Annotated in this window: 99 protein-coding genes, 6 tRNA genes and 1 other RNA gene (1 of these 106 cut by a window edge); 44 read left to right on the forward strand and 62 right to left on the reverse strand. The window is 35.1% G+C overall.

Annotated features, from left to right (window positions below; genetic code table 11):
• Window positions 1-114 carry the start of a pentapeptide repeat-containing protein gene (locus KKD45_03880; protein MBU4309638.1) on the reverse strand. It extends 465 nt beyond the left edge of the window, so 114 of the gene's 579 nt are visible here — the first part of the coding sequence; its start codon is at window positions 112-114; its stop codon lies off the left edge, out of view.
• Window positions 115-124: 10 nt separating this feature from the next.
• The gene (locus tag KKD45_03885) at window positions 125-1,132 is read right to left on the reverse strand and encodes a cation diffusion facilitator family transporter (protein MBU4309639.1); all 1,008 of its coding nucleotides are present in this window, start codon (window positions 1,130-1,132) and stop codon (window positions 125-127) included.
• A gap of 166 nt (window positions 1,133-1,298) precedes the next feature.
• Here KKD45_03885 and KKD45_03890 point away from each other — a divergent pair, with 166 nt between their 5' ends.
• Window positions 1,299-1,760, forward strand: coding sequence for a hypothetical protein (locus KKD45_03890; protein ID MBU4309640.1), 462 nt, complete (start codon window positions 1,299-1,301; stop codon window positions 1,758-1,760).
• 91 nt (window positions 1,761-1,851) lie between these two features.
• Here the strand turns inward: KKD45_03890 and KKD45_03895 are convergent, their stop codons facing one another.
• The 4 genes from KKD45_03895 to KKD45_03910 form a co-directional block, all read right to left on the reverse strand.
• Window positions 1,852-2,199 (reverse strand): hypothetical protein, encoded by a 348-nt coding sequence (locus KKD45_03895; protein MBU4309641.1) that lies wholly within the window; start codon window positions 2,197-2,199, stop codon window positions 1,852-1,854.
• Between the two features lie 12 nt (window positions 2,200-2,211).
• Window positions 2,212-2,577 carry a hypothetical protein gene (locus tag KKD45_03900; protein MBU4309642.1) on the reverse strand — a complete coding sequence of 122 codons (366 nt, stop codon included), beginning with the start codon at window positions 2,575-2,577 and terminating at the stop codon, window positions 2,212-2,214.
• Window positions 2,578-2,730: 153 nt separating this feature from the next.
• The gene (locus KKD45_03905; protein MBU4309643.1) at window positions 2,731-3,129 is read right to left on the reverse strand and encodes a hypothetical protein; all 399 of its coding nucleotides are present in this window, start codon (window positions 3,127-3,129) and stop codon (window positions 2,731-2,733) included.
• Between the two features lie 368 nt (window positions 3,130-3,497).
• Window positions 3,498-3,851, reverse strand: coding sequence for a hypothetical protein (locus KKD45_03910; GenBank protein MBU4309644.1), 354 nt, complete (start codon window positions 3,849-3,851; stop codon window positions 3,498-3,500).
• A 290-nt stretch (window positions 3,852-4,141) separates the two neighbouring features.
• On the opposite strand from KKD45_03910, the gene der reads away from it, so the two are divergent.
• From der to KKD45_03930, 4 genes are all read left to right on the forward strand, one after another.
• The gene (der, locus tag KKD45_03915; GenBank protein MBU4309645.1) at window positions 4,142-5,668 is read left to right on the forward strand and encodes a ribosome biogenesis GTPase Der; all 1,527 of its coding nucleotides are present in this window, start codon (window positions 4,142-4,144) and stop codon (window positions 5,666-5,668) included.
• Window positions 5,669-5,864: 196 nt separating this feature from the next.
• Window positions 5,865-6,428, forward strand: coding sequence for an aminoacyl-tRNA hydrolase (gene pth, locus KKD45_03920; GenBank protein MBU4309646.1), 564 nt, complete (start codon window positions 5,865-5,867; stop codon window positions 6,426-6,428).
• A 175-nt stretch (window positions 6,429-6,603) separates the two neighbouring features.
• Entirely contained in the window at window positions 6,604-7,707 is a 1,104-nt protein-coding gene (dprA, locus tag KKD45_03925) for a DNA-processing protein DprA (GenBank protein MBU4309647.1), read from the forward strand.
• 97 nt (window positions 7,708-7,804) lie between these two features.
• Window positions 7,805-8,269 carry a hypothetical protein gene (locus KKD45_03930; protein MBU4309648.1) on the forward strand — a complete coding sequence of 155 codons (465 nt, stop codon included), beginning with the start codon at window positions 7,805-7,807 and terminating at the stop codon, window positions 8,267-8,269.
• Between the two features lie 67 nt (window positions 8,270-8,336).
• Here KKD45_03930 and KKD45_03935 read toward each other — a convergent pair whose 3' ends face one another.
• The 7 genes from KKD45_03935 to murD form a co-directional block, all read right to left on the reverse strand.
• Window positions 8,337-9,254 carry an FAD-dependent oxidoreductase gene (locus KKD45_03935; protein MBU4309649.1) on the reverse strand — a complete coding sequence of 306 codons (918 nt, stop codon included), beginning with the start codon at window positions 9,252-9,254 and terminating at the stop codon, window positions 8,337-8,339.
• A gap of 16 nt (window positions 9,255-9,270) precedes the next feature.
• Window positions 9,271-10,509, reverse strand: a complete 1,239-nt coding sequence (locus tag KKD45_03940) for a Glu/Leu/Phe/Val dehydrogenase (GenBank protein MBU4309650.1) — start codon at window positions 10,507-10,509, stop codon at window positions 9,271-9,273.
• Window positions 10,510-10,554: 45 nt separating this feature from the next.
• A complete protein-coding gene (gene trxA, locus KKD45_03945; protein MBU4309651.1) occupies window positions 10,555-10,887 on the reverse strand; it encodes a thioredoxin in 333 nt (110 codons plus the stop codon).
• Window positions 10,888-10,979: 92 nt separating this feature from the next.
• Window positions 10,980-12,035, reverse strand: coding sequence for a hypothetical protein (locus KKD45_03950; protein MBU4309652.1), 1,056 nt, complete (start codon window positions 12,033-12,035; stop codon window positions 10,980-10,982).
• A gap of 136 nt (window positions 12,036-12,171) precedes the next feature.
• Complete coding sequence (locus KKD45_03955; GenBank protein MBU4309653.1) at window positions 12,172-12,681, reverse strand: HD domain-containing protein; 510 nt, start codon at window positions 12,679-12,681, stop codon at window positions 12,172-12,174.
• 106 nt (window positions 12,682-12,787) lie between these two features.
• Window positions 12,788-13,591: a glutamate racemase gene (murI, locus tag KKD45_03960; protein ID MBU4309654.1), complete on the reverse strand. Its 804-nt coding sequence runs from the start codon at window positions 13,589-13,591 to the stop codon at window positions 12,788-12,790.
• Between the two features lie 9 nt (window positions 13,592-13,600).
• Window positions 13,601-14,908: a UDP-N-acetylmuramoyl-L-alanine--D-glutamate ligase gene (gene murD / locus KKD45_03965; GenBank protein MBU4309655.1), complete on the reverse strand. Its 1,308-nt coding sequence runs from the start codon at window positions 14,906-14,908 to the stop codon at window positions 13,601-13,603.
• A 98-nt stretch (window positions 14,909-15,006) separates the two neighbouring features.
• Between murD and KKD45_03970 the strand changes: the two genes are divergently transcribed.
• The gene (locus tag KKD45_03970; GenBank protein MBU4309656.1) at window positions 15,007-15,255 is read left to right on the forward strand and encodes a hypothetical protein; all 249 of its coding nucleotides are present in this window, start codon (window positions 15,007-15,009) and stop codon (window positions 15,253-15,255) included.
• Between the two features lie 108 nt (window positions 15,256-15,363).
• Here KKD45_03970 and KKD45_03975 read toward each other — a convergent pair whose 3' ends face one another.
• From KKD45_03975 to infC, 6 genes are all read right to left on the reverse strand, one after another.
• Window positions 15,364-17,226 carry a ribonuclease J gene (locus KKD45_03975; GenBank protein MBU4309657.1) on the reverse strand — a complete coding sequence of 621 codons (1,863 nt, stop codon included), beginning with the start codon at window positions 17,224-17,226 and terminating at the stop codon, window positions 15,364-15,366.
• 78 nt (window positions 17,227-17,304) lie between these two features.
• Window positions 17,305-19,023 (reverse strand): peptide ABC transporter substrate-binding protein, encoded by a 1,719-nt coding sequence (locus KKD45_03980; GenBank protein MBU4309658.1) that lies wholly within the window; start codon window positions 19,021-19,023, stop codon window positions 17,305-17,307.
• Between the two features lie 256 nt (window positions 19,024-19,279).
• The gene (gene secG / locus KKD45_03985; protein MBU4309659.1) at window positions 19,280-19,489 is read right to left on the reverse strand and encodes a preprotein translocase subunit SecG; all 210 of its coding nucleotides are present in this window, start codon (window positions 19,487-19,489) and stop codon (window positions 19,280-19,282) included.
• 8 nt (window positions 19,490-19,497) lie between these two features.
• Window positions 19,498-19,845, reverse strand: a complete 348-nt coding sequence (gene rplT, locus KKD45_03990) for a 50S ribosomal protein L20 (GenBank protein ID MBU4309660.1) — start codon at window positions 19,843-19,845, stop codon at window positions 19,498-19,500.
• A gap of 43 nt (window positions 19,846-19,888) precedes the next feature.
• Entirely contained in the window at window positions 19,889-20,083 is a 195-nt protein-coding gene (locus KKD45_03995) for a 50S ribosomal protein L35 (GenBank protein ID MBU4309661.1), read from the reverse strand.
• 86 nt (window positions 20,084-20,169) lie between these two features.
• Complete coding sequence (gene infC / locus KKD45_04000) at window positions 20,170-20,724, reverse strand: translation initiation factor IF-3 (GenBank protein ID MBU4309662.1); 555 nt, start codon at window positions 20,722-20,724, stop codon at window positions 20,170-20,172.
• 324 nt (window positions 20,725-21,048) lie between these two features.
• Between infC and KKD45_04005 the strand changes: the two genes are divergently transcribed.
• The 3 genes from KKD45_04005 (at window position 21,049) to KKD45_04015 (ending at window position 23,739) form a co-directional block, all read left to right on the forward strand.
• Window positions 21,049-23,043 (forward strand): hypothetical protein, encoded by a 1,995-nt coding sequence (locus KKD45_04005; protein MBU4309663.1) that lies wholly within the window; start codon window positions 21,049-21,051, stop codon window positions 23,041-23,043.
• Between the two features lie 173 nt (window positions 23,044-23,216).
• Window positions 23,217-23,594, forward strand: coding sequence for a hypothetical protein (locus tag KKD45_04010; GenBank protein MBU4309664.1), 378 nt, complete (start codon window positions 23,217-23,219; stop codon window positions 23,592-23,594).
• Window positions 23,578-23,739, forward strand: a complete 162-nt coding sequence (locus tag KKD45_04015; protein ID MBU4309665.1) for a hypothetical protein — start codon at window positions 23,578-23,580, stop codon at window positions 23,737-23,739. Before KKD45_04010 ends, KKD45_04015 begins: the two co-directional genes overlap by 17 nt.
• A gap of 40 nt (window positions 23,740-23,779) precedes the next feature.
• On the opposite strand, the gene KKD45_04020 is transcribed toward KKD45_04015, so the two are convergent.
• The 4 genes from KKD45_04020 to KKD45_04035 all read right to left on the reverse strand — a co-directional run bounded on the left by KKD45_04020 (window position 23,780) and on the right by KKD45_04035 (window position 25,958).
• Window positions 23,780-24,382, reverse strand: coding sequence for a hypothetical protein (locus tag KKD45_04020; protein MBU4309666.1), 603 nt, complete (start codon window positions 24,380-24,382; stop codon window positions 23,780-23,782).
• Window positions 24,383-24,780: 398 nt separating this feature from the next.
• Window positions 24,781-25,443: a LysM peptidoglycan-binding domain-containing protein gene (locus KKD45_04025; protein ID MBU4309667.1), complete on the reverse strand. Its 663-nt coding sequence runs from the start codon at window positions 25,441-25,443 to the stop codon at window positions 24,781-24,783.
• Between the two features lie 36 nt (window positions 25,444-25,479).
• Complete coding sequence (locus KKD45_04030) at window positions 25,480-25,749, reverse strand: hypothetical protein (protein MBU4309668.1); 270 nt, start codon at window positions 25,747-25,749, stop codon at window positions 25,480-25,482.
• A 26-nt stretch (window positions 25,750-25,775) separates the two neighbouring features.
• Window positions 25,776-25,958, reverse strand: coding sequence for a hypothetical protein (locus KKD45_04035; protein ID MBU4309669.1), 183 nt, complete (start codon window positions 25,956-25,958; stop codon window positions 25,776-25,778).
• 258 nt (window positions 25,959-26,216) lie between these two features.
• On the opposite strand from KKD45_04035, the gene KKD45_04040 reads away from it, so the two are divergent.
• On the forward strand, window positions 26,217-26,981 hold the full coding sequence (locus tag KKD45_04040; GenBank protein MBU4309670.1) for a hypothetical protein: 765 nt from the start codon (window positions 26,217-26,219) through the stop codon (window positions 26,979-26,981).
• A 72-nt stretch (window positions 26,982-27,053) separates the two neighbouring features.
• Here KKD45_04040 and KKD45_04045 read toward each other — a convergent pair.
• The 6 genes from KKD45_04045 to KKD45_04070 form a co-directional block, all read right to left on the reverse strand.
• Window positions 27,054-27,137 (reverse strand) — tRNA-Leu (locus KKD45_04045).
• A 73-nt stretch (window positions 27,138-27,210) separates the two neighbouring features.
• The gene (locus KKD45_04050) at window positions 27,211-28,977 is read right to left on the reverse strand and encodes an ABC transporter ATP-binding protein/permease (GenBank protein ID MBU4309671.1); all 1,767 of its coding nucleotides are present in this window, start codon (window positions 28,975-28,977) and stop codon (window positions 27,211-27,213) included.
• A gap of 146 nt (window positions 28,978-29,123) precedes the next feature.
• Window positions 29,124-29,672, reverse strand: coding sequence for a hypothetical protein (locus KKD45_04055; GenBank protein ID MBU4309672.1), 549 nt, complete (start codon window positions 29,670-29,672; stop codon window positions 29,124-29,126).
• Window positions 29,665-30,390 (reverse strand): hypothetical protein, encoded by a 726-nt coding sequence (locus tag KKD45_04060; protein MBU4309673.1) that lies wholly within the window; start codon window positions 30,388-30,390, stop codon window positions 29,665-29,667. The genes KKD45_04055 and KKD45_04060 overlap by 8 nt, the downstream gene beginning before the upstream one ends.
• Window positions 30,391-30,517: 127 nt before the next feature.
• Window positions 30,518-31,639 carry an aminopeptidase gene (locus tag KKD45_04065; GenBank protein ID MBU4309674.1) on the reverse strand — a complete coding sequence of 374 codons (1,122 nt, stop codon included), beginning with the start codon at window positions 31,637-31,639 and terminating at the stop codon, window positions 30,518-30,520.
• Window positions 31,640-31,830: 191 nt separating this feature from the next.
• Entirely contained in the window at window positions 31,831-31,995 is a 165-nt protein-coding gene (locus tag KKD45_04070) for a hypothetical protein (GenBank protein ID MBU4309675.1), read from the reverse strand.
• Window positions 31,996-32,149: 154 nt separating this feature from the next.
• Here KKD45_04070 and KKD45_04075 point away from each other — a divergent pair, with 154 nt between their 5' ends.
• The 3 genes from KKD45_04075 (at window position 32,150) to KKD45_04085 (ending at window position 36,419) form a co-directional block, all read left to right on the forward strand.
• The gene (locus KKD45_04075) at window positions 32,150-32,857 is read left to right on the forward strand and encodes an isoprenylcysteine carboxylmethyltransferase family protein (GenBank protein MBU4309676.1); all 708 of its coding nucleotides are present in this window, start codon (window positions 32,150-32,152) and stop codon (window positions 32,855-32,857) included.
• A 585-nt stretch (window positions 32,858-33,442) separates the two neighbouring features.
• Window positions 33,443-34,552: an SIR2 family protein gene (locus KKD45_04080; protein ID MBU4309677.1), complete on the forward strand. Its 1,110-nt coding sequence runs from the start codon at window positions 33,443-33,445 to the stop codon at window positions 34,550-34,552.
• Window positions 34,542-36,419 (forward strand): ATP-binding protein, encoded by a 1,878-nt coding sequence (locus KKD45_04085; GenBank protein MBU4309678.1) that lies wholly within the window; start codon window positions 34,542-34,544, stop codon window positions 36,417-36,419. Before KKD45_04080 ends, KKD45_04085 begins: the two co-directional genes overlap by 11 nt.
• Window positions 36,420-36,601: 182 nt before the next feature.
• On the opposite strand, the gene KKD45_04090 is transcribed toward KKD45_04085, so the two are convergent.
• The 3 genes from KKD45_04090 to KKD45_04100 are packed head-to-tail and all read right to left on the reverse strand — an operon-like array spanning window position 36,602 to window position 39,851.
• Window positions 36,602-37,573: an NgoFVII family restriction endonuclease gene (locus KKD45_04090; GenBank protein MBU4309679.1), complete on the reverse strand. Its 972-nt coding sequence runs from the start codon at window positions 37,571-37,573 to the stop codon at window positions 36,602-36,604.
• Complete coding sequence (locus KKD45_04095) at window positions 37,574-38,788, reverse strand: DNA cytosine methyltransferase (GenBank protein ID MBU4309680.1); 1,215 nt, start codon at window positions 38,786-38,788, stop codon at window positions 37,574-37,576.
• Window positions 38,778-39,851, reverse strand: coding sequence for a DNA cytosine methyltransferase (locus tag KKD45_04100; protein MBU4309681.1), 1,074 nt, complete (start codon window positions 39,849-39,851; stop codon window positions 38,778-38,780). The genes KKD45_04095 and KKD45_04100 overlap by 11 nt, the downstream gene beginning before the upstream one ends.
• A gap of 170 nt (window positions 39,852-40,021) precedes the next feature.
• Here KKD45_04100 and KKD45_04105 point away from each other — a divergent pair, with 170 nt between their 5' ends.
• The 4 genes from KKD45_04105 (at window position 40,022) to KKD45_04120 (ending at window position 44,616) form a co-directional block, all read left to right on the forward strand.
• The gene (locus KKD45_04105; protein MBU4309682.1) at window positions 40,022-40,843 is read left to right on the forward strand and encodes a hypothetical protein; all 822 of its coding nucleotides are present in this window, start codon (window positions 40,022-40,024) and stop codon (window positions 40,841-40,843) included.
• Window positions 40,844-40,966: 123 nt separating this feature from the next.
• A complete protein-coding gene (locus KKD45_04110; GenBank protein ID MBU4309683.1) occupies window positions 40,967-43,003 on the forward strand; it encodes a helicase RepA family protein in 2,037 nt (678 codons plus the stop codon).
• A 204-nt stretch (window positions 43,004-43,207) separates the two neighbouring features.
• Window positions 43,208-43,408, forward strand: coding sequence for a helix-turn-helix domain-containing protein (locus tag KKD45_04115; protein ID MBU4309684.1), 201 nt, complete (start codon window positions 43,208-43,210; stop codon window positions 43,406-43,408).
• 5 nt (window positions 43,409-43,413) lie between these two features.
• A complete protein-coding gene (locus tag KKD45_04120) occupies window positions 43,414-44,616 on the forward strand; it encodes a tyrosine-type recombinase/integrase (GenBank protein MBU4309685.1) in 1,203 nt (400 codons plus the stop codon).
• On the opposite strand, the gene ssrA is transcribed toward KKD45_04120, so the two are convergent.
• Window positions 44,595-44,981: a transfer-messenger RNA gene (gene ssrA, locus KKD45_04125) on the reverse strand. The two genes, KKD45_04120 and ssrA, sit on opposite strands and share 22 nt — an antisense overlap.
• A gap of 65 nt (window positions 44,982-45,046) precedes the next feature.
• Window positions 45,047-45,520 carry an SsrA-binding protein SmpB gene (gene smpB, locus KKD45_04130; GenBank protein ID MBU4309686.1) on the reverse strand — a complete coding sequence of 158 codons (474 nt, stop codon included), beginning with the start codon at window positions 45,518-45,520 and terminating at the stop codon, window positions 45,047-45,049.
• A gap of 133 nt (window positions 45,521-45,653) precedes the next feature.
• Between smpB and KKD45_04135 the strand changes: the two genes are divergently transcribed.
• Window positions 45,654-45,725 (forward strand) — tRNA-Gly (locus KKD45_04135).
• A 62-nt stretch (window positions 45,726-45,787) separates the two neighbouring features.
• Here KKD45_04135 and KKD45_04140 read toward each other — a convergent pair.
• Window positions 45,788-46,528 (reverse strand): hypothetical protein, encoded by a 741-nt coding sequence (locus tag KKD45_04140; GenBank protein ID MBU4309687.1) that lies wholly within the window; start codon window positions 46,526-46,528, stop codon window positions 45,788-45,790.
• 270 nt (window positions 46,529-46,798) lie between these two features.
• Between KKD45_04140 and KKD45_04145 the strand changes: the two genes are divergently transcribed.
• A complete protein-coding gene (locus KKD45_04145) occupies window positions 46,799-47,185 on the forward strand; it encodes a hypothetical protein (GenBank protein ID MBU4309688.1) in 387 nt (128 codons plus the stop codon).
• Window positions 47,186-47,187: 2 nt separating this feature from the next.
• Here the strand turns inward: KKD45_04145 and KKD45_04150 are convergent, their stop codons facing one another.
• The 8 genes from KKD45_04150 to KKD45_04185 form a co-directional block, all read right to left on the reverse strand.
• On the reverse strand, window positions 47,188-48,531 hold the full coding sequence (locus tag KKD45_04150; protein ID MBU4309689.1) for a nickel-dependent hydrogenase large subunit: 1,344 nt from the start codon (window positions 48,529-48,531) through the stop codon (window positions 47,188-47,190).
• A gap of 10 nt (window positions 48,532-48,541) precedes the next feature.
• The gene (locus KKD45_04155) at window positions 48,542-48,997 is read right to left on the reverse strand and encodes a hypothetical protein (GenBank protein MBU4309690.1); all 456 of its coding nucleotides are present in this window, start codon (window positions 48,995-48,997) and stop codon (window positions 48,542-48,544) included.
• Between the two features lie 87 nt (window positions 48,998-49,084).
• Window positions 49,085-49,459 (reverse strand): desulfoferrodoxin, encoded by a 375-nt coding sequence (locus KKD45_04160; GenBank protein ID MBU4309691.1) that lies wholly within the window; start codon window positions 49,457-49,459, stop codon window positions 49,085-49,087.
• On the reverse strand, window positions 49,456-49,989 hold the full coding sequence (locus tag KKD45_04165; GenBank protein MBU4309692.1) for a ferritin: 534 nt from the start codon (window positions 49,987-49,989) through the stop codon (window positions 49,456-49,458). Before KKD45_04165 ends, KKD45_04160 begins: the two co-directional genes overlap by 4 nt.
• Before the next feature lie 14 nt (window positions 49,990-50,003).
• The gene (locus KKD45_04170; protein ID MBU4309693.1) at window positions 50,004-50,531 is read right to left on the reverse strand and encodes a rubrerythrin family protein; all 528 of its coding nucleotides are present in this window, start codon (window positions 50,529-50,531) and stop codon (window positions 50,004-50,006) included.
• 121 nt (window positions 50,532-50,652) lie between these two features.
• A complete protein-coding gene (locus KKD45_04175; protein ID MBU4309694.1) occupies window positions 50,653-51,102 on the reverse strand; it encodes a hypothetical protein in 450 nt (149 codons plus the stop codon).
• Between the two features lie 56 nt (window positions 51,103-51,158).
• A complete protein-coding gene (gene trxA, locus KKD45_04180) occupies window positions 51,159-51,482 on the reverse strand; it encodes a thioredoxin (GenBank protein ID MBU4309695.1) in 324 nt (107 codons plus the stop codon).
• A 64-nt stretch (window positions 51,483-51,546) separates the two neighbouring features.
• Window positions 51,547-51,789, reverse strand: coding sequence for a metal-sensitive transcriptional regulator (locus KKD45_04185; protein ID MBU4309696.1), 243 nt, complete (start codon window positions 51,787-51,789; stop codon window positions 51,547-51,549).
• Window positions 51,790-52,754: 965 nt separating this feature from the next.
• Between KKD45_04185 and KKD45_04190 the strand changes: the two genes are divergently transcribed.
• Both KKD45_04190 and KKD45_04195 read left to right on the forward strand, forming a co-directional pair.
• Entirely contained in the window at window positions 52,755-53,126 is a 372-nt protein-coding gene (locus KKD45_04190; protein ID MBU4309697.1) for a polymer-forming cytoskeletal protein, read from the forward strand.
• A 38-nt stretch (window positions 53,127-53,164) separates the two neighbouring features.
• Entirely contained in the window at window positions 53,165-53,914 is a 750-nt protein-coding gene (locus KKD45_04195) for an acylglycerol kinase family protein (GenBank protein MBU4309698.1), read from the forward strand.
• Between the two features lie 30 nt (window positions 53,915-53,944).
• Here the strand turns inward: KKD45_04195 and KKD45_04200 are convergent, their stop codons facing one another.
• The 3 genes from KKD45_04200 to rpmH all read right to left on the reverse strand — a co-directional run bounded on the left by KKD45_04200 (window position 53,945) and on the right by rpmH (window position 55,204).
• Complete coding sequence (locus tag KKD45_04200; protein ID MBU4309699.1) at window positions 53,945-54,685, reverse strand: YidC/Oxa1 family membrane protein insertase; 741 nt, start codon at window positions 54,683-54,685, stop codon at window positions 53,945-53,947.
• 32 nt (window positions 54,686-54,717) lie between these two features.
• Entirely contained in the window at window positions 54,718-54,966 is a 249-nt protein-coding gene (gene yidD / locus KKD45_04205; protein MBU4309700.1) for a membrane protein insertion efficiency factor YidD, read from the reverse strand.
• A 100-nt stretch (window positions 54,967-55,066) separates the two neighbouring features.
• Window positions 55,067-55,204, reverse strand: coding sequence for a 50S ribosomal protein L34 (gene rpmH / locus KKD45_04210; protein MBU4309701.1), 138 nt, complete (start codon window positions 55,202-55,204; stop codon window positions 55,067-55,069).
• A 690-nt stretch (window positions 55,205-55,894) separates the two neighbouring features.
• On the opposite strand from rpmH, the gene dnaA reads away from it, so the two are divergent.
• Both dnaA and dnaN read left to right on the forward strand, forming a co-directional pair.
• Window positions 55,895-57,253 carry a chromosomal replication initiator protein DnaA gene (dnaA, locus tag KKD45_04215; GenBank protein MBU4309702.1) on the forward strand — a complete coding sequence of 453 codons (1,359 nt, stop codon included), beginning with the start codon at window positions 55,895-55,897 and terminating at the stop codon, window positions 57,251-57,253.
• A gap of 16 nt (window positions 57,254-57,269) precedes the next feature.
• Entirely contained in the window at window positions 57,270-58,403 is a 1,134-nt protein-coding gene (gene dnaN, locus KKD45_04220) for a DNA polymerase III subunit beta (GenBank protein ID MBU4309703.1), read from the forward strand.
• A 56-nt stretch (window positions 58,404-58,459) separates the two neighbouring features.
• Here dnaN and KKD45_04225 read toward each other — a convergent pair whose 3' ends face one another.
• The 5 genes from KKD45_04225 to KKD45_04245 all read right to left on the reverse strand — a co-directional run bounded on the left by KKD45_04225 (window position 58,460) and on the right by KKD45_04245 (window position 64,166).
• Window positions 58,460-61,360 carry a penicillin-binding protein gene (locus KKD45_04225; GenBank protein ID MBU4309704.1) on the reverse strand — a complete coding sequence of 967 codons (2,901 nt, stop codon included), beginning with the start codon at window positions 61,358-61,360 and terminating at the stop codon, window positions 58,460-58,462.
• 71 nt (window positions 61,361-61,431) lie between these two features.
• Window positions 61,432-62,367 carry a galactose-1-phosphate uridylyltransferase gene (gene galT, locus KKD45_04230; GenBank protein MBU4309705.1) on the reverse strand — a complete coding sequence of 312 codons (936 nt, stop codon included), beginning with the start codon at window positions 62,365-62,367 and terminating at the stop codon, window positions 61,432-61,434.
• Window positions 62,368-62,481: 114 nt separating this feature from the next.
• Entirely contained in the window at window positions 62,482-62,940 is a 459-nt protein-coding gene (locus KKD45_04235) for a signal peptidase II (GenBank protein MBU4309706.1), read from the reverse strand.
• A gap of 7 nt (window positions 62,941-62,947) precedes the next feature.
• Window positions 62,948-63,328 (reverse strand): TraR/DksA family transcriptional regulator, encoded by a 381-nt coding sequence (locus tag KKD45_04240; protein ID MBU4309707.1) that lies wholly within the window; start codon window positions 63,326-63,328, stop codon window positions 62,948-62,950.
• A gap of 767 nt (window positions 63,329-64,095) precedes the next feature.
• A tRNA-Cys gene (locus tag KKD45_04245) sits at window positions 64,096-64,166 on the reverse strand.
• A 233-nt stretch (window positions 64,167-64,399) separates the two neighbouring features.
• On the opposite strand from KKD45_04245, the gene nusA reads away from it, so the two are divergent.
• The 4 genes from nusA (at window position 64,400) to KKD45_04265 (ending at window position 68,536) form a co-directional block, all read left to right on the forward strand.
• Complete coding sequence (gene nusA, locus KKD45_04250) at window positions 64,400-65,623, forward strand: transcription termination factor NusA (GenBank protein ID MBU4309708.1); 1,224 nt, start codon at window positions 64,400-64,402, stop codon at window positions 65,621-65,623.
• Between the two features lie 22 nt (window positions 65,624-65,645).
• On the forward strand, window positions 65,646-66,578 hold the full coding sequence (locus KKD45_04255) for a manganese-dependent inorganic pyrophosphatase (protein ID MBU4309709.1): 933 nt from the start codon (window positions 65,646-65,648) through the stop codon (window positions 66,576-66,578).
• A gap of 16 nt (window positions 66,579-66,594) precedes the next feature.
• Window positions 66,595-67,887 carry a trigger factor gene (gene tig / locus KKD45_04260; protein MBU4309710.1) on the forward strand — a complete coding sequence of 431 codons (1,293 nt, stop codon included), beginning with the start codon at window positions 66,595-66,597 and terminating at the stop codon, window positions 67,885-67,887.
• Window positions 67,888-68,059: 172 nt separating this feature from the next.
• Complete coding sequence (locus tag KKD45_04265) at window positions 68,060-68,536, forward strand: NYN domain-containing protein (protein ID MBU4309711.1); 477 nt, start codon at window positions 68,060-68,062, stop codon at window positions 68,534-68,536.
• A gap of 33 nt (window positions 68,537-68,569) precedes the next feature.
• On the opposite strand, the gene KKD45_04270 is transcribed toward KKD45_04265, so the two are convergent.
• The 4 genes from KKD45_04270 to KKD45_04285 form a co-directional block, all read right to left on the reverse strand.
• Window positions 68,570-68,920, reverse strand: coding sequence for a hypothetical protein (locus KKD45_04270; protein MBU4309712.1), 351 nt, complete (start codon window positions 68,918-68,920; stop codon window positions 68,570-68,572).
• A gap of 90 nt (window positions 68,921-69,010) precedes the next feature.
• Window positions 69,011-69,988 carry a hydrogenase expression/formation protein HypE gene (gene hypE / locus KKD45_04275; protein MBU4309713.1) on the reverse strand — a complete coding sequence of 326 codons (978 nt, stop codon included), beginning with the start codon at window positions 69,986-69,988 and terminating at the stop codon, window positions 69,011-69,013.
• Between the two features lie 57 nt (window positions 69,989-70,045).
• On the reverse strand, window positions 70,046-71,077 hold the full coding sequence (gene hypD / locus KKD45_04280) for a hydrogenase formation protein HypD (GenBank protein MBU4309714.1): 1,032 nt from the start codon (window positions 71,075-71,077) through the stop codon (window positions 70,046-70,048).
• 48 nt (window positions 71,078-71,125) lie between these two features.
• Window positions 71,126-71,344 (reverse strand): HypC/HybG/HupF family hydrogenase formation chaperone, encoded by a 219-nt coding sequence (locus KKD45_04285; GenBank protein ID MBU4309715.1) that lies wholly within the window; start codon window positions 71,342-71,344, stop codon window positions 71,126-71,128.
• A gap of 22 nt (window positions 71,345-71,366) precedes the next feature.
• Between KKD45_04285 and KKD45_04290 the strand changes: the two genes are divergently transcribed.
• The 4 genes from KKD45_04290 (at window position 71,367) to KKD45_04305 (ending at window position 74,515) form a co-directional block, all read left to right on the forward strand.
• Complete coding sequence (locus KKD45_04290; protein ID MBU4309716.1) at window positions 71,367-72,467, forward strand: hypothetical protein; 1,101 nt, start codon at window positions 71,367-71,369, stop codon at window positions 72,465-72,467.
• Between the two features lie 330 nt (window positions 72,468-72,797).
• Window positions 72,798-74,045 (forward strand): peptidoglycan DD-metalloendopeptidase family protein, encoded by a 1,248-nt coding sequence (locus KKD45_04295; GenBank protein MBU4309717.1) that lies wholly within the window; start codon window positions 72,798-72,800, stop codon window positions 74,043-74,045.
• A 10-nt stretch (window positions 74,046-74,055) separates the two neighbouring features.
• Window positions 74,056-74,304: a hypothetical protein gene (locus KKD45_04300; protein MBU4309718.1), complete on the forward strand. Its 249-nt coding sequence runs from the start codon at window positions 74,056-74,058 to the stop codon at window positions 74,302-74,304.
• A gap of 137 nt (window positions 74,305-74,441) precedes the next feature.
• Window positions 74,442-74,515: transfer RNA gene (locus KKD45_04305), tRNA-Ala, on the forward strand.
• 160 nt (window positions 74,516-74,675) lie between these two features.
• Here KKD45_04305 and KKD45_04310 read toward each other — a convergent pair.
• From KKD45_04310 to rpsO, 3 genes are all read right to left on the reverse strand, one after another.
• Window positions 74,676-76,934, reverse strand: a complete 2,259-nt coding sequence (locus tag KKD45_04310) for a polyribonucleotide nucleotidyltransferase (protein ID MBU4309719.1) — start codon at window positions 76,932-76,934, stop codon at window positions 74,676-74,678.
• Between the two features lie 242 nt (window positions 76,935-77,176).
• The gene (locus tag KKD45_04315) at window positions 77,177-77,674 is read right to left on the reverse strand and encodes an NYN domain-containing protein (GenBank protein ID MBU4309720.1); all 498 of its coding nucleotides are present in this window, start codon (window positions 77,672-77,674) and stop codon (window positions 77,177-77,179) included.
• Window positions 77,675-77,794: 120 nt separating this feature from the next.
• Window positions 77,795-78,178, reverse strand: a complete 384-nt coding sequence (rpsO, locus tag KKD45_04320; protein ID MBU4309721.1) for a 30S ribosomal protein S15 — start codon at window positions 78,176-78,178, stop codon at window positions 77,795-77,797.
• A 293-nt stretch (window positions 78,179-78,471) separates the two neighbouring features.
• Here rpsO and KKD45_04325 point away from each other — a divergent pair.
• The 4 genes from KKD45_04325 to KKD45_04340 all read left to right on the forward strand — a co-directional run bounded on the left by KKD45_04325 (window position 78,472) and on the right by KKD45_04340 (window position 81,416).
• Window positions 78,472-78,543 (forward strand) — tRNA-Arg (locus tag KKD45_04325).
• Window positions 78,544-78,598: 55 nt separating this feature from the next.
• A tRNA-His gene (locus KKD45_04330) sits at window positions 78,599-78,670 on the forward strand.
• Window positions 78,671-78,720: 50 nt separating this feature from the next.
• The gene (locus tag KKD45_04335; protein MBU4309722.1) at window positions 78,721-79,893 is read left to right on the forward strand and encodes a glycoside hydrolase; all 1,173 of its coding nucleotides are present in this window, start codon (window positions 78,721-78,723) and stop codon (window positions 79,891-79,893) included.
• Window positions 79,894-80,315: 422 nt separating this feature from the next.
• Window positions 80,316-81,416 (forward strand): hypothetical protein, encoded by a 1,101-nt coding sequence (locus tag KKD45_04340; protein MBU4309723.1) that lies wholly within the window; start codon window positions 80,316-80,318, stop codon window positions 81,414-81,416.
• Window positions 81,417-81,477: 61 nt separating this feature from the next.
• On the opposite strand, the gene uppP is transcribed toward KKD45_04340, so the two are convergent.
• The 3 genes from uppP to KKD45_04355 form a co-directional block, all read right to left on the reverse strand.
• The gene (gene uppP, locus KKD45_04345) at window positions 81,478-82,275 is read right to left on the reverse strand and encodes an undecaprenyl-diphosphatase UppP (protein MBU4309724.1); all 798 of its coding nucleotides are present in this window, start codon (window positions 82,273-82,275) and stop codon (window positions 81,478-81,480) included.
• A gap of 174 nt (window positions 82,276-82,449) precedes the next feature.
• Window positions 82,450-82,629, reverse strand: a complete 180-nt coding sequence (locus tag KKD45_04350) for a hypothetical protein (GenBank protein MBU4309725.1) — start codon at window positions 82,627-82,629, stop codon at window positions 82,450-82,452.
• A 134-nt stretch (window positions 82,630-82,763) separates the two neighbouring features.
• The gene (locus KKD45_04355; protein MBU4309726.1) at window positions 82,764-82,940 is read right to left on the reverse strand and encodes a hypothetical protein; all 177 of its coding nucleotides are present in this window, start codon (window positions 82,938-82,940) and stop codon (window positions 82,764-82,766) included.
• Between the two features lie 346 nt (window positions 82,941-83,286).
• Here KKD45_04355 and rlmN point away from each other — a divergent pair, with 346 nt between their 5' ends.
• The 6 genes from rlmN to KKD45_04385 all read left to right on the forward strand — a co-directional run bounded on the left by rlmN (window position 83,287) and on the right by KKD45_04385 (window position 88,097).
• Window positions 83,287-84,279 (forward strand): 23S rRNA (adenine(2503)-C(2))-methyltransferase RlmN, encoded by a 993-nt coding sequence (gene rlmN / locus KKD45_04360; GenBank protein MBU4309727.1) that lies wholly within the window; start codon window positions 83,287-83,289, stop codon window positions 84,277-84,279.
• A gap of 27 nt (window positions 84,280-84,306) precedes the next feature.
• Window positions 84,307-84,861 carry a class I SAM-dependent methyltransferase gene (locus tag KKD45_04365; GenBank protein MBU4309728.1) on the forward strand — a complete coding sequence of 185 codons (555 nt, stop codon included), beginning with the start codon at window positions 84,307-84,309 and terminating at the stop codon, window positions 84,859-84,861.
• 173 nt (window positions 84,862-85,034) lie between these two features.
• A complete protein-coding gene (locus tag KKD45_04370) occupies window positions 85,035-85,421 on the forward strand; it encodes a hypothetical protein (protein ID MBU4309729.1) in 387 nt (128 codons plus the stop codon).
• Window positions 85,421-85,777: a YraN family protein gene (locus tag KKD45_04375; protein MBU4309730.1), complete on the forward strand. Its 357-nt coding sequence runs from the start codon at window positions 85,421-85,423 to the stop codon at window positions 85,775-85,777. Before KKD45_04370 ends, KKD45_04375 begins: the two co-directional genes overlap by 1 nt.
• A gap of 293 nt (window positions 85,778-86,070) precedes the next feature.
• Complete coding sequence (locus KKD45_04380) at window positions 86,071-87,354, forward strand: hypothetical protein (protein MBU4309731.1); 1,284 nt, start codon at window positions 86,071-86,073, stop codon at window positions 87,352-87,354.
• Between the two features lie 296 nt (window positions 87,355-87,650).
• The gene (locus KKD45_04385) at window positions 87,651-88,097 is read left to right on the forward strand and encodes a hypothetical protein (GenBank protein ID MBU4309732.1); all 447 of its coding nucleotides are present in this window, start codon (window positions 87,651-87,653) and stop codon (window positions 88,095-88,097) included.
• Between the two features lie 49 nt (window positions 88,098-88,146).
• Here the strand turns inward: KKD45_04385 and KKD45_04390 are convergent, their stop codons facing one another.
• Window positions 88,147-88,701, reverse strand: coding sequence for a hypothetical protein (locus KKD45_04390; GenBank protein ID MBU4309733.1), 555 nt, complete (start codon window positions 88,699-88,701; stop codon window positions 88,147-88,149).
• A 515-nt stretch (window positions 88,702-89,216) separates the two neighbouring features.
• Between KKD45_04390 and KKD45_04395 the strand changes: the two genes are divergently transcribed.
• The 3 genes from KKD45_04395 to KKD45_04405 form a co-directional block, all read left to right on the forward strand.
• Window positions 89,217-89,393 carry a helix-turn-helix domain-containing protein gene (locus KKD45_04395; GenBank protein MBU4309734.1) on the forward strand — a complete coding sequence of 59 codons (177 nt, stop codon included), beginning with the start codon at window positions 89,217-89,219 and terminating at the stop codon, window positions 89,391-89,393.
• A gap of 254 nt (window positions 89,394-89,647) precedes the next feature.
• Window positions 89,648-91,573: a fibronectin type III domain-containing protein gene (locus KKD45_04400; GenBank protein ID MBU4309735.1), complete on the forward strand. Its 1,926-nt coding sequence runs from the start codon at window positions 89,648-89,650 to the stop codon at window positions 91,571-91,573.
• 25 nt (window positions 91,574-91,598) lie between these two features.
• On the forward strand, window positions 91,599-93,707 hold a 2,109-nt coding region (locus KKD45_04405), incomplete at its 3' end, for a hypothetical protein (GenBank protein ID MBU4309736.1).

Here is a 93,707-nt window from a genome sequence, read left to right on the forward strand (position 1 = left end):
AAAGTCACATTTTACAAATAAACAGCGAACAAATTCTTTATCCTGTAAGTCTTGTCCGGTACACTGAATCTTATTAAACGTTTCTTTTTCAAAACTTTGCTCTTCAAATTCCATAAGATTATTTTTAATTCAGCTCAATGTCAATATGACGAATCTCCGGAATCTCTCTTTGAATTTCCTCCTCAATCTTATTAATTTTAGAGCCGATTAAACGCGGAATACGATCGGCATAGTCGGCACAAAAACGAATAAACTCTTGATAGTCCTCTTTGATATCGTCATACTCTTCGCGCATCTCATTATTTTTATAAAGTTCACGCAAGAGCGACGGACCATTAAATTCAACTTCACATATAACACGATAAACACCGACATTAAGAATTGATGATTTTAAATCAATCACTCTTTCAATCGCCGGCTCGGATTCCAAGATTTCAATCAAGCGCTCTTTGGCCTCTTCGGGAATAGACCTACTCTTCAAAAGCTCCATGTTTTTCTTAATCAAAACCACTGCAATAAAACCCAACAACAAACCAACTACTATCGAACCAGCTGCATCCCAATAATGCTGACCGGTTATCATCGTTAAAACCATACTCAAAGAAGCAACCAAAATACCAAGAACGGCGACACTATCTTCATATAAAACTGCCAATGTGGTCGGATCAGCAACCTCCAAAGCTTTAAAGAATTTTCGGCCGTTGCTGTTTTTCTTTATTTCTCTAACGGCTACCAATAAAGTAAACGTCTCAATAATCAAAGATAAGCCCAAAATAATAAAAACATATTTATTTAAAAAAATCGAGTTTTCTCCACGCAACGATTCGATACCATTATAAATTGTCACACCAGCGCCAAGAAAAAAAATACCGCATGCTGAAATTAATGCCCACAAAAATCTTTCCTGACCATAACCATAATCAAAATAAGCATCCGCTTTTTTCATTGATCGTTTAATACCGACCATTAATAAACCCTGATTGGCGGTATCGGCAAAACTATGGATTGCTTCCGAAAACATAACGCTTGATCCAGAAACAAAAAAAGCAATCAACTTCATAAAAGCAATAAAAAGATTTCCCAAGAAGGCAAGCGCAACAGAAGTAAGACCAGTGGTTCTTTGATTTGACATAAAATGTTTAAAAATTATTATAATACCACAATTGTAACACATAAATTTAGATAAAAATAGATATATCTTTGACACAAAAAAGTCTTGCAAAAAAGCACGCACTATGCTAATATCTAAAATCAGCAATGGCTGATAAAAATAAAAATCAAAGGAGGAGAATAATAATATGCATCCAGGTTTAATAAACAGGACTTATCCTGTTAAAAAAACTGAAAAGGGCTATATTATCAAAGGAAAAATTTCATCAAAACTAGAACCTCAATATTTGGCAATAAATCCAAATAACGGTGAGCTATTTTTACTGCTCATAAACCTGGAATTTTCTGAAAATCGAAAACAAGGCGCAGACAAACCCAGTAAGGAGCGCTATTTCTACAAAGATAATGGAGGTTTATTTGCCATTTTAAAAGGAAACGAGGTTACTGGCTTACGCTTTGGAAATGTTACCGATGCCGACTCTTGTCCCTATTGTTGGAATGTTTACTTCACAACTCAAGACGGTGTCTCTGGTGTTATGATTTCTCCTGATCCTGACCAAATGACAAAATTAAGACCACGTTTTCAAAAAAAGGAACCTGGTTCTAAGGCAGAGGTACTAAAAACTGTTCCTTACCGAATCATTGATTAATAATTAAAGCCGCCAGTGGACTCATCGAGCACCGCGGGCTTTTTTCTTTTTCGGAAAAATAAAAAAGAGTATTCCATTTCGAAATACTCTTTTAAGTTTCTGCGCTATGTGCCACCATGGCATATAAATAAGCCACAATATAATGTGACTCCATTTCGGCAAAAGCTTTTACCTCTGGCCATGCTTCTTTTCTTGGAACATCATCAAGGAAGCGCGCTGTTTGTTGTTTTAAACAGCTTAATTGCATACCGTCATGAAACCTAATATTCAAAAGAAAAACATTTCGGTCTTCTAAACCGATATCTTCAAACACTAGACCATCTCTTGTGAAAGCATTATACAAAAAATCTCTTTCTCTGGACGAGATAATTTGCCTGCCATGTACCAGGTCATCAAAGAAAGCTTTCCACACAACGTTTTCGTTAATCGGTTTAGCCATTATCTCCTCCTCTTAAAATTCGACATGGTCGATGATTGTTGCCAAGATGAACGCAATAATTGGTTGACTGCGATAATCGGCGTACTTGTTAATTTCCCGCCATATAATGGTCAGTTTGTTCCCATGCATTCCGCTTTGTTTTTGTTGCCTACGCGCCGCTTCGGCTAAACATTCACACTCGCGGTCGGTGCAATACAACGTAATCTCTTTTAACATTGAATCAAACTGTTCTCTTTTAATTTTCACAAAGGTGGCTGGCAATTGCTCCAAAAGCGCGATTATCATCATTTTGTCGTCAGCCAATATTACTCTTGTCCGTACCAAAACTCCCAATAGCGACAACCCAGTTAGATTTTGAAGTTCAGCGACAATGGCCATTGTTTTTCTCCTTCTATTTTTTAGTTTTAATGTGCGGTTGATAATAAATTAAATTAGCACATTAGTTGACCAAAGTCAAGACGAAGTAATTCGCCAAAATTTAAAAAGGGCTTACTAATTTCTTAGCAAGCCCCAATTTTACTTCATGCAATTTTACTCTATAATACCAGCTGCATGAGCCAACATCATAGCTGTGTCGGTGTATGCATCCTTGCACACATAACTTCGGCCGCCGTGTACCAGAGACCCGGCTCGTCGAAATTCTAAATATCTGGAATAAGAAAGTTCCGTCGTGCCTGTCGTAACCGTGTCCCGCACCTGGCCACTGATGACCTTGACCTCAACGGCGAATATTGGCACCTCGTTCCCGAGAATACCACGCTCCGAGATGATGTCACCGACCTTGGTAATGGAGCCAATTTCCGTTCCAACTCCAAGCTCATTCAAGACACAACGCTTAACCGAGTCTTCAACAGATTCTCCATCCACTGAAATGGTTCCAGGAATTTCCACACACCATTTTCTGGTAGCATGTCGAAATACCAGCGACATTATTGCCTTGCCGTCGCATACCGGCAATACCGCCACGCCGACAGATCCATGCAGACCGTTGATATACACCAACCGGTCGTACAAGCCAGTCGTTACAGTTTTGCCAGGAAACAGCACCGGGTCGCGCAAAAAAGCAAAATACTTGTCCATAACGATGATTCCGCTTTTCCATGAAGTCGTCTGTCCAACCAGACCGTTAAAATTGAAATGATTATGCTTATGAAGCTCCTCAATTTCGATAATGGTAGCCGGATTGGTAACGATTTCAATCTCGCCTCGATTCACATCACCGAGGTAAACTCCAGACATCTTAATGAAGTCTAGATACTGTTTGATGTGCATCGGTACATATTTTCTATCGTCGTCAGTCATTTCTCAGCCTCTTTCTTGTTATTATTTTTATAAACAAAATAAGCGATCATCACAAACGAGCTTGAAAACAACTTGATACCATTCCCAATTATCAATGGCCAGTTTCGGATACTCCAGCCATAACAAAGCCAGATTAATCCTATCGACAAGATCATTACAAACGTCCACAGAGAAACATCCTTCGCCTCTTTAAGCTTGATAATTTTAGCCGCCTGAAATAGCGGATTAAACTCAAGCAAGGTGGTTCCAAAAGCCATCAACAATAGTGGGTCCTGCTTCGTTTTTGAAACAAATGACAATATTTCTACTATTAAAGTCTTCATCATTTCCCCCTTTACCATTATTGGCATATTTGATTATTTTCAAAGATCACAACCAATAAATATAGCACAAGTACCGCTATTTGTCAATAATATTTTCCAAATTCCTTGTTATTATATATTGTCCTTAATATTAGCCATAATATCACAATATATGGGCTTTTGCATTAATCCTAAAATTTTGATATTATCAATATATATTGCTCTGGACAAAATCACAAAAACGTGCTAATGTTAGAAGACCGTAAACTTCTATCAAAGTAATGAATTTCTGGTTTTAAAAATTATAACAAACTTCTTTGACTTAATACATAAATAATATGGCAGAAAATAAAAAAGCGCCTCTCGTGGTTCTCTTTGGACGCACCAATGTAGGCAAATCAACCCTTTTCAACGTTTTAACAGGCAAGAAAATTGCCCTAGTTTCCGACATTGAAGGTTCTACTCGCGACGCCAACACCGGCATGGTTGATTGGCAAGGTAAAAAATTCAAACTAGTTGATACTGGTGGCATCTTAGACGTTCGTCATTTAAACAAAACCAAAAAAGAAATCAAAGAAATTGGTCAGACTGACAATATCGATGCCAAGGTACAACAACAAGCCCGTGATTATTTGAAAAAGGCTGATTTGATCTTGTTTATGGTTGATGCGCAGGTTGGTATTATCGGTGATGATAAGATCATGGCTCTGGCCTTGAAGAAAATTATTCCTGAAGCAAAAAATGTCTTGTTGGTAGTAAACAAATCCGACAGTCCAAAATTGCGTCGTGATGTAAATGAATTTAATAAGCTTGCTCTAGGTGATCCAATCTCTGTTTCTGCTGTAACCAGCTCCGGTACTGGTGATTTGCTTGATATTGTGGTAAAAAATTTAAAAGTTCGCAAGACAAAAGATATTGATCTTGAGAAGGATGCGGATAAAACAATCAACGTTACCATTATCGGCAAGCCAAATGTTGGTAAATCGAGCTTTATCAATAAATTAATCGATCGCTTCTCCACCGATGAAGACGCGCAAAGAATGATTACCTCTGCGACGGCACACACCACAAGAGAACCAAAAGATGTCCAATTTAATTATCAAAACTATATTATCAATTTAATCGATACTGCCGGCATCAGCAAAAGCGCGCGCAAGAACCTAAAAAAGGGTCGCTCTCATGACGCCCTGGAAAAATTCAGTATTGAAAAATCAATCGCCACTCTAGGCAAGGCAGACATCGCTATGTTAATGATCGACATTCACGAAGGCATCACCCAACAAGAATCCAAAATCATCGACGATATTATCGAAAGACAGGTTAGTTTAATTATTGTCGCTAACAAATGGGATTTAGTCGAAGATCGCGACACAAAAAAATACAAGCAAACAATTTACAACGAATTCCCTTACGCCACCTGGGCACCAATTCAATTCATCTCTGCGCTTACTGGCGAAAAGGTTGAAAAAACCTTAGAAATGATTGTTAGACTAGCCAATGCCCGTAAAACTGAAATTAACGAAAATTATTTAACCAAGTTCTTATTAAGGATTGTAAAAAAACACGCTCCCGTTCGTGGTGGTGGTGTAAAGAATCCCTACATCTACAAGTTAAGACAGAAGCGATCAAATCCGCCAAAGTTCGAAATCGTAATTGGCTCCGATGATAATATCGACCAGACCTATGTTCGGTATATCGAGAATCGTCTCCGCGAAAATTTCAAAATCGAAGGTACTCCAGTTTTTGTAAGTGTAATTCGTAAAAAAGGCGTTCATGGTCAACATGATCTTGTTAAGCTTGCTAATCCGGAAAAAAGAAAGAAGCCAAGAATTTTCCATTCACCATCTATTGTTCGAAGGCGATAATCCCCTCTTTTATCGTCATTCCCGCGAAGGCGGGAATCCAGGTGCCTCGTATTTTATTTCACATATAAGGAAAATTAAAATAAATAAAGTTTTTTTGTTAATAATATTTATATCACGATTAGTCTCTATAATTATTGACCCACTTTTTGTGGCGCCTGGATTCCCGCCTTCGCGGGAATGACGTAAGTAATAAACTATGCCAACAGTATTAGTCGGTCTCGGCAACCCCGGTGACCAATACAAATTAACCAGACACAATGCCGGCTTTTTAGCGATTGATAAAATCGTAACCAGCCTTGGTTTGTCGTGGGAAACAAACAAGAAATTCCAAGCTGAAATTTGCAAGAACGAACAGTATATTTTTATCAAGCCGCAAACCTTTATGAATAACTCCGGACAGGTAGTGCGCGCCATTCTTTCTTATTATAAATTACTGCCCCAAAAATTTCTTATTTTTAAAGAAAGTAATGCTGATCTTTCCGATGAGCTAATCGTTATTCATGATGATCTTGATATAGAACTCGGTAAGTTTAAGAAATCAGTTGACTCTCGTGCGGCTGGCCACAATGGTGTGCAATCTATTATCAATCATTTAAAAACTAAAAACTTTACGCGTCTCCGCATCGGCATTAAAACAAAAAACCTGGAAAAAATTCCAGGCGTTAAATTTGTTTTACAAAGACTTCCAGAAGAAGAGTTAACCATCATCAATCAAACGATTAATGATATTATCATTAACAAACAATTTGCTGCTCGCTAAAAAAAAGTAGAGCAATAAATACCCAAGGAGGATAGATATTCATTGTCCACAATTCTAGTAACAAACAGCAAATTGGTTGCTAGCTTCTTAGATATCTCTAATGATTCCTGAATCTTAGCACAAGGATTTACAGCTGTCAACACTCATTTTTTATTTAAAATTAGCCATAATATAAATGAATGATTTTTCTGAAAATACAAAGTACCTAATTGCCCTCTCTCACTTCCTAAAACTCGGCCCTGTCAAAATTAAAAGACTTAGAAAATATTTTCCAGACTTCAAAACAGTTTTTTGTGCTTCTGTCAATGAATTAATGCAGGCCGGCATCGAAGAAAAGCTCGCGCTTGAATTTATTTCCAAGCGACAACTCGTCCCCATTGATAAAATTCTCGACCAACTCGATCGCGAAGATATCGGCGTCATAAACATCGGTCACGAAAAATATCCCAAGCTCCTCGCCGAGATTTATGATCCACCAGAGATTCTATATTATCGTGGCAACCTTAATAACATTACCAACTTCAACATCGCTATTGTTGGTTCACGTAAATACACTGACTATGGTGCGCAAGCAACAGAGACCATCGTTAAGGATTTGGTTCGTCATGGTCTCACCATCGTCAGTGGCCTTGCTCTTGGCATCGACACAGTCGCGCACAATGCCACAATTAAAGCAAACGGCTGCACTATCGCTGTCCTTGGGACTGGCATCAACAATCGCGCCATTTACCCAGCCGCGAATAAATATTTAGCTGATAAAATTATCGCTAGCGGCGGTCTTATTTTTTCCGAATTTCCCCTTAACACTCCGCCACTGCGACATCACTTTCCACAAAGAAACCGCATTGTCGCTGGCCTATCGCTAGGCACACTAGTAGTCGAAGCCGCCGAAAAATCTGGCGCTCTTATTACTTCTAAATATGCACTTGATCAAAATCGCGAAGTCTTCGCTATCCCTGGCAATATTTATTCACCAGTCTCAATAGGACCGAATAATCTTATTAAACAGGGTGCTAAAGCTGTTACTAGTGCTGATGATATTATCGAGACTCTCAATATTGAAAATGTCCCAGCCAAAATTGTCAGTCAAAAAATAATCACCGACACTTTGGAGGAAAAATTAATTCTCAAACACCTCAATCACGAACCAATTCACATCAACGACATTATCAGAACCACAAACCTCTCAACCTCTGTCGCTAGTAGCACATTAATTATGATGGAAATAAAAGGTCTAGCCAGAAACGTTGGCGGTATGAAATATGTTTTGGGGAATTAGTTTTTAAAATCATAATAGCTTTTATTAATCATATTTACTATTCTTTGAAAAATGCTATACTTTTATTATAATCAAATCTTAATGAAATTTTAATAATATGCCAGATTCACAAACTTCTATCAAAGACGAATTCCTCTTAGCCCTTAGGGCTAATATTTCTTTTCTAAATCGGAATTTTCCCAAAAATCAAAATACCAATGTTTGTCAAAATTCTTGTAATATTATCAATGAAATTGAGAAAAAACTTAAAAACAGTACTGAAAATTTTCTCAATATTTCTAACAATTTAGAAAATTTTAACAAACTAATTTCCAAAAGTACCTTGTTTAAAAAAATCTATTTTGATCAGCTCTCAGATAATAAATATCTAATAACAGTAAAGGGTTGTGAATTAGCACAAAACTGTATTCACCCTCGACTAAATCCTGAAAAAGAAATCTGTCCGATTGCTTTACTGGCTGGTTCATTTTTAAAATACAATAAGTCAGACTTACAACTATATATCGAAGCATCTAAATTCACCTCACAAGACTCGGAAACAACAATTATCTCAATCAATTAAGAATTGCAATAAAAAAAGAGCTTGAAAATTAATCAAGCTCTTTTTTTATTCATACAAAGAATTTCAACTAGACAGCTACCTTCTTGCTGTGTTTCTGAATGCTCACTGCTGCCACTGCGCCTTCAGCGGCGGCTGTTACAATTTGCTTAAACTTATTAGAGTTTGTGGAAATATCTCCCGCTGCCCACACGCCCGCAATATTAGTTTTTTGTTCAGCGTCAACCTTAATAAAACCGCCATCGTCAATTTCTACCCCCAAGCCACGAACTAGCTCTACGTTTGGCACAAAACCGATTTCAATAAACAAACCGTCAATGGCAATGGAGTTTAAATCTTTATATGGTACATCTAAAATAATTTCATTCAATTTTGTATCACCTTTAATTTCTTTGATGTTGGTATTATAAACCACTTCAATCTTTGGATTTTTTTTCACCGATTCAATCCAAAAATCTTCCGCACGGAACTCGTCACGACGATGAATTAAGTAAACCTTCTCAGCGATATCAGCCATAAAAACAGCAGCACTCAGGGCACTATCGCCACCACCATTAATTGCCACTGTCTTGCCCCGATAAAAATAACCATCGCAAGTTGTACAATAAGATAACCCTTTTCCTAAAAACTCTTTTTCACCAGCAATACCCAATGAACGGTGAGCAGTGCCGACGGCAATTAAAATATTTTTTGCCTCAAGCTCTTTACTATTATCTAAAGTAATTTTAAAAACATTATCTTCCTTACTTAATTGTTTAACTAAGGCATATTCCATTTCCGCTCCATATTTTTTAACATGCGCTTCACCTTTTTGCGCAAACTCAAAACCAGTAATCGTTTCGAATCCAAGATAATTACCGATCTCGTGTGTATTTGCCGCCAAACCACCTGGTTGGCCAATAACAATATTTTTTACACCGTACCGTGAAGAATAGATTGATGCCGACATTCCTGCCGGCCCCGCGCCAATAATTGCTAAATCGTACATAATTTTTACTAATTAATTATAATCGTCCGCGCTCCTTCATAGCTTGAGCAACCCTTTTAACCGCTAACGCATAAGCACCCATGCGCATAGTTGTATTATATTTTTCTTTTTCAGCCCAAACCTCATTAAAGGAATTAACCATCATTTTTTCTAGTTTATCAAGAACTTTGTCTTCTGTCCAATAATTACCATAAGCATTTTGTATTTGCTCAAAATAACTTACGCCTACGCCCCCAGCATTGGCTAAAATATCAGGAACAACTAAAATATTCTTCTTGTGTAAAATTTCATCAGCCTCAGGAGTAATTGGTCCATTCGCTAATTCGATAATCAATTTCGCGTTAATATTTTCAACGTTATCCTTGTTGATAGAATTTTCCAAAGCAGCCGGAATTAAAATATCCACTTCGTAGTCAAGGCAATGTTTTTTGCCATCATTCATACCACCATGAAAACCAGCTACTGATCCAGAGGCCTTCTTATGTTCATCAATCTGATCGACATCTAGGCCCATGTAATTCGCTACCGTTCCGCGTGAATCACTTAAAACCACAATTTTATAACCACGCTCCTGTAGGAGTTTTGCCATATAACTACCTGCGTTGCCAAAACCTTGAATACCTACGGTTGCCCCTGAGTCCAAGCCGATTTTTTTAACCGCTTCCTCCAAGACATAAACCGCCCCTTGTGCTGTTGAATAAGCCCGTGCCTCTGAACCACCAATTGATAATGGCTTCCCGGTAATGACACCGGGCTGATGCCGCCCAATAAGCAATTCATATTCATCCATCATCCACGCCATTATGCGTGAATCAGTATAAATATCTGGCGCTGACACATCCACCTCAGGGCCAATTAATTTATAGATCGCTCGAATATAACCACGCGCCAATTTTTCAAGTTCATCAATTGATAGTTGACGAGGATCAACTATCACACCACCCTTACCACCTCCGAGAGGAATATTTACAACGGCTGTTTTCCATGTCATCCAAGTAGACAAAGCTTTTACCTCAGATACATTAACAGCAGGATGAAATCTAATCCCGCCCTTATACGGACCGCGCGCATTGTTATGCTGTGATCGAAAACCAATAAAAACTTTCACACTTCCATCATCCATTTTTACCGGAATTGACACTTCTAAAACCTTTTGTGGATACTTTAGTTGTTCTAAAATATTTTTATCGATTTTAATCAATTTATCAATCTGCTCTAACTGCTTCAGGGCATTAGAGAATGGGTTATTTGGCATATGTGTTTTTTATTTTTAATTAATTTTAATGTTTATGATCTGGTTTTATTTTATTCTACTTTCAATGTCTGCCTTTAATGCGTCCTTTGGTCGCGCGCCTACAAAATCACCAATAACTTGGCCACCTTTAAATAATTTCATATTAGGAATACTTTGAATCTGATATTGCATTGCCAATTGTTGATGATTAGGATTTTCCACATCCAATTTTGCAATTTTCACCTTACCGCTCATTTCCCCTGATAATTCATCAAGAACCGGCGCCATCATTCGACATGGACCACACCAAGGTGCCCAAAAATCGACCAACACGGGAATGTCAGACTTTAATACCTCTGTTTCAAAATTTTCGTTTGTTAAATCTAAAGCTTTACTCATAAATTTTTTTATTTTACAATTAATTTTAAAAAAAATACAATCGCAAAATTATTTCATTAATTATATTATTACATTAAAACATTAACACTAAATTAATTTCCTTTATTCATTTTCTTCGCTAATAAAAACGAAAAGGGAATTTGTACAAAATAAGACAACATTATCACAATCACCATCACTGACAAAGAATTATCTTGGAAAATCAATGTAGTTGCCAATCCCAAGGCCAACGTAATATAACGCAAATAAATTCCCCAGGAAAAAGCCTTTCCGATTTCCTTATCTGAAAATTTATCAAACGACCAATAGGCCATAGCCAGCATTGAAGTATAGTACAACAACAGAGGGACAATCGCTCGCAATAATAATGACCAATTATCAAAAACTACGGCATTAGCCTTCAAGCTCATTAACACAAAAATTACTATTAACATTCCCACATTGCTTAAATTCTTAAACAAGCCACGTTTTGATTGTAAATATTCTCGCCCCTTCTTTTTGGCAATCGCCTCGCGAGTATAATAAGCCAAAAGCAACGGAAAAATTACAATCACCACAATTGGCAAAGCAATCTTTAAAGGACTAATACCATTAGTGCCACCAAATAAACAATTAGTCGCGCCCTTGGTTACTGTATCGACCACACACTGCTCACCCGTTTGCTGTACTACCAACTGATTTTGCACGCTATTCATTGAGGCTGAAATTACAAACGGCGCTATTAGGGCCGCTACCAATAAATTTACTAAAATAATGCCGATCACCGCCCCCATATGCGCCCTTGTTTTCAAAGCCCAAGAAGTTGCCATGCCCCCACCGGGTAAAATTGACAATAAAATTAAGCCCAACTTCAAGGCTGGATAGTTATTTAAAAATAAACTCGCGAATAAATACGCCAAAGCCGGTGAAATCACAAAGTTTATCAATACTGTCAGACTAATTATTTTATAATTCTTGTGCACTGTTTTTAATTCTGAAAAATCCAATGGCAGTAATGATGGATAAATCATTACCAAGGCTGCTAACAAGCAAATCAAAGAGCTAAACGCAATTCCACCCCCAAACTTCGAAAACAAAATACCCGCTAATGACACGCTCAACAACCACCACATCATATTTTTTTCAATTTGAATTAAAAATTTTTGCATATATAAAATTTAAGAATTAATACACCCTATGGGGGTATATTACACCAAATTCTACATATCGTCAAATAATTTAAAATTAGCCAAAAAATGCCCGTGATTTTTGAATCACAGGCATTGAGATAATAAATAATATTTCCTACTTTTTCAACTTAGTATATGTCATTTTTTTCAAACCATTAAACCAATCCGTAAACTCCACATTTTTCATCTCGGCAATAATCTTCTTCGCTGATTTTGTTTCAACAGCTATAGCCACATTATCAATCCAGTTCTGCGCCGCCTTATACCCCGTATCAACATATTCCTTAGCCTGAAAAGCAACTTCAAGCCAATCAGCATCCTTGGCTATAATTCCCTCTTTTGTACTTCGCCCTTCAAATTCATTAAAACATCGTTGCCATTTTTCTTGAATCATTTCTGGCAGAAGTTCAGTCTGCTCTCTAAAAGCTTTGTCCTCTCCTTCTTTTTTAGAATAATATCGTGCGCCTATCTTGTCTTGATCACCAACTCTAGTTTCCATATTGTCATGTATGATTAACATGGTAACAATTTTATCTGGATCAACATCGCCTTCCATCACTGCTAAAATATAACCAATCTGTGCTGCGCGAAATGAATGCTCGGCGACTGTTACTGGATATTTAATACCAGCCTTTAACCATCCAGAGTGGCTCTAACGTTTTAATTGACCGAGTTCAAAAATAAAATTCACAATTTGATTTATAGATTTTTTCATATATTATTTAAATGAATTATAAACTAATTTTCTCCACTAACACCATCTTCTCACCTAAAAATTTCTCTCCTAATAATTTAAATCTCTCCACTGAATCCGTGATATAAAACTTTCTTATCTTACTGTTTTTTTGTAAATTATATTCCGGATGCCTGGTTAAATATTCACGCAAGCTTTTGGCGACCACGTCACCAGGATTACAAACCCTGCATCGTGCCCCCATAATATTTTGCATTTCTTTAAGCAAGAGTGGATAGTGTGTGCAGCCAAGAATCAAGGACTGCACTTTTTGTTCCTTCAATGGGCGTAAATATTTTCTTAAAATCATTCTCGTTTCCGCTTTCTTACTCCAACCTTCTTCAATCAGTGGAACCAATATAGGTGCTGCATTTTGCAAGACCTCCATCTCTTGATTTAGTTTATGAATTTCAATCGGATAGACATCAGATTCTATTGTTGCCCTTGTGCCAATCACACCTACTCGTTTTAACTTTTTATCACGAACAATGTTCTCCGCCAGTGGTCGAATAACGCCTAATACATTTTTACCAGGATATTTGGCCGGCAAATATTCTTGCTGAATCCGACGCAAAGCCATTGAGGAGGCCGTATTACAAGCAATCACAATTAAGGACGCTCCATGAGAAAATAAAAAATCGACTGCCTCGCGGGTATACTGATAAATCACCTCCTGTGAACGACCACCATATGGCGCCCGTGCGTTATCACCCAAATAAATATAATCGTATTCTGGCATTTCTTGCAAAACTGCTTTCAAAACAGTTAAGCCCCCAAAACCAGAATCAAAAAATCCAATCATAAAACAATTTTATTTCATAATCCCCTCTTTAAACAAATTCCCTCGCTCCTTATAATTTTTAAAGACACCAAAGCTCGCACATGCAGGTGATAACAAAACAATATCACCAGCCACAGCCTTTTTCCTAGCCACTATAATCGCCTTATTCATATCATCAACCACGATATATTTATCCGCTGAATACTTTATCCTTTCTAATTCAATAATAATCCGTTCACTACCAACACCCTTGAATAAAACCAGGAACTTCACCCGCTTTTTTATTTCTTTGGCAAAATTTTTAAAATCAGCCCCCTTGTCCGCACCACCCGCTAACAAAATTATCGCTTGCGTAAACGATTTCAAGGCAATAATCGCGGAATCCGGAATTGTGGCAAAGCTGTCATCATAATAAATAATTCCTTTAACCTCGGCCACTTTTTCAATTCGATGCTCTAAGCCCTTAAAGCTTTTCACCGTTCTCCCTGCAATCCCTTCATCAATCTTTAATATTTTCGCCACTTCTAAAGCGGCAGCCACATTCTCTTTATTGTGCTCGCCTACCAACCCAGAGACTAATTCAGATTTAGTAAATTTAATAATTCTTCCAGAAGTCTTACATTTAGCATCCTGAACCTTATAGTTCGCAACCAAGTAATCATTTTTTTTCTGATGAATAAAAAGATTAGCCTTGGCATCCCAATAACTCTTTAGATTTTGATGAAAATTAGGATTAAACGGATCGGCCGGTGCCAAATGTTCCGGCGAAAAATTAGTCAACACGGCAATGTGTGGTGATTTATGCAAATCTTCTAATTGAAATGATGATAATTCCAAAACTACCCAGTCATTTTTTTTAATCTTATTAATAAATGAGAAAGGCGCCACACCAATATTTCCACCCAACCAGACACGCTTTTTCGCTGTTTTCAAAATCGCCACAATTAAAGATGATGTTGTCCCCTTACCCTTTGTTCCAGTCACACCAATCAAATTCGTCGTTGGACATAGTTCAAAAAATAAATTCATTGCACTAAATAACAAACTTCCTTCCTTTAATCCAGCCTGAACACCTGGGCAGGCAATTGGCCAACCTGGAGAACGAAATAAGATATTAAAAACACCAAGATTACGATTGAATTCCGCTTCTAGCTTCCACTGCACGCCCAATTTTGAAAATTCTAAATATTTCTCACCCAATTGTTTCTCACTCCGTAAATCACAGATTGTTATCTCACATTCAACCTTCTCTTTTAATAAATATTTAATCAAAAAATAGTTCTCCACACCTAATCCCAGAATAGCAATTTTTTTCTTTTTTAATTCATTTAATTTCATGTTTTTATTATACTATACTTCCGAGAAAAGCCAAATATACTATTTGACAGAAAAATAAAATATTTTATAATAAGGATATAACTTTTAATCTAAATTTTATGGAAATAGAAATTGAAAAAATACTTTCTTTAACTAAAAAGAAAATGAACGAGTCGGGCGCATATTCGCGCGAGGCCTTTGAACAGTTTGTTGAGGAAGCGATTGATTATTATCTACAAAAAGGCGAATTATCCGATGATGATAATTTAGAATTCATTGAAGATCAAGTCATGGAAATGTATGACGTGGTTAAAGAAACAATTAGTGACGATGGCGGTATTAATGAAGAAACTTTTTATAATTTTTAACCCTACCCAATCCAAAGCCATAGCTTCCTGTTATGGCGCGCACTAAACACTCTCATAAAAAAAAGAAAGCCGATTTACGGCTTTCTTTTTTTATTCTAAATTTTCTAACTACACTTTAATGATAACTGGTAGAACCATCGGTCTACGTTTAGTTTGACTAAACAAGAATTGTCCAACTTCATTACGAATTCGATTCTTAATATAATCATCATCAGCTGGAGCACCTTTGCAATGTTCCTTTACCAAGGCTTTAACCTTCATGCGAGTTTTTTCTATCAACTCACGATTGTCTTTCATGTAAACGAAGCCTCTAGAAATTAAATCGGGGTTACCAATAATATCCGATGTTTTGGTATCAATTGTAGCAATTACCACAATCATACCATCTTCAGCCATCACACGACGATCACGAAGCACAATATTAGACACATCGCCAACACCAAGGCCGTCAACCATAACATAATCAGCTGGCACCTTTTCTTTGGTTAATTTACCAGTCACCTTATCATTTTCTTTAGTAAACTCGGTAACTTGTCCATTATCCGGCACAAAAATATTTTCACGCGGGATACCAATCTGCTCAGCTAAGTCAGCATGGATTTGCAACATGTAGTGATTGCCCTCAATCGGCATAAAAAATTCCGGTTGCAAAAGACGCATCATCAATTTCAAATCCTCTTGTTTGGCATGACCACCAGCATGCACATCCATCATTTCATAGTGAATAATGCGACCACCCTGTCTCACGATTTGATCTTTTAAAGACTGAATTGAGCGCTCATTACCAGGAATAACTGATGATGAAAAAATAATTGTATCTCCTCTTTGAATATGAATCGTGCGATGATCACCATTAACCACCTTCATTAAGAAGGCATTACTCTCGCCTTGTGCACCCGTACCCAAAATCAAAATCTTATCATCGGGGATATTTTTCAAATCTGCATCGCGAATCAGTAATTTAGAATTAAATTTCAAATAACCAATACCATGGGCAATTTCCACATTATCATTCATACTTCGTCCTTGCAGATAAATCTTACGTCCATGCTTAGCCGCCAAATCAAAAATCTTTTGCAAACGACTTAATTGTGAAGCAAAAGTACCAATCATAATACGACCAGTAATCTTGTCAAAAATTCTATCCATCTCATCACCAATCGCTGACTCTGAAACTTGATAACCAGGATGAGTGGCGTCAGTCGAATCGGCCATTAACAAAGTTACACCTTGTCCACCAATTTGTGCAATACGATTCAAATCAGCCGGTTTATCATTTACTGGCGAATAATCAATCTTAAAATCGCCTGTATGAATTACATTACCAACGGGGGTGTGAGCAATAATTGCAAAACAATCAGGAATTGAGTGATTAACACGTAAGAATTCAATTCGGAAATTTCTGCCCAATTGAATAGCCTTAGTTTCATCAATTTCCGTAATCGCCAACTTCGGACATTTATTATATTCCTCAACACGCTTACGAACCAATCCAGCTGTTAGTCTACCCATAAACATCGGCGGATTACCAATCATACCCATTAAATGAGGGATAGCACCAATGTGATCCATGTGTCCATGAGTAATAATTACACCCTTAATCCAATCTTCCTTGCCTTTTAAATATTCAGTGTTAGGAATAATATAGTCAATACCAGGCATATCCTCTTCAGGAAACTGTAGTCCCATATCAATAATAATTATTTCTTGCTCATATTCAATTAAAGTCATGTTGCGACCAACTTCTTCAAGCCCGCCTAAAACCATTACTCTTAATTTTCCTTTGGCAAAAATATGACTAGTGTCTTTCACCGCTTCTTCTTTGCGACCACCCATCTTACTATAATTACCACCCCGTCTATACGGAACAGCAGCCTTAACTTCTTCTTTTTTATCACCCACCGCTTTTGTGTGCGCAATATTTTCGCCTTGAGGCAAACTTTTTACCTGTGGCTTAAACTTTCTTATCATATTTTCTTTATCGAAAATAAAAAACACAAAAACTACACTTAGTTTTGTTTTTTTATTTTATTTCTTTTATGAGACCAGTTACCAAATAATTTTTTTACCGGTTTTCAAATACCATTCATTGATATTATCAAAACGATCACTTGGCACTAAAATATCTTTTATATTAAAATTTTTAATTTTCTTTACTTGTGGGTAGGTATAAATCGGTGAATATAAAAATATCGCCGGCACCTCCTCTGTAATAATTTCTTGAAATTTCTTATATTTAATCTGTCTATCTTCTTGTTTTAAAGATTGACGTGCGTCTTCTAATAATTGATCAACTTCTTTATTTTGGAAGTTAGCTACATTATAGCCTCCTTCATTGGTTTGAGTCGAATGCCAAAATAAATATGGATCCGGATCAGCTCCTAAGACTTGACCATATAGCAAGACATCAAAATTTCTCGTCTTAATCACTTCTGATTGTGCAATTGCTACTGGCACAATTTCTACTTCAGTTTTTACACCAAGGCTTTCCCAATACTTCTTTACGCGGTCAGCCACCTTGACATACTCCGGTCTATCGACGGTTACCAATCTAACGGCAAAATATTTGCCATCTTTTTTGCGCCACTTACCTTGACCTAGGGCAGCTATTACATTAGCGTCGGCTACCACGCCCTCATCATTACTCTCTAAATTATTTTTTGCTTCTTCAACCATCGTTGCGGTAACTTCAATCATTTTCCAGTCAACACTATCAAGTAATTCATTTGCTTTTTTTATATCAAAATTATATTTTTTAATCTTGTCGTTGTAGGCAAAATTATTCGGCAAAATTGGTCCATCAATTGAATAAGCACCGCCATTCAAATCTGTATTTACGATTTCATTTTTATCAATGCCATAAGCCAAGGCTTGTCTAATTGCCTTATCAGCCAAAGACGCATTTTTCTTTTGATTAAAGAATAATACTGACAACTGTGGTAAATACAACTTATTGAAATTAAAATTCTTTGGTGTTAGGATTTCCTCCCTACGATCAAATGGTAAATAACTTATACCATCAATCAAACCATCATTTAAGGCTTTGATTGCCTCGTCAACTACTGAATAAAATTTAAATTTCACTTCAACTAAGGGCTTAACGCCATAATAATCTTCATTAATTACCAAGTCATATTCCTTGATAGTTCCCGATTTTTCCTTGGTCAATTTATCAAACTTATACATACCGCTCCCGATTGGCTTCTTATTCAATTCCACCGTCAAGGCTGATTCTGGAGAAATTTGATACCACTTCTCAGCCGGCAAAATACCAAAATTTAATAAATCCAAAAAAGCCACATATGGATTACCTAAAGTAAATTTAAATTTCTTCTCATCAATCTTTTCTACTTCAACACCAATAAAGCTAGTTCGCAAAGGTGATTTATATCTTGGCTCCTTAATAGCATTAAAAGTAAAAACAATATCATCAACCGTTAATGGCGCACCATCATGCCAATGTACATTGTCTTTAATTTCAAAAGTATAAACCTTGCCATCGGCACTAATTTCATAATTGGCCACTAAATCTTTTTCCAATTGTCCATCTTTACTCCGTCGGAATAATTTTGAATAAACTAAACTAGAAATATCCTTATCAACGTCATTAGCATCAACATATAAAGGATTAATATTAATCGGCACACCAACCAAACCTTCACTGTAAACACCACCTCGTAAAGGCACTTCCTGTAAACGTGTTAAATAAAAACGTGTCCCCAAAAAAACTAAACCAATAAAAACGACAAAAAAACTTATCTTCATCATGAGTATTTCTCTAGATGATAAGTATTTATTAAGATATTTTAATTGTTTAATGCTTGGAATTCTTGACTTAGAAAGAGAATAGACTAATTTTCGATCTGAGTTAGAAGTTATTTTTAAATTTTTCCTTTTTTTAAAATCGGTAATTACACCAAACAATAATAATCTATATTTTTTAATTAGATTTTTTATCGAGTCCACAAATATAAGATTCTGTCATGCTATAGAGTATAGTGACCGTGACAGAAATAAGCTTATTTTAAATAAAATTAGCCAAAGAGATAGCAAAGAATAATACTGCTAAGACGATTGTTGCCACAAAAAGTTTTTTTTCAAAACCTCTTTTGGTCATAAAGACATTACCACTGCCACCAAAAACACCAGATAAACCAGAGCCCTTGCTTTGCAACAAGATAACGACGATAAGAAGGATTGCTATAATTAATTGTCCTATTTTTAATAGATTCATATACGACCTTATTTTTTAACTTGCGCTAAAATTTCTGTAAGAACTGCTTTATTATTTACTGCAAAATCAGCCAAAATCTTTCGGTCAACTTCCACGTTTGCCACTTTTAACATATTAATGAATTTAGAATAGCTTACACCTTGCTCTCTTACAAAAGCGCTAATCTTAATCAACCATAAAGCACGATTGGTTCGCTTTTTCTTGCGGCGATCCATAAAAGCGTGAGCACCTGCGTGCATAATCGCTTCTTTAGCTTTTTTGATCAAATTCTTGCGTCCCCATTTATAACCTTTGGTTTTCGCTAATATATTTGCTCGTCTTTTTACATGGGTTGTACCTCTTTTTACTCTTGGCATATCTTTCTATGTTTAAAAAAAATTTATAATAAGTTCTAACTTCCTATTGTTGAATAAGAGTTCTGATAGTTTTAGTAATTGTACTACTAGTCGCAATGTCTTTTCGCTTATTTCTCTTAGTATTACCAGATTCACGAGCATTATAATGATCTTGACCAGCCTTTCTTTGAGTAACCTTATTATTTTTGGTTATTTTAAATCTTTTGACAGTTGCTTTATGAGTTTTAATTTTCGGCATATTATTCGTTAATTTCCTTTTCTTTTTTAAAAACTGAATTTTAAACAAAAAAACAGGGTAATTACCCAATCTTCAATGGTTAATTATTATATTTTATTTACCAATATCATTATAAACTTTCCACCCTGCATTGTCAAGTCTTGCTCTGGAATCAGATTCATACCCTCTTTTTCTTGTAACTTTTGCACAAAAACACCAATTATCTCCCTTGCCTTCTCTGGGTGCGCTTTTTCTCTTCCTTTTAAAGATAGTTCAATTTTAAGTTTGTTGCCTTTTTCCAAAAATTTAACCGCTTGATCCATTCGGAAATTAAAGTCATGTTCACTAATACGAACCGACAAACGAACACCCTTGGTTTCAGTCTTTTTTTGTTGAATCTTCTGTTTATGGGCCTTTTTCTCCTGTTCATACTTAAATTGGCCATAATTCATGATTTTACAAACCGGTGGTTCAGCCACTGGGTTCACTTCCACCAAATCCATGCCCAATTCCGAGGCCATCTCTTTTGCCTTTGCGGTGCTAATAATACCAATATTTTCACCATTTTCATCAATTACGGACACTTCTAGCACTCTAATGAGGTCATTAGTTTTAAATCGCTTTTCTAATTTCGGCTTTGCCCGTTTCCAAATTCTACGCATTAAAAATTCATTCAAAAATACCAAGATTTTAAAACATTTCTAAAATCATTAAATATCTTTTTTCTAAAATTAAACAAGATTAAATCAATCTTGATGATAGAATAGCAGGAAAGGAAATAAAAGTCAACTAATATATCTATTGACAATATTTTACAAATGTGCTATACTCAAAAATTAGTGTTAAATATTGATTTATTTTAATACTTGTTCATTGAACAATTAAATACAAAAAGGAGGCAAAAATCAAAATTTGATTTAGTGTCACAAAAAAACTTAATTAGTAGTTAACCGATCGTCAAATCAAGCTAAGGATAAAAGGAAATTATGGACGCAATTTTGGGTTATTGGTGGATCATTCCGATTGTAGCTACGCTCGTCGGATACAAGTTGGTGCTGAGATTCTTTTTCGGTGCTGTTATTATCGCCGAAGATGAAATCGGTATTGTCAACAAAAAATTCGTGCTCTGGGGTGCCAACAGAACCTTGCCTGACGGTGCAATCATTGCCCTCGAGGGTGAGGCTGGTTATCAGGCTGATACACTGGCTCCCGGACTACACTGGGGTCTTTTCCCTTGGCAGTATGAGGTCGAACGTGTGAAATTTATCACGATCGAACGAGGAAAAATTGGTGTAGTTGAATCGAGAGACGGCATACCGCTTTCCGATGGTCGCGTTCTTGCAAAAAGGGTTGGGTGCGACTCTTTCCAGAGTGCGCGGATGTTTTTGGAAAATCAGGGTGAGCGTGGTCCGCAAATCACAATCATTCCTCCAGGAACCTACCGGATCAACACCCGCATTTTTAGCGTTAATATGGAAAATATGCTGGAAATTGCGGACGGTATGGTGGGCATTGTAACAACCAAAGAGGGTCAACAACTTCCTGCTGGCGATATTGCTGGTAAAGCAGTTGGTGGACATAACAGTTTTCAAGACGGACAATCCTTTGTTACTAGCGGTGGATATAAGGGCATGCAAGAACAAGTTATTCTTGCTGGCCGTTACTACATCAACCCTCGCTTTGCGACTGTTGAGGTCCGCGATATGACCAGTGTTCCGATTGCCCATGCTGGCGTTGTCGTTGCCTTTGTCGGTGAAGCCGCTGAAGACACAACGGGCGCAAATTTTAAGCATGGTAATCAGGTTCCTAAGGGCTGCAAAGGTGTTTGGAATGAGCCATATGATCCGGGTAAATACCCAGTCAATTCATTCACTCACACTGTTGAGCTTGTTCCCACGGCCAATATCGTTCTAAACTGGGCTGATGCCAAAACTGAAGCACACAATCTCGACGCTAATCTGTCGACAATTACCGTGCGTTCATCTGACGGCTTCACTCTTAATTTGGATGTTGCTCAAATCATCCATATTCCCAGAAACGACGCACCGAAGGTAATCTCCCGTTTCGGAACAGTGGCAAATATGGTCACCCAGGTACTGGAGCCTATTATCGGAAACTATTTCCGTAACGCAGCCCAGAGTTCTGATGCCATTGATTTCCTTAAAGATCGGGAAAAAAGGCAATCGGAAGCCAAGGCTGCAATTCAGGCTGCCTTGCAAGAGTACGATGTTCAGGCTGTTGACACTTTGATCGGTGATATTGTCCCTCCGGCAGAGTTGATGAAAACTCTGACGAACAGAAAGATTGCCGAACAAGAAGAAATAACCTATGGCACACAGAAAAAAGCGGAAGACGCACGCATGACATTTGAGCAATCAAAAGCCATGGCTGCTACACAAGCCAATGTTGTTGCTTCCGAACGGAAAGTAACAATTGCGGATTTTGATGCCCAGGCTGCTGTTAAACAGGCAGATGGTGTAGCAAAATCCAAAAAAATTAACGCTGAGGCTGACGCTGAGGTTATTAAGGTAGTTGGTAATGCCACCGCCGAAAGAACCAAGGCTATCGGTACAGCCGAGGCAGAGGTCATTGAACGCAAAATTCAGTCGATGGAATCTGGAAACTTCGCCATGATCGAAGTTGCGAAGGCTCTCGGCGCGAGCGGACAGAAGTGGGTTCCGGAAATTGTCATGCATGGTGGTGCCGACGGAAAATCAAGCAATTCAATTGCTGACGTTCTGATGGCCAACCTGATCAAAGACAATCTGGCTCCCGCAAAACCGCTGGTCAAAAAACCAAAGGAAGAGAAGCTTAACGAGGCTGACCTTGCTGAGGACAAGACCGCTGTAAAGGATGGCGAAGATAAACCGGCTGACGTTGTCAACCCGGAACTTCCCACTGATGCTATTCTTCATCCAACCACCACTCTTGAATTGGAGGAAAAGTCGGTCGATGATGAACAGCATGACGAAGAAAAATAAGAAATAAATTTCAAATCAATATTAACAAAGGGTGAAGTCAAACGACTTCACCCTTCTTTTTTTTAATTTCTCTTAACTTGATTTTTTTACCAATCCATGCTTTATTAAACATAACATCAGTTAAAGAATAAATTCTCCGCTCTTTAAAAAATATCACCCACGAGGAATAAGTCATGACAAAATCTGACAAAAAACAGCTACCATTTCAAATTACTGGTCCTTGCGATATCAGCGTGATTAAACGTCATCTTCCAAATTTTGATTTCAAACAGCCGGTAACTAAGGCTGGCTACGATTCCGTAAAAAGAGTGGTTGCGACAAAAATTGGACAACAGCGTGGATTTAATTTAATAAAGTATATCAAAGAAAACAATATTACTATCGGTTGTACGGTTAAAGAAATGAAAACTGGACATCTAGAAGTCGTTTCAAGTATCACTAAGGGCGGACGTCTAGCCTTCAAGGGTGTTCGCAAAGGCTCTTTCTCACCAATTCATTGGAAACTTCATCAACCCACAGGAGATAAACATGACGATGAAAAAAAAGAATAAACGCTTCAAACCGCGCTTATCGACAAGCGCCCAAAAGGTCTTACGCCACAAGGGCGGTGCTCACGGCCCGCCCAAAGGCAAACGCGGCTATAACCGCAAAAACATTTCCGGCCCATCTGACAAAGATGGGCTTTTTTTATATTAAAAAAGAGCAGTCTTATTGACCTGCTCTTAATCTTTGCGTCCTATGGAACTATAACAATTTTTTCTTTTTTAAGTGCCTCTTGTAATAACTTCTTGTTCCCTTCTGACAACTCACGTCCATCACTAATCATTTTTATAATTGACGAAATAGACTTGATTGTTTTATCAATAGTTTCCTCCGACCAAATTTTTCCTTTATCATTTTGAAAGAGAGAAAAAGAGCGAAATTTTTTATTTTTTGTTTCCGTTCTGATGGCAATAATTATACGACCAAGCTTTTTAACCTTAGTGGAATATGGAATATCTTTGTAATGCACACCATCTTTTTCATAGTCATTTAGCTGTGGCATTTTTTTTGTAACTATTCCCTGCCACATATCATTTTCACACATTGATATCACAACATCTAATTTTTCTTCCTTCACCGCAACTGCAGTTGGAATCAAACTATCCCGTAGTGGTGCGCACTCTGTTTTTGTCGACACATTATCGACTGTTACCACCACTCGTTCATTTCTCGAAACTAAATGTCTTTCCATTATTGCGCGACGCTCGTGGTGCGGAAGGGGTCGTTTTGGTTCACCGGGTTTTTGACCAAAAATAACGGCACTTTTTTTATTTTTAGTAACCATTGTCGTCCTCATGATTATAACCTCCTTTATATATAAAAAGAACTGTTTATTTTTTAAACTTCAAAATAGATTATCATAAAAAACAAATTTAGTCAAGTTAAAAGCCGAGACACTAGGTGCTCGGCTTTATATATTCTACCTTCATAATTAATTTTCTATTGCTCTTATATTCGCCATTTGGCTTAAGACGCAAAAGAAATAACTATAAAAGATTTTTTCCAAATTAACAATAGCAATAACTTGATATTTGTTTTTTCAACCCCTTGCTGTCATTTTGTCGCGTTGGTTAAAAAAATAAATTCTCGTTAAACTATCAAACTCAACAAATTTTAAGAAGTAAAAAAACAAACTACAAACAATTTAACAAGAAATGTCAGACAGACTTTTCTTAACTTCTTCGGTATTAGCCTTTAAACGTTTATGTCTTTAAGGCCATAATATTTTTTTGCATGAGACATTACTGCTTTGGCATATTTTTCGGTTTTAGGATTCTTTACAGAGCCATTATACCTACGTAATGCCATGAAAGAGTTTTGTTTATATCCTTGCTTGATCAAATAGTCAGCCGCCCAGTTTGCGCTCCATTCCCAATTCATCGCTTGCGCACGTGTTACTTCTGGGTGTGCTGAAAGATTAATCTGAAAGGGACCAATTGAACGTCCGTCGTCACCTACAAGGCTTCTACCAAAACTGGATTCCTGCCTTGCTTGTCCTGCCAAAACTTCCTGATGAACGCCAGTTCGTTTATCAACCTGGCCCAAGATATTCATTTTTTCCTCAAAGGAAAGATTTCGACAAGAATTACGTTGCGCTTGTTTACGCCTTGCTATGGGTTGTTCGCTAGACCTCTCCTTCATTTCCAATTTCAAAGTCTGACCAATATAAATTAAATCAATATTGGCAATATTATTATCAACCTTGATTTTCCAAGGATTAATTTTGTGTTTACTACCAAGTTCTGATAAAGTGTCTCCTTTTTGTACAAAATGAAATATCGTAATTTTACCCGGAGGGGCTTTCGCCTCGGCCTCAATTTCCGCCCTGGCTTTTGATGGCGATATAAAAAATGCCATAAAAAGCATTAGGACTAAAAAGGTTTTATTCATCACTTACCTCTTTTTTGTAAATGTTTTTAATAAATACGCCTCTCTTTCATTAATTGGTTCTCCTTCTGTGTGAGTGTTTATAGATTTTACCCCCGAAGCTCTTTTGACGCACATGTCTGGTAATGATTCCTCTCCTTTTAATAAGAAATTGCACGTAATCCCACATTTTGAACATTCATATTGCGGGTATTCTATACCATCTTCTTTCTCAAAACCAGCGAGGTACCACTCTGGTACAAACATCAAAGATTTTTCACCTACCTTTTTATTCATAAGTACAATATCCCTCCTTAAATTTTTTACGGGTTATTATTCAAACTGAGATCTATAATTTGACAAGTATCCGGCAATTCACCGTCATCCTTGATTGTTTCGTCACATGTACTACCACATTGAATACAAACACAATATTTATACATCACTCCTTCTTTTTTTATGTAATCTATTGGATGCCAAACAGGAAACCATATCACCAAAGACATTTCTATCTCCCTTTTGTTGAGTATTTAATTTTCAATGAACAGTTTATTATATAAAAAAGACATTGTTTCAGTCTTTATTTACCTTTTGTATAGCAAGTATTAACCAATTTGTCAATGCTTTTGTGCAAATTCAAAATTTTAAAAATAAATACTCTCACCGTTGACTTTTTTCTTTTTTTAGCTTAAAATGAGCGGATGAATATTATATAATATATCAGAAACAAATTAATCGCACATTAAAATACAAGGAGAATATCGATGGAAAAATTAATTGTTATTAAAGTTGGCACCAACTCTATCGTCACCCCCGGAGACCGCATTCGCAAAAAACTTCTCGACAACATCGCTGAAAGCGTCCGCGTTATACGAAAATATGGCTACCGTGTCATTATTGTCAGTTCTGGAGCAATTAGTTGTGGCAAAATAATTACCAAACAAGCTCTTAGTGACCGAGCTTATGCCGGCATCGGTCAACCAAGTTTAATGATGCATTGGCAAGAAGCCTTTGCCAAAGTGGACTTGGTCACCGCCCAAGGATTGTATGTCAACAATAATCTCCATAAGAAAAAAAATCGACAATCAACCACCAAGATATTAAGCGAATTATTAATGGCTGGCATTATTCCAATTATAAATGAAAACGATTTTGTAACCGACGCCGAAACAAAGGACTTGTTCGGCTTTGGTGATAACGACCAACTCGCCTCATTAATAGCTATCGCAAAACAGGCTGCGTATCTTTTTCTATTAACAACCGTAGATGGCGTCTTTAGTCCCGAAACTGACTTGTTGATTTCCGAACTTCATCCCTATGAAAAGAAGATTGAAAACAGTTTGCAGACTTGGAAAGGCGAAAGCAATGGTGGAATGATTTCCAAGGTTAAAAATGCAAAGACTTTTGTTCGCAGTGTTCAAAAATCTGAAGCAATAATTGCCTCCTTCAAAGAAGCTAACATTCTCTTCCGCGCCATAATCGCTAAAGAAAATATTGGCACTAAGATAAAACGAAAATTCCAGCGCTAAACCAAACAAAGCGCTAAATATTAAAATCAAAAACCTCCCAAGAAAATCCTTCGGGAGGTTTTTTACTATCTGTGCCTAGAGCGGGAGTCGAACCCGCACGAGATTGCTCTCAAGAGATTTTAAGTCTCTCGTGTATACCAATTTCACCATCTAGGCGTATAAGGTCAAAAAAATAACAACTTTTGTTGCTATAAAATTATACTAGCAAATAAAAATTATTTTTGCAATATTACAACTTTTGCTTCTCCCATAACTCAAAAAATCGGCCTTTTTTGCTATACAACTCATCAAAATTACCGCTCTCAACCAATTCTCCCCGCTCAATTACCAAAATCTTATCCATCTCCTTAATAGTCGTCAAGCGATGGGCTATTACCACGGCGGTTACCTTTTGAAAAAACTTATGTAAAGAATCCTTAATTTTTTCTTCTGACTCCAAATCCAAATGTGAAGTTGCTTCATCCATAAAAAGCACCTGTGGTTTTTTATAAATCGCCCGCGCAATCCCAAGGCGTTGTTTTTCACCACCAGATAACTTAATTCCTTTTTCTCCAATGGTGGTATCAATTCCCTTTGGCAATTTACCGATAAAATCAGTCACGTGTGCAATATCTAAAGCTTGTTGTAATTCGTCTTCACCAAATTCGTCATCAGCCGCGATTGTAATATTTTCACGTAAGGTAAAATTAAAAACTTCAGTGTCTTGCAAAACCACACCCATCTTTTTTAGATAAGAGTTTTTCTTAATGTTTTTCAAGGGGGTGTTATCAAATAAAATTTCCCCGCCATAATTTTCATTTTCCTTAAGTAATAATTTAAACAAAGTTGTTTTACCCGCTCCGGACAAGCCAATGATGCCCACTCGCTCACCTTTATTAATTTCAAAAGAAACATTTTTTAAAACCTGATTCTTGCCATAAGCAAACGATAAATTTTTCGCAATAATCTTGTTCCATTTTGCTGGAAAATCAACCTTATCCATCTCGTCGTCGATTCGCACTGGCTCGCTTAACAATTCCTGCATGCGCGCAATGGCCATTTTGTTAATTATTAAGTCTTGGGTTGTGTCAGCCAGTTCACTTACTGATTGCCAGACACGCATAAAATAAACATTAAATAACACTAGATAACCAACTTCTAACCGCCCCTGAATAATTCCGTAACCAATAAATATAAAAGCGCCGATTCGAAAAAACATGCCAATAAAATTTAAAATAAAACCTCTTACTTGAAAAAGGAGAATGCGCCTTTTTATGGTTTTAAAAAAATCAATATTTTTTGCAAAAATCAGATTATATATTTTTTCTCCAATTCCCACCACTTTAATACTGCGAATATTATTCATGGCTTGAAAAATCAAACCACTAATATCTTCTTCCTGTTCATTAATTTCGTGGACTATTTTTTTTGCCTTTTTTAACAAGGACGAAGAAAAAACGAAATGAACCACCACAAACGAAATCATAATTAAACCGACGCTTTTATCTCCGCGCGACAATATAATAATTATACCGATAAAATTTACAGTTATCTCAATATAGTTATTAACCCACATTCGAATAATACGATCAACACCATTACTGCCCCGTTGAATTTTTTTCAACTTACTGCCGGCGTTCTCTTTCTCATGCCAATCCATATCCAAATTAAATAAATGTTTTGTCGCTCCAAGATTAATATCAATGGCCGCCTTTTCAGAAATTTGAAACATTAGATTTTTAGCCCACGGTGTTAGCACACTTCGTAAAAAGCTCGCCCCTGCCCACAAACCAACAACATACCAAAAATAATCCAGGGAATCACCAATGTGATACTTACTAAATAAAGTCACAATTGTCGCAATTGCAATTGCGGGATACAGATTTACAACATCACCCAATAAACGCAACAAAGTAGCCACCCAAAACTTTTTCCGATATGGCCTAATATAGTTATACAAATCTCGAACCAATGTCCAAGTTGAATATTTGATTGTTTTATTTTCTTTTGATGTCATTTATATAATATTTTAAAATTTACCTTATTTATCTTACACCTATTTTTAACATTTGTTAAGCCATCCTTGCACGAACAAACAGCTCAATAAAAAAGGCTGCTGTTTATTTAAAAAACAGCAGCCGGAAAAATTTTTATATTATCTTCTTAGCTCTCATTAACGAGATTAAACTTCGTGGCGATTACCTGGGCTGCCACATTCAAATCCTTAAGACCAACCATCACTTCAATGGTAATACCCGGAGAAGCCTGGGATACGATATTAATTCCCGCTCTACCCAAAGCGTCACAGACATCACGCAGGTAGCCAGGGCGGTCATCCATTAACGGATCAACCAGAGTTAAAACTGCCAAGGTTTCCAAGGCGGAAATCTTAATGCTTGGCATCATGTCAATTTTTAACGTTGCCAAAGAGGTTTGAACTTCTTGGCTCACGTTATCAGAAAACAATATAGAGATAGAGGCTTCCCGTTCTTTAGCCGGAGCCTGAATACTGCCGCGTAAATTAATATTGTGCAAGGCATTATAAATATTCGCTGCTGCTCCGGGTTGATTGGGCACGTGAGAAATTCGAATCATGTTCAATTTTTGAATAGCCAATCCGGCCTGACTCTCCTCAGTGTCAATCTGCGACAAGGTGCTCCCGGAACACACTACGGTTCCGCCGGTACTTTTACCAAAACTCGGACTAAGCATCACTCGAATTATCACACAAGTTTTGAGCCAGAAGCACCGCCCGATCCATCAACTTGCCACCGCCAACCGAGGCTAGCTGTGTCAGCTGATGATAAGAAATATGCTCGAATCTTTTAGCGTTGGGCACTACGCGCGGGTCGGTAGCATAAATCCCGTCGACGTCGGTGTAGTTTTCACAACAACATCCGCCCAAAACAGCCGCCAAACAAACAGCAGTCACATCCGAACCGCCACGACCCAAAGTCGTGACCACTCGCACAGAACCAGAAACCTTAATACCCTGGAAGCCGGTGACAATAACCACCTTGCCTTTATCCAGCTCGCCTTTGATCAAATTATTTCCCTTAATCATCTTTACTCGCCCAGTAACGCTTGCCTCTAATTGAATTTCGCGACTAGTCAAGGAAATCGCTGGCACATCAAGACTGGCCAACGCCAATGCCAAAAGTGGCGCGGACTGTTCTTCGCCAGTAACCAAAAGCTTATCCAACTCATCCCGCAAACTAGCGGGAATAACGCCCTGATAATTTTCCTCTGCTAGTTTAATCAAGTCATCGGTGGTGTCACCCATCGCCGATAAAACAACGACTACGCGCCAACCCTTTTCTCTGTTTGACTTGATATGTTCCGCAACCTTGCGCATCCTTTCCGGATTAGCAATCGAACTGCCCCCAAACTTCATTACCAGGTTTTTACCCTTACCATTTGTGTTTCCCATTTCCTTCTCCTTGTATAATTAATTGTGAAATGAACGAATTTATTGAATAACCTTAGAATATATTTATCGCTTTGTCAATCAAAAAAAATAGAGAGCATTTTACCAATGCTCTCTTATTGTAATCATTTTAACTGTTCAATGCCAATAAATCATCATGGACGAATTTTCCATCTTCCATTATCGGCACACCGTCAAATTTTATAAGTCCGCCTCCAAATTCAGGAGTCAAGATTTTTACCAAATCCCAGTGAATTGCCGACTTGTTGCCATTGTCAGCTTCATCATAAGCTCTACCAGGTGTCAGATGAAATGATCCAAAAATTTTTTCATCAAACAATGTATTTTTTGCCGCCTGCTGAATACCAATATTAGTGCCAATAGCAAACTCGCCGATAAATCGCGCACCCTTGTCGGTATCCAAAACTTTTTCAAGTTCTGTTTCACCTTGATCACAGCTACAACCAATGATTTTACCCTTGCTAAATTCAAAACAAATATTACTCCATTCTCGATCTTTATATAAGGATGGCACGTTATAATTAATCACGCCAGTAACACTGTTACGAATCGGAGCAGTAAAAACTTCGCCGTCGGGAATATTTCTTTCTCCATGACAGCTGACTACGCCTATGTTTTTGATTGAAAATTTCAACTCTGTGCCCGGAGCTTGAATATGTACAGAATCAGTTCTTTCCATTAATTTCTTTAGAGCTAAATTTTTCTTTTTCAAAGCTCTGTAGTCTTGCAGAACGGCAGCAAAATAATAATCGATGTATGCAGGCGTGCTCATTCCAGCCAGGATAGCATCGTGGTCTGTCGGCACCCTCGTCACACACCATCGCGTGTTTTTTACTCGTTCATCCAAAACTCGTCTGGTTGCACGACTTCGTCGCATAACACGTTCTGTTTTTATCTCCTTCAGATTTAATCCATTCATACATGCACGCGCCGCAATAAATACATCCACCTCCTTCATTTGAACCATATTCCATTTCGGAACAAAATCCAATTGCGTATCAGTAGCTCTCTCAAAAAAACTTCGTTCAAGATCGGGCAAGATAATCTGATAATCAACCGAAGCAGCCCCAGCCTCAAGAGCTTTTCTTTGTAAGGCGAAAAGCAGTGGCAGGGCATCCAGATCGACAATCTGCAATAAAACCTTATCACCAGACTTGATCGAAGTTGAAGAACAAAAAACCTTAGCCAGTTTGTCCCACCGCGGATCATTCATCGTTGTCAAAGTGTACATTATTCGTCTCCTTGGTTTGAGTTAAATTATTATTTAATTTAAAGAGCATTTCGACACATTAACATTAATTTATTCATTTTGTCAATGTAATGCTCCAAAACCACGCAATTATTATGACTGGCAATATACCAATAAAAGTTATTTAAAAACAAATCCCTCAGCCAAGATTACGGTTGAGGGATTTTTCATATTTAATCTTTAGCTTTTTCTTTTTGCTCCTTAAGCGCAATCGTCGTCTGCGCCCACTTACAAGTCTTGCTCTCTGAATAAAGCAATTGATTCACGACTGCATCAACCGGATTCACTTCGCGCTTGCTCGGATCCAGAGCATCACTTAAACTTTTTTCATCAGACATAATATTTTAAATTTATATTAATTATTTTTGGATTATACGATTTATTTAGGAAAAAAACAAGCACTTATCTATCTATAAATCATTACTTTTGACAAAATAATAATTTTAAATTAATCCTACATTAACAAACAATAAATAAAGGGAGGAAAAAATAATGGAAATAATTTCATTAACAGCTGTTCTTTTACACATTTTAGCCTCTTATATTCAATTAAGAAAAAGACGCGCAAGCAAAAAAGGAGAGAACACTATTATAATTGAAGGTAGTTTAAATTTAGCAATGCTGTTTAAAGACTATATTATTAAATCATTGGCGGTTATTACTCTAATCATCTATTTAATTGATTATAATAATTTCTTGCTAATGAGAGTTAACGTAGTTAATTGGATTAAATACATTGGAGTGATAATAGTATATTCATCCATAATTCTCAAAATCTTTGCCTATAAAAAGTTAGGTGAGAATTGGTCTGATCGAGTAGCAATTTACAACAAGCATTCTCTTGTTAACACCGGTGTTTATAATCAAACGAGAAATCCCATATACACCAGCTATGCAATGTTAACATTAGGCGGCTTTATGATGACGGGGAGCTATATTCTTTTACTTCTTGGCGGTTTGTATTTTGTTATAGATATCGCCCGAAGCAAAAAAGAAGAAAAAGAGCTTGAAAGAAAGTTTGGTGAAGAATATATGGAGTACAAAAACACAACAGGCGCATTTGTACCAATAAATATTAACATATCATTAGTTTTTTTAATTTTACTGTGTAATATTTTTGGTATGGCTGATGAAGTATTATATCTTTCGACCGGAAATTCAATAGGAATCTATTTGATCAAACTATTTTTACCAACATAATTTAAGCGGAAAAGTTTATCAGGTTACCATCCTTGAACAGTGACAAGATATTACGTTTCGCTAACTAAAAATAAAATCTGGTAAATACAGCCTGCAATAGCAAAACAACGCTATTGCAGGTTTTTGTTTTCCCATACAAAAAACAGAGCCTTGCGACTCTGCTTTGTATAGTGGAGATGGCGGGAGTTGAACGGGTAAGAGGCATTTTTAGCAACCCCTTTAAAATCAAGGTTTTAATGAGATGCTAGCCTAAAACACGACTTATCAGAAATTATCAATTTTATCCATTTTTATCACTTATTAGGCAATATTTGGGCAACACTTTTTATAGAGAAGAGATGGAATGTATATAGTAAAAAACTACCTTAAAAATAGGTAGTTTTTTGCATTTTTTAGAGGTCTTTTTGGGGCCTTGGGCAACAGTTGGGCATATAATATTTAGTAAAAAGTGTAATTATATATCATCAATCAATATTTTATGATTAAAATAATAATTTTTCATTATTCTAGCTTGTTTTTTTAAAAAATACTGTTAAACTATAATCAAGTTCACTTGAAATTTATAGCTTATAATAAACATTAAATATGAATAATAAAGAATTAATAACTGAAATAAAGGAAATCACTCAAAGTGCTAATGTAAATTTTTTACTTGGTTCTGGTGTCTCAACGCCTTTTCTTCCAATTTTAGGAAATATCGAGCTGGACATAAATAGTGCTATAGAAAAAGGAAAAATAAACGATCAGGCAAACGGCTATAAAGAATACTACGAAAAAATAATGTTACCAAATAAATGCATTATTTTAAATGACTTTAATTTTCATAAAAATTTCAAATGGGATACAGTGAGTAATGCGTGGATAGAAAGGACACTAGAAGAAGCTGAAGATGCATTTAAGAAAACCAAACAAGCTTATACTATTTTTTTTCAATCGATAACAAAAATTATTCTAGAAAGAAAGACAACAATATTAAATAAACAAGTTAATGTTTTTACTACTAATATTGATATATTTATGGAATCAATATTGGAAGAGTTGCAGATTGATTATAACGATGGTTTTTCTGGGCGGTTAAATCCGCATTTTTCTTTATCAAATTTTAAAAAATCAATTTTTCAAAGAAGTTTACATTTTGACCATAAATCAGAAATTCCTATTTTTAATATCTTTAAAATACACGGCTCCCTAACGTGGAAATATGGAAACGAAAACAATATAATTTTTTCTCCAAAACTTGAACATTTTAATAAAACATTAATTTCTAAAAAAGGCACTAACTTTATAAATAATTATAAAAAAAATATTTTAGTTGTTAATCCAGAAAATGCAAAGTTTTCAGAAACAGTTTTAAATAAATATTATTACGAATTATTAAGATCATATTCCAGTGAACTTGAAAGAGAAAATTCAGTTTTGTTTGTGATTGGCTTTTCAATGGGAGATCAACATATTAAAGAAATTACACAAAGAGCAGCCAAATCAAATCCGACCTTGAAAATATTTATTTTTGTACATTCAAAGGATAAGAAGGATGAAATGATCAACAACATGAATATCCAAAAATTTACAAATATTAAAGTTGTTGCCCCTGAATATATCGAAGTTAAGGATAAATATAAATATGATCTAGAAACAATCTCTCAAACAATTTTTAACAAAGTTAATTTTAAAAAAAACGACGATGAAAATTAACAGCATACAAAGCTCACTAACAAAAGAATCAATTTTTATAGTTGGCTATGTATCTTCAATTGAGGGTAGAAAAGTTCGAATAAGGGTAAATAAAAATAAAAATGCCTCACATTTATTATATAACGGAGAAATTTTAAAAAATGTATCTGTCGGTGGTTTTATTAAAATAACTAAAGGGTTTGTTGAAATAATTGGCAAAGTTGAGGGTGAATACACACAAACAGAAAAAATATTCGATGAAAGATACAACAAGTCAGAAAATAAAATTGTCAGATACTTAGACATTTCATTGTTTGGTCATTTTGATGGAGATAAATTTGAACAAGGGATTAAGGAAATGCCCCTAATTGATAATGAGTGTTATTTACTTGATAAAAATGAGTTTATCAGACTCCATCAATTTTATAAAAAAGATGAAAAGACTATTACACTAGGAGTGTTAACCGAAGAACCATCGCAAGAAATAAAGATTAGTATCAATAAATTATTTGCAAGTCATATTGGTATTTTTGGAAACACTGGAAGCGGGAAATCAAACACTCTGGCAAGAATTTATTATGAGTTATTTTTACAAATGAAAGATAACGATAACTTTAAAAATAATTCAAAATTTATTATTATTGATTTTAATGGAGAGTATGGAAAGGTAGCTCAGACCGGTTTAGTAGATGAAATAATTACAAAACACAAAAAAGTATATTCCTTAAATACCAGAAAAGAAGCTGGTGAAATTCAATTATCTGAAAAAATACCACTAAATGAGAAGGATTTGATAGATGTCGAATTAATATCGATATTAGCAAATGCTTCAGAAAAAACACAAAAGCCTTTTATAAAAAGGGCTATAAGTTTCTATAAAAAAGTTCACAAAACAGGAACTATTGATGAAGGTTTGGTTTACTTTAAAAATATCCTAAAAAATAAATTAGTATCCATTCTCCAAATGGTAACAAAAGAAAAATCTCATACACTGCTTGATTATATTAAAATAATTCTAGATATATCTGATGGAGATGCTATCACAATCCCGAGTTGGAATAGTTCGCTAAATTATTTCATGTCCGCCACTAACACCGTCAATGGAAGTAGGCAAATTTTAAAAGCAGAAATAATTCAAACTGATTTATATAAAAAAATTGATGACTACATTTTTCCAACTAATGCAATATCTAAATTAATTCACTTTTTATATTTACAACTAATATTTGACATATACAACGATAAAGCACAAAATGAACACATCGCACCAGCGGTAAACAAATTAAAAAGTAAACAAAAGGACATTGAAAAAGTACTAGACACAGAAAACAACCAAGCAATGTTTCCCGAAAATATAAATTTAATTATAGTAGATTTAAAAAATACAAATCTGGAAATAAAAAAAACGCTACCATTGATTATTGCTAAAAAATTATATGATGAACATAAAATTGATTTCGAAAACAAATCTTTGCATATTATCATAGATGAAGCACATAATATTTTATCCAGCTCGTCAGAAAGAGAAAATGAAAATTGGAAAGATTATAGATTGGAGACCTTTGAAGAAATTATTAAAGAAGGTAGAAAATTTAATACTTTCTTGACTATTTCTAGTCAGAGACCATATGACATATCACAAACACTAATTTCACAACTCCACAACTATTTTATTCACAGACTCATAAATAATTATGACATAAATGCAATTGAAAAAACGGTTTCATATTTAGACAAATTATCATTTGAATCAATCCCGGTTCTATCAGTTGGAAGTTGCTTTTTTGCTGGTCTTGCTTCTAATATACCTACAAAGGTAAGTGTTAATTTGCTAGATAAAAAAAATCAACCCAACAGTGAAACAATTACACTGACCAATATTTGGTAATTCATAAAAAATTAAAATACCTATTTCTCAAATAAACAATACAATTTAATAAGCTTTTTATATACTTAGAAATTATCAATTCTTATAAAGAAAAGATGAAATGTATATAGTAAAAAACTACCGCTTTTGAGGTAGTTTTTTGCATTTTTTAGAGACCTATTTTAAATCACTGGGCAACGACCTTATACTGAAAAATCAAATGAATATATGCCATCCTCTAGCAATGTCACCTCAATATTAGTTCTGCCATAATTTTCAAGATCGCTCTTTGTCACTCTTTGCCCTAAGGGAACACCGATTCTCTCTCTAATATATTTACCAAGCTCGCATTTAACTGGAGATGAGCTAATTTGTTTAGGATATTTCACTTCATCAATCATTGCATTACCTTCTAATAATCCTCTCATTGTTCTACCATCATCCCAAATAATATCAATAGAATCATTATGTCTTTGAGCTCTCCCCTCCCCAGATATCGTGGGCTGCACTATCTGCTTTTGAGGGAATAATAATGGAAATGCTCGAATCTGTTCCACTGTTATTGGTATATAAGCATCATTTGGATTGGTATGATTGTTGGGATTTTGACCCCAATTCAACCCTGCAGCATTATGAATTTCTCCATCTCTCATTAATAAAGAAAGTAAACAATTACCAGTTTGAGTGACACCAATAATTGCGGATCCTGATATTATTCTTGTAACAACATCTAAGCAAGTAACTGAATTAGCAAGGACAAGCTCAACATAATCGTTTAAAGAACTGTAAATATCGGTCGGCACATCAGCTAATACCTCTCGCAATGGTGTAGTAAGTCCATTTACAGAAAAATTAGCGGATCCAATTAGTGCGTGAATTATTTCACCATGCCTTCTCCATAAATAACACTTCGAATGAACTGGTATCTTAGAATAATAAATATTCAGCGTTGGGGGACTACTCTCCTGAATAGACTTTAGAGAATTGTGAAGTTTTGATTTTATACCTTCAGATCCATACATACCGTAAATTATTTTGGACCCAAAGGGTAATTCCTCTAGCCTTGCCACAGGATTTGGACCAAGATAACCAGAAAGTATAATCAACTCATCTACGTCCCGTAGATTGTTGTGACAGGTAAACACTACCTCTTCTAAATTCTTAGTGAATAACATTTATTTATATTTATTTATTAAATCGTTTATTCCTTGCGCTACAATCTTAGCAAATAAAGAAGGTACAGCATTACCAATCATTTTATACTGATCACCCATGCTACCTAAAAATTCAAAGTCATCTGAAAAAGTTTGTAGCCTAGCTGCCTCTCGAACAGTGATAGATCTTGCCTGCATTGGATCAGGATGAATATGACGCAAGCCATCCTTATATAAATGAGCCACTATGGTATTACTCGGTTTATTATTATCTAAAACGTGATACTTATGAACAGTTGACACTTTCCCTGTTTTTTCAGTATAAAGTTTTTTTAAATCATCTACGTTATTATATTTTCTTTTTTTTCTGGTTAAATCACTTGCAAGTTCTTTAAAAATTTCAATATCTCTAATGGAGTGAAATCTTGGAATATGGTTCTTGACATTATTTTTTCCAATTATTCTATGGGAAATTTTGCCATTATTTACAATCTCAGCCTTGGGCAAATCCATAATTGCATCTCTAACTGTTCTTTTTTTTGATTTATACCGAGGAAGAATATTTTCATAAAAATCTAACAATATTTCCTGTTTATCACCTTTAAAGTATTTATTACTTAGACCAACAATAATTAGTCTTTTTCTTTGTTGTGGTACTCCAAAATCAGAAACATCAAATGCTGCTTTTTTTAGATCAAAAATTATTGTATACCCAATTTTATCAAATGACTTTCTTATAAGCTCTTCAATTGGAATATCTCCTGGTTTTGCACTCAACAAACCTAAAACATTTTCAAAAACGAATAATTTAGGTTCGAATTTTTTTACAATTTTTATATAAGTCTCAAATAAATAGTTGCGATAATCATCTCTCATACCATTTTTATCTCTAATCCGACCAGCTATTGAGTATGCTTGACATGGTGGGCCACCGATAATTATATCGACCACTCCACCCTTCTCCTCAATAACCTTTTTTAAACCTTTGTGTTTACCATATTTTAAATCTGACCACCCGTTTATTAATTCGTCTGTCCTTTGCATATCAAAATGTAGAGCAAATTGCTCGGCATCTTTATACCCCCATTTTGTTTTTAACCTATTTACAAGAGTATTTAAAGCTGGCTTGTCCCATTCAACAACTGCAATAGATGAAAATAAACCCGATGACTCAAACCCATCGGTAAGACCACCACAACCAGAAAATAAATCTACTGTTTTTAATTTATTTTTCATAATTTAAATATTTTAACAATTCATCGGCTAATGCTTTTGCCAATAAAGGTGGCACCGCGTTTCCAACTTGCTTGTTTTGCTGAGTTTTTACACCCTTAAAAACAAAACTATCAGGGAATGACTGAAGTCTTGCATTCTCTCTAATTGTTGGCACTCTATTATGTTTATAATGAAAATGATTCCTATGTCCTGTGTCTATAGTCTTTGATGGTTTTTTACTATGATATCTCGTCCACGCTTCATTAAATTTTCTAGATTCACCAACACCTTTTGGCAAATCTTTATGATTGCCCCCCTCAGGAACTTGTGAAATTACATTAATAACTTCTTTGGTGTGTTTAGTTCCAACGTGATTATATAATATTTTCTCATCTCCCCTCATAAGCACCTGATAACTAGATTTAGCTTTTTTTGAATATTTATCTTTCTCATTCCCAATGTCATCAACTAGATCTGATAAATCACTAATTGCTTGTTCACATGTAACATAATCAGTTGGCTTATGTGACGGTTCGGGAAATTCAAATTTGCCATATTTTTTTAATAATCCCACAAATACAATTCTTTTTCTAATTTGTGGTACTCCATAATCAGGAGCAAACAAAACTTTACTGTTAACTGTATATCCAAGCTCCTCATATCTTTCCAATATTCTTTTTTTTGCAACACCACCATAAAGAGTTTCCAACCCAGGAACATTTTCAATAATAACGGCCCTTGGCTTAATCTTCTCTGCTAAATCAAAAACTGCATTAAAAAGTACATTACGCTTATCATCTTTTAATCTTGTTCCGCTCAATGAAAAACCCTGACATGGAGGACCGGCTATTATTACATCAACCCTTTTTTCTCCCTTAGCATTTATAATTTCTTCTATGGCCTTATCGTCCGACAAATCAAGCTTTAAAGCTTTTGCACCATCGTGATTAAAAAGAAAGGTATCCAAAGATGGCTGATCATGATCGACCCCAACTAATATATTAAAACCAGCTTGTGTAAAACCACACGAAAAACCACCACAACCAGAAAAAAGTTCAATTACATTTAATTTCTTTGTAGACATAATAGCATAAATTAAATACACACATGTAATCCATGCGCTTTATCTTCTCATAATAACATATTTTTATAATATACAAAATATAATCTACGCAAACTTTTAACCCTCAACATCTCAATAATAGTTTGGTTGACTTATTTACACTTTATTGCTAATATTTCCATAATAATGATATGTATATAATTGAGATAGAAAATAAACTAAACAACTTTATTGAAGAATACGACAAACAAAAAACGGGCAACGATTGTATGCGCGTTGTTTCTGAATATGCTGATTTTATAAAGACAATTAAAAATGAGGAAATTAAAAAATACCTAACATACGTGAATAATCTTAATAAATTATTCGATCAAATGGAAACAGGTGAAATAAAAACCAATAATGAGTCAAGTGAGGATCAAAAACGTATAATAGCTAATGATCTTTTAAATTTTTTTATGTTTGGAACGCCATTTTTGGCAATTTTTTCAATCAGTGAATTATTAAACAACTTAAAAAACAAACAAACGCCCTACGAACCAGAAAAACAAATCCTATTTAGTGGTGCCATGTTTGATAGCTATTTTATTGATAACTATAAAATTATCTTTAGAAATTTTATACGCATGTGTAATGATCAAATATTTAGCATTACCAGTAGTTTAAAAATACACAAACCACAAAAACAAGCCATAACAATTTCAATTTCTAAAACTAAGGGAATCTACAGAAAATTTAATAATAAAACCCTAACATACCCAATAAGAAGTAAAAAGCGTCGTTCTGATCTTATTTATCTGCTTCAAGATGGTATAAAAAGTAATAGCGAGTTAGTAGGGACCCTAAAAAAGAATTATAAAAATACGGACAAGACAATAATAACAAAAAGTATTACTGATACAAACAAACAATTTAAAAGAAATCTAGACCTGGAAGATGAAATTATATTAAGTCTACCAACTGGAGGTTATAATTTAAATCATGAAAAATTTGAAATAATTTTTGAGAATTAAAAAAACTCTTAGGTGACACTAGAACTCATAATAAACAATGGCTTGAAATAGCCATTTTTTGTTTACCTAAAGTCACCCAAAAGTAATCTAAAAGTAATTAGGAAAATTGTTTAAGCTTTAATCATGAACAAGCAAATTATAAACATTTTTTTTAATCACGTAAAAATTCCCAACACATCAATTCAGCTTGGTGAAGTAAATAATATTCATCACACAATTCGATATGATGAAGAGTTTGATTTTGAAGAATATATAAACAAACACCCATCACAAAATATCTATTTTCTTGGTGGTATAAAAGATGGTGTCACAACCAGGGCAAAAGATGCTGACATTTTTATTAAAAACTACATTGCTCTAGATTTTGATATTAGACAAGAAATGAAAAAGCGAAATGAAGAGTGTGACGACGAAATACTAAAACGAAAGGCGAATCAAATTCTTGAACAATTTAAATCATCGCCGGAGCTAAAAGATTATTCATATGCCCTACTAAGCGGCAACGGATTGCACGTCTATTATTTTTGCAAGCCAATAAAAATAAACGATGCAGAAATTTTTAAACTTGGCTTAAAAAATTTAATTGAGTTCGTACGCTTTTATTCCCCCATCACCGCTGATACGGCTTGCTCAAATTTGGCTAGAATCTTTCGCATACCCGGAAGTGTCAATCAAAAAAATAGTATGCAAACCATACTTATGGAGTTTGAATTTACACTATCAAATATTATTGAAAATATTTTAAAATTAGGCAAAGCGGAAATGTCAGAAACAAGTGCCATAAAAGATATTCATAATGCTCGACCTCCAGAAAATAATACTTATACTGCGATTAACAATATACCACTACCACCCATTGTCTGCGCAGCTCTCAACTTAGACTATGATGGCAAAAAGAACTTTCGCGCTAATGGTGACAAAAAAATAAAAGCATGTTTTATGAGCGAAAAAAATCAAAACATTATTATTTCCGGTGGCACTGGCTTGTTTAGCGATCAACAGTCTGGTTACAACACATTTCAATTTGTAAAGATGATTAATAATTTCACCAACCAACAAACTTTTAATTGGTTTAACGAAAGATACCAACATATCACAAAACTATCCAGCAACTATAAAAGTAAAATTGATAATGATGGTGGCCTATTAGATGAAACAGAAGAACTAATTATAGTTACCGCAAAAGATATATTGGCAAAAGAACCAAAAGAGGCGCCATTTATAGTTGACACACTAATTCCAGAAGGTGCTGTTACAGCCATTACCGCCGGATCAGGAAAAGGTAAAAGTTTGTTCATGTTGATCCTAGCTAGTCATATTGCCACAGGTAATAAATTATTTGGCATCTTTAATACTAAAAAAAGTAAGGTATTAATAATTGACCAAGAGATGGACGAAGATATCATCGTGGGTCGATTTAAAGCAACTATAAAAGAAAATATTGCCATTGATTATATCTACAACCAAGCTTGGAAAATTGATAACGAAAAAAATTACGAGGATTTAAAGGAAATAATAATAACAAATAAATACAAAGTTTTAGTATTAGATACTTTTGCAAATATTCATAACAAACAAGAAAATGATTCTGGTGAAATGAAACGAATAAATAATAGAATGCTTAAGCTTATCAGGGACACAACGGTTACAATTATTTATTTACATCATCATCGCAAAGAACAAAATAATCAAGCCTTAAGCCAATTATCAAGTCGCGGATCAACAGAAATTATTGCGAAAGTCGCCTCGCACATAGTGGTAAATTCTAAAAAATCAATCACTGATGATAATGGAATGATTAGAACAAAATTTACCATTGCTCAAGAAAAATCCAGAAGACCTAGTAAATTTAATAAACTAGAATTCGAAACAATTTATGACGAACTAAATAATAATACTACTTGGCAATATTTAGGCGAAACCAATCAAGAGAAATATAACGAGTCAGAAATAATTGACGAGATTTACAAACTCTTAGAAGAATCTGAGTCCATGACTTTCGAGGAAATTAAAAAAGGCCTGAAGGATAACGATTTTGAGATTGGAGATAACAAACTGAGAGACAGTTTAAAAATTACGACGGGCAAATATTTAAGCAAAACAAAAGGAAGCGGAAAATATCACAATACTGATTATTATTCCATAAAAAATGATCAATAATTTACTTGTTACTTGTTACTTCCTATATAAGGATTAATAAGTAATAAGCTGTTAGATATTCTTTTTTTACCGCCATAAAATGGACGGTAAAAAAAAGAAAACCCAATCATCTTAAATAACTTGAAATTTCTAAAAAATATGTTAGGGTATTATAGCCAAAGTGATAGAGGAATACACTTCTCTATAATGCCCTTTAACAATTAAATGACTACTGATTTAAACAATGTTTTAAAACTCATCACAACCGACCAACTTGCCGGAATGCTTAGCATATCCAAGGTCACCGTTTATCGATTAGTCGAATCTCGACAAATCCCTTTCTATAAAATAAAGGGCAGTATTCGATTTAACAAAGATGATGTTTTAAAATATTTACAAGACAATCGAATTGAATCAGGGTTTTGACGCATATGAGTGTAAGAAAATTCCGTAAGCGTTGGTATATTGATATTTACTACAATAACAAACGCATACGTAAACCTAGTCCAGAAAATTCCAGAGCAGGTGCAAGAGCATACGAAGCCTACGCCCTACAACAACTATCAAGAGGGGTAGATCCATTTGAAGCGGAGAAAATAAAAAAGGTAATACTCTTTAGTGACTTCGCTTGGAAATGGGTCGAGCTGTATGCCAAGACAAATAATAAAGTCTCTGGTGTGCGTGGTAAAACTAGTGTGCTTAAAACTCACCTCGTGCCATTCTTTGGTAAATGTAAACTGAATGAAATTACAAACTTTTTAGTAGAGGAATACAAAGCTCTTGCTTTAAAAAAAGGATTATGTAATAAAACAGTTAATAATCATCTCACCATCTTAAACACTTGCTTAACGCACGCCGTTGAGTGGGATGAACTAGAGACACCGCCTAGAATTAAAAGACTATCAGTGCCACAACAAAAATTTGATTTCATGACCTTTGAAGAAAGTGAAATGTTAATCAATCAAGCAGATGGTTATTTGCAAGAGATGATTTTGTTTGCATTGCACACTGGCATGAGATACGGAGAGTTGCGCGCAATCAGCTGGCAACATATCAATTGGGATAATAAACTCCTAGCAGTCAAAGGTGCCTTTTATCGCGACATCCTTGGCTCAACCAAAAGCAACAAAGAAAGACATATTCCCCTCTCCCCTCGGCTTTATAGTGTCTTAGCTAAACGCAAGAAAACAAGAGGCTTTATCTTCGCTGATAGTAATGGGGATTATCTTAAAGAAAATCTCGCTCGCCAAGCCTTAAAGCGCTTAATCGCTAAAACCGAGCTTAATCGCGATAATGGTCGAAAGATAGGTTGGCACGCCTTAAGACACACATTCGCCTCACAGTTGGCCATGAGAGGCGCTCCCTTGTCTGCTATACAACAGTTGTTAGGTCACTCTGATATCCAAACAACAATGAAGTACGCTCACCTTTCACCATCAACACTACGAAGCACAATTAAGCTCTTAGAAAACGGTAATGAAAATGGCTTTGGGCATCATTTGGTCAACACACCCGTTTTGAAACCAGAATTTCAAGAGATTATGTGTGCATTAGATGTCAATTCTACGGCTAACCTTAAAACAAAAACAGAGTCTTGCGACTCTGCTTTGTATGGTGGAGATGGCGGGAGTTGAACCCGCGTCTAACATGTATCCATTAATATCTGTACAAGAATATTCTGATTTGTTGTTTCGCTAAAATCGTAAAAACCAAACAAAATCGATTCTAGCTAGTCTTCTGTATTTAAATATATAAACGAAAACGATTTATATATCTAGCTTGATAATATGACACCTGCTTTTGGCTATCAAGCCATCACCAAGGCAGATGGTCGCGGCAGTTAAGCGGCAACAGGAGCAAAAGCAGGCATGCTGAAAGCAGCTACTTTTGCAAATGTGTTTTTAGCACTTGTTTTTCTCCAACTGTGATTAACGTGCTCATTGGAACGCACGTCTTGAATATTTAACAGAGAGGCACGCTATCGATTCCCAGCATCCCCTTTTTTTCATTTAGCATGAAACTTGAAACACACGACAATATTTGTCATGTGCTTTATTTTTTATACTACTTTGAATATTGCGCCCGCTTTGTCGCTGTCTTCATATCTCTCTCCACATCTTTCTTTTTAATATCATCCCGCTTGTCATATTTCTTCTTACCGCGACCAACACCAAACTCCAATTTTAACAAATTGTGTTTTGTATAAATTTTAATCGGCACCAAAGTTAATCCCTGTTCTTTCTTCTTGCCAATCAAATGATTCACTTCGCTCTTGTGCAATAATAATTTTCGTGATCTTTCCGGATCGTAATCCAACACCGTCGTCGCGCGACTATACTTCGGGATATGCGAATTGGTCAAATACAATTCCACTTTCCCACTTTCACGCCCTTTGATAGTCACATAAGCCCCCTTCAAGCTGATATGCCCCGTCTTCACTGACTTCACTTCATGCCCAGCCAAAACCAACCCCGCCTCATACTTGTCGGTAATCTCATAGTCAAAATTTGCTCGTTTGTTATATGCTAAAACTGTCATAATTTCATAATTATACAATAATATTAGAACTTTTGCAAGCCCTTGCCAAATTTTTAAATATGGTTTACAATATACTCAGGTTAAGAAATAAAACTCTTAGCTTTTTTGTTTAAAATCTTTCAAACAAAACCACGCGGGTATGGTATAGTGGCTATTATATCACCTTGCCAAGGTGGAAAGACGGGTTCGATTCCCGTTACCCGCTCACTAAAAAAATAACTCCAAACGGAGTTATTTTTTTTTATTCCTATAATAAATTATAATCCCTTACCCAAACTTCAAATAAATCTCCAAAAACGACGGTTTCAATCGATCACGGTTTTTCTTATAGGTTGTATCACTCGAATTCTCAATATCACTAATAACCTCCGCAAAGCCCACCATCATTGTTTGGTACACTTGGTCTCCAGGATAAAATTCTTTAGCTTCTGTAAAATTTATTTTTAGCATCGGCAAAGCCTTAAGTACTTCTTCTCTGTTTTCTATTTTAGTAATTTTATCCACCTCATCACTGAGTGATAAAAAGTTATTACTTATATTTTTCACGCGATTTTCTTCTCGTAATTGTTTAATCTTTTGTCGCACTTTTGCCAGCTGGTCATAGGCGCCTACATAATCTCCGCTCTGCATTAAATCATTGGCTAGTCTGTTAAGATCAGTAATTGAATCAATCTTTTCTTCCCAGTTCCGCGTAGTAATATATTCTTTCGGCTTACTGTTTATAAAATTTTTCTCAATTACCAGCCAATACGCCAACACCTCCTGCATCCCCTTCTCTGCCACGTCTTTTTTATTATCATTTAATGCTACTAAAGTTTTTTTATAAATCTCATTAAAGTCTTTTACCTGTCCGTCAAAGCTTGTATCATTAACAACCACCGTTGGTAAATTGTTTTGTGCATTTCTTTTTGTCAGATAACTAACCAAGGCAAAAAACACAATCAGCACAAAAATAGTCACCGCTACAATTATTACTTTTTTTCTTTTGGTTAGGGTTACAAAATTCATACTTCTATTATATCAACCTTTATATGTTTTGTCATTCTTACTATGCAGAGAAAATTTATACTGACTCCCTCTCCCCGCCGGGAGAGGGCTGGGGTGAGGGATCATTATTAAAATAATTCCTATTTAATATTCTTCGCACGTTCTACCTTACCCCGCCCTCTTTATAATTAGTCGGGCGAGGATTACGTTAACCCTCTCCTACAAAGGAGAGGGAGAATACATATAATTCAAAATTTGCTACTTTTTCTATTTTTAGATATATTTATTCATATGAAGAAAAAAATTTACATCTTTGGCAATCTTTTATTAGATTTTGATAATACCCCCCTCCTTCTCCAACCTGAGTTAAGCAAGCTTTTTCCGGATATCGATTTTATTATCCAAGACCCGAACGAAAATCTCCATCCTGACAACAAAGAATTGGTAATCATCGACACCGTTGAAGATATTAAAGAAGTAAAAATTCTCACAGATATTAACCAAATTCAAATCGAACCAAAATATTCCATGCATGACTTCGATCTTGGTTTTAATCTCAAGCTATTACACAAAATAGGACACTTGGAAAAAATGACTATTTTTTGCGTTCCCATGTTTATAAACAAACAAGTTGCCTTGGAGCAACTTGTTAAAGAGATAGCTAAGTTTTATAAATAAACCTAAGTCCAATTTACGCGCAAGAAATGTGACGCACAAGACATACACGGATCATAGGCGCGAATTATTTTTTCCACTTCAAATTTTATTTTCTCTTCCCAAATCTTCTCGGGGGTAATCCCAGTCTCACAAATACCACTCACTGCCAAACGAACATCTTCACGCATGTTTACTAAATTTTGCGCCGTTGGAATCACCAAATTCGCGTAACGCACTTTCCCCTTTTCAATTCCCAGCCAATAATACAAAGTGCCGCGTGGTGCTTCCACAACGCCCACTCCCTCGCCATCCTGCTTCAAGGGTTTTTTTATTTCTTCTTTTTTAAATTTCGTATTAGTTAAAAGTTCAATCGCATGATCAACGGAATGCATAATCTCGATTGCCTGCGCTAAGTTATTATGATAAATATTGTTTGATGGAAAAACATCCAAATATTTTTTCATATCTTGTTTGGTATTTTTATGCAGACTTTCTTTATTTAAATTTAAACGCGCCAATGAGCCCACCATATATTCTTTACCTTCAAACTCAAAACCTTTCGCTTGTGAATATGGCAAAACCACAGTGTGCAGATGATCCCAATAATCTGCCTCTTTAATACACGCACCATCCGAAGAGCAAATCGCTCCTTCTAAAAAAGAAAAGTCCGGCGTGGCCAAGGCGACAAAATTAGTTTTGCGTTTTAATTCCCAATGACAGTTATAAAAAATTTCCGCCAAATTAATTACAGATTCGCGAATGCTTTTTAATTCCTCAATCATCGCCGGCACTTTAGTATTATCCACTTCATTCGTAAAACCGCCGACTACTTCAAAGGGTGCGTGCACTGAGCGTCCGCCAATTAAGTTTGATAAATTATTACCCGCCTCTTTCATGTGTAAAGATTGATGGATTAATTCCTTTCCGTCAATTCCAGCTGGTACTCCCTTACTCAATAAAAAATCTTTATCTAGGTCCGCAATTTCTAGAGCTGAGTCAATACCAAAAATATCCGGCATCGCAAAAAAATACAAATGCAAGGCATGGTCACGAATCATCAGGGAATACATCATCAACTTGCGCATGATAACTGTTTGTTCACTCGGCACAATTTCTAAAGTTTTTTCTACCGCCTCAATACAAGCGGTTAAATGGGCCACGCTGCATGTCCCACAAATACGTGACACCAATTGTGGCACCGCCAAAGCTGATTTACCTTGAACTGCCTGTGTAAAAAAACGTTGATTCTCCATCACGTGCAACTGCACATCTTCCACTTTGCCATCACGAATCTTCACATCTAAATCAGCGTGTCCTTCAATTTTTGATAAACGATTAATTGAAATGTCGATATCACATGTATGCATAAAATTTATTTTAAATATATTTTTCAAAAACTTCAATGAATTTTTTCTCATCAATCGGACATCCCTGAATTTCATCATCCAATTTCACCACTTCTTTGATTGCCATACATTTTGACAAAAAATGAAATTTTTTCAAATCATCCTTAATCTCCTCCAACTGTTCCTCATTAAAATTATTACGTTGACAGGTCGGCATACCTGTTATTGAACAATTACCCATGCCAATTAAAATCTTCGTCTTATTTCTCAGTTCTTTAATTTCTTTTAAATCTCTTTCGGTAGTTATTACTCCCTCAACTAACACCACGTCAAAATCAGTCACATCACGCCGATCTTTCATAGACAAAAAATATGACAACTCCATCTTCTCCAACCAACCTACAAGTTTTTTATTAAAAATCTCAATCAAATAAATGCTACACCCCTCATCACAGGTAAAAGTAAAGACACCGACTTTCTTTTTCATAGATTTTTAATTATTTATTAATACTTTAATTATATCACTATTTAAGGAAATAAAAAAACCTCAGTATTTTAAACTGAGGTTTTTTTATTATACTTTCCAAAGTCCGTGTTGATTACAATAGGCACGAGCGGTTACCGTCTCTGCTATAATGCAAAATTCCGCCATCGGTTCATTTGTTGGTGCCAAATTCTTTCGATAAACTTTTCCGTCAACTATCAAATCAATCCACTCAATATAGTGTTCTGCAATCATTGGATGTGTCACCTCGCCCACGCTCACTTTATATCCATTCTCCGTCTTCTCTATCACAGGCACATGTTTTTCAACAGCCGCATCAGTTGTGTTTTCAACTTGCAAATTCATTGCTTGCCCACAACACACTAATTGTCCACCAGCTGTATGCACCACTTCAACAATGTTGCCACAAATCGCACATTTATAAACTTCATTTAAATTTGTCATATTTTTAACTTTAAATAATTATTATCTAGTTTTAAATGATCAGCCTCGGTTTCCATAATCGCTTTAAAAACTTCCTTAACCCATGGCTCACTTGCTTCACCCATGGCTTGTCCATAAAATTCTACCGCTCGTTGCTCTCTTGCCGCTGACTCTTTCACAGCCCCAGTAGCATCATCAGCACAATTTTCAACCACGCTTGGATCATTTTCTATTTTTGCTTTTAATAATTTACGAAAAACACCAGCATGCTCATTTTCAACTTTTGCTAAACCCTTAAACATTAAAGCGATTTCCTGATTGCTCAAATTCTGCGCCGCGGCCAAATAAAACGCCGTATTCGAAAGTTCTATTTTTAAAGCTTTTTCTAAATTACTTCGGCTCGCGTCGCTTAATACTAAATCTTTTCCTTCATCTTTCCAAATTTTGGACAACCATAAATAGCGTCGACTCACTCCACAAAAAGGACAGGTGTGTGGAACTTCTTCACCCAAATAAACTTCACCGCAAATCCGACACGTAAATATTTTCATAAACAATTTTCTTATTAATAATTTTCCACAAACAATTCAAAGTATTTTTGTTCATGCGCACAAGCTGGGCATCGCACCGGAGCATCATCGCCAGTATGCACATATCCACAATTACCACACTTCCACTCCTTTTCTTCATCTCTTTTAAAGACTTGTTCTTTTTTAATATTATCTAGGAGCTTTTTATAACGTTCACGGTGCATTTTTTCTGCCTCAGCCACCTTCTCGAAAAGAAACGCAATATCATTATGCCCTTCATCTTTTGCATCCTTAGCCATCTGTGGATACATTTCTTCAATTTCATGATGTTCTCCGTCAATTGCCGCTTGTAAAACCTCTTCAATACCCCCAATTAATTCTAATTTTTTTGCCCATAGCTTTGCATGTGCTTTTTCATGATTTGCAGTTTCCTCAAATACATTAGCAACCTGCTCATAGCCGGCTTCGCGTGCCACCTTGGCGAAATAAGTATACTTGTTACGCGCCATTGATTCACCAGCAAAAGCCGCTTCAAGATTTTTTTTCGTTTTTTCTCCTAACATAAAGTTTTTTTCACACGCTAATTACTTTATAATTTAGACCGTGCTTATATTAAATAAATTACTAACTGCTTTAATTATAATACATAATTAAGATTAAATGTAGATTAAAAAATTATAAATATTATTTATTATTAGAAAAAAAACATTTTAAATGATGGAGAACAAATAATTGTGTTATTATCGAAAAATATATAACATAAACACTATATTCAACTAAATAATTAAAGACTGCTCCTGGAAAAATAATAGAAACAAGTCCAGCCCCAATACTAGCAGTGCACATTGTTGCGCTCATCCCACACACCTGTAGTGCTGACAAACCCAAAATATACAAAAGCAGTCCCACAAACGAAGTCTTTAATTGGTGTGCCACAATAACCTTCTCTTTGATATTTCTAACCACGCACATTGCCACAGTTGAAAAAATTAACATAAACACTAATACTAATAAGCGATATTTTCCGATAAAAATATTGGCTGGCACTAAATAATAACTACCAAAAAATGCCAATAAAAAAACCAGTTTGCAATAATTACTTTGTAAAACTCTCACTAAATATAAATTTTTCATTTTTTTAAAATAAAAAGCGCAAAATCTCGATTTTGCGCTTTTTACACTAGATCATATTAAAAATATTTTTTAAGCAACTCAATTAGGCCAGTCTTTGGTTGCATACCAACCATTGTTTCCTTTAGCGCTCCGTCTTTAAAAATCATTAACGTGGGGATGCTCATAACTCCATATTTAATTGCTGTTGCTTGAGACTCATCAGTATTAAGCTTACCCACCACTGCCTTGTCACCCATTAATTCTGCCACCTCATCAATAATCGGTCCTTGCATTTTACAAGGTCCACACCAAACCGCAAAGAAATCAATTAATACTGGTTTTACCTTAGAAGCCTCAATTACTTCTGTTTGAAAATTATCATCTGTAAATTGTTTAGTCATTTTTTATTTGTACAATATATATAAGTTTTATTACAAACAATAAATATATCATTTTAATAATAAATTATTTTTTGGTTAATTCAATTAATAGTTTCTTCATTAAATCATCACTACTTTTTTCCCCATACGACTTAGTGCACTTAATAAAATTTTCTTCAATAAACTTATTCATTAAACTCCCCACCGCTGAATGCACTGCCTTCATTTGAGCAATTACCGCTAAACATTCTTTATTCTCATCTAACATCCTAGAGACTCCATTCAGTTGTCCAATAACATTATTTATCAATTGTTGTTGTGTTTTCATAAATATATTATATTACACACCCTGGCATAGTGTCAACTAAATAAACATAAAAAAACATCTATTACAACGCTTGAATTAATGAATACCAAAAACATATCCACCACTTTTCCACACACTTTTTTTGTTTAATATAAGCCATTTTTAAAACTTAAGTCCATGGTTTCCTGGACTTATCCACCCATTTAAAAAATGTGACTTAAGTCCAGAGAACTGTAGACTTATCTTTATTTGCTCACTTTTTGACAAAATCATCAAATTTTAGATATACACTGCTTTTCCACAGTTTTTTCTTGTTTAATATAAGCCATTTTTAAAACTTAAGTCCAGAGTTCTCTGGACTTATCCCCCACTATTTTAAAATATAGTTTTTGTATTATTATTTACCCCAAATTTATCAATTATTTCTAAACAATAACCCTATTAGCTACTTCTATTTTGATCATAAAACTAAATTCTGTTTTTTATAGAACTCATTTAAATAAAAAAAATAAGCTAATGGATAAAAACACTTGCCTATTTTTAATAATCTATAAAAATATTCACAATAACTGTTATTACAAACAATTATTCACTTTAAATTATAATCATCTTAATACTTAAGTCTAGAGTTTTGTAGACTTAAGTATTGTAAATTAGTTTTCTGTGCCCCCATCATGAGTCGAACATGAGTCTAGGACTTAGGAGGTCCTTGTTTTATCCATTAAACTATGGGAGCAGTACAACAACTCTTTTTATTGTAATGTAAACAAAATTAAATTTCAAGACTTCCCTATTCTCTTGTTATCTCTAAGTGTAGTTTTCATTTTCTTACCCAATAAACAATTTATAATTATTTAACAAATTAATACAAAAAAATAATTAACCTTTGTTTAAAAATAGCTTTACTAAAAGCTTGTTTTTTTTATTCTTATATACTAAACTTTAATCAACAAACCTAAAAACTAATTATTATTAATATTTAAAATATGTTTAACAAGGAACAAAATAATATTTCAAAAGAGGAGGCAGAGACTATAATCGGACCATCAATTAAAGTAATGGGAAATTTTCATGGACAGGGGAACATCATTATTGAAGGAATAGTTGAGGGGAGTGTCAAAACAAACAACTTTCTACTAGTTCGTGAAAAGGCAAAAATAACAGCCTCAGTTGAAGCCTTGGACGCCAAGATCGGTGGCGAGATAACGGGGGATATCAAAATTAAAGGTTATTTGGAAATCACCAAGTCAGCAAAAATTTTTGGAAATATTGAAGCGGCTCAAATTTCAATAGAAAAAAACGCTATTTTTAATGGAAAATGTACCATGATTAAACACGGAGCCGAAGAACAAAAATAATCTCTATTTTTTATCTACTTAAGCGTTAAACAATAAAGATGCATATTTATATATACGATAACTATCTTAATGAAAAAAAATACCAACCCTTGCTTGCTAAAATAGAAACCAGAATCACAGATCTTGGTCTAAATGGCAAAATCATCCGGCTGGGCGTTATGAACTCAATTTATAACGCCATTGAGAATGAATTAAAAAAGGGCGCCAAAACCATTATTGCGGTTGGTAATGATAATTTATTAAATCAAGTTATTAACTCAATCATTAAATCTAACACTGATAATAAAACCAATATTATTCCAATTGGTTTTATTCCGGTTGGTAAAAAAAATAATGAACTTGCCAAATTCCTCGGTATTGAACTAGAAGAAAATGCTTGTGATATATTATCTGCTCGTCGAGTCAAACAATTAAGTTTAGGTAAAATTAACAATTTATTTTTTCTCTTCAATGTCTCAATTACAACCAAGGATACAATTATAAATATTGATAAAGATTTTTCAATTGAAATAAAAAAAGAGGGGATTATAAATATTATAAACACCTCTTTAGAAAACCGAGAAACTGACATTAACAGCTCTTTGGAATTATTAATTCAAACTAATAATTCTGGTTTATTCAAAACAAACAAATCTGAGCAAAGTCATTTTAAATTTAAACATCTTGCACTTATTAATAAAAAAAGCTCAGCGGTAATAGATAATTCAATGGAGGTTCCCACTCCGGTTGAAATCTCTTTAGGTAAAGAAAAAATTAACCTAATTGTTGGAAAAAACCGTTTTTTCTAGTTTTTTATTTAATATTAGCCAAAAAAAGTTTTAAGAAATAAGCTCCCCTTCGATAATTTTCGATTTGGGGTTATTTTTTTTCTTCAAAATATAAAGCTGTTGAAAAGCAGATAGAAGGGTAGTAACCAACCAATACAATGCTAGACCAGCGGAAAAAGAACTGGCCATAAAAAAGGTCATCACTGGCATAAAATAAACCATCTGCTTATTCATAATCGCCGCCATATCCTCATTCTTGGAGTCTGAGCCCTTAACCTCGGTCTTTTTAGACATCATCATCTTTGCCTGCCAAAATTGTGCCAAGGCAGCTAAAATCGCGATATAAATATTCTTTTTAGAAAGATCTAAAAATCCAAAAGAGATATAATTAATTGTTTCTGGATTATGAATAAATGGGTAAATCAATTTTAAAGCCCCATCCTCAAAACCATCCCTAAAAACTCGGAACAAGGCAAACAAGAACGGCATTTGAATTAAAAGTGGTAAACAGGATCCAAAAGGATTAACTTTGTGTTCCTTATACAACTCCATCATTTTCTTTCCCATCTCTTCTTTGCTATCCTTGTATTTATTTTTTACTTCTTCAATTTTGGGCTGCAGTTCTTGTAATTCTTTTTGTGATTTTATTTGTTTACTATTTAGGGAATAGAGGAGGATTTTAATAATTATAGTTAACAAAATAATAGCTATTCCTAAGTCTTGTCCTGGAATCACATCATATAACCAAATTAATAAATTAAGAATTGGTTGATAAAAAAGAGTTTCAAACATATTGTTTTAATATATTATTTAATTATTAATAATTATTTAAGGGGATCATAACCACCATTGTTCCAAGGATTACAGCGTAAAACACGCCAGGTTGCTTTTATTCCTCCTTTTAGTATACCATACTTAAAAATAGATTGAATGGCATAATCTGAACATGTTGGTGTAAACCGACAATGACCATAGGGATATAAAAACTTAAATAAACCATGATCCCGAGACAGGGTTTTTTGGTATATTTTTAAAATCTTTATAACAAGATAACGAGGATAATAAGTAAACATTTTATTTATTTTATTTTTAAAATCTTTTAATAAAAAAACAAATACAAAAATACAAGAAATTATATTCTTGTATTTTTTAAAAGGTTATTCTCATTTTGTTTTATTTAGTAAGCTTTTTCCGGCCCTTTAGCTTCCGTCTTTTAATAGTATTTCTACCATTTTTAGTCTCCATTCTATTCATAAAACCGTGTTTTTTCGAAGCTCTACGAGTATTTGGTTGAAAAGTTTTTTTTGACATGTCAATCAAAAAGGTAATACTGAAAACTTTGCAATTAATGCTTGCAACTCTATATTTCCTTTGTTTTATTTTTAATAAACATAATGTAACATTTTTAAATATAAAAGTCAACAACCATATTCAAGTAAAAATTTACCCAAATTGTTTTCCACTTTTCCTGTGAATATTCTTGTGCTTAGAATACTAATCAATTTTAATAAATTGTTAATAAACAAAATTTTTACTTTCTTATTCATTTGTTATTAATTTTTTACCTATCTCTTTTTTATGCTTATTCACAGTTTATTAAACCCGTTTTCTTTCTAAGGTTATAGCTGAATTCAATTTTTGCCATTTTTATTAACCGACTTATTATTATAATCAGTTTATAATTTATAAATAAATAAATAATAATTAATAAACTTTTAAAAAAATAATATTTTAAATTTTTCATACTTTTTGCCTAGATAGTTTAATTAAAATTAACTGTTAATAAGATTTTAAAAATAGGACTTAAGTCTTTAATATTAAGTAAATTTAAATAATTAGTTATCCACTTTTTGCGCACAAACTATAAACATTTCTTAATGTTTGAATAAAAAAAAGAAATTGTTATAATAGACATATCGTAATTAATAAAAAGCCTACATCTTTTTGTATAGTCAGGAGTTTATCTTTCCTGGTTGTAAAAAAATTAAATTTTGAAAATCTATGAACAATGATCAACTTTGGCAAGCCGTGTTAGGCGAAATTGAACTTAATCTCTCAAAAGCTAATTTTACAACCTGGTTCAAAGATACGTTTGTTTCTTCGTTTGAAGAAGGGAAAGCAATAATCTGTGTTCCTAATACATTTACCAAGGCATGGTTGGAAAAAAAATATCACACACAAATTAGTGAAGCAATTGAAAGTATTAAGAGTGAAAAAATTAAAGAAATTTTATATAAAGTTGAAACTCGAAAAACAAGTCCCGTTGATGACTTGTTAAAAAAGATAAAAATTAAAAAAGATGTAGTTAGTGAAAACACTGAAGGAATTGTTATTAATAAATATGGTTTAAACTCACGTTATACCTTTGATCAATTTATTGTAGGTAAAGGGAATGAGTTAGCAAATGCTGCTTGTCGAGCCGTTGCTGCTAATCCAGGTAATGCCTATAATCCTTTGTTTATTTACGGAGGGGTTGGTTTAGGTAAAACTCATTTATTGCAAGCAATTGGACATGAGGTGATTAATAAAACTGACCGTATTATGTATGTAACGAGTGAAAAGTTTACTAATGATTATATTCAAGCAGTAAAATCTGGTCAAGCAAAAGATTTTAAAGATCGTTATCGTAATGTTGACTTGTTGATGATTGATGATATTCAATTTATGGCCGGTAAAGATGGAACTCAGGAGGAATTTTTTCATACTTTTAATGAATTACACCAAACTAATAAACAAATTATTATCACCTCTGATTTACCACCAAAATCAATTCCCGCGTTTGAAAAAAGATTGTTATCACGATTGGAGTGGGGAATGATTGTGGACATTGTACACCCAGACCTTGAAACTAGAATGGCAATTTTAGAAACTAAATGCAAAGAGAAGAATTACTCATTGGGTCGCGATATTTTAGAGTATATTGCTAATAATATTAAAAACAATATCCGCGAATTAGAGGGCGCTTTAAATCGTATAATTGCTTTTCATGAATTTAATAATTCCAAACCAACCGTAGAATCAACTAAAAGTGTTTTAAATGGTTTAATTTCTAGTGCTAAATCAAAATCACTTTCTTGTAAGGATATTGTGGACTCAGTATCTAGTTTTTTTAGTATTAGTGTGAAGGAGATAACTGGTAAATCACGAAAGAAGGAATTGGTTTATCCACGTCAAATTTCTATGTATTTAATGCGTAAAGAGATTAATTCTTCGTATCCAACCATTGGTTATGAATTAGGTGGAAGGGACCATACAACCGCCATGCACGCATTTAACAAGATTTTAAAAGAGGTTGAGGAGAACGAAAGGATTCGCCAAGATATTGAATCAATTAAACATCAAATGTATAGCAGTATTTAATTAATAAAAAGTTTTTATGAAAATTTCAAGTTTGCAAGAAAATTTAAAAAACGGTTTGCAATTAGTTGGCCACATTGCTGGTAAAAATGTTAATCTACCGATTTTAAACAACATATTAATTAAATGCAATGATGATGGAATTAAGTTGATTACTACTGATTTGGAATTAGGTATTACGTGTTCAGTGCGTGGTAAGGTGGAAAAAGAAGGTGAGTTCACAGTTGAGGCAAAAATTTTATCCGATTTTATTTCTTTATTACCTAATAATAAAGTCGACCTTGAGGTAAGGGAAAATAAACTAACCATTAAGAGTGAAAACTATAAAACAATTATTAAGGGTTTGTCCGCTGAAGAATATCCCTTAATTCCAAAAATTGAAAAGAAAAGTTTTTTTGAAGTTCCGGTTGATGAATTTAAAAAAGCCTTATCACAGGTTATTTTTGCAGTTTCAAACAGTGATAATCGTTTAGAATTAACAGGCGTACTTTTTGATTTTAAGGAAGAGGAATTATTTATGGCCGCAACTGATAGTTTTCGCTTAGCTGAAAAAAGAGTGAAAATTAAAAAAAATAACCAAGATGCAGTTTTAAGTAAAATTATTGTCCCAGCAAAAACACTACAGGAGTTAGTGAGAATTTTATCTAATATTAAAAGCGAAGATTTTAGCAATGAGAGTAAGAATTTAAATATGTATTTATCTGATAATCAGATTTTATTCACGATTGGTAATGTGGAATTAATTTCTCGTTTAATTGATGGTCAATATCCAGACTATAAACAAATTATACCAATTAATAGTAAGACAACTGTTATTGTTAATAAGAGTGAGTTGATTAGGGCGGTAAAAACTTCTTCAATTTTTTCTAAGACGGGTATTAATGATGTAAATATTGATTTACCAGCAAATAAGAATAAAATAATTATTTCTTCAACCTCTAGTCAGACCGGTGAGAATGTAGTTGAGCTCGATGCTCAAGTAGAAGGGGATGATAATGGAGTGGTATTAAATTATAAATTTTTATTAGATGGAATTAATAATATCAATGATGAATCTATTAAATTGAAAATAATTAATGGCAATACGCCTTGTTTGTTAAGCTCTGTTAAGGAGGACGATTATTTATATGTCATCATGCCTATAAAACAATAAATAAAACTAGATAAAAAAACAGCCGCTAAATTAGCGGCTGTTTTTTTAAAATTAATTTAATTTTTTATTTCCGTGTTGTTAATAGTAATAGAAACCTCGTCGCTTTTGATAAGTTTACCAGACCAGAGAACAGCCTCGCTGTATAGTTTATAGCTACCAGTGGCAGGAATTTCAGCCCATCGAATAGCTTCAGTTTTTACATTTTCATTTTGGAGGGAACTTATTAGAGTCGCCGTGTTTTTATCATTAAGGTAGTAAAAATTTATTTTAGTTACCTGATCGATATCATTAATATTTACTGAAATATTTAAAGGGAAGCCAGAATTGGAAATAACAGCGTTTGCCTGTGGGTTGGTTAAAGAAATTTCTGCTGGGGAAACATTTTTGTTATTTGCGAGCTTAAGATTAAATTCAATAGTTTCACTTTTGCAATTTTCCACATCGTCACAAATTTTAACTCTTAGGTTGTAAAAACCATTTGGTAAAAAATGAATTGCTTTTTCTAATTTGTAAGGGAACAGAGTATTGGTGTAAAACAAGTTGTCATTAATATAATATTCAACTCGCGTAATTGTTCTTTTTGCCTGAGCTTCAATAGTTGCGGTTAAAATCGGGTTGGTAATAGTTTCATTATTAACTGGGCTTAAGATGGTTAAGGTTGGTTGATTTTCCAGGGTGTGAATATTGTCAATCTCGGTCGGTACTGAGGATGTGGCAAAGTTTTGTTTATCAGCCCAGGTTTTTATTGCTGTTTCCCAAAGGTTAAACTGAGGATCATTGGCTGGGTTTGTTGGGATAGGTCCAGCTGGATTATCTTTATTAACGTAATAAAGAATACTGTGTGGGTCGATAAATTTTCTTTCCTCAACATATTCTGGCGGAGTTGAGCTAGAGGCTAATAAGCCAGAGGTTTTATCAACGAGAACAATTTTTTCTAGAGGATTACCGCCATCGAGAACTGCTTTACCAGTGGATTTGATTTCTGGTTTTTTAAAGTATTCAATGGGGGTATCGCCTAGGATTTTTTTCATATATTTATTCCAAATTGGAGCGGCAACAACACCGCCATCGGCGCCGCGCTTCATTTCACTATTATCATTGTTGCCAACCCAGACACCAGTAACAATTGATGGAGTATAACCAATTGTCCAAGCATCACGATAATCATTAGTTGTACCAGACTTAGCAGCGACTGGGCGATCATTACTAAAGGTTAACCAATTTTTAATACCAAAAATATATGCGCGTGCATTATTATCTGACAAGATATCGGTGGTCATACGCGCAACATTGGGGTCAAGAACTTGTCTTTCCGAATCTTTAAACTCTTCCATGATATTTCCATTCGCATCTTCAATTCTTAATATAGGTTTTATGGAATGAATAGCCCCATCACGAGCAAAGGCGCTATAAGCATTCACGTGTTCTAGTAGTTTAACCTCTCCACCACCCAGGACCAAAGATAAACCAAAACGGTCTTTATCTTTTAAGGTTGAGTAGCCAAGTTTGTCGGCTAAGTCTAAAACATTATCAATCCCAGCGAGGTACATGGCTTTAACGGCGGGTGTGTTTAGAGAGCCGGCGAGCGCCATGCGCATACTAACTGGACCATGTTCTTTGCTGTCATAATTGTGCGGTTCGTAGGATTTTGCTGGATCGTTGGAAAAATTTGTTACTACGTCATAAAGCATGGTGTTTGGCGAATAGCCTTTTAAAAAGCTTGCGGCATAAACTAAAGGTTTCATAGATGAGCCAGGCTGACGATTGCTTAAGGCAATGTTAACTTGTCCGTCGATATCTTTACTAAAATAATCCTTTGAACCAACCATGGCCAACACTTCGCCAGTTTTTGGATCAATGGAAACTAAGCTTGCATTCGTTGCTTTATAATTTGTTAGATTTTTTTCGGCCTGTTCTTTGAGAACTTCTTCCGCTATGGTTTGTTTATACAAATCAAGGGAGGTGTATATTTTTAAACCGCCTTGTTCAATTATTTTTTCGCCGTATTTTTCTGCTAGCAATTCTTTGATGTACATAACGAAATGAGGCGCTTTAATATTTTCATCTTGTTTTTGAAATTCGAGTGGATATTTTTTTGCTTCATCGGCCTGGTCTTTAGTGATATAACCCTGTTCAACCATGAGGTCTAAAATATGTTCCTGGCGGCCCATTAAAAGTTCAAGGTTGGTCCCGTAAGGGGAATAACGGCTAGGCGCTTGAGGTAGCGCTGCTAAAACAGCGGCTTCGGCTAGAGTAATATTTTTAACATTTTTTCCAAAATATCTTTGACTAGCTGCCTCAACACCATAAGAGGTAGAACCATAAGGAATTTCGTTTAAATACATTTGTAAAATTTCATTTTTACTAAACTTTTTTTCCAAACGGTAGGCGAGAATTAACTCTTTTATTTTTCGAGTATAGGTTTTTTCATTTGTTAAAACAGAATTCTTAACAAATTGTTGGGTTAGTGTTGAGCCACCAGCCTTTTTTCCAAAAAGAACATTGGTAATAGCTGTTCTTAAGATTGCGAAAAAACTAAAACCGCTGTGTTTATAAAAATTTTTATCTTCCACGGCAATGGTTGCTTGTTCAACATAATCTGGTATTTCATCAAGATTTATTAGTGTTCTTTTTTCATCACCATGGATTTCATAAAGAATGGTTTCACCAGTGCGGTCATAAATTTTAGTACTCTGAGCAATTTCTCGATTAATTAGTTGGTTTGGATTAGGGAGATCTTTTGATAACCATAAAACAAAACCAACAACAATTAAGCCAAAAACCAGGAGACTGGATAAAGCATAAATAAGAAAGTTTTTCTTAAAATTGAGGCGGGAAAAAAAATCACCAGCGGTTTTTTTGTGTCGATCAGCAAAAGACTTTTTCTTATTAACGAATGAAGGTTTTTTATTGTTGTCCCTCCAACTATTATTATTTTGCATGTGTGGTATTGGCATTTATTTATATATTAATTATAAAAGCCATTGGCTTTTTGTAAGAATGGAAATTGATTATTTTTAATTTCAAATTATTTTCGATAATATTGAGCGGCGGCTTCTGGAGCGACAGAGTTAATAATAAGTCCAGAACCAAGTTCAACACCTGCCCAGACGCTATCACGAGGTTGAATTTTTAGATAAAAATGTTGATCATTGTCTGAAACAACCTGATGTAAAAAATAGTTATAAGAAATATCCAAAGCCTTAAGTTTAAGAAGGATTTTTTTTAAAACCTTAGCAAACGATTTAAACTCTTGTTTGTTAAGTTTTGTGATATTATCTAAGTGGCGCTTGCTAAATATCCAAGCTTCATAGTGATATTCACTGGCATAAGGAGCAAAGGCGACAACGTGCAAGTCTTCAAATATTTTTCTACTTGTTTTGGCCTCCTTTTTTAATAAGTCACAATAAAAACAAGTTTTATTTTTTTCTTTATACTGTTTAGCTAATTCTAATTCGTTTTTTATATCTGGTGGTAGAATGCTACTAGCGAAGACTTGCGAGTGAGCGTGGGCTATTGAGGCGCCAGCCTTTGACCCTTGATTTTTAAAACATAAAATATAGTCAATTTTTTTGTCTTTTTGTAGTTCTTTTGTTCGGTGTGAGTATATTTTTAAAACATTTTCAATTTCTTTTTCTGATAGGGTTCCTAATTCCTTGGAGTGATAAGGAGTTTCAACGATTACCTCTTGATAACCATAAGCTTTTTTATTATCTACGGAAAGGGCGGGAAAAATATTTCTAATTACCGCTATCTGTTGTTTGCTTTTTTCTTTAATTTCATCTAATAAATAATTTTTTATTGTTTTTTGTTGTTTTTTTAAACTTTCTTGGCAAAAAAAACAATCATCATTATGTTTTATAATAGTCTGCTCGTTGATGTCGTGTGGACGAGCAGCACGACCAGGTGTAATAATGACGTATTTGTCCAATAGATAATCCTTTCTAATTTCTGATTTTTTCATAAATATATATTAATGTAATGCCTGTATTATAACAAATATAATTAATTAGATAAAGTTAGTGAGTATTAAAAAAAATTGTTAAAAAAACAAACAAGGTTAATGAGAAAAAATTGATTATTTTTTTCTAAATTCCGTTATAAGTAAGTAAAAAATTGCACAAACAATCATGGCATCAGCTATATTAAAAACTGTAAACCACTTAACGCTTAAATAGTCGATAACATAGCCATATTTAAGTCGATCGAATAAATTACTAGAAGCACCCAAAATAATAAAGGAAAAAGCGCCTTTAATAGCGGTTGTCTGACCTTTATTGGTTAAAAGAGAGAAGATTAACCCGATAATAATAAAAAAGATAGTATAGTTTAGTAAAGTTCCAGAAAGAGGAATAGAAAAGGCAATAAAATAGTTTTTAGCTAAACTAAATTTGAGCCAGTCAGTAATTAATACATAATTAAACTGTTGTACGCTAACAATTTTAAAAAACCTATCTAGGATAACAAAAAAGATGGCTAACAAAAACCAGGTAGCCATCTTTTTTTGAAATAATTTATTGCTTTCAATAAATTTCATGAGTATTTTATTGATTTTGTAATTTTGTTTTACATTCAACGCAGGCGCTTGCAACAGGGCGAGCTAATAATCTTTTTGGGTTAATTGGTTTGTGACAATACTTACAAACTCCGTAAGTTTTATTTTCAATACGTTCTAAGGCTTTATCAATGTCGCGAAGACTTGATTCTAATACTTTATCCGTGGCTAGGTTGGTAGTGTATTCATCGATTTCTTGAGCGTTTTCGTCTAACTTGTCACCAAACTCAGGAAATTTAACATTATCAGCTCCGTCGGTGATATCGTTAACCTCTTTTAATATTTCAACCCGCTCTAAAATAAGATTCTCTTTGATTTTTTTAATATCTTCTGGACTTAGGGTTGCAAATAGATCTTTTTCTGTACTCATATATTTTTTGAAATGAAGGTTGTTATTTAATATAAGCCAACCAGCACTTTTGCTAGGGTAAAATTTATACTCTCAGTATATAGGAAATAATTTATTTTGGCAAGGTTGGGGGGTTTTAAAAAATAAAAAAAAGGAGCCCAGACGGGCCCCTTCTTGTTATAAACAAATGAATTTATGGGCTATTGTCTGAGCTCCATCCCTCAGAATGTTTTTGGCAATGAACCAAAAATATCGTTCTGTAGGGGTGAAGCTTTCTTTCTGACTTTAGGAAGCTGAATTTTTTACCAGTCTAGTGGTTGCTCTCGATCTTTTTTGATGATTAGGACCAACCTTTTTTTTATTTTTGTTTTTTTGCTATGTCAGATCTAGCAGTAATGACCAGTAAAAAATAATTATATTAATATATAATGTGCTCTTTTGCTTTATAAATAAAGTATACCACATTCGGGCGAGAGAGTCAATCCAGGCAAGTGTTTTATTTTATAGCTAATATTAAATATAAAATTTTGGTCAAAAGGGGGCTTGTTGATAACTTTTTTAACTTAAGTCCAGAGTTTTGTGGACTTAAGTCGAAATGTATAAAAATAGATATTTTTTGTGGATAAAGTGTGTCTAATTAAAAACTTAAGTCCAGAGTTTTGTGGACTTAAGTAGTAATTATATGGTGTTTATTTATTATTTAAGTCCAGTAAAAACTGGACTTAAATGTGAATAAAAAAGACTTAAGTCCACAAAACTCTGGACTTAAGTCTTTTTTTATAATTTTGAGGCTTGAGAGGGAATCGAACCCACGATGGAAGTTTTGCAAACTTCTGCCTTACCACTTGGCTATCAAGCCGTTAAATAAAAAAAACAAGAATGTGGGAGACTTTTTATCCTTGTTGTTTATGTTTTTAATATATCAAAGAAAAAAATTAATTTCAAGGGGAACTTGACTATTTCTTTATTGTGTAGTAATATATGAGCATAAAGCTAGTTGATGTATATTAACTAGCTTTATTTTTAAATATTTATTATTTTGGTATTTTTTGAAAATTTATTCGAAAAATATGTAATATTAAGATAAAAACTATGTCAGATTTATCAAATGCAATCAAACAAGTTTGCGAGGAAAAAAATTTAAGCTACGAAGCAGTTATTGAGACTATTGAATCAGCTTTAGCGGCGGCCTATCGAAAAGATTTTGGAGTTAAAAACCAAAATATTAAAATTGAGTTTGACGAAAGTGATGTGGCGAAGTCAAAGGTGTTTGATGTAAAAACTGTGGTAGAAGATTTACCAGAAGAGGAAGAGGTGATTGAGGGTGAAGAGGTTGACGGTGAAATTGCCCCCGTTGAAGCGGTAAGTGGTGAAGATGAATTGGCTGAGGGTGAAGATGGGGTAAAAAAATTCAATCCAAAAACAGAAATGCAAATTAAAGATGCGAAATTATTGAAGAAAGGTGCTAAGATTGGAGACGAGTTAAAAATTAAATTGGATGTACCGGCTACTTATGGACGCATGGCAGCACAAACTGCAAAACAAGTTATTATTCAAAGATTAAGAGAGGCAGAAAGAGAAATGGTGTTTAATGATTTTAAAGACAAAGAACATGAAGTGGTAAGTGGAGTGATTCAAAGACGAGAAAGACGTTTTGTTTTGGTTGACCTTGGTAAATCAATTGGTATTTTACAGAGTGAAGAGCAAATCCCTGGTGAAAAATATATTCCTGGTGAGAGAATTAAGGTTTATGTTAAAGAAGTGAGCTTGAAGGCGAAGGGACCAGAGATTGTTTTGTCAAGAACTTCAGAAGAAATTTTACGCAAAGTCTTTTATTTAGAAATTCCTGAAGTTTCCAATGGCTTGATTGAGATTAAGAAATTGGCGCGTGAAGCTGGTTCTAGATCAAAAGTGGCAGTTTGGACTGATTCAGAAAATATTGATCCAATTGGCTCTTGTGTTGGTCAACGGGGCGCGCGCATCCAAACCATTATTAAAGAATTGGGTGGCGAAAAAGTGGATATTATTGAGTATGATGAAGATCCAAAGAAATTCATCATCAATGCTTTATCACCAGCCAAAATTTTAGGAATTGATATTGATGAAGAAACTGAAAAGGCGACTGTGGCGGTTGCCGCTGATCAATTATCATTGGCTATTGGTAAGGGTGGTCAAAACGCTCGTTTAGCTGCTCGTTTAACTGGTTGGAAAATTGATATCGTTGAAAGTGGAACTAAAAAAAGTGAAGGTATGGAAATAGTTGCTGAAGAAGAGGTAGTCGAAGAAGCTGAAAGCGTTGATGAAGAAAATAAATAATTAAATAATTTTATAAATCAATATGCAAGATAAAATTTATATTATCGGACACAAATCACCAGACTTAGATAGCGTTGCTGGAGCGATTTGTTATGCGGAGTTGAAAAATAAATTAGAGAACACAGATAAATATATTGCTGCAATGGCTGGTGAAGTCAACGAGGAGACGGCCTATATTTTGAACAAGAGTAGCTTTGCTAAACCGGAAGTTATTACCGATGCTAGTCAGAAAAATATTATCTTAATTGATCATAATGAATTTGTTCAAGCGGCTGATGGAATGGCGGAGGCTAATATTATTGAAGTCTTGGATCATCACAAGGTTGATTTTAAGTATAGTAATCCAATTGCATTTAAGGTTTTGCCCTGGGGTGCGAGTTGCACGATTGTGGCGCATGGTTATTTAAGTAGTAATGTGGCGGTAACCAAGGAGATGGCGACTTTAATGTTGTCAGCAATTTTGGTTGATACGGTAATTACAAAATCACCCACTTGCACCGAGTTTGATAAGGCGGTGATTGAGAAATTAAGTCAGATTGCCCAGATTGCCGATTGGAAAGACTTTGGAATGGAAATTTTTAAAGTGCGATCTAATGTAAGCAAGTTGAGCGATGAGGATATTATCAAAAGCGATTTTAAAGATTTTAATTTAGCGGCTGGCAAATTCGGGATTGGTCAGGTGGAGACGGTTGATTTGAAAGACTTCGCAAATCGTGAGGAAGGACTATTGGCGCAATTGGATAAGATGCGCGCGAATGGGGCTTACCATAGTGTGATTTTATTTTTGACTGATATTATTAATGAAGGTTCTTTGTTTTTGGTCTCTTCGAGTGATGAAGAAAAAGTATCAGAAGCCTTGGGTAGTAAATTGGAAAATAATCGCGTTTATATTCCGGGAATTTTATCGCGTAAAAAACAAGTAGCGCCGAAGTTTAATGAAGTATTTGATAAATAATTAAATTATAATAAATATGAAAGTAGAAAAAAAAGATTTAAAAAAATCACAAATTGAACTGTTGGTGGAATTGTCAGTAGAAGAATTTGAGCCATATGTAAAAAAGGGTGCTGATGTGGTAGCCAAAGAAGTAAAGATTGATGGTTTTCGACCAGGAAGCGTTCCTTACGAGATTTTACGCCAAAAGATTGGTGACATGACTATTATTGAAGAGGGTGCACGGATTGCAATTAATAAATTATTAGAAAAAGTAATCAAGGAGAATGTGACAGAGCAGATTGTTGGTCAACCAGTAATTGATATTACTAAATTAGCGCCAGGAAATCCAATGGAGTTTAAAGTAGTTTTATCATTAGTACCCGCAGTAACTCTTGGTTCATATAAAGATGCAAAGATCAAGGCAAAGAAAATCGTGGTTGACGAAAAAGAGGTTGAGCGCACCTTGAATGAGTTAAAAGAAATGCGCGTGCAAGAAGTTTTGGTTGAGAGAGAGTCAAAGAAAGACGATAAGGTTTTGGTGGACATTAAAATGTTTCAAGATAATGTTCCCTTGGAGGGCGGTCAAGGTAAAAATGCAGTCGTTATTATTGGTAAGGATTATATTATTCCTGGTTTTGACAAAGAAATGACGGGCGTAAAGAAGGGCGATGTTAAAGAATTTAGCCTGCCTTACCCAGTGGATCATTATATGAAAAACTTAGCCGGTAAGATGGTTGATTTTAAAATAACAATTTTAGATGTTTATGAAAGAGAGTTGCCAGAATTTGATGATAAGTTTGCTGAGCAATTTGGTTTGAAGAAGTTTGCTGAATTGAAAGATAATATTACTAAGAGTATTAAAGAACAAAAAGAAAAGGAAATTAACGTTACCTTGGAAAAAGAATTATTTGATAAGTTAATTGAGAAAACTAAATTCGGTGATTTCCCGGAAGTTTTGATTCAACATGAGTTGGAAACTATGATGCGCGAATTGGAGCACTCAGTGGCAGAAAACGGTGCGAAGTTTGATGATTACTTGAAGAGCCTGAATAAATCTCGAAATGAATTGGCGTTGGACTTGGCACCGGATGCCTTGAAGCGTGTGAAGGCTTCGTTATTGATTAGAGAGATTGCGTTAGCGGAAAATATTAAAGCAACTGATGAGGATGTGCAGAAATACATCGATGGTGCGAAGAAGCAATATCAAGCTCATAAAGATATTTTAGGCCGATTGGATGCGCCAGAATATCGCGATTATGTAGCTAATATCTTAACGAGTCAAAAAGTAGTCGACGCGTTGCGTGAGTGGAACATTGAATCCGATAAGTAGAAACTAAGAGTATAAAATAAATTAAAGCCTGAGAAATCAGGCTTTAATTATAGTTGAGCAAAATGATTAAGATTAATCTTTTCCTCACTGCGGAACTCGTCCCGAAGCCTCGGGACTCAAACAGTCCTCGTTTCGAAAAAAATTAATCTCAATCATTTTGTGTTAGAAATATATGCATTATATAATAGACGCTAATAATTTGGCGGGAAAATTGAATATTTTGGATAAGAAAGATTTTGATTTAGAGTTGATTGAAATTGTACGAGATTTTTTTGGTGCGAAAAAACATCGGGTTGATTTGATTTTTGATGGGCGCGATAATATGGGGGATAAGCGGAGTGAGGGGAATTTAAATATTATTTATACGCCACGGGATAGTTATTATGTGGGGGCGGATGATAAGATTGTGGAGATGGTGAATAGTGATTTGGAGGGCTTGGAACATGGGCACGTGTTTGTGATTACTGATGACCTGGAGTTGATTGAGCGAGTGCAAAAAGTGGCGGAGAAAATTCAGATTATTAAAGTTAGTGATTTTGCGAAAAGTATTTTGTTAAAATTAGAAGTTGAAGAGTTGGAAATAGAGGAGGAGTTGAGCGAGGAGGAGGAAGATGAGATAACGAAAGAATTGTCTAATTTATGGAAGTAAAAAGGTCACCAGATAAATTGGTGACCTTTTTTGTTATGATGTAAAAAGAAGTTCTTCAACTTCTACACCTTCAAATAATGAAGGCTCGCCTCGGACGTTGAGACGAAAAGCAATATTGCCAAACTCTGTTTCGACCATGCCACCACCATCCTTGTACTTGTGCCCGTGCTTTACCGGAACGATTAACATCTTTTTATTAAGTTGTCCGAATGCTACCTGAAAATCAAATAACTCATAAAATTTTCTGCCAGAATTGGAACGTTTTTTGGGACCAAATATAACACAATATCCTATTTGATCGTCTACTTTTGCAAAAAAAATAAATTTTTCATTAGGATTAAGACCCTTGACCTTTGCAATGCCATCTTGTTTAGCGATTATCATTTTTTGTCTCCAATAGGTTTGTGGTTAATGGTTTTTTTGTTAAAAAAGATCAATAGTACATTATATAAAATATTGAAAATTTGTCAATGTTTAGCAAATTCGTGGAATTAATTTTCCTTTTGGCATTTTGATTGGGCGGAGTGTGCCTAGAGAGGTTTTTAAGAAAACTCCCTTGCCTACGTCAACTCGACCGATTATTTTCGCCTCTTTGTTGAATTTTTTTAAGAGTATTAAGGCTTTGTTTATATTTTTAGGATTAACGGCGGCGATGAAGCGGCCTTCTGAGGCGAGGGAGAAGACGTCGAGCCCGAGGAGATTACTGATGGCAGTAGTCTCTTTTTTATATGGTAAAGTTTTTTCGTCGAGAATTATTTTTACTTTTGATTTGTCGGCAATTTCTATGATATTGGCAGCGAGGCCGCCGCGGGTGGGATCTTTACAGGCTTTTAGGTATTTACCGACTTGGGCTAGTTCAAAGTTGAAAGCGTGCGAGTCGCTTTTGATCTTGGTCTGGTAGTTAAACCGTTTGGCTAAAAGGGCGATGGTGTGTTCGCCAAGATCTCCGGAGCTAATAATAAAATCTCCGGGTTGAGCGCCGTTATTAGAGATGATGTTTTGGACTAAACCGATTCCAGAGGTGGTGATGACGATTTTATCGAGTTTACCCTTGTCGGTTACTTTAGTGTCGCCAGTGACGATTGGAACTTTGGATTCTTGAGAAACCTTATTAATTGATTGCATGATTTTTTTGAGATCATCTTTGGGAAAGCCGTCTTCGAGGACGATACTGAGGGCGATGCCAATTGGTTTAGCACCCATAACAGATAAATCATTAATTGTACCACTCATGGCAATCTTACCAATGTCGCCACCAGGGAAAAAAATTGGATCAACGATGTAGGCATCAGTGGTGAAAACAATTTTTTCTTTACCAGTATTAAAAACAGCTGCGTCATCGGCGCAGTTAGTCCATTTATTTTTGATATTTAAAATATCCCTTATTTCTTTTATCAAGTCAGTGGAAGCTTGGCCACCACCACCTTCATCGATTTTAATTAAGTCATTCATTGGTTTGAAAATTATGAAATTAAAAATTGATTCTTTAATTTAAATTTAAATTCAAAATTAATTATTTTGGTATTCAATATTACAAGCGCCTTCACTGGAAACCATACAGGGGCCGAATGGTTTGTCTGGAGTACAGACAGTGTTGAACATTGGGCATTGCTGTGGTTTTAAGGCACCTTGGATAATGTGGCCGCACTTGCAGGCGGCGTTTTTTTTATAAGTGTGTTTTATCTTATTTAAAATAGTTTGATATTTTATTTTAGCATCTTGGGCTTGGTATTTTTTTTTGATTACTAAACCAGAGTTAGGAATATTACCAAGACCACGCCAGAGACCATTACTAGGCTCGAAAACTTCGAAAATTAAATCGTAGGCCTTGGTGTTACCGGTTTTGGTAACGGCGCGAGTATATTCATTTTCAACATCTTGGCGCTTTTCGTTAATTTGTTTGAGTAGTAAATGAATACCTACGAGCACATCTTCGGCTTCAAAACCGGTGATAACTTGCGGGGCTTTGATTTTTTTGTAGGCCTCGGTGCCGACGATGACGGAGACGTGACCCGGGTTGATAAAGCCGTCAATATTGGTTAAACCGTTTTTTAGCAGATGAATCATGGCGGGCAAGAAAAGTTTGTGGGCGGAATAGACAGTGAGCCCATTTTTAATCGCATAAGCCGTCATAGGAGCGGTGGTTTCAAAACCGAGACCGAAGAAAACCAAATCAGGGTATTCTTTTTTTAGTTCAAGCGCTTCTTCAATTGAATAAACGGCAAAAATTTTGGCGCCCTTTCTTTGCGCATCTTCCAAGCTGCCAAAGTCGCCGGGGACCTTGATGGTGTCACCATAGGTGGCGATGGGAATACCGGCGAGAGCAAGATTAACAAGATTATCAATATCAGATTGATCAGTGACGCAGACAGGGCAACCGGGGCCAGTGATGAGATTGATGTTAGCTGGCATGAGCTGTCTGATGCCGTAGCGACTAATGGCTTGTGTGTGCGTGCCGCAAACCTCCATGAGATTTACATCTTTACTAATACTCTGTGCAAATAAATTTATATTTTCTATTATATTTTTAGTGTTTAGCATTGGTTTAATTTTGAATGACGAATTTTGAATTTTGACTTAAGGAGGTATTTATTTAATTAAAATTTTATTATGCGCGTCTAAGCTGTTCTTTGCGTCCTTTGTTGATAATCTTTGAATTACAAAACCGGCGTGAACGAGAACATAGTCACCTGGATTTAGTTTAAAATCGATGAGAGAAATATTAACGTCTTTGCGGGCGCCCATAAAGTCGGCTTCAGCCTTGTTTTCTTTGATTGAGATTATTTTTCCAGGAATAGCTAGACACATATTTTTGATGTATAATTAATTTATGAAGAGATTTCAAACTCGGTTTAAAAATAAAAAAGTAATTTTAGCCCTGGGTGCTGATTCGTCTGGTGGTTTTGCAGTTTTTCAGAATGAGCAGGTTTATTATCAGGCTGGATTTGGAGATTTATTGAACGACGATAACTTTGTTAAATATAGTAATAGTATAACCGCATATTTGAGAAAAAACAAATTAAAACCAGAATTAATTTTAGTTGATCTGCATCCCTTATTTAGATCTATTAAACTTGGAGAAAAATTAGCCGTGAAACATCAAGCGAGGTTAGTTAAAGTTCAGCACCACATAGCTCATATTTTTTCCGCTTATGGTGAGTATCTTCTTGATCACAAAGAAGAAAAAGAGTTTATAGGTATGGCTTGCGATGGAACTGGGTTTGGTTTTGATGAGAAAATTTGGGGTGGTGAGGTTTTTCAATTAAAAATTAAAAATTACGAATTACAATTTGATCGAATTGCGCATTTAGAAAATCAGCTTTTAATCGGCGGAGAGATGGCTGTTATTGAACCAACACGAGCTTTGATTGCAATTTTAAATAATTTTTTAAGTAAAGCTGAAGTATTTAAGTCGGTTAAAAAATATTATTCTCGCAATGAATTTGAATTACTATTTAATCAACTGCAAGAACGATTTAATTGCGTGGAAACATCGAGCACAGGGCGGGTTTTGGACGCAGTGGCGGTGTTGTTGGGCTTTGTTGGTAATAAAAGTAATTTTAAACACGAGCCGATAAGATTGTTGGAGGAAAACTCAACTGTGCCTTTTGATATTGATCCGGAAATATTTTTTGATAAAAACGAACAGATGTTTGTTGTGAAGACAACGCCACTGTTTCAATATTTAATCAAAAATATACAGCAAGATAAAAAAAGGCTAGCGGCTACGGCGCAACTTTATTTAGCCAAGGGTTTATTTGCAGTGGCTAAACAGGAGAAGAAAAAAATTTTCTTCGCCGGTGGTATGGCGGATAATAAAATTATGTCTGAGTATCTAGAAACTAATGATGTGTTCGTGAATAAACAGGTTTCGCGTGGCGACGAAGGTTTGTCGTGGGGACAAATTTGCTATTATTTGTTGAATGATTAGTATTTTTTTTATATTAAAATGGTCTTAAATATAAATAAGGGTTCGGTTTTATAATTGACTTAAAGATGTAAAAGTGGTATATTAAGCGTAAGTTTTTATTTCTAAAATAATTTTATTAGTAATTATAATTTTAAAAGAAAAAATAATAAAAGTGGTTTTTCTCGGGCTTTATTAAATTTAGGCGCGACTTTTTTAGTTATTCTTTTAAAAACGAGTTTTTATTTAAAAAAAATATTTGTTTGGACTTTTTCGTCGTTTGCTTATAAACCAGGCAGAATAATACTAAGATTCTTTTTTTATAAAGTAGTTGTTAAGTTTTATGGGACGTATTTGTCGATATTAAATAAATTGGGCTGGAAAGGTTTGCGCGGTAATACCTTTAATTTTTTATTTAATCAAAAACTGGTCCATGCCCTAGTGGTGCTGTTAACGATTTTTTCCGTCTTTGTAAATATGACCTCTAGGACTAATGCTGAAAATCAGATTAATGATATGAGTGGGACTATTTTGTCTCAATTGGTTCAGGGTGAGTTTGAGAGTGCTCCAGAGGACCAACAGTTAATTGTGGAGACCTTTGACAGTGAGTCGTCAATCTCATCTGTGCATCAATCATATTTGGACAATCTCTCTAGTTTTAAACCACAAGCTCGAGTTTCGACTGAGCAAGAAGTTGACATTGATGAGATGACAACAGATGAAAACACTGGCAGTATTATTCGCAAAGATAGAGTCTCAACTAAGATTTCTAAAAAACCAAGAGAAAATATGATTACCTACACGGTAAAAACAGGTGATACAATTAGTACTATTGCTGAAGAATTTGAAATTTCTGTAAGTACAATTTTATGGGAAAATAATTTGACTGCATATAGTATAATTCGGCCGGGTAATACTTTGGATATTTTACCTGTTTCGGGTATTAGTCATATAGTTAAAAAGGGAGAGAGTATTACACGACTTGCAGAAAAGTATAGCGTTACTGAAGATGAGATAATAGCCTTTAATAAATTGGATAGTTCTGGCAAATTAATCATGGATCAAAAAATAATTATACCAGGTGGTAGAAGAATTAACGAACAATTAAATGCACCAGATGTGGCACCCAAGATAAAAACCTATAGCGGCTTGGCGGTAATTAAAGAATTTATTTCAAATTCCAATGAGGGGGGAAATTTGGTTAAAAATATTGCCAAAGATTTTAATGCTGTTCCGTTAAAGGGAAACAAGATGAATTGGCCAACGGTTGGTAATCGAATTACACAGTATTATTCATGGAGTCATCATGCTATTGATATTGCAAATAAAATTGGCACGCCTCTTTATGCAGCCGATTCTGGTGTAGTTGAAGTGGCTGGGTGGGGAACAGGCTATGGTAATCAAATTGTTATTGACCACGGAGGAGGCAAGAAAACCAGATATGCGCATGCTTCAAAGTTTTATGTTAAAAAAGGTGATAAGGTAACTAAAGGACAAATAATTGCAGCGATGGGTTCCACTGGTTGGTCCACTGGCTCTCATATTCATTTTGAGGTGATTATTAATGGGATTAAATATAATCCTTTGAATTATATTAAATAAATATAAAAATATGCATTTTATTTTTGGTATTATTATTGGGGCAATTGGTTATACTTTTGTCGCAATGACGGAGTGGTATTTAAGTAATTTTGGCAGGATAGAGTTTTTTGACAAATATTTAGGCATGGAAGGTGGCTCTAGGCTTGGTTATAAATTAATTGGAATATTAGCGATATTTTTTGGAACTATTATCTTTTTTGGCATGTGGGGTGGTTTTTTGGGCTGGCTACTTAGTCCTTTGATAAGACATCAAATTTAAAATGATTGCCCGGTCTTGCAATTTTTTTTAAAATAGTATAAAGTATATTTATTGACCAAGAAGTATGTTTTAGGTCATTTTTGTTTTAAATTTTTGGGTTAAGATGAGTGCAATTAAATTTAAGACAATATGTTTAAGGGCCCCTAGCTCAGCTGGCTAGAGCACCTGCTTTGCACGCAGGGGGTCAAGGGTTCGACTCCCTTGGGGTCCACACGAAGAATAACCATCAGAAATGATGGTTATTTTTTATTTGACAATTTGCGTCACAAGGTTCATGTTCCCTGCAATGGTGATACATGGACTCGAATTGATAATAAAAACAAAAAAGCTCTCTATAAATAGAGAGCTTTTTATATTTGAGACTTTTGGAATTATCGTCTTGGTGGTCGACTGTCTCCGCCGCGGCTATTATTATAACCGCCTGGACGTGGTCCACGCTCAGGAGCAGGACCGGTTTGCATACCCTTCTTATCTTTCCAGATATTTTCATTTTCCGGAAGTCCATTCATGGTAAGATTAACACGACCCTTGTCGTCAATTTCAGCGATGCGGACATAAACTTCGTCACCGATGTTTAACACATCACTAGGCTTGCCAACGCGGTAAGGAGCCATGTTGCTCACGTGTACCATGCCGTCTCGACCGGGTGCTAATTCAACGAAAACACCGAAGTCCATAAAGCGAACTGCTTTACCTTTGAGAATTTCACCAACTTCAAATTCTCGAGTCAAATCTTTGACCCAAGCCACTGCTCTTGTCATGCCGTCTGCATCAGTTGAACAAATCATCACTAAGCCATCATCGTCGATGTCAATTGATACACCAGTCTCTTCAATAATTTTGTTGATAATTTTTCCACCAGATCCAATAACGTCTCTGATTTTTTCAGGATTAATACGGAAGCTTTCAATTCTAGGAGCGTATTTAGATAGTTCTGCTCTTGGTGCTGCTAATGATTGTTTCATGATTTCTAAAATCTCCAAACGACCATTACGACCTTTTTTCAAAGCTTCTTTAATAATTTCACGAGTAATACCATTTGTCTTGGTGTCTAATTGAATAGCAGTAATACCATCTTCAGTTCCAGTTACCTTGAAATCCATACCACCCTTACCATCTTCTAAATCTTGGATGTCAGTTAATACTTCCCATTCACTCATATCATCATTGGAAGCAAGACCGATAGCCAAACCAGCGACAGCCTTTTTAATTGGCACACCAGCATCCATTAAGGATAAACAAGCGGCTACAGTAGAAGCCATTGAACTAGAACCATTAGAGCCCATAGTTTCACTGACAACACGAATAGTGTAAGGGAAGTCTTCCTTTGAAGGAAGAACAGGCTCTAAAGCTTTTTCTGCTAAAGCGCCATGACCAATGTCTCTTCGTCCTGGACCACGCATAAAGCCAGTTTCACCAACAGAAAAAGGTGGGAAGTTGTAGTGATGCATAAATCTCTTTGTGCTCACACCCTCTAAACCCTCTAAGTGCTGAACTAATCCAGGCGCGCCTAGAGTAGTGACTGATAAGACTTGAGTTTCACCACGAGAGAAAAGACCAGCACCATGATTTCTTGGCAGGATTTCGACATCTGCTTCGAGCGCTCTGATTTCGTCAATACGACGACCATCAACACGTCTTTTATTTTTGGTAATCTGTTTAGTAATTTCAGCATCAATAGCGGCCTCAACTGTTTTCTTGACGGCGAATGCACGGTGATCCTTGCCAATTCCTTCATTGAATAAATAATCATCAAGATCATGTTTGATAATTTCCACAGCTAACTTTCTTTCACCCTTGGTGTAATGTTCTTTATTAAATAAAGTTTTTTCAACGTTTTGTGCTAACCACGCGTTTGCTTTTACGATTAACGCTTCTTTTTCTTCACCAGATTTGATTTCATCATCAGAAATATTTTTAGCAAAAATTGTTTTTACCCTTGGTTGAATTGCGGCCTTAAATTCATTGATCAGTTTAATCGCACCTTGCATTTGTTCTTGACCTTGAATAATTGCCTCGTACATATCATCTTCATTAACTTCCTTGGCACCAGCTTCAATCATAATTGTTTTGTCAGCAGTACCGGCCACGATTAAATCTAAATCAGACTCTGCTCGTTCAAGGTAGGTTGGGTTAAAAATAAATTTACCATCAACGCGACCAACACGAATACCAGCGATTGGACCATCCCACTTTACACCTGACACTGAAAGAGCTGCCGAAGCTGCCACTAGGGCAACGATATCAAAATCATTTTCACCATCAGCGGATAAGACAGTTAGAATTACTTGTGTGTCTTTTCGAGATACACCAGTAAACAAAGGTCTGATTGAACGATCAACCATACGACCGGAAAGAATTGCTTCATCAGTCGGACGACCTTCACGTTTAACCCAACGAGAGCCTTTGATAATGCCAGCGGCATAAAGCTTTTCTTCGAAGTCAACGCTCAAAGGAAAGTAATCTATTCCTTCACGGTCATTTTTTGATTCAACAACAGTGGCTAAAACCACAGTGTCACCGTATTGTACAATAACAGCGGCATCAGCTTGTTGGGCAAGTTTGCCAGTCTTGAATGTTAGAGGACGACCAAGCCACTCTGTTGCAAAGATTTGTTCTTTGGACATAATTTTGAATTCAAAATAAAAAGATTCGAAAAGAACCATTTTGTTTTGAATTATTTATACTTGGTCACGAGATTCAAGAACAGGTGAAGAGTTTCACGAGTGCTCACTATCTAGCGGCCAAGTAGTTTATTAAATTAAGTATCGGGTTGAGGAAAATGAATTCCCAACCATACAAAAAACTTACAGTTTTTATATTAAATACTTTTGAAAGAAGGCGAATTAATTCGCCTTCAATTAAAAATATTTTATCGCATTAAAAATCTTTTATCTTCACCAAGGTCTAAGTAGTCATCGGCCTCTTCAATTAATTTTGAAGAAGTAGTTTTTTTGAAACCAACCACTTCAACAATACAACCCTTAGTGTTTTGAATGTAGGCAAGGAGTGGTAGATAATCACCGTCACCAGAAACAATAATAATAACATCAACCTTGTCGGCAATTTTAATCGCATCCATGGCAATCCCAACATCCCAATCACCCTTTTTGGCACCACCGGCAAAAACCTGCAAGTCTTTCATTTTTACCTCAAAGCCCTGTTGAGACAAAGCTTCAAAGAATGGCGTTTCTTCTTTGGTTTCCGTGTTAACGACATAGGCAGTAGCCCGAATTAGTTTACGTCCGGCAACCGCTTTTTTTAAAATCTCACCAAAATTTACTTTTTTCTTGTAAAGATTTTTGGCGGAATGATACATATTGGAGACGTCTACCAAGACGCCTACTCTTTGGTCTTTGTGTTTTATCATGTGAGTGTAATGCTAATCCGCTAATTAATGCCAATCTGCGAATTGCGAATATTATTTGAGTATTATTAGATTGTTTCATCGCTTCATAGTTTATGAAGCGATGTGATAATGTAATAATGTTTATTCTTCGTCCTTGTCTTTTACATCTTCTGTTTCTTCTTCCTCTTCTTCTACATCTTCTTTCATTACTTCTTCTAATTTTCTTTTTTCCTCTTCGTCGTCTTCAATCATTTTCTTAGCGATTTTCAATTTTAACTTGATAGCTAAGTCTTTAAATTGTTCTTCGTTTTCTTTTTGTAAGTATTTAAGAAGTCTTCTTCTTTCGCCTACTTTCTTTAACAAACCTCTTCGTGAAGAGTGATCATGCTTGTGTTCTTTTAAGTGGTCAGCTAATTGCTTGATTTCTTCAGTTAAAATAGCGATTTGTACTTGAGTAGAACCAGTGTCGTTCTTATGAACTTTGAATTTATTAATGATTTTCTGCTTGGTATTTTTGTCCAGCATAGTTTTGCTCCCCGACCGAGAAAAGGATGTTTATCTCCTGAACCAAGAAAGGGTTTTTGTTAGAATTCGAAACATAAATTTCGAATAAATAAATAAAAACAAGAATTATTCTTGCTCGCTTATAATAACATTAATGCGTAAAAAAATCAAGGTTTAGAATTACCGTCTTTTTAATACAGTTTTTTGACATTATTTCTTTAATTTTAGCCATAATCACCAAATATTGACTTTTTCGTCATAATTTGTTAAATTATGTTCATTGCCAAGTGTTTGGCAATTTTTATTTTACATCCGCGCCTATAGTTCAGTGGATAGAACACCAGCCTTCTAAGCTGGTTACAGGAGTTCGATTCTCTTTGGGCGCACATAATCAATTATTTGTTCAAAATACCTTTTTTGATGTATAATTGAGAATACATGGTGGCTATGGTTTAACGGTTAGAACATTGGCTTGTGGTGCCAATTGAGAGGGTTCGATTCCCTCTAGCCACCCAGATACTAAAAAACGAGCATTATTGCTCGTTTTTTGTTATAATAAAGTTATGAAAAATATTATTGAAGATTGCTATCAGCAATCAATAGCTTTATTGCTTAAAAACTCATCTAAATACGGAATTTTAGCGTCTTCAAAAACAAAGAAAGCGGAGGAGAGAAATTATTTAAGCATTTTTGGGCGGGATGCTTCGATTTGTTCATTTGGAATGATTTTGAGCGGGGATAAAAAATTAATCAAAGCCGCCGAGAATAGTGTTGAAACGTTGGCGAAGTATCAAGCTAAAAACGGGCAGATCGCTTTTTATGTTAAGCCCGAAAAAAAGGAAGCAGATTTTTGGTTTACTGGTTGTATTGATTCAACGCTGTGGTGGTTGTTGGCGATTGATTTTTTAAAGACGCGCAACAGTTATGATACTAAAAAATTGCAAACCAAAATTGCCAAAGCAATTAACTGGTTGCAGTGCCAAGAACATCAAAAATTTTATTTATTGCAACAAAATGAAGCGAGTGATTGGGCAGATATTATGCCACGGTCCGGTTTTGTGCTTTATACGAACGCACTTTGGTATTGGGTGAAAAAAGTGTATAAGCTAGAAAAAACCGAAGAGACTAAAAAATATTTTAATTATGTTTTTGATAATGATCGCCAGGTTTCAAAAAAGGAGCTGGACTCTAATCCGCGCTTAGAAAAGTTTTTGAAATATATTAAAACCGATAAGGCAAATCCAACTTATTTAAGTTTTGTTAATCATTCATTTGCCGGGCACGAGGTTGATATTTTTGGAAACATTTTGGCGGGCATGGTTGGTGTCGCCGACGAAGGCAAGGTAAAGAAAATTATTAAATATTTAAAAGACAAAAAAGCTAATCAGCCCTATCCAGTCAAGACGGTTTTGCAACCGATTAAAAAGAAAGATAAGCTCTGGCGTGATTATATGTCGCACCTGGATCTTGATTTGCCAAATCAATATCACAACGGCGGAATCTGGCCCTTTATTGGTGGCTTTTGGTCAACATTTTTGGAGGGAGTTGGTGATAAAAAAAATGCCTTACTGGAGTTAGAAAAATTGGCTGAATTAAATAAGATTGGTGATTGGGGATTTAATGAGTGGTTTGATGGCAAACAAGCTAAGCCAATGGGGATGTCGGGACAATCATGGAATGCGGCAATGTTTATTGTGGCTTATCATGTGATTATAAAAAAAGGAAAAAAGCTATAAAATGGCTAATAATAAAGAAACCAAACATTAAAAGTGTTATACATTTTGGTCTCATACGTACTATTAAGTAGAGGGGATATGAAAATATCGTCATGGAATATTAAAAGGAGTTTTAAAATGAGGATGAATAAATATATCTCCCACACCATACAAAAAAGTATGGTGACTTCTTGTTTTGGGCTTAATTTATTTTTAAAATTCACGGCTACTTTAATAAATTATTTATTTGCGTTATTGTTGAGGTGAAAATAAAATTAATTTTTACTTAAACAAAAAAAAGAATTAAACATGTTTGGATTTACAAAAAGAGTGATTTTGAAAAAAATCACTCTTTTTGTAAATAATTAAAATTAAAGTCGGATATGTTTTGTTTCCAATAAGTTTTGTGCTATAATATTAAAATAATAAATTAAATAAGGAGTATGAAAAAATATTTTTTTAGATTTTTAACCCTAGGAGTCGTGGTGGCCGTTGCTTTCCCTTTTTATGCCCAGTTTTTTGTAAATTATAAAGATGGAATGTTTATTTGGTTTGTGATTGGTTGCTTGGTGGCCGGCATGATAATTGGTGTTGGTAATTTTGTAATGTTTAAATATTCTTTAAAAAAATTTATTAGCAAAATATCAAAAAAATTACTTGACGAGTCGAAGGAGTTGCAAGAAAAAAGCAGCTTAGTTAAAAACGATATTGCTAAAATTTATACAATGTTTTCTGATATTATTTCTAGTCTAGGTGACGAACAGGACAAGATGAGAGTGGTGCAAATGGCATGTTCTACTTTTTTGGGACAGATAACTGACATAAATAATTCTATTAATACGGCGGCGAATGAAACCGGTTCCCAATCTGCTAAGACGATTGAGTTTATTGCGGAAAGCACAAAGGATTCAAAACAAGCAGAGAAAGAATTGGAAAATATTAAACTAGTGGTTAACTCCTTGGGCGAGGTTATTGAAAAGCTCTGGTTGAAAGTGGATAAAATGAGTAATATGGTTGGTCTCATTAAAGAGGTTTCAGAACAAACAAATTTATTATCTTTAAACGCCGCGATCGAAGCGGCACGAGCTGGTGAGTATGGACGTGGGTTTTCTGTGGTGGCAGATGAAGTGAGAAAATTGGCTGATGGATCATCGACGACATCTGAGGAGATAACTAGTGTTATAAATAAAATGAAAGAAGAGATGACTAGTTCCCGTGATAATTTAGCGGAAGAAATAAAGGCCATTGATGAAAGTGCAAGGAAAATTACTAAAACCTTAAATTCAATTGGGGTCATTGGGGGGTTTGCACAAAAATCAGTTGATAATGTTAATTTGATTTCTAGTTTGACAACTAGCCAGGGAACGAATTCGAGTAGTATTTCACAAAACGTAAATGAAGTTTCAGAGATCTCAAATAAAAACACGTTGTCCATTAAAAAAGCCTCTTCTTTGTTGGGGTCAATTAATGATAATGCAATCAGCTTAGATAACACTTCGGAAGAATTAAATGAAGTGATATTACTGTTGCAATCCTTGAGCTAAATTTAATAGTAAGATAAAAAAAACACCTCTCACGTGGGAGGTGTTTTTTTGTTGAGGAAATTTATTTTAATAAGTAGAAGGTGATAATTATTATGCCTAGTCCAAGACGATACCAGAAGAAAATTCCGTAGCCGTATTTTTCTAGAAATTTTAATAAATATTTAATAGCTAGGTAGCCAAAAATGGCGGAAGCCAAGATGCCGACCAGAAGAGATGAATCTAGGTTGGTTGCAAGAAGTTTTGGTAGCTTCAGGATTGCTGAGCCCATAATAATTGGTGTTGATAGTAAAAAAGAAAAGCGAGCGGCATTAGCACGGTTGAAATTTTTAAATAAGCCTGCTGTAATAGTAATGCCTGATCGAGAAATTCCAGGAATAATTGCGAGTGCTTGGAACAACCCAATAATAACGGAATCTTTCAAGGTGACGTCTTTTAATTCCTTGTTGCCTTTGTGTTTTTTGTCAGCCCAATATAGTAAGGTGCCGGCTAAGATTAAAGCGGTAGCAATAACCAAGGGGGAGCGAAAAATGGTTTCCGCTTTTTTTTCAAATAATAAACCAAATAAAACTCCAGGGATGGTGCCAATGATTAGATAGAAAAGCAATTCCTTTTTAAAACTTTTAATACCATCCTTTTTTAAATTCACAAGCGCGCTTGAAAAAATATTTATCCAGTCTTTCCAAAAAAAAGCTAAGACAGCGATTAGAGTGCCGACATGGAGGGCGATATCAAAGGTTAAGCCAGGATCAGCCCAGCCGGTAAAATAGGGAATAAGAACGAGATGAGCCGTTGATGAGATTGGTAAAAATTCGCCAACACCTTGAATGGCGCCAAATATAATTGATTGGATGATGGTCATAATATAAGTTTAAAAATAATATTCCTTTTTATTATATCATGGGTGCAAAAAAAGACTACCCATTTAAAGGTAGTCTTTTTTTTATAGAAAGTATTAATTGATAACTCTTTTGCGGTAGAGGAAGATGAATTCCCAACCATACAAAAAATCTATGATTTTTTAATCTTTTTCTAATTAAAACTGTCTAGGACGACGGTTTTGATTTTTTGCCTTGTGACAATCTCTGCAGTATAGCGGTCTGTCTCCATCTGGTTGAAATGGAAGCTCTGTGATTTTTGCTCCACATTGAGAACAACTCCAGTCGCCTGCGATCATTTGTCTGTCAGCAAAATTATTATTGTTTTGGCTGTACATTACTTTTTTATACAAAAATCAATTGCTTAATCTTTGCACATTTTTATTTAATTATAAATACATGCTAGCATTAATATGCAGAAAAGTCAATATTAAAAACAGCTCTGAATACTCAGAGCTGTTTTTAATATTGTCTAGGATAAGAATTGGAGGGTGAATACGATCAGATAGGTGTAAACCGAGCTTACTGCCAGGGCAATAATGGCAAAGTCTTTATTAAAGACGTGTTTGTGAGCTGGAGCTTGAATAGCTTCAGCAACAGAAGTTGCAACGTTCGTGGTAACTTCCGCGTTTAATGCTTGTGGTTCCATATTTTTGTTTTTGTTTTTACTTCGCCAAGCCGTAGCTTTACGAAGGATGGTTTTTTATAAAATATGTATATTATTTGATGAAAATTTATTAAAATAGCTTTTTCTAATAAAGTTTTGCCGAATAATATAGTTTGTCAAAGAGCAAATCACTCATAAAATCAGTATAGCACATCGGGGCAAAAAAGTCAATTGTGGATAAGCAATTATTGGCTTATGTTAAACAAAATATCGTAGAAATTTTAATGAATAAATACTTAAAAAATGTCTAAAAACAACCCAATCTTTTTTTATTTTTGGAATAATTTTTTTTGTGATATAATGGATTTATAAGTATTAAAGATTTTTTATGGACTTGAGAAAAATGAATGAAATATTGGCTAATGAGCCTGGATTTCGCTATAAACAGATTGAAAAAGCGATTTATGCTGATTTTGTGGAGAATTGGGACGAGATTACGAACTTACCAAAAAAAATACGTGAAGAGTTAGCCAAAAACTGTCAGCTGGCGGTTGAGGCACAGCTTTTTACAACTAAAAACAAGACGCAAAAGGCAGTGGTCACCTTAAATGATGGTGAAAGAATCGAAACAGTTTTATTGCGTCATAAAGATGGACGGAATACGGTTTGTGTATCTTCTCAAGTGGGTTGTGCCCTTGGTTGCGAATTTTGTGCGACCGGAACTATGGGCTTGAAGCGGAATTTGGAAGTTGTTGAGATTGTAGAACAAGTTTTACTTTTTGCGCGAATATTAAAAAAAGAGGAAGAAAACAAGGGTATTACCAATGTTGTGTTTATGGGTATGGGTGAGCCGTTTATGAATTATGATAATGTGATTAAGTCGATCATGATTTTAAATGATAAAGATAAGTTTAATATTGGGGCACGAAAAATTTCAATTTCAACTTCTGGTCTAATTGATGGCATCAAGAAGTTAGCAAAGGAAGATTTGCAGGTGAACTTGGCTGTTTCCTTACATGCGCCCAATGAGGCATTGCGCACTTCTTTAATGCGGGTAAATAAGAAGAACTCGCTAGAAAGATTGCTTGAGGCGGTTGATTATTACATTGAAAAGACTTCACGCAAGGTGATGTTTGAATATATGATGATCAAAGATGTAAACGATCAGGATATTCATGCTCGTGAATTAGCGGGTATAATGAATAAGCATTTATATTTGGTTAATCTGATATCATATAACCCAACTGGGAAGTTTAAGGCTAGTGATAAGAAAAGAATTGAAAGATTTAAACATATTTTGGGAACAAATGGCGTGGAGGTAACAGAGCGCTATGGTTTTGGCCAAGATATTTCCGCTGCCTGCGGACAATTGGTGGCTTAAAATTAAATAATTTAGTATAATATTATTATGAGACATGATACAGGGGGAAACAATTTAATTGATGTTAATTATGTATTGGATAAAGCTGGAATTGGCGATAAGATGAATATTGCCGATTTAGGTTGTGGATCCACTGGTCGTTATGTCTTTGAAGCATCAAGATTGGTTGGTAAAAATGGAATAGCTTATGCGGTTAATATTTTAAAACCGACCCTGGAGGTGGTGTCTAGAAGGGCTAGGCAGGAAAATGTGACAAATGTTAAGACAGTTTGGAGTGATTTGGAGGTGTATAATGCCACCAAAATTGAAAGTGGTAGCCTGGACGTGACTTTATTAATAACTATGTTATTTCAAAGTACAAAAAGAGCTGAGGTTCTAAGAGAGGCGATTCGGTTAACAAAGAAAAATGGAAAGATATTAATTGTAGAGTGGAAGAATATTGCTTTACCATTTGGTCCGCCGATTGAGGCACGAGTAAAAAAAGATATGTTAATTGAGGCTGGCAAGAGATTGGGTTTAAAGCTGGAGGAAGATTTTGTTGTTGGTGATTATCATTATGGCTTGATTTTTTCAAAAATCTAAAAACTTTTCATAAAACATGCACTTAAGTCCACAAAACTGTGGACTTAAGTTTTATAAAACTTGATTTTTGTTTAAATATAATGTATTTTGTAATTAAGATGTTCGGGAGGGATTAATTTAGTAAAAAATAGACTTAAGTCCAGAGTTTTGTAGACTTAAGTTGTAAAAAAACTATGAATAGTAATCTATTTACCTTAAAGTATTGGTTTAGTATGAATGCTGGTAATTTGGCGCCAGTAGCTCAAAAAGGTTTTGTTGTTTTTTTGGTATTATTGCTTGCGTTGGCAATTTATGCCAAGCTTAAAAAGAAGGATAAGGGTATATATTTTAGAATTTGGAAAAAATTAGATTCATTTGGAACCACCAATTTAATCATAGGTTTGTTTTTATTGTTTTTTACCTATGAGGGAGTGGTGTTCTTGTCTATGCGCTTTTGGTTTTTGTTATGGTTGGCGAGTATGATTATGCTTTTGTATTTTGTGCACAAAGAATTTAAAAAAATACCAGAGCTTCGCGAGAAGAGAAAGCAGGCGGAGGAATTTAAGAAATATATTCCCTAATGCATTATAATAAAGAAATTGGTAATTTTGGAGAAGAAATGGCAGTAAAGTTTTTAATCAAGAAGGGTTATGAAATAATCGGGCGTAATATTCAAATGGGACAGAATGAGCTCGACATTGTCGCCAAATTTAAAGGATTATTAGTCTTTGTGGAAGTTAAAACAAGTACCTCGAAAGATCTACTGGCGGAGGATAATATGAATAGAAATAAACTCAAGCATTTTAAAAGAGCGGTAGCTGATTATTTATCTCTAAAAAAGTTATCCTCAGATTACATCCGCCCAGACCTGATTTCAATCGATCTGGATATGCGCACAAGAATGGCTAAGGTTCAGCATTTTGAGGACATATTTTAGAAAAAATTAAATAAAGTGAATAACTTTGAAGTGGCTTATACATTATGTGTCCACAGACAAGTCCACAAGAAAAACTGTGTTTACGCACAGTTTTTGCGCTTTTAGAGCTATTTTTAGTCTATTGACCAAAGATAATTTTTTCGATACAGTGATGATAATAAAGGAAACGAAAATGGTTCTTTCTAAATGAATTTAAATACAGTCAAAATAAACAAAAAATACCAAAAATAAACTAAAACAAATAAGGATGAAAATGAATTAATTTAATAATGTTTTGAGGAGGTTGTATTTATATGAATTTTTTTAAGAAAATAAGTTTATTTATTTTTGTTTTTCTTTTTTTGGGCTTGATGCCTGTATTGGCAAAAGCAGATAATAATCAGAAAGTTGAGGCACCAGCAATTTTGAATGCTGATTTAGCAAGTCCCCACTCTCGTTGGGGTCGTCCAATTGTAATCGGTTTGGCGCCAAAAGGATCCGAAGTATTTGTTTATATCGACGGTAACTTTTCTGGAGTGGCTAAAATTAACGAGAGCAAAACAGAGACAAATAATTTTTACTACCAACCCATTGAACCTATCTCAGCCGGTGAGCATGTTATTTCGACAGTTGCAAAAAATAGGACAACTAAAACGTTATCAGGTTTTAGTCAGAATAAAGTTGTTGTTGTAACAACATTGGCAACACCAACAGTTTTTAAACCAAATGAAGACACTATAACTGGTAACAATAAGCCGTTAATTAGCGGTTTGACCAAGAGTGGAACTAGGGTGTTGATTTATATTGATGGCGTTTATAACGGCAAGACAGAGGTGACAACTCATGAATCAGGCACAGCCGGATTTGTGTATAAACCATTTTTACACCTAGGAGTCGGTACACACACATATTTTGCAATTGCAGAGACCAAATCTGGCAGCAAGAGTGCACAATCAAGAGCGGTATCGTTTAATATTGAAAAAAAATATCCGGCGCCAACTTTGATTTCTATAAAGGTGAATCAAAAATTGATTACCGGTCTGGCCAAGAACAATTCCAAAGTTCAGATTTATCTTGACAAAAAACTAGTTGGTCAGTTCAGGGTTGTGAATCACAAGTCAGGAACAGCAAATTTTGCCTACACTTTACAACAACCCTTGACAAATGGTGCACATATAGTCTATGCTGTATCCATTGACGAACGAGGCAAGGAGAGTATTTGGTCAAATATTAAGAGTTTTAATGTAATTCCACCAGCTGAGAATAATCCAGTTATCAGTAAGGAGGCAGTCAGTGAGAGCGCCGCGGAAACTAAAAGTCCTTCCAACGCTCCAGTGATTGAAAATCAGGATGCAGCCTTAAATGAAATCTTAAGCACATCATCGACCGAAAACAAGGCAACGCAAACTTCCGGCTTGATTGATGAAACAAAGAGTAATCAAGGTAAATTAAGGATGAATGTAATGGTGTTTGTTGTATTTCTGGTAGCCTTAATGGTGTGGATATTTTGGGTGAATCGAGAATTGATTAAAGAGAAACGCGGTAAGGAAGATGTGGAAGAAAAAAAATCCACAGATAAAATCGTAGAGAAAAAATAATTTTGGATGAATGAAAGATATTGGAAGAACGATGATAATTGAGAATATATATTTTATATATTTGTGGGTGTAATGAGCCCATTGGCCATATGAGCAGATAAAATTCTCCGCTCAGACGGGCCCCTTCTTTTGCTTTTGAAAACACCCTTTTGGTTAATTACCAGAAGGGTGTTTTCTTTTATATAAGCCTAAAAACACACTGCTTTACAAAATAGAGATAATATGCTATATTATAGTCATCAGTTTAATTAATTATTTATTGGTATAAATATATTTTATGCCTAATTTGTAAAAATATGGGAGAACAATTTTTAAATAGAGCTAAAGGAGAGGCTGTGGAGAGAGACTGGACTGGTAATTTAGACAGAGAGGGTGTGGGGGCGTCTAAAGCGCGCGCCGATGAGCAGACTTGGCGAAAAATTGCTAAAGCAAAAGGCATGTCTGAGGAGATGTATACGATGGCAGTTGAGGAGTTTGGGACCGAGAAGGCTAAAAAATTAAATGATCGCGTGAAGGCACAACAAGTTGAAGATAGTAGTAATAGTGACGAAAGTTTGGCGACCGACTTGCAATATGTTACAAGAAAATTAGAGGCAAAAGAGTTGAGGGCAGTGCGGGCAGGCATTAAAAAAAGTGAGACAAATAAAAGCGAGGAAGGTGGTATGGAAAAAGAAAAAGTTGCAGAAAATAAAAAACCAGAAGGTGCATTGCAAAGAATTAAAAATTTTTTTGGCAATAAGTAGTTAAAAGAAATAAAACAAATTTAAAAGACCCTTTATTAGAAAGGGTCTTTTATTTTGTTGAATCGGGCTCAGCTATGTGCTTATTAAGCAGGCGTCTTAATTCACAAAACATTTTTTTGATGTTTCTGATCGAATCGCGAGACTCATTATTGTTGCGAGGCTTTATTTCAGAAACTATGTTGTCAAATATTTTAAAGGAAAAACATGCGCCAGCATACTTCAGTTTATTTTGTTCGTACAAAGTTGCTGTTTCTGCTCGCAATCTTTCAACGTCCTCGTTCATATAGATAAAATTTATTCCAGAGTTAAAATCATTTATCTCTTCGTTGCTGATGAGATTAAATTTTTCCGGGTAAAACGTTAGTAAAAGGTTGCCTAGTTCACGATTGGTCAAACAATGAACGTTGCGGTAATCAATTAAAAGTTGATACAGATGGGGATTAGTGTGACTATTGATGCCGTGGTTGTCATTGGGCTTGTCAAATTTTTTATAGCGTCTTTTGTCTTGAAACTCAGAAAAACGAGGATAAGTTTCTTCCCACTGGAGTAATTTTTTACGAACTTGGCATTTTATTGTCTTGAAAATATTTCCTATTATTTTCATGATCAAGTTCTCCTTTTTTTATTTTTTAAAGGGCAATTGGATTAATAAACCATCTTAGGTAATTAAAACCTCTTTGTCAATTATTATTGCAAGGTGAAAAAAATCGATGTAAGTAACTAGCTGTTTGCTAGTCTTTTTGTTTTTAAAATAGTATATTTATGCTAATATTAAATTTTAAATATGTATTTTTGTGACATTGGACGACAATTATATAAAATAGGATAGTATAATATAAAATAGGATAGTATTAGTAACTATAATAGACTGTTGATAACTAATATAGACAATGGATGACAAAATTGTTATAATTAAAATAACATTAAAAAAAATTTGCCAATCTTGTGGATAAGATGGCGTAATATCGATTTTTATTATGAATATTTCACTAATATACAAATCAGAATTTTCCGTGTCTTTGCCTTGGAAGATCATTTGTATATTCGTAGAGTATTTGTGGTTACGTTCGGTAGTAATTATTCGAGAAAAGAGCAGACCTCTTTTCTTTTTTGTTTTCCATGTTTAAAAACGACGACATTCTGACAATTGAAGAAGTCGCTGCAGTCCTTAAGGTTTCCAAGAGGACTGTTTATCGTTGGATAGATAATAAGGAATTAAAAGTAGCCCGGATTGGTCGCAAGACTTACCGGGTTTTTGAGTCTGATTTAAAAAGCTTCGTTAAGAAGTTTATGTAGCTCTTTAAAGTAAACTAAAATCCTTTCTTCGCAATTTCAGAGTATTTGTAAAAAAGTATTCTGAGGGTTGGGTGGAAATCCAACACGAGTTTTAAATTCCCATGCGAAACTCATGCCGCCTTAATTTTTGTGGAGTTTGAGCCATTTCCCCATGCGCTTAGACTCCACGAAAAGGCACCATAATTTTATTATCTATATTTGTACCCCCTCCTGTTTTTTTTTGGGGGGGGGTGATAACGAAGAGTTAAAGTGATATGAATCTAATAAAAATTACAATTAAATATTTGCTAGTTGTGTTGATGGTGTTATCTCCATCTTTAGCTTCGGCTGAAATGCGGAGCAATAGTTATATTCTTAATGAGAACGTGAACCATAGTTTTAATGGGCCGATTATTTCTGGTGTGAGTCATTCTGTTTCTGGTGTCGATGTGACGGTAGCATTTGTGACCAATGTGATTGCTGATGCTTTTGTAATTTATAACACTGATCCGGCTTTTATTGATAGCATGGAGCAAGGTACGAGCATTAAGAGTGGTACAAGTCACAATATTGCGTTAAAGGGTTTATTGGCTGATACGACTTATTATTATCGTGTTCGCTCTGAGCGGGTAAATGGAGGGGTGTCGACTGATATAACTTCGCGTAGTTTTGTGACTGGACATGGACTGGAAGCAGAGACTGTAGTACCTGTTAGTGGCGGTGGAACATTGATTATTGATAAAACTGATAAGATAGCACCGATTATAAGCAATGTGCAAATAAATATTGTTGATGAAGCTAGTTTGAGTATGTCTTGGGACACAAATGAGGAGGCGACGAGTTTTGGCGAGTATGGAGAAACACAGCAATATGGAAATACTAGTGGATTATGGGACAAGGTGATTAAGCATGTCGTGATATTGAAAAATCTGCAACCAGAATTAATTTACCATCTTCGACCAGTGTCGAGTGATGGGTGGGGCAATGTTGCTTATGGTGAAGATCAGATTTTTAATACCGTAGCTGGTAAAAAAGTTGAGGGTGAATTTATTGCGTCTACCAGTGAAGAAAATAAGGCAATGGAAATAAACCAAAGTGTATTAGCGGAAGCAGCGAAACGAATGATGAGTTTTGTTCAGCGCTTATTTCCGCAAGCGACGTTGAATGATAAATCAACCCTGGGTGAAATAACAACTATTGAAGAGTTGTCTCGATTTATTCCCGCCCCCATTTTATCGGGTGAACCAAGAATTGAAGCGGGATCGGATAGGGCGACAATCTTTTGGATAACTGATATTGATGCATCTTCGCAAATAGCTATTTCGCCTGATGCAGACTATAAAAACAGAAAAGGTGAATTATATATTCAGGTTGTTGGTGACGCACAGAATTTAAGTCAGAATCATAGTGTTCAAATTTTTGGCTTACAAGCGGATACGGCTTATCATTATCAATTGCGTAGTAAGGCGAGTTTTGGGCCAATGGCGTTTTCTCGTGATTTTACTTTTCGAACGATTGATGATGGAGTAAAAATTGTTAGTTTTTTGACACAGATTAAAAATGATCAGGCTGCTTCAATAAAATGGGTTACAAATAAAGAAGCAAATAGTGCAATTCAATATGCGCCCTATCACGACAATCTAGTTGCCTTGGATGAAGTAAAAATAATCAAAAATGATGAGTATAATATAATTCATGAAATTGATGTTAATGATTTTCAGGCTGGTGTATTTTATGATGTGGAAATAATCAGTGTTGATAAAAAAGGCAACACGGTGAAGGAGAAACTGGATCGTTTTTCAACCCAGGAAAATGATTTGCCTCCGGAGATATCTAATATAAAAACTAATTCCACGGTGTTTATTGATAGAAATAATAAAACGCAAACCGTTATTTCTTGGTTGACCAATGAGCCAACTAGCGCACAAATTTTTTACCAAGAAGGTGTACATGGAGCAGGAGGAGAATTAAGTGAGAGTACAGATGTTAATAATAATTTTACCAAAGAACATATTTTTGTTATTACCAAGTTTAAGCCGGGAACTGTTTATAGTTTTCAGATAAGGGCGATTGATTCTGGCGGAAACGAGGTGTTGTCAAAAATTAACACTTTTATGACGGCGAAAAACAAAGAATCAATTATTCAAGTAATAATTAAAATATTGGAAGACACCTTTGGTTGGGTGAAGAAGCTAATGTAGAAATATAAAAAAATAATCAATAATAATGTTTAAAGTAAAAATAAAAACTAAATATGCGATGATAATGATGACTGGTTTATTCCTGTTGTTTAGTGCTGTTTATGTAAATGCAGCTTCGATGTTGAATTTCTCTGGAAAAATTACTGATGTCGGCGGTGCGGAATTAGCTGATGGTGTTTATGATATGAAATTTAAGATTTTTGATGCGCAAACTGCTGGCAGTATTCTGTGGAGTGAAGATTTGACAACGGTGAATAGATTCGGTGGGATTATTAGTAGTGTGTCTGGTCGAGTTTATACATATAGCAGTGAACATGCGACCACAACTTTACGTGTTGGACAATATTTATATAATGCCTCAACAAGTGAAGCGGCCTTGATTGTTGATTTTAATCAGGGAGCGCAAACGATTACAGTGGCAAGCGGTTCGCCAACATGGTCGGTTGGACAAGTGATTAACAATAGACCATTTGTGGAAGGTGGAGTGATTAATGAAAACCTAGGCTCTGTAACAGACCTTGATATTGATTTTAGCCAAACTCGATATCTGGAACTAGAATTTAATGGAGAGGTGATGGAGCCAAGGAAAATTCTTGATACGGCCGCTAATGCTTTTAACGCGGAGAGATTGGGTGGGCAAAATGCTAGCGACTTTGCTAACGTGAACAATAATTTGAGCGTCTTTGGGCAATGGGATTTTGTGAATATTTTGAATGTATCAACAAGTTCGGCAACCACAGCTTTGACTGTTAATCAGGGGGGTACGGGCGATATTGTGAGATTTATGCATGGCACAACAACGTCATTTGCAATTTTAGCAGATGGACAAGTGCGTTTTGAAAACTATTCTTTCCCAATTTTAGATGGTGGTGCGGGCTATGTTTTAAAGACGGATGGCAATGGCGTAGTTAGTTGGCAAGTTGATTTAACTTCTAACGTTGGATCATCGTGGGCGACCAACATAGATAATTCAATAATTTATCCCGCAGATACAGCGCAAATAGTTGTGGTTGGTAGTAATGCAACCTCAACACCTGGTTATCGTTTAGAGGTGCGCAATGGCAGTTCTTTATTTGAGGGGGTGCGGATTAGTAATAGTTTATTTATTGGTGGAGCGATTACAAATGGGCTTTGGAATGGCGCGGCAATTACTAATACATACATTGCCTCTAGTTCAGTTTGGAACAATACTTACAACGTGGTCACTGCCAGCTCTACAGAATGGCAGACTGGTTATACTTATCGATTAACTAGCGCCTCCGGAGAATTTACATTAAGCAATAATCAGTTAGCAATTAACGCGAGTTATAATATTCCGCTTACCGCCAGCACCTCTCAATGGGTTACTGCCTATGGTTGGGGTAACCATGCTTTAGCTGGTTATCTAGTGAAGGCAAATAATTTATCTGATTTGAATAGTTCTTCAACTGCCAGAATCAACCTTGGTTTAGCGATTGGGACAAATGTACAAGCATATAGTGCCAATCTTTCCGAGCTGGGTGCGCTTGTTAAAGCTGCTGACAAGATGATTTATTTGGATGGCTTCGGAAATTATAATTTAACTGCCTTTACAACTATGGCTAGATCATTGATGGATGATGTTGATGCGGCAAGTATGAGGACGACCTTGGGATTGGGGACGATGGCAACTATAAATAATATTGGTTCAACAACGATTACGGTTTTAGGAACGGTGACGACTGGAAAGTGGCAAGGCGATGTTGTTGCTGTTGCATATGGTGGTACTGGCACAAGTACGGTTCAGGCCGGCTATCTGTTAATGGGTAATGGTAGTGGTGGTTATAGCCTAGTAGCATCAACTACATTGGGTAGCACGCCAGCGCTAACTGGTTTAACTGATGTAAATATTTCCGGAGTACAAAATGGACAATTAATTCGTTGGGATAGTGTAACAAGTAAGTGGGTAAATATTTCAACCAGTTCCCTGAATATTGACCTGGGTAATACCACCGGCACATTGGCAGTAAATCGTGGCGGTACAGGTAAAATTACCTGGACTCAAGGTGGACTATTATTCGCAACTACAACAAATGAATTAGCTCAAATTGAAAACGGCACCAGTGGTTATGCTTTGACTTGGAGCAATACTCTAGGTAGACCTGTTTGGGCGAGC

Source organism: Patescibacteria group bacterium, assembly GCA_018897195.1.
Classification (GTDB): Bacteria; Patescibacteriota; Patescibacteriia; order Patescibacteriales; family UBA12075; genus JAHILH01.

Coding starts and splice junctions, on each gene's coding strand:
- KKD45_04060 (MBU4309673.1), bottom strand. CDS start 30,390: ATGGGAAACACAAATGGTAAGGGTAAAAACCTGGTAATGAAGTTTGGG.
- KKD45_04365 (MBU4309728.1), top strand. CDS start 84,307: ATGAGACATGATACAGGGGGAAACAATTTAATTGATGTTAATTATGTA.
- KKD45_03885 (MBU4309639.1), bottom strand. CDS start 1,132: ATGTCAAATCAAAGAACCACTGGTCTTACTTCTGTTGCGCTTGCCTTC.
- secG (MBU4309659.1), bottom strand. CDS start 19,489: ATGAATCTATTAAAAATAGGACAATTAATTATAGCAATCCTTCTTATC.
- KKD45_04010 (MBU4309664.1), top strand. CDS start 23,217: ATGACAAAATCTGACAAAAAACAGCTACCATTTCAAATTACTGGTCCT.
- KKD45_04300 (MBU4309718.1), top strand. CDS start 74,056: ATGCATTTTATTTTTGGTATTATTATTGGGGCAATTGGTTATACTTTT.
- KKD45_04170 (MBU4309693.1), bottom strand. CDS start 50,531: ATGTTAGGAGAAAAAACGAAAAAAAATCTTGAAGCGGCTTTTGCTGGT.
- KKD45_04140 (MBU4309687.1), bottom strand. CDS start 46,528: ATGAATTTTGTAACCCTAACCAAAAGAAAAAAAGTAATAATTGTAGCG.
- trxA (MBU4309695.1), bottom strand. CDS start 51,482: ATGACTAAACAATTTACAGATGATAATTTTCAAACAGAAGTAATTGAG.
- KKD45_04285 (MBU4309715.1), bottom strand. CDS start 71,344: ATGTGTCTAGCTATTCCTGGAAAAATAATCTCAATCAAAGAAAACAAG.
- KKD45_04380 (MBU4309731.1), top strand. CDS start 86,071: ATGAATTTTTTTAAGAAAATAAGTTTATTTATTTTTGTTTTTCTTTTT.
- KKD45_03890 (MBU4309640.1), top strand. CDS start 1,299: ATGCATCCAGGTTTAATAAACAGGACTTATCCTGTTAAAAAAACTGAA.
- KKD45_04145 (MBU4309688.1), top strand. CDS start 46,799: ATGAAGAAAAAAATTTACATCTTTGGCAATCTTTTATTAGATTTTGAT.
- KKD45_04080 (MBU4309677.1), top strand. CDS start 33,443: ATGAATAATAAAGAATTAATAACTGAAATAAAGGAAATCACTCAAAGT.
- KKD45_04400 (MBU4309735.1), top strand. CDS start 89,648: ATGAATCTAATAAAAATTACAATTAAATATTTGCTAGTTGTGTTGATG.
- rplT (MBU4309660.1), bottom strand. CDS start 19,845: ATGCCAAGAGTAAAAAGAGGTACAACCCATGTAAAAAGACGAGCAAAT.
- murD (MBU4309655.1), bottom strand. CDS start 14,908: ATGAAATTAAATGAATTAAAAAAGAAAAAAATTGCTATTCTGGGATTA.
- KKD45_04095 (MBU4309680.1), bottom strand. CDS start 38,788: ATGAAAAATAAATTAAAAACAGTAGATTTATTTTCTGGTTGTGGTGGT.
- KKD45_03930 (MBU4309648.1), top strand. CDS start 7,805: ATGCCAGATTCACAAACTTCTATCAAAGACGAATTCCTCTTAGCCCTT.
- rpsO (MBU4309721.1), bottom strand. CDS start 78,178: ATGCTGGACAAAAATACCAAGCAGAAAATCATTAATAAATTCAAAGTT.
- KKD45_04355 (MBU4309726.1), bottom strand. CDS start 82,940: ATGGAACCACAAGCATTAAACGCGGAAGTTACCACGAACGTTGCAACT.
- der (MBU4309645.1), top strand. CDS start 4,142: ATGGCAGAAAATAAAAAAGCGCCTCTCGTGGTTCTCTTTGGACGCACC.
- KKD45_03895 (MBU4309641.1), bottom strand. CDS start 2,199: ATGGCTAAACCGATTAACGAAAACGTTGTGTGGAAAGCTTTCTTTGAT.
- yidD (MBU4309700.1), bottom strand. CDS start 54,966: ATGTTTACTTATTATCCTCGTTATCTTGTTATAAAGATTTTAAAAATA.
- KKD45_04385 (MBU4309732.1), top strand. CDS start 87,651: ATGGGAGAACAATTTTTAAATAGAGCTAAAGGAGAGGCTGTGGAGAGA.
- KKD45_04185 (MBU4309696.1), bottom strand. CDS start 51,789: ATGAAAACACAACAACAATTGATAAATAATGTTATTGGACAACTGAAT.
- KKD45_03970 (MBU4309656.1), top strand. CDS start 15,007: ATGGAAATAGAAATTGAAAAAATACTTTCTTTAACTAAAAAGAAAATG.
- KKD45_03910 (MBU4309644.1), bottom strand. CDS start 3,851: ATGCCAATAATGGTAAAGGGGGAAATGATGAAGACTTTAATAGTAGAA.
- KKD45_04190 (MBU4309697.1), top strand. CDS start 52,755: ATGTTTAACAAGGAACAAAATAATATTTCAAAAGAGGAGGCAGAGACT.
- KKD45_04055 (MBU4309672.1), bottom strand. CDS start 29,672: ATGCTTAGTCCGAGTTTTGGTAAAAGTACCGGCGGAACCGTAGTGTGT.
- galT (MBU4309705.1), bottom strand. CDS start 62,367: ATGAAAAAATCAGAAATTAGAAAGGATTATCTATTGGACAAATACGTC.
- KKD45_04035 (MBU4309669.1), bottom strand. CDS start 25,958: ATGTCTTTGGTGATATGGTTTCCTGTTTGGCATCCAATAGATTACATA.
- KKD45_04350 (MBU4309725.1), bottom strand. CDS start 82,629: ATGTACAGCCAAAACAATAATAATTTTGCTGACAGACAAATGATCGCA.
- KKD45_03975 (MBU4309657.1), bottom strand. CDS start 17,226: ATGATAAGAAAGTTTAAGCCACAGGTAAAAAGTTTGCCTCAAGGCGAA.
- rpmH (MBU4309701.1), bottom strand. CDS start 55,204: ATGTCAAAAAAAACTTTTCAACCAAATACTCGTAGAGCTTCGAAAAAA.
- rlmN (MBU4309727.1), top strand. CDS start 83,287: ATGGACTTGAGAAAAATGAATGAAATATTGGCTAATGAGCCTGGATTT.
- KKD45_04110 (MBU4309683.1), top strand. CDS start 40,967: ATGAACAAGCAAATTATAAACATTTTTTTTAATCACGTAAAAATTCCC.
- KKD45_04370 (MBU4309729.1), top strand. CDS start 85,035: ATGAATAGTAATCTATTTACCTTAAAGTATTGGTTTAGTATGAATGCT.
- KKD45_04005 (MBU4309663.1), top strand. CDS start 21,049: ATGGACGCAATTTTGGGTTATTGGTGGATCATTCCGATTGTAGCTACG.
- KKD45_04175 (MBU4309694.1), bottom strand. CDS start 51,102: ATGAAAAATTTATATTTAGTGAGAGTTTTACAAAGTAATTATTGCAAA.
- KKD45_04070 (MBU4309675.1), bottom strand. CDS start 31,995: ATGTCTGATGAAAAAAGTTTAAGTGATGCTCTGGATCCGAGCAAGCGC.
- KKD45_04105 (MBU4309682.1), top strand. CDS start 40,022: ATGTATATAATTGAGATAGAAAATAAACTAAACAACTTTATTGAAGAA.
- infC (MBU4309662.1), bottom strand. CDS start 20,724: ATGCGTAGAATTTGGAAACGGGCAAAGCCGAAATTAGAAAAGCGATTT.
- KKD45_04395 (MBU4309734.1), top strand. CDS start 89,217: ATGTTTAAAAACGACGACATTCTGACAATTGAAGAAGTCGCTGCAGTC.
- uppP (MBU4309724.1), bottom strand. CDS start 82,275: ATGACCATCATCCAATCAATTATATTTGGCGCCATTCAAGGTGTTGGC.
- KKD45_04150 (MBU4309689.1), bottom strand. CDS start 48,531: ATGCATACATGTGATATCGACATTTCAATTAATCGTTTATCAAAAATT.
- KKD45_04120 (MBU4309685.1), top strand. CDS start 43,414: ATGAGTGTAAGAAAATTCCGTAAGCGTTGGTATATTGATATTTACTAC.
- KKD45_04085 (MBU4309678.1), top strand. CDS start 34,542: ATGAAAATTAACAGCATACAAAGCTCACTAACAAAAGAATCAATTTTT.
- KKD45_04100 (MBU4309681.1), bottom strand. CDS start 39,851: ATGTCTACAAAGAAATTAAATGTAATTGAACTTTTTTCTGGTTGTGGT.
- trxA (MBU4309651.1), bottom strand. CDS start 10,887: ATGAGTAAAGCTTTAGATTTAACAAACGAAAATTTTGAAACAGAGGTA.
- KKD45_04225 (MBU4309704.1), bottom strand. CDS start 61,360: ATGCCAATACCACACATGCAAAATAATAATAGTTGGAGGGACAACAAT.
- hypD (MBU4309714.1), bottom strand. CDS start 71,077: ATGCTAAACACTAAAAATATAATAGAAAATATAAATTTATTTGCACAG.
- KKD45_04165 (MBU4309692.1), bottom strand. CDS start 49,989: ATGAAAATATTTACGTGTCGGATTTGCGGTGAAGTTTATTTGGGTGAA.
- KKD45_03905 (MBU4309643.1), bottom strand. CDS start 3,129: ATGTCGCTGGTATTTCGACATGCTACCAGAAAATGGTGTGTGGAAATT.
- KKD45_03995 (MBU4309661.1), bottom strand. CDS start 20,083: ATGCCGAAAATTAAAACTCATAAAGCAACTGTCAAAAGATTTAAAATA.
- KKD45_04030 (MBU4309668.1), bottom strand. CDS start 25,749: ATGAATAAAAAGGTAGGTGAAAAATCTTTGATGTTTGTACCAGAGTGG.
- KKD45_04115 (MBU4309684.1), top strand. CDS start 43,208: ATGACTACTGATTTAAACAATGTTTTAAAACTCATCACAACCGACCAA.
- KKD45_04040 (MBU4309670.1), top strand. CDS start 26,217: ATGGAAAAATTAATTGTTATTAAAGTTGGCACCAACTCTATCGTCACC.
- KKD45_03935 (MBU4309649.1), bottom strand. CDS start 9,254: ATGTACGATTTAGCAATTATTGGCGCGGGGCCGGCAGGAATGTCGGCA.
- KKD45_04160 (MBU4309691.1), bottom strand. CDS start 49,459: ATGACAAATTTAAATGAAGTTTATAAATGTGCGATTTGTGGCAACATT.
- dnaA (MBU4309702.1), top strand. CDS start 55,895: ATGAACAATGATCAACTTTGGCAAGCCGTGTTAGGCGAAATTGAACTT.
- KKD45_04195 (MBU4309698.1), top strand. CDS start 53,165: ATGCATATTTATATATACGATAACTATCTTAATGAAAAAAAATACCAA.
- KKD45_03900 (MBU4309642.1), bottom strand. CDS start 2,577: ATGGCCATTGTCGCTGAACTTCAAAATCTAACTGGGTTGTCGCTATTG.
- KKD45_04155 (MBU4309690.1), bottom strand. CDS start 48,997: ATGAAAAAGAAAGTCGGTGTCTTTACTTTTACCTGTGATGAGGGGTGT.
- KKD45_04315 (MBU4309720.1), bottom strand. CDS start 77,674: ATGATAAAACACAAAGACCAAAGAGTAGGCGTCTTGGTAGACGTCTCC.
- KKD45_04340 (MBU4309723.1), top strand. CDS start 80,316: ATGAAAAAATATTTTTTTAGATTTTTAACCCTAGGAGTCGTGGTGGCC.
- KKD45_04375 (MBU4309730.1), top strand. CDS start 85,421: ATGCATTATAATAAAGAAATTGGTAATTTTGGAGAAGAAATGGCAGTA.
- KKD45_04015 (MBU4309665.1), top strand. CDS start 23,578: ATGAAAAAAAAGAATAAACGCTTCAAACCGCGCTTATCGACAAGCGCC.
- KKD45_03980 (MBU4309658.1), bottom strand. CDS start 19,023: ATGATGAAGATAAGTTTTTTTGTCGTTTTTATTGGTTTAGTTTTTTTG.
- KKD45_04200 (MBU4309699.1), bottom strand. CDS start 54,685: ATGTTTGAAACTCTTTTTTATCAACCAATTCTTAATTTATTAATTTGG.
- KKD45_03950 (MBU4309652.1), bottom strand. CDS start 12,035: ATGCAAAAATTTTTAATTCAAATTGAAAAAAATATGATGTGGTGGTTG.
- KKD45_04255 (MBU4309709.1), top strand. CDS start 65,646: ATGCAAGATAAAATTTATATTATCGGACACAAATCACCAGACTTAGAT.
- KKD45_04025 (MBU4309667.1), bottom strand. CDS start 25,443: ATGGCATTTTTTATATCGCCATCAAAAGCCAGGGCGGAAATTGAGGCC.
- dprA (MBU4309647.1), top strand. CDS start 6,604: ATGAATGATTTTTCTGAAAATACAAAGTACCTAATTGCCCTCTCTCAC.
- KKD45_04265 (MBU4309711.1), top strand. CDS start 68,060: ATGCATTATATAATAGACGCTAATAATTTGGCGGGAAAATTGAATATT.
- KKD45_04390 (MBU4309733.1), bottom strand. CDS start 88,701: ATGAAAATAATAGGAAATATTTTCAAGACAATAAAATGCCAAGTTCGT.
- murI (MBU4309654.1), bottom strand. CDS start 13,591: ATGATTGGATTTTTTGATTCTGGTTTTGGGGGCTTAACTGTTTTGAAA.
- KKD45_04090 (MBU4309679.1), bottom strand. CDS start 37,573: ATGTTATTCACTAAGAATTTAGAAGAGGTAGTGTTTACCTGTCACAAC.
- KKD45_04235 (MBU4309706.1), bottom strand. CDS start 62,940: ATGAAATTTATTGAAAGCAATAAATTATTTCAAAAAAAGATGGCTACC.
- KKD45_04065 (MBU4309674.1), bottom strand. CDS start 31,639: ATGTACACTTTGACAACGATGAATGATCCGCGGTGGGACAAACTGGCT.
- tig (MBU4309710.1), top strand. CDS start 66,595: ATGAAAGTAGAAAAAAAAGATTTAAAAAAATCACAAATTGAACTGTTG.
- hypE (MBU4309713.1), bottom strand. CDS start 69,988: ATGAATGACTTAATTAAAATCGATGAAGGTGGTGGTGGCCAAGCTTCC.
- KKD45_04240 (MBU4309707.1), bottom strand. CDS start 63,328: ATGAGTACAGAAAAAGATCTATTTGCAACCCTAAGTCCAGAAGATATT.
- KKD45_03940 (MBU4309650.1), bottom strand. CDS start 10,509: ATGCCAAATAACCCATTCTCTAATGCCCTGAAGCAGTTAGAGCAGATT.
- nusA (MBU4309708.1), top strand. CDS start 64,400: ATGTCAGATTTATCAAATGCAATCAAACAAGTTTGCGAGGAAAAAAAT.
- KKD45_04270 (MBU4309712.1), bottom strand. CDS start 68,920: ATGATAATCGCTAAACAAGATGGCATTGCAAAGGTCAAGGGTCTTAAT.
- pth (MBU4309646.1), top strand. CDS start 5,865: ATGCCAACAGTATTAGTCGGTCTCGGCAACCCCGGTGACCAATACAAA.
- KKD45_04050 (MBU4309671.1), bottom strand. CDS start 28,977: ATGACATCAAAAGAAAATAAAACAATCAAATATTCAACTTGGACATTG.
- KKD45_04020 (MBU4309666.1), bottom strand. CDS start 24,382: ATGAGGACGACAATGGTTACTAAAAATAAAAAAAGTGCCGTTATTTTT.
- smpB (MBU4309686.1), bottom strand. CDS start 45,520: ATGACAGTTTTAGCATATAACAAACGAGCAAATTTTGACTATGAGATT.
- KKD45_04290 (MBU4309716.1), top strand. CDS start 71,367: ATGAAGAGATTTCAAACTCGGTTTAAAAATAAAAAAGTAATTTTAGCC.
- KKD45_04335 (MBU4309722.1), top strand. CDS start 78,721: ATGAAAAATATTATTGAAGATTGCTATCAGCAATCAATAGCTTTATTG.
- dnaN (MBU4309703.1), top strand. CDS start 57,270: ATGAAAATTTCAAGTTTGCAAGAAAATTTAAAAAACGGTTTGCAATTA.
- KKD45_04075 (MBU4309676.1), top strand. CDS start 32,150: ATGGAAATAATTTCATTAACAGCTGTTCTTTTACACATTTTAGCCTCT.